We start from the raw sequence: 113,882 nt of genomic DNA, 5'->3' as shown, positions 1-113,882 counted from the left end.
AGTCCGGCAGGCCCCAGGGCGCGCGGGCGGCGCGTATCGCATCACTATTCGAGCCATGTTTGTCTATGAGTGAACTTCTTGAGCAACTGTCCCAGTCGGTCTCCACGGCCCACTCCGTCGAAGAGCTGACGCGGCCGCTTCTGGAAATGCTGGAGGCGGTGACGGGGCTGGAGTCCACCTACCTCACCGCCATCGACGAGGCACAGGGCGTGCAGCACGTGCTGTACGCGCGCAACTCCAGCGCCATGCAGATCCCCGAGGGCCTGGTCGTGCCCTGGAACGACACGCTGTGCAAGCGCGCGCTGGAAGAGGGCCGCACTTTCACCGACGACGTTCCCACCTGCTGGGGCGATTCGCAGGCCGCGCGCGGCCTGGGCATCCGCACCTACGCGAGCCAGCCCGTGCGCGTCGGCAACGGCGCGCTGTACGGCACGCTGTGCGCGGCCAGCACCCACGCCCGCCCGCGCACGCCCGAGGCCGAACGCATCCTCACGCTGTTCGCCTATCTCATCGGCCAGCAGGTGGAGCGCGAGCAGCTCATCCACAAACTGCTGGCCGCCAACGAACAGCTGGCCGCCGTGGCCGCCACCGACCAGCTCACGGGGCTGCCCAATCGCCGCGCGCTCATGGAGGCGCTGGAACGGATGCTGGCGCAGGGCCGGCGCCGGCAGATGGGCGTGCAGATCGCGTTCATCGACCTCGACGGCTTCAAGGCCATCAACGACACCCACGGCCACGAGGTGGGCGACCAGTTCCTCGTGGCCGTCGCGCAGCGCCTGCGGGGCGTGCTGCGCGCCGAGGACCTGGCCGCGCGCCTGGGCGGCGACGAGTTCGTGGTGATCAGCCTGAGCGCACACGCCGGCGACGCCCTGCACACCGCGCAGGATGCGCTGAGCCTGCGCATCGCCCAGGCCACGCAGGGCCGCTTCGACCTGCCGGGCGCATCGCTGGACTACGCCGGCGCCAGCGTGGGCGCGGTCACCATGGCGCCGGACCAGACCTGCAGGGCCGAGGACGCCCTGCGCGTGGCCGACCAGATGATGTACCAGGTCAAGCGCGCGCGCCGGCAGGCCCAGGACGCGCTGGCACAGGCGCGCGGCGGGCTGCCCACCCGCCGCTGAGCCGGCCCGCGCCGCCGCCGCAGTAGCCACACCGCCAGGGACACCATCGCGGTGCCGGGATAATCGGCGGTCACCACCCCCACGCTCCATGGCCTCTTCCCCGTGCCGCGTGCTCGCCGTCATCCCCCCGATGACGCAGCTGAACACGCCCTATCCGTCCACCGCCTACCTCACGGGCTTCCTGCGCTCGCGCGGCGTCCTCGCGTTCCAGGAGGACCTGGCGCTGGCGCTCGTGCTGCGGCTGCTCTCGCCCGAGGGCCTGAGGGCCGTGGCCGCCAAGGTGGATGCACTGCCCGCCAAGAAACAAAGCCCCGCCGTGCAGTCCTTTGCCGCGCAGCAGGACCGCTACCTGGCCACCATCGGCCCGGCCATTGCCTTCCTGCAGGGGCGCGACAGCACGCTGGCCCACCGCATCGCGGGCCGCAACTACCTGCCCGAGGGCCCACGCTTCGCCACGCTGGATGTGTATGTGGACGACGAAGGCGGCGACCCGCTGGGCTGGGCGTTCGGCGCCCTGGGCCTGCACGACAAGGCCAAGCACCTGGCCACGCTGTACCTGAACGACCTGGCCGATGTGCTGCGCGACGCGGTGGACGAGCGCTTCGAATTCGTGCGCTATGCCGAATCGCTGGCGGGCAGCCAGCCCACGTTCGACCCGCTGGCCACGGCGCTTGCCGCACCGCCCACGCTGGTGGACGACCTGCTGGCGCAGCTCACGCACGAGGCCATCGAACGCCACCAGCCCACGGTGGTGCTGCTGTCGGTGCCTTTCCCGGGCTCCGTGTACGCGGCGTTCCGCATCGCGCAGGCCATCAAGGCGCGCCATCCGCAGGTGGTGACGGTGCTGGGCGGCGGCTTCGTGAACACCGAACTGCGCGAGCTGGCCGACCCGCGCGTGTTCGACCATGTCGACTACGTGACGCTGGACGCCGGCGAGCGCCCGCTGCTGGCGCTGCTCGAACATGTGCGCGGCGAACGCGGCCGCCAGCGGCTGGTGCGCACCTTCGTGCGCAACGACGAGGGCACCGTCCAGTACATCAACATGATGGAAGCAGACGTGGCCTTCGCCGAGGTGGGCACGCCCACCTGGGACGGCCTGCCGCTGGACCGCTACCTGTCGCTGCTGGACATGCTCAACCCCATGCACCGGCTGTGGAGCGACGGGCGCTGGAACAAGCTCACGGTGGCGCACGGCTGCTACTGGAAGAAGTGCAGCTTCTGCGACGTGAGCCTGGACTACATCAGCCGCTACGAGGGCGCGAGCGCCGAGGTGCTGGCCGACCGCATCGAGGCCATCGTGCGCGAGACGGGGCAGACGGGTTTTCACTTCGTGGACGAAGCCGCGCCCCCCAAGGCGCTGAAAGCACTGGCCACCGAGCTGATCGCGCGCAACGCGGGCATCAGCTGGTGGGGCAATGTGCGGTTCGAGAAAACCTTCACGCCCGACCTGGCCGAGCTGATGGCCGACAGCGGCTGCATCGCCATCTCGGGCGGGCTCGAAGTCGCGTCCGACCGGCTGCTCACCCTCATGAAAAAAGGCGTGTCGGTGGACCAGGTGGCGCGCGTGACGCGGGCCTTCACCGACGCGGGCATCCTGGTGCATGCGTACCTGATGTACGGCTTTCCCACGCAGACCGTGCAGGACACGGTGGACGCGCTCGAATACGTGCGCCAGCTGTTCGCCAACGGCTGCATCCAGAGCGGCTTCTTCCACCGCTTTGCCTGCACCGTGCACTCGCCCGTGGGCAAGAACCCCGAGGAGTACGGCGTGACCCTCGCGCCGCTGCCGCCGGGCGACTTCGCCAAGAACGACGTGGCCTTCATCGACCCCACGGGCGTGGACCACGATGCGCTGGGCGGCGCGCTCAAGAAGGCCATCTACAACTACATGCACGGCATCGGCCTGGAAGAGGACGTGCGCACGTGGTTCCCGTTCAAGGTGCCCAAGACCACGGTGCGGCGCGACCGCATCGAGCGGGCGCTGCGCGAGCGAGGATGAGGATATATATCTCCTTTGATAGCTGCTAGCGCCCGGTACATCGGCGTTTCAAGCCATTTTGGCGGGTGATGTGTCAGGGGGACCCTGCTTCCCTCGGAGTTCTGGCGCAGTTTCCAAAGTCAGCAGCCTGCACACCGCAGACAGCCCGCCTTCCTCGACAGACCCTACACAAGCAGAACCTGTGGTCACGGCGGGCATTTCACAAGCCGCCGCCTCAGCGACCAAGCCGGAACCGGCGCAGACTCAACGCTGGCGGCGCCCCGTTTGCGCAACGGCGGTGCACCGGCATTGGCTCTTGTCCACCCAGAACTGTTCGGGCACAGCGTGCTCCATGGCGCTGCTGTACTGCCCCCGCATCTTGTTGTACGCAATCCAGCGGTTTTGGGCTGCAGTTTTTCCGTTGCTAGTGAGTTCGGGTTTGTTGTTGATCGCGGCACTGGGGTCGTCGTTCTTGACCCACCGGATATGCCGCAGGTGCCCGATGTCCATGTTCAGGCCCTGGAAGGTGATGCCCGTGGTGACGATGCCGTACAGCTTGTTGGGGCGTACCTGGGCGTGGAACAGGCCGTAGCTCAAGGCGGGCCGGTCGATCATCAGGGTTTGGCACTGGCTGCGGGTCGATGCTGGCTTGCCGGGTGCCCAGCACGTCGCCTACGGTGCTTTGGCCTGCGTTTTGGCTGTCGCCTCCGCAGGGCTGAAATGGGATGAGCAGCGGGGATTGGCATCTGCGGGCGCTTGTGTCGAAGCCAACGCCCTTGGAGCGCGCAGACGACGATCAATAAGCAACCGCAGGATTCATTCCAAATCAAGTCTTTAGCGCAAGCAGGAAAAGCGCAAACAGCTATCAAAAGAAGATCGTCTTGCATTTGGTGAATAGAGGGTTTTCACTGAGTAAATGAAGCCACTCAGTCCTTCCCAAGGCTCTGTATCTCGCGCCCACCACCCTCAAAGTCTGCACAACCGGGCTGATTTGCACACCAAAGCCGATCAGAAATAGCGCCCAACTTGATATACAAAAAAAATTGTCAGCGCCAAAAAATACAAACCAACAAGAAAACTCCCCACTGTTAGTTTTCTTTCACGGTATTCATGAAATGCCTTGCAAATTATCTTAAACATTTCATTCAACTCAACACAGAATATATAGCGGAAATCAATCCAATTATTCCAGCAGCAATCGCAACATTACCCACCAGCAGGACACCCAATGCTGGAATAGCAGCCGCAAGACCAATTACCGCCAAGGTTAAACCAATCCAATTAAAAATTGCAGACCAATTGACCTGCGCGCCGATCGCATCCAAATATGCTCCAGCCGAAGCAAAAGCTGCCATCAGCATCCAACCGTATCCGAGAATTGCAAAAGGTCCCAACCACGCCAATATAAATAGGGCAGCTATCGCAAAGACAAAAGCTGCGATCCCGTAGATCAACGCCCCCCCATTCCCCTTCCCTTCAATAATGTATCCACCTGCTCCAGTTTCAGGATCAGTAATCACATAGCCATACCCTGTCCATCCATGCGCGTTGATCTGGTGCTCGTGCACCGTCACCTCTTTGCCCGCCTGGATGGCTGATTGAATCTCCTGCCCCACCGTACCGCCCACTGGCAGCTTGGGCAAGGCCGTGGCTGCGTTGCTTTGGTTGATGGTGTATACCTGCGGGCGTTTGTGCCAACGCCACCGCGCCTGAAGCGAGCAGGCGAGGGCAAATGAGTGGCCACAGGATTCACAAACAAATCAGGCTCTAGCGCAATTGGGACAAACGCGAGCAGCTATCAAAATAAGAGCATTCTGCATACTCGCGATTGGAGAATTTTGCGCAGCGGTTTGGAGATCGCCTCAAAACCATTTAAAGAAATAATTTGCTATCCACAAGAATGTCACCACAGCTCCTTCCAGCACCAGGAACCATCCTGTAATTTTCATATTTTTTTTTATTCTAATATTATCTTTGAAATCTTTCATATTAATAAATCAAGTAAAAACCTCAATGACAAGCAAGCGAGCCACCGTCAACAACAGCCAAGCCGCCCCACCAATAAATATAATCGGAAAAGAAATAGCAACATATCCGCCAAAAATTACAGAAAGTATGATCCCAGCCATTAAACCTATAAGCCTTGCGCCAGAAAAATTTAGATTGTATTTGTTATCTTCATACATAGCCAAATACACACCAATCACAAACCCAATTGCTCCCACTATCGCCGCAAGCAGAGGCCCAGCAACGATGATCGCAATTCCCGACACAAGACCAAGAGCTAGTCCAAGCAATATCCCTCCATTCCCCCTACCCTCAATCATGTAAGCCCCAGCCCCCGTCTCCGGGTCGGTAATGATGTACCCATACCCCGAGAACCCATGCGCGTTGATTCCGCGCTCGTGGAAGGTCACTTCCTTGCCCGCCTGGATGGCTGATTGAATCTCTTGCCCCACTGTGCCGCCCACTGGTAGCTTTGCCAATGCCGTGGCTGCGTTGCTTTGGTTGATGGTGTAGATCCGCTGGCCTTCTGCCTGGGCGATGGCAATGGCTTTCACTGCCGAGACCGCTTGTGCGCAGTCTGCTTTGTTGGGGTTTTGGATTTGGCCTAGCTCGTCGGTGTATTGGCACTGCGTCGCGTCCACCCACAACTGCTCGGGCACCGCGTGCTCCATGGCGCTGCTGTATTGCCCCCGCAGCTTGTTGTACGCAATCCACCGGTTTTGCGCTGCAGTTTTGCCGTTAGCGGTGAGTTCGGGTTTGTTGTTGATCGCGGCACTGGGGTCGTCGTTCTTGACCCACCGGATGTGCCGCAGGTGCCCGATGTCCATGTTCAGCCCCTGGAAGCTGATGCCCGTGGTGACGATGCCGTACAGCTTGTTGGGTTTGACTTGGGCGTGGAACAGGCCGTAGCTCAAGGCGGGCCGGTCGATCGTTTGGGCCTGGGCGCTGGCGATTGCGCCGTGGCTCTGCAGGCTGGCGAAGTAACTCCACATCGTTCCTGTCAGCAGATCCCCCGTCAAATTTTCGCCAGTCATGCCTTGCAAGATGGCCGCCCGCTGCGCTTCAGGAGCGGCCTGCGCTTGTTCCAGCTTCTGCTTGTTCACCTTCATCCGGGCTCTCAGCGTTTCCAGCTGGGCTTGGCTGATGCCCTGGATGCTCAGGCCCAATGCCGTTTGCTGGCCTGCGATGAGCTGGTCTTGGGTTTCGTCCCAGTCCTGGCTGCCATAGCGGGTGAAGCCGCCTTGACCTACGGGTTCGCTGCCTGCGCGCATACCGGGGCCGGTGGCTACGACGGTGCCGTCCACCGAGATTTGGGGCTTGAGGTTGATGCTGCTCGATAGCCCCCTGGGCAGTTGGCTGGGGTCCAGCTGTTGGCCGGGGGCGGGCTTGGGGATGAGGGCTGCGATGGCGGCCTCATCCGCTGCGCTGGCTGCCACCCAGGCCAGGGTGATCTTCTTACCGGCGATGGCTGCGGTGGGGGTTTGCCAGCTCAGCAGGGGGCTGTCGCCCCACGCGGCGCTGCGGGCGTCTGCGTAGATTTCGTATTTGAAGTGCGTTTTGCTGGACGTGGGCAGGTCGCTGTGGGTTTGGATGCGCGTCTTGATGTTGTAGGGCAGGGTGCCTGCCAGGTAGGGCAGCGGGTCGATGGTGGCTTGCCGGGTGCCCAGGACGTCACCTACTGTGCTTTGGCCTGCGTTTTGGCTGTCGATGTAGGTTTTAAGGCGGGCCTGGTAGCTGCCCAGCTGGCTTTGCAGGGCGCTGGTGTTGAGGTTTCTCACCCAGCCTTCTGCCGGGTTGGTTTCTGCGCCTTGCTGGGCTGCGTTCAACAGGGCCTGGGCGTCCAGCGGTACGGCGCTTTGCAGGTCCATGCCTTCTTTGAAGGTGTATTGCTTGAAGCTGCCGTCCAGGGGCACCCAGGTGTCGGGGGTGCTTTGGCCTGGGGTGTGGCGCGTGCCTCGGCCGGGCTGGTATTGGATGAGGGCTTCGACCCAGGTGTGTTCGATGCGCAGGGCCTTGATTTGCCCGCCCGATACCAGGGCTACATTGCTGACCCCGCCTTGGCCCCAGATTTGCTGGGCGGCGTCTACGGTGCGGACGCCGCCCACCCAGTTGAGGGCCTGGGCGGTGGGGATGTCTACGGTGCCGGCCACATACCGCGCAGGGATGCCGCTGGCGCGCAGCAGGGCCACCAGCAGGCTGGCGGTGTCCACGGCGTTGCCGGATTTTTTGTCGAGCGTGTCTTGCGCGCCTTGTACGCTGCCTTGGGTGGGCACGTAGTGGATGTTGTCGTGCACCCACTGGTAGATCTTGTGGGGGTTGTGGCCCAGGGTTTGGGCCAGGGCCTTGATGGCGTCGGTGTGGGGGGCATCCAGCGTGGGGGCCAGGTCGGCTGCGCTGGGGGCGCTGGCGGCTTTAGCGCTTTGCACGGTGGCGGCCTTGGCGGCGGATGGAGGCTGCTCTGCCTCAGGGCCATCCATCTGGATGGGCGCTTGGGGGCGGGCTCGCTCTGCCTGCCAGGGCAGCTTGTTCAGGTTGAGGGGCAGGTGGGTTTTGCCGGGGGCCTCTGCGTCGATGAATTCCTTGAGCACCTGCAAGGCCGCGGCCTTGCCATTGCTGCTGCCTTCCTGCACGGCCTGGAGGCGCTTGACCAGCTGTTCGTGCTTGTCTGCAAAGGCGGCTTCCTGAACGAGCTGGCGGTCAAGAACGCTGCCTTCAACGCCTGCGTTTTGCCAGGTGTTGCGCAGGGATTCCCATTCCCGCTGCAGCGCCCGGGCCTGGCGGTCCAGCGTTTGCACGGCGGGCAGGCTCGAGGCTGCGTCAGTGAAGGTGGCGGCGATGCCGGGGGTGCCAGATTCGGGATTCAGCGCTCTGGCCAGTTGCTCCAGGGTGTCAGCGTATTGTTCGGCTGGCGCACCGCTTTGCAGGCGCTGCTGCACCGCCAGCTGGTTGCGCTGCGCCATTTGCGCGTGGACGAGGGGCAGTCCCACGGTGTTGAGCACCGAGGCCGTGAGCAGCCACACCACCGCGCGTTTGAACCAGCCCACCGGGCGGTCCTGCTGAGTGGGCTGGGTTGGGTGACTGCGGGTGTGCTGGTGCCCGGGGGCCTGCAATGGGCGCATGGGGTCGTTCTCTCTCAAAGGGGGGGTGACAGTGGTGGCCGGTATCAAAAGCCCGGTGGCGGCAACGGGGTTTCGCAACTGCGTCATTGCGCCCCCCCACCTTGGCGGTATGCGAGGCCAGGCTGGCAGGAGCTAGCCCGCAGGCGATACGCGGCAACCACCGCCAGCAATACGCCGGCGAGCCACAGAAACCACGGCTGGTTGACGGGGATGGAATTGGTGACGCCGGGTGTGCCTGGGCCACCGGGGCCTCCAGGCCCCCCTGGCGCATTGGCCCGCACCACGTAGGTAACCGTCGCCGTTGCCAGGTCCACATCCACGTCATACGCCTTGGCCTGGCTTGTGGGCAGTGCAGTTGCCGATTTGAGGTTGTTGCCGCTGCCGATCAGCAGGGCCTCCACCGTGTAGATTCCCTCCATCGCGGTTCTAAGCGTTTGCTGGGTGTCTGTGGACCGAAGACCGTTGGCTTGCAGTTGGCCCAGCAGGTGGGTGTGGGTGTAGACCACGGCATTGTTGGGGTTGCGCACGGTAATGCGCACACGGGCGTTGTCCACTGGCACATTTACCGTGAGATTGCGGGCCAGGTTGCTGATGCGTACGCGGTCATTGGGTGCGTATTGAGCCTTGTCCACCGCCACGGTCAGCGCAGCCTTGCCGGCGCCCTGCGGTGCATCTGCAACGATGGCGAACAATGTGCTGCCCACGTCCACTGTTTCGCCCTGGGTGTTCAGGAGTGTGGCGACCAGTGTGTAGGTTCCGGCCGGGTAGCGCGCGGTGTTCCATGGCTGCTTGTGCGGCAGCGTTGCGCCCGCAACCACGTCACCCAGTTCGTGCGGGGCAAATCGCGCAACTTCGACCCCGATGGCGTCATGGATGCGCAGCACGAGCGTCAACGCCGCCGATGTCGTGCCGAGGTTGAGCACGGAGGCGCCCAACTGCACCGCGGCATTGGCGGCGTAAGAGGGCTTGTCCGTGCTGGCACTGACACGCGCAACGATGTCGTCGGGTGATGCCCCGGCGGAGTACTTGGCCCCGATGATGGTGAGGTAGCTGTCGTCTCGGCTGAAGCCAGCAATGGTGGCCAGAAACGGCTTGGCCGCCTTGATGCGCCCTGGGCCGGTAGGTATCGCGACATGGCCCACGCTGTAGCCGCTAATACCCAAGGTTGTGAAACCAGACACATCCACAGGCAGGCCATTGAGCTGGAGGCTGTTCATCGCAGGGGTCGGAATTGCGATGTTCAGGTAGTTTTCCTTGTAGGGCGAAAGGTTGGTCGGCGCCGTGAACACGTAGTCAGAAAGGGTTTGATCGATCCCGCCCACGTAGGTAAAAGCTGGGTCCCCCAGCACTCCTCCGGTCGTGATCGTGGACCCCTTCAGGAACTGTCCCACCAGCACGGGAGCGGAGGCTACGATGTGAAGGCTCTCCGCGTCAGTCACCTCATGGAACTCCCCCGCATTCAGGGTGGCCACCAGCGCACCGTTCACCCGCACTTGGGTGGCAGCGGTGTTGGCCACGATGCGAACAAGGTTGCCCGCTGTGCCGGTGTTGGCTGTTTTGGGCGCCACATACTCAGCGGACCAGTGCTTCACAGGCGGCAACTGGGTGAACAAGTGGTCGCAGTAGCCAGCATGGAGTGGCACGTTGGCGCATTGCCCTCCCGCAAATACCGCCACGGGTTTGTTGGTTTGTATGCGGGTGCCCGTGATTTCATTGCCGGAGTAGGCGGTGTAGATCACGGACTGGCCTTTTTGCAGGGTCACGTCAAAGGGAACATTCGCAGGCTGCCCCGTCGTCAGGCTGCTGGCAGGCGTGACGGTGGCCACCGTGCCGTCCTCCACGGCGGTCAGTGAAAACTGGATGACGCTGTACGCATGGTTCCAGTCGACGATGCGGTATTCCAGGCCCAACGCCGTGACGTCAAGCAGGTACGACATGTCCGTGGTGTACATCTCGCGGTTCAGGAAATACGCGCTCACCCCTTTGCTGGCGTACACCTGCAGCGCCTTGTCCACTACCTTGCCCGCCTCGTGCAGAAACTGGTTGTTGGGCACCATGAGTTCCGCTACGCCGCTGGCACCAACAACAAAGCTGTAGTTGATGGCGCCGTCGTTGCTCACAACCTGGCCCGTGGTGCCTTGCTCGCCAAATATGAAGAGGTATCCAACAGGTCCCGCAGAGGTCGTGGGGTAGTTCGGATGCCCCACTGCCACGGCTCGCAGGGTGTTGCTGGCCTCCAGGCCATAGTCCGGCTTCAGCGGCAGGTTGATGGCGGTGCTCGTGGCGATGTCAAAGCCGCTGCTGCTGCCCTGGTAGCCGGGGGCGTTTGCCGCGAGGTTCCAGCGGCCCGCAGTGATGTTGGCAAATTCATAGCGGCCATCGACCCCCGAGGTGGTCTCCAGCAGGCTGACCCCCGCCAGGACCACCTTGGCCCCTGGCACCGGGCGTTGGCTCTGGGCATCGAGCACCACCCCGTATATGCGGTCTTGCCCTTGCACCTTGGGGGTCATTTCCACCGGCAGCACGTACCGCGTTCCCGCCGCCAGATCCACCGCAAAGGCCACGTTGTCATACCCGGGTGCAGACACCTGCACCTGGGTAGCCCCCGCGTTGAGGCCCGAGATTTCCGCCACACCCTGGGCATTGGTCTGCAGCACCTGCGGGTTGCTGCCCGAAAGGGTCACCGTGGCACCTGCAATGGGCTGGTGGGTGGCTGTGTCAGTGACGGTGGCCTGGATGGCGATGGGTTGCTGAGGGTCGACGCTGGGGTGCAGCGGCACGTCGAACTGGTGTGTGCCGTTTTGCACGAGCGTGATGGCTTGTTCAAAACGTTGATAGCCCGCTTTCTCCATGGAAACGGTGCGTGAGCCAGCAATATCCGGCACACCACCAATGGTGTAGCGCCCGGCAGCATCCGTGGTGGCTGTGCGGCCGGTGCCATCCACGACCACGGACACCCCCTGCAGAGGCAGCCGTGTGGAGGCATCCGAAACAATGCCTTGCAGCACCGTTTGATCGGAACCGATGTTGTTTGCGGTCAACGTGACAGGCAGGACGATGGAGTGATGGCCTTGCACGTTCATGGTGATGATGCGCGTTGCAAAGCCGCTGGCAGACACCGTGACGGTGTTGTCTCCTGCCACCACGCCAGCGTCGAAGGCAACCTCACCTTGGGCGTTGGTGCTGCGGATCAGGCCATTGAGTGACACACTGGCCATTGCAATCGCCGCGCCTGTTGCCTGGTTGCTTACAACCACCTTGAGCGTGCTTTGCGCGGTGCTGCGGCGGAAAACCGGGTCGAACCGCACCTGCTGCCCCGCCAAGGCACTGAAACTGGCCTCGACCGCTTGATAGGACGAATAGCTTGCCTTCAGGCCCATCGCACCGGGCGCAATACCTTCGAGGACGTACTCACCATGGGCGTTGGTCTGCGTGGTCGAGCTGCCGACCGAAATGGTGGCGTTGGCGGCGTTCTGGAAACTCACCCCGTCGTTGGTGAACTTGGCAACGCCTGAAATGGTGACGGTGCTCGCATTGCCGACCGTGAGCGCCTTCAGGCGGATGGTGCCCAGATCCAGCTGCTGGCCCTTGAGCAGCCCCAGGTCCGCGGACAGCGAAAGGTATCCAGCGACCTCGATCGCCAGATTGTGGGTGCCGGCAGCCAACTGCAGAAACTCGAAACGCCCCTGGGCATTGGTCACGGCGGGCTGGGCACTGCCGGTCAACCGCACTGACACCCCCGCCAGCGGCTGGCCCGTGGTGTCGCTCACCAAAAGGCCTTGCACGCTGGCCAGATCGGGATTCGTGCTGGGCTGGCCCGCGATCCAGAGCGCGCGCAGCGCCAGGGCCGTGACGTACGGGTCACCATCCCAACTGCCATCCGCGCGCTGGGCGGCCTTGAGCGAATCTACGGCGGGCTGCACGGCGGCTGCCGTGGACAGCCCCGGGAGCACCGCCAGCAGGGCCTGCGCATTGCGCAGGGACCCGCCCCACGACGGGGCAGCGCCGCGTTCGGCGAGCAGCCAGGTGCGCGCGTTCGACAGTGCCGATGCCACCGCAGAGGTCTGGCGATAGGGGTGGAGCGCCTGTACGGCCTGCGCCGTGGAGAGAAGCGCATCGCCATCGGTGGCGAGGGCCCATCGGCCGTCCACCTGCTGCGCGGCCAGCAGCCAAGCCAGCGCCTGATCGGCGGTTTCGGGATACGAAGCGCGTGACGCCGTGAATGCGGCAACGGCCCACGCCGTGTCCTGCACATTGCTGGCATAGCCCACCGTGGCGCCAAATCCGCCATCCGCGTTCTGCTTGGGCGCAAGGGCGTCAAGATGGGCCGTGCTGGCCGATTGGAGCTGTTTTGCCAGGGACTTCCGGGCCAGTACCTCGACGGTGTCGTCACTCGCCGCAGCGATCGCATCCAGCAGCACCGGCGGCACCGGCCTGCTCCAAGCACGCAAGGTGGCGGCGGCTTCCGAGCGGCTTTGCACGGGCAGCGCAACAGAACCTGCCTCGCTCGCCAGACCCCCGCTGGGTTGAACCTGCCCCTGCAACCATGACAGGCCCAGCGCCTCGTCGGCCCAGGCAGTGTGGGAGAGCAGGAAAACGAAAACGAAGCACAGCAGTCGCACGCAGCCAACCACTGCGCACCCTGTGATCGGCGCGCGCATGAGGACCCTCTCTTATTTTCTTCACACCGCGCGCCGTGGGGGATACCGGTACTGATCTACGCCAGCTCCGGCATCCAGCGCCAATAGTGCAAATCTCCGTTTGGCGACCATTCACCAAAGAGGGGCGGAGCGTAGCAATCGATGGCGCATTCAGTTGTTAAATTTTGTGATATTGTTTTCTCAATATCATCAAATTGCGCCCAATTTACTCAAGCTACCTTCATTCATTTGCAGCGTGACGAGGGAGTGTCTGGTCCCCCCCGAAACTCAAGCCAAAATGGCCGCAGTGCCTGGATGAAACGCGCCACATGCTATTGAATGCAGAGCATCTTTGCCCACTGACGGGGCGATACGGCGCCCGCCGGTTCTCCGCCCCCGTCTTCGACATGGACGGCTTGTCATCGACTCGGAGCGCATGGCTCTGCGGGCCTGCATCAATGCAGCGCGGGCGCACAGCCTCCTGCCGGCCAAGGCGGGTTATCTACAGGTAGTGGGCCGGGCCTTGCCGGAATCGATCATGGTGGCGTCATCGTCACGGCGCGACGAGATCGAGCACCGCCTGGGCCGCATGGAGGTGCTGCACCACTTCCAGGCCCTGGCGGGCTGCAACGAGGTGGAGCGAAGCAAGACCGACCCGGCGCTGTACCGGCTGGCCGCTGCACGGCTGGAGGTAGAGCCAGCCCAATGCCTGGCGTTTGAAGACAGCGAGAACGGAGCGTGCGCCGCACAGGCAGCCGGCGTGGCGGTTGTCGTCGTCCCGGACCTCGAGCACCCTGCGGCGGGAAATTCTGGAGCGCATGCCATGGCGTGCGCGAATCGCCGATGGTGGCGCCGGCCATCTGCCGCGCTGGTTTCACCGGATCGGGGTGGCGTAGCGCCTGCCGCCCACGGCGCTTGGGACCACCGCCACATTTCGCGGATCAATCAGATTGGCGTCCACCGCATGAACCATGTGCGCCAGCAGCTATGAAAAGCAGAGCATCTACTGCTTTTGCTTCTGATAGGCCTTGTCCGCTGGCGGGCCCCGGTCCGTGTCCTGCAGGCCCCGCTGCACGTCCCGGTAGGCCTGCTCCACCTGGGCATCGGGCTGGCCGTGGGTCATGTCCACCGATTCATCGCGCTCGTGCGGCAGCTTGGGCTTGTCGGCGCTTTCGGGCGGCGGCGCGGCCTGTGGGGTACGCCGGCCGGCGGTGGCGGGCGACTGGGGCGTGGTGGTGTTGACGCTGGGCTGGCCGGTGGGGGCGGCGCTGGGGTGGTCCGGGGTGCTGGCGGTGGGCATGTGATCTCTCCTGCGGTACAGGGCTTCATCGTAGGAAAGCCCCTGGAGCCGCCGTGTAGTCCCCGGCGCCATCTGTCCGCCGGGTGAAGCGGCCGCTGGCCGCGAAGGCGCAGGCGCCAACCCATGCGACACTACTGTATGTCTCAACAGGTGTGGGCCGCGCAGGCCCTTGAATCTTTCGATGCGGTGGTGCAGGCCACGCCCGGGTTTCGCAGCCGCGACGGCCAGCGGCGCATGGCCGAGCAGGTGGCGCACACGTTCAGCAGCGCCACGCTGGGCAAGGTGGACGAGGAGGGCGGCGAGGCGGCGCCCACGCGCTCCATCGCCGTCATCCAGGCCGGCACGGGCGTGGGCAAGTCGCTGGCCTACTGCGCGCCCGCCATCGCGCTGGCGCTGTCGCGCGGCACGCGGGTGCTGATCTCCACCGCCACCGTGGCGCTGCAGGAGCAGCTGGTCAACAAGGACCTGCCGGCGCTGGCCGCGCTGATGCCCCAGCCCTTCAAGTTCGCGCTGGCCAAGGGGCGCGGGCGCTATGTGTGCAAGCTCAAGCTCGACCGGCTGGCGGGCACGGGCGAGGCCGAGGCGTCCGATGAAGACGACCTGTTCGCCGAGGAGGAGGCCGCCGCCCGCGCCAAGCGCCCCCGGCAGGAAACCGAGGCGCGCATCCAGTTCTACGGCGCCATGGCGCAGACGCTGGCCAAGGGCGCCTGGGACGGCGACCGCGACAGCCTGGAGACCCCGCCCGAGCCCGAGGTGTGGAGCCCCGTGGCGGCCGAGGGCGCGTCGTGCACGGGCAAACACTGCCCCGCCTTCAGCCAATGCACCTACTACGACAAGCGCAAGGAGCTGGTGGGCGCGCAGGTGATCGTGGCCAACCATGACCTGCTGCTGTCGTCGCTGGGCGCGCGCGTGCTGCCCGAGCTGGACAACTGCCTCCTGGTGCTGGACGAGGCTCACCACCTGCCCGCCACGGCGCTCGACCAGTTCGCCTGCAGCATGGACCTGTCGCGCCTGGCGTGGATCGACCGGCTCTCCAGCCGGGGCCTGCGCATCGGCGCACTGCTGGAGGTGGAGGAGATCGCCGACATCCCGCGCCACGCGGCCCAGCTGCGGCAGACACTGCAGGACCTCGCGCGCATCGTGATGGACGTGTACGGCCCCGCGCTCAAGAGCCAGAAGGACACCTGGGGCCCGGCCCGGGTGCGGGTGCCGCGCGGCGAGCTGCCCGAGCCGCTCACCGCGCCGCTGGGGCTGCTGGCCGCCAGCGCCGATGGCTTCCTCGAAGCCCTGCGCGCCATCAGCAAGGCCCTGCGCGCCGAGATGCGCGACAAGCCCGAGGAGGCCAAGCGCCTGTCCACCCTGTATGCGCAGATCGGCATGCTGGCGCCGCGCCTGGAAGAGCTGCACGCCACCGCGCAGCTGCTGCTGCAGGAGGCCCCCCAGGGCGCAGACCGCAGCTTCGTGCCTGCGGCCAAGTGGTTCACGCTGGAGGTCGATGGCGATTTCATCGTGGTCAAGGCACACGCCAGCCCCATCCTGCCGGGCACCACGCTGCGCAACCACCTGTGGAACGCGGTGCGCGGCGCGGTGCTCACGTCGGCCACGCTCAACAGCTGCGGCAATTTCGATTTCTTCCTGCGCGAGGCCGGGCTGCACGGCGACGAGGCCGCGACCACGCTGGAGGTGCCCAGCCCCTTCAACTACGCCGCCCAGGGCACGCTGATCGCCGCCGAGACGCGCGCCGACCCCAAGAACGCCGCGCAGTTCACGGCCGAGATGGTGGATGCGCTGCTGCACGACATCGCGCGCGTGGAGTACGGCGCGCTGGTGCTGTTCACCTCGCGCGAGCAGATGCGCCAGGCCGTGGATGCGCTGCCCACCGCCATGCGCAGCGTGGTGCTGGTGCAGAACGCGCTGCCGCGCACGCAGCTGCTCAAGCGCCACCGCGAACGGGTGGAGAACGGCGAGCCCTCGGTCATCTTCGGCATGCAGTCGTTCGGCGAAGGGCTGGATCTGCCCGGGCGGCTGTGCGAGTCGGTGTTCATCACCAAGCTGCCCTTTGCCCCGCCCGACGACCCCGTGGGAGAGGCCCGCGCCGAATGGCTGCGCGCCGTGGGCCGCGACCCGTTCAGCGAACTGGTGGTGCCCGCCACCGCCATCCGCCTGGCGCAGTGGGTGGGCCGCGCCATCCGCACCGAGGACGACCAGGCGCATGTCTACTGCTACGACAAGCGCCTCATGCGCACGAGCTACGGCCAGCGCCTGCTCAAGGGCCTGCCGCCCTTTGCGCTGGAGCAACGCGCGCCCCTGTAGGATGCCCCCCGAGTCGCCTGCGGCGCCGTCCCCACCAGCGGGCGCCACGGCGGCACGGGCCGGGGGCTGCACCCGTCCCACGCGCCGTGCTGCCCCTCCTTCCCTCCCTTCCTCCCCATTTGCCATCCCCAGCGAGAACCCCATGACGAACGCCATCCCCGCCTGCCCCCAATGCGGCCTGGAGAACACCTACCCCGACGGCAACCACTACATCTGCCCTGACTGCGCCTTCGAATGGCCCCAGGCAGCCGAATCCGCCGAGGTCGACGCGCCCGAGGGCGGCGGCGCCGTGCTGGACGCCCACGGCAACCCGCTGGCCGATGGCGACGCGGTGATCCTGGTGAAGGACCTCAAGGTCAAGGGGTCCTCATCCACGCTCAAGAAGGGCACCAAGATCAAGGGCATCCGCCTCGTCGATGGCGCCGACGGCCACAACGTGGACTGCAAGACGGAGCTGGGCAGCATGCTGCTCAAGTCAGAGTTCCTGAAAAAGGCCTGATCGGGCCCGGCCCCGGGCCCCCGCCCGCGATACAGGGCACGGGGCGCGGCGGTGTCAGATAAACACCCACGCCCCGGCGGGCGGCGGGCCGACACGGTGCGCGCGCCACCCTGCCTAGAGTGAATGGAAGCACCGACCCCTTCCCCCATTTCACCACCGCACGGAGAGCCCATGCCCCACGACACCCCCGCCCACGACACCTTGTGGAAGCTCATCAAGGACATCCGCTTCGGGATGCTGACCCACCGCACCGCCAGCGGCATGCTGCATGCCCACCCGCTGACCACGCAGAACCGCCGCATGGACGAACAGGCGGAGCTTTATTTCTTCATCCCCAAGTCCGGCGAACTGTACGAGCGCCTCCTCACCGATGGCGAGGTGAACGTCTCGTACGCCGACCCCGGCGCGGACAGCTATGTCTCGCTCTCGGGCCAGGCGCGTTTCGTGGACGATCTGGCGCAAAAGGAAGCCTTGTGGTCGACCGCGGCCCAGGCATGGTTTCCGGGCGGCCACACCGATCCGGAGCTGGCCCTGCTGGCCGTGCGCATCCGCCATGCCGAATACTGGGACGTGGACGAAAGCAAGATGGTGCAGCTGTTCAAGATGGCCAAGGCGGCCGTCACCGGCCAGCCCCCGCGCCAGCTGGGCGAGCACAAGGAACTGACGCTGCCGTGAACGGCACCGCCACGCCTTTTCTTCACCATCCATTCCAGGAGGTTCCATGAGCAGCAAGGAAAACCGCCGCGAGGAAGACCCATCGGGCGGCAATGACAACACCGAGGGCTCGGGCAAGGTCGCCCAGGCCCACAACAGCACGGGCGACAAGCCCACCACCCAGATCAACCAGGGCCGCCGCACCCCCGAAAGCCGGGGCGACCGCGACACGCACCTGGGCAGCAGCAACCAGGCGCAGTCGCGCCGGGGCGCCGCCGGCAGCAGCGGCCCTGCGGGCAGCCGCGGGGCGGGCTGAGCGCCGCCGGCACCGGCACCGCTCGCACCCATGCGCAAAGAGCCTTCGGGCTCTTTTCTTTTGCGCGTGGCCCTTGAAGCAAGGGATTTTCCATCCATATACCATCCACTAACCATCCATATGGATGGAAATCATCCATACCACCGGCCACGGAGGGCCCATGACCCCAGCTCCCGCTTCGTCCCTGGCCGTGCGCGGCAAGATTCCCGATTCCGAAAAGATCACGATCAACCTGGGCTTTGTCGACCTGGGCCACATCGACCTGCTGGTGTCGGAAGGGTTTTATGCCAACCGCACCGACTTCATCCGCACGGCCATCCGCCAGCAGCTGGCCGCCCAGGGCGACGCCGTGCGGCAGGTGGTGGCCCGCAAGATGCTTGTGCTGGGCCTGCAGCGGTTTGGCCGCGCCGAGCTGCAAGCCGTGCAGGCAGCGGGCCAGGTGCTCGAGATCCGCGTGCTCGGCCTGGTCAGCATCGACGACGACGTGCCGCCCACCCTGGCGCAGGCCACGATTGCCTCCATCACGGTGCTGGGCGCGTTTCACGCCAGCGCCCCGGTCAAGGCCGCCCTGGCAGGGCGCATTGGCTGAGCGCGGCGCACCACCACCACCACGAAAGAACCCCATGGACTGGAACCTCAAACTCAAGCAGCTGATGGGTCAGGCCACCCACCTGGTGCGCAGCGGCCAGCTGGCGGATGCCACGCGGGCCATCCAGCAGGCGCTGGGCAGCGCTTCGGCCACGGCGCCGGGGCCCGCCGCGCCGCCGCCGGAACGCGCGGGCCCCGCCCCGGTGCAGGCACCGGCAGCCCCCTTCGCCTTTCGCACGGGAACCCCGTGGCGCAGCAGCGCGGCGCAGGACGTGGAGGACGCGGTGGTGGTCGAGCGCGGCACCGTGCAAGTCCCCCCGGGCGCGGCCCGGCCCGCCCCACCGTCCGGGCCGGGTGCCCGCCCGGCGGCCGCCGCGCCGCACGCCGCCGAGCCCCCGGACAGCTTCACCGCAGTCGCCTTCAGCCACCCTGGCGCCCCGCACAACCCGCACCACTACCACCTGTACGTGCCGCCCGGCGCGGGGGCCGGCACGCCCATGCCCCTGGTGCTGATGCTGCACGGCTGCACGCAGAACCCCGTGGACTTCGCCACCGGCACCGGGATGAACGCCGCCGCCGCCCCGGCCAACGCGCTGGTGCTGTACCCCGCACAGCCCCACAGCGCCAACCCCAACGGCTGCTGGAACTGGTTCCGCCCCGAAGACCAGCGCCGGGGCGGCGGCGAACCCGCTCTGCTGGTGGCGATGGTGCAGGACGTGATGGCGCGCCACCCCGTGGATGCGCGGCGCGTCTACGTGGCGGGCCTGTCGGCCGGCGGCGCCATGGCCGCGCTGCTGGGCCGCGAGTACCCCGACGTGTTTGCGGCCGTGGGCGTGCACTCGGGCCTGCAGGCCGGCGCGGCACACAACGTGATGGGGGCGCTGTCGGCCATGAAGCATGGCGCCAGGCCGGCGGCGGGCACCCCGGCTCCGGGGGCTGTTGTGGCGGCGCCCCTGATCGTCTTCCACGGCGATGCCGACACCACCGTGCACGCCCGCAACGGCGAGCAGCTGGTGCAGGCGGCGCGGGCCAGCGCCCCGGGCACCGTGGAGCTGGGCACGCACCAGGGCCAGTCGGCCGGTGGCCAGGGCTACACGCGCACGGTGTATGGCCTCGCAGGCGCGCCGGTGGCGGAGCACTGGGTGCTGCATGGCGGCGGCCATGCCTGGGCGGGCGGGCATGCGCAGGGCAGCCACACCGACCCCCGGGGGGTATCGGCCACGCGGGAGATGCTGCGGTTCTTCCTGGAGCATCCCCGGGGACTGGCCGGCACCCCGCCATAATTTGCCCGGGAGCGCAGCGCCACCTTCATCCCGCACAACAACACGGTGCGAAAGCCATTCAGGGAGAGGAATCCGTCATGGAGAACGTCTACATCACCGTCGCGGGGCTGGTGGCCATCGGGCTGGTCTTCTACGCCCTGCGGCGTTCGGGGCGCCAGGACAACACCCGCACCGACCTGCGCATCACCGCGGTCTCCATCGCGCCCCCCTCGGGCAGCGTGCTGCAGGCCAACACGCCGATCACCGTGACCCTGGACTACCGCTACGGCGCGCCGCGCGAGCCGCTGTATGCGTGGGTGAAGATCCTGGACACCACCTACGACTCCCTCTACGAAGGCTCGCACGACATGCTGAACCCGGGCTCCGGGCGGGTGAGCCGTTCGGTGCACCTCACGCAGGCGGGGACCGTGCGCGAGTTGTTCATCGTGGTCAAGAACCGGGACTTCGTGGAGGTGTTCAACCAGGCCATCGCCGTGGACTTCACCTACGAGGACGCGGTGCTGGACGAGGCGCAAAGGAACGATGGCAAGGGATCGCGGATCACCGACATCCGTCTGTCCATTGCGTCCCCCGCCACGGTCAAGGCCGGCACCCGCATCGATGTCGAGGTCGAATACGACATCCAGGCGGAGGAAGGCCTGGACATCTGGGTCATTCCCGACACGCAGGCCAACATGACCTACGAGGGCACCACGGGCCGGCTGGACGGCGCGGGGACCGTGCACAGGCACTTCACCCTCATCGACCCCTGCGCGGTCACGGGCCTGCGGCTGCTGATGAAGAATGCGTCGAGCCAGACGGTCTACGAACACCGCGTGCCGGTGGACTACACCTTCACGGCGTAGCCGTTCCCAGCCGACCACCCCCGGGGCCCGGCACGGGGTTCGGTTTATCCTGCAGGCCCGCCGGCACAACCCGCTGCGGCCCGCAATGGGGGCCGCTGACGCACGGCCTTGCCCCTCGGAACACTCATGCCCCCCATCGCCGTCATCGACTTTGAAACCACCGGCGTCTCGCCCGGCCAGGGCGCGCGCGCGACCGAGGTCGCCATCGTGCTGCTGGAAAAAGGCCAGGTGGTGGACCGCTTTCAGAGCCTGATGAAGACGGGCGCGTGGATTCCGGCATTCATCACGCAACTGACCGGCATCACAAACGCCATGGTGAACGCGGCGCCCGATGCTGCAGGCGTGATGGCCGACGCGGCGCGATTTGTGGGCGACGCGCCCATGGTGGCGCACAACGCGTCGTTCGACAGCAAGTTCTGGCAGGCCGAACTGGCGCTGGCCGGCGTGGCTGCGCCGCACCCGTTTGCCTGCACGGTGCTGCTGTCGCGCCGCCTGTACCCGCAGGCCCCCAGCCACAAGCTCGGTACGCTGGTGGACTACCACGGCCTGCCACGCACCGGCCAGGCCCACCGGGCGCTGGCCGATGCCGAAATGGCCGCCGCGCTGCTCGCGCGCATCCAGCACGACCTGCGCACGCGCTGGCGGGTGGCCGAACCCAGCCATGCACTGCTGCAGCTGGTGCAGCGCTGCGCCAAACCCGCGGTGGGCGCGCTGCTCGCGCGGCACGCCACGCCCTGAATGCGTTTGCTACATATTCGATAGCATGCTGCGCTTATCCACAGTGCGCTAGAAGGCATTTTCATTCATGTTCCAGCCGTGCCCCAGGGGGCACCTGATCCGGGTCCTCGGCCAAATCCCGGAAAATCCGCGCTTTCGCTTTTCAACCAGACCACCGCATGACCGACACCACCCCAGCCGCTGCCGCCACCGACCGCCCCGCACTCCCCGACCACCTGAGCGTGGACCCGCGCAGCCCGCACCATGTGGCCGCGGTGTTCCAGCACGACATCGGCATCCGCTTCAACGGCAAGGACCGCACGGATGTCGAGGAATACTGCGTCAGCGAAGGCTGGGTGAAGGTGCCCGCGGGCAAGACGGTGGACCGCAAGGGCCACCCGCTGATGATCAAGCTCAAGGGCAAGGTCGAGGCTTTCTACAAGTGACATCGCCCCGCGCGGCCGCGCCGCGCCGGTATCTGCCGCGCGTTTTCCGTGCCTGACGACAACGCCGCCCCCTGGGTGATCCATTGCGACGGCAGCGCCGTGCCCAACCCGGGGCGCATGGGGCTGGGCGCGGTGGTGCACGCGCCCGATGGCACGGTGGCGCAGCAGCTGTCCGAGGCCACCACCTTCACCGGCTGCAACAACGAGGCCGAGCTGAGGGCGCTGGCCCTGGCGCTGCGCTGGCTGCAGGCCCAGGGCACCGCTGCAACCGCTGGCGTGCGGGTGTACAGCGACAACAGCGTGTTGGTGGAGCAGCTCGCCCCCGGTGGTGCGCGCGCCGCGCCCATCGCGCGGCTGGCCTTGCTGTTCGACGAGGTGCGCGGGCTGATGCAGGCCGTGGGCGATGTGGCGGTGCGCTGGATTCCGCGCCACCGCAATGGTCAGGCCGACACCCTCGCGCGCGGCGCGCTGGGCCTGGCGCCCAAGCCGTCCACGAAGCACCACACCCGCACCAGGAAAAAGCGGCGCTGACCGGCCGGCGCGCTGCGCGCTCAGTCCAGACCCAGGGCCTCGCGGTAGGCGTTGATGCGGGGCAGCAGGGTCTGGCGGCGGGCCAGGCTGCCGGGGGGCCAGTGGGCGTCCCGGTCGTAATACTGCGCCACGGCGGGCGTGCCGGGCGCAAGCACCACCCAGGGCTGCTTCGACGCGGTGTAGATGTGGATGTCGGGCGGCAGGTGGTCCGGCGCGTCCAGCGTGCCCACGCGCACGAAGGCGACGAGCGGGCCCGCGCCGGAGTAGTGGCTCCACACCGCCACGCGGCAGTGCGGGCAGCGCGCGATCTTCTGGCCAAAGCCGCTTTCGGACGGGGTGTCCACCAGGTCGACCTCGCCCACCCGCAGCGCCAGCCTGTCGGCCTCGATCATGGCGTTCAAGGCGAACGACGCCCCGCTTTCCCGCTGGCACCAGCGGCAATGGCAGCAGTGCACGAAAAGCGGCGCGGTGAGCATGCGGTAGCGGACATGGCGGCAGGTACAGCCGCCGTCCAGCGGGAACACGGGGTCTGGGTGCGTCATGGCAGGGCGGTGGGCGGCAAAACGGAACGAGGCACCATTTTGGCGAAAGCGCGGGACAAAATCACGCGGCCGCCGCGCGCGGTGCCCGGCCCCGGGGTGCAAGCGCCGTTCAGCCGCCCGCGCGCGCCAGCAGCAGCGCCTTTTCCTGCGCGTTGCGCGTGAGGCCCGCCGCGCGCTCGAACTCGGCGCGCGCCTCGGCCACGCGGCCCAGCTTGGCCAGCAGGTCGCCGCGCACGCTGGGCAGCCAGTGGTACTGGGCCAGCACGGGGTCCGCCGCGATCTCGTCCACCAGCCGCAGCGCCGCCGCCGGGCCTTCGGCCATGCCCACCGCCACGGCGCGGTTCAGCGCCACGACGGGCGAGGGCGCCACCTGCGCGAGCGCGTCGTACAGCGCCACGATGTGGGCCCAGTCGGTGTCCTGGGCGCGCCGCGCGCGGGCATGGCAGGCGGCGATCGCGCCCTGCAGCGCGTAGGGGCCCCAGGCATGGCCCGCGCGCGCCAGCTGCTCGGCCTTGTCGAGCGCGGCCAGGCCCCGGCGCACCAGCAGCCGGTCCCACCGCGCGCGGTCCTGGTCCATGAGCAGCACGGGCCGGCCCTCGCCATCGGTGCGCGCGGGCAGGCGCGAGGCCTGGATTTCCAGCAGCGCCACCAGCCCCTGCACCTCGGGCTCGTCGGGCACCAGGCTGGCCAGCACGCGCACCAGGCGCTGGGCTTCGCCGCACAGGGCAGGGCGCATCCAGTCGTCGCCCGCCGTGGCCGCGTAGCCTTCGTTGAAGACGAGGTAGATGACTTCGAGCACCGACGCCAGGCGCGGCGCGCGCTCGGCCGCGCCCGGCACCTCGAAGGGCACGTGGGCGGCCGACAGGCTGCGCTTGGCCCGCACGATGCGCTGCGCGACGGTGGGCTCGGGCACCAGGAACGCCCGTGCGATCTCGGCCGTGGTGAGGCCGCCCAGCAGCCGCAGCGTGAGCGCCACGCGCGCCTCGGTGGGCAGCACGGGGTGGCAGGCGGTGAAGATCAGGCGCAACAGGTCGTCGCCGATGTCGTCCTGCTGCGCAGCGACCAGGGCGTCCACCACGTCGGGGGCGTACTGGGCTTCGAGCGCCTGCAGGTCCTTGCCCAGCGCCTCGTGCTCGCGCGCATGCACCGCCTGCTGGCGCAGGTGGTCGATGGCGCGGCGCTTGGCCGTGGTCATGAGCCATGCCCCCGGGTTCGCGGGCAGGCCGGTGGCGGGCCAGTGCTCCAGCGCGGCCACCAGCGCGTCCTGCGCCAGCTCCTCGGCCCGGCCCACGTCGCGCGTCATGCGCGCCACGCTGGCGATGATGCGCGCGGCCTCGATGCGCCACACCGAATCGATGGTGCGGTGCAGGGCATCGGCGCCGGCGTCGGCATCGGGACTGCGGGGGTTGTGCATCGGTGGCCTCGGTGAAAGCTCAGCCCAGCGCCTTGCTGGCATCCACCATGTGCACGAACTCCCAGCTATGGCCGTCCAGGTCGTCGAAGCTGCGCGAATACATGAAGCCCAGGTCCTGCACCGGGCGCGGCGAGGTGCCGCCGGCCGCCACGGCCTTGGCGACGAGGGCATCGACCTCCTCGCGGCTGTCGCACGAGAAGCACACCAGCACCTCCGAGGTGGTGCGTGCGTCGGCGATCGCCTTGCTGGTGAAGGTCTGGTAGAAGTCCCTGACCAGCAGCATCACGAACAGGTTCTCGCCCACCACCAGGCAGGCGCCCTGTTCGTTGGTGAACTCGGGGTTGAACTCGTAGCCCAGCGCGCGGAAGAACGCCTGCGAGCGGGCCATGTTCTCGATGGGCAGGTTCACGAAGATTTGCTTGTGCATGAAAGGCTCCTGAAGGGGTGGGAAGGTAAAGGGAAACAGAAGGTTTGGCAAAGGTGCGCGGTTCAGGTCGCTGGTTTTTGCGCCACGGCCTGCAGGTTGGCCAGGCCGTCCTCGAAGTCCTGGCCGACCATGCGGTCCATGTTGAAGAACAGGTGGGCGATCTTGGCGACGTACGGCACGGGGCCCTGCATGGCCCAGGTGACGCGGGTGGCGCCGGAGCCCTCGGGCTGGAGCGTGAATTCCACCTGGTTGTGGGCCTCGAACGGGGCCACAAAGTCGAGCTTCATCGCAACCCGCGCGGGGGCCGTGGCGTCGACGATCTCCATGCTGCCGGTGCCCACCTTGTCGCCCTGCCACGCATAGCGCGCGCCGGGGCCTGCGGTGGTGGCGCTGTACTGGCCCTTGGCGGCGGGGTCCTTGCGTTCATACGGGTTCCAGGTGTTGAACTGGCGCAGGTCGTGGATGAGCCCGTACACACGTTCTGGCGGCGCGGGGATCACGCGGCTGCGCTCCACGCGGAAGCTGTCGGGGCGGGTGGCGGCAAACGCCAGCAGCAGCGCCAGGGCGGCGAGCAGCACGAGGGCGATGGTCTTGATCATGGCAATGGTCTCCAGGCAGGGGCAGCGGTTCAGCGGCGGGCTTCCAGGTCGCGGAAGTGCTCGACGCCCTCCACGGCAGCGAAGTCCTCCATCTCGTAGAGCGGGCGCACCTCGATCTCGGCCTCCAGGCCCTCGCCGCGCGGGTTGGGGAAGCGGCGTGTCCATTCCAGCGCCTCGTCGCGGTCGCGCACCTGGATCAGCGTGTAGCCGGCGATGAGCTCCTTGGTCTCGGTGAAGGGACCGTCGGTGATGGTGGTGCGCGCCCCGCCCGCGCCGTAGCGCACGCGCCAGCCCTGCGCGCTGGGCTTGAGGCCGCTGCCGTCCAGCAGCACGCCCGCCCGGGCCAGCTCTTCGTGGTAGCGGGCCATGGCGGCCATCAGGGGTTCGGTGGGCATGTCGCCGCGCTCGGATTCTGCGGTGGCTTTCACGATGATCATGAATCGCATGGGGTTCTCCTCGGGGGGTCAGGGGGGCGGGCCATGGCGCGATCCGTGGCCTTCACCAGCACGACGGACGAACCCGTGGCAGATCGACAGCTTGGTGGCTGGTTCAGGGTTTTTACTTAGAAAAAGAGGGTGGGGCGCGGCGCGGCCTGCGCCACACGCCCGCAGCGGCGCCCGCTGTGGCGTATCCGCCAAGCCGTGCAAATGGTTACCGGCCATAGCGATCTGCCTCGGTAGGATGCCGCGCGAGGGACCCGACCGCAATGACCAGCCACAACGACACCGAACCAACACCCCCCTGGCTGGCCAGCATCCCGCTCATGCCCGGCCACCAGGCCCTCGCGCTGGTCATCGTCCACCCGGGCCGGGCCGTGGTCCCCGCAGAAGGCCTGGGCGAGGTGCTGCGCTTCTGGGCCGACGGGCGCGGCGGCTGGATCGGCGCAGCCCGCGCGGCCCACGGCCCGTGGGGCTACATCGACGGCGAGGGCCGGTGGCGCGTGCCGCCCACGCTGCAGAACGCGCGCAGTTTTTCCGAGGACGGGCTGGCCCGCTTCTGCGACGGCGGGCGCTGGGGGTTCATGGACCTGGCGGGGACGGTGGTCATCCCTCCCGCATTCGACAACGCCCAGCCGTTTCGCAACGGTTTGTGCGCGGTGCAGGTGGGCCAGGATGCCTGGCGCATCATCGACCGCACCGGCCACACCACCTGCGACGAGGTGTTCCATGAGCTGAGCCCCTTCGGCGCCAATGGCCTGGCGCGCGCCACGCTGTGGAAGAAGGCCAGCAACCAGCGCACCCAGGGCTTCGTGGACCGCACGGGGCGCTGGGTGATCGAGCCCCGCTTTCGCGACGCGCGGCCGTTTGGCGAATCCACCGCCACGGCCGCCTCGCTGGACGGCGACACCTACGGCCTCATCGACGCACAAGGCCGCTGGGTGCTGGAGCCCCGCTACCCGCGCATCGATGCCTTCAATGCCGAGGGCCTGGCCTTCTTCGACGAACCCCATGCCTGGGACAACGGCCATGGCTACCTCAACGCGCGCGGCAAGGTGGTCGTGAAAGGCGGGCGCCACCTCTCGCGGCGCATGGCCTGCGGCGTGGCCGCCAACAGCTATGACGGCACGGGCTTTCTCACGGCCGACGGCAAACCCCTTGCGGCCCCGCCGCTGAGCTACGGCACGGATTTCTCGGCGGAAAGCGGCTTTGCCGTCGTGCGCACCGCCGCCGCCGTGCGCAAGGGCGCGGCCGATGCCACCACAGCGGGCCCGGCGCACTGGGGCCTGCTGCACCCGGACGGCCGCTTCGTGCCCGCGCCCGACCACCTGCTGGAGCCGCTGACCGATGGCGATGGCTGGCTGGTGGGGCACCCGCCGGACACGCCGCTGGTGCCGTTTCTGACCCGCGACGGGCAACTGGCCTTTATCGACGGCGAGGGCGCCGTCGCCTGGCGCGCGCACTACGACGGCCAGCAGGTGGCCCTGCTCGACGCCGGGGGCACGCCCCTGTGGCGCAGCGGCGTGCGCGAGAACTGCTGGCCCCCCGGGCCGTTCTTCCACGCGCCGCTCACCGACCACCTGGAAAACCTCAAGACGCTCGACGGCATCGTGCCGCTGGCCGTGGACCTGCTGGCCGACGCCGAGGCCCGGCTGCACCGCCTGGCGGCGGGCGATGAACTCGCGCCCGACGAACCCGTGGACGGCGACGATGAAGATGACGATGACGACGGGGAGCAGGACCCCGGCCAGGTGCAGGCCGGCCGCACCGTGGTCGTGCGGCGGGTGATGCGCGCCTACCTGAGCGAATCGCACAACGGCCCCTACGAATTCCTGTGCACCGACCTCAACCGCGCGGTGGACGAAGCCCGCGTGGCGATGGTGCAGCAGCTGAGCGCGCGCTTTGGCGCCGCCGACCCGAACCCGGAGCACGCCGTCCCCTGGCGCCGCCAGGGCGACTACACGCAGGCCTGGCCCGTGGCAATGGCCAAGCCCCTGCCGGGCGACGGCGGCGCGCTGCACGAGGCGCGCGAACAGTGGCTCACGCTGTACAAGCATTCGGACTCGGGCGACGGCGATGTGTGGTGGGAACTGTGGCTCATGGCCGCGCCCAGCATCGACGCGCTGCAGCTGGCGCAGCGCGCGCGCGGCGCCGGCCCCGCCACGGAACCGCCCGGCCACGGCGGCGAGCCCGAAGGCCCGGACAGCGACGGCCCGGCGCTGGACAGCCGGCCCCCCGAGGGCGCGCCGGCCACGCAGCCGCCCCGGACACGTGATGAATGGCTGCACGCCGTGTGCAACGACCGCCATGCGATCGCCCATGTGCCCGCGCAGTGGCTGGACGATGCGATGGTGGATGCCGCCCTGGATGCGAACGTGGCGGCGCTGGAATACGTGCCTGCGGCCTGGCGGACAACCGCACGGCTCGAATCGCTGGTGCGCCGGGGCCTGCGCGAGGCGGCCGGCATCCCGCCCGAATGCATGACCGCCGAAGCCCTGGCCCTGGCACGCAGCCTGTATGCCGGCCAGCCCGAATGGGACTGGCGCGACGAGCGCAACAGCGGCATCCCCGCCACCTGGGACCACAACAGCCTGTGCGACGTGTGGGGCTGCCTGCTCACGCCCGAGCTCGCGCTCAAGGCGGTGCGCGCCCAGGCGCCGCTCAAGGACCTGGCGCACTGGCTGCGCACCGATGCGGTGGAGCAGGCCGCCCTGCAGGCCGACATCTACAACATCAGCTACATCGACCCGCGCAAGATCACGCCCGCGCTGGCCGAGCGCGCCGTGCGGCACGACTACGGCTGCCTGATCGAGCACATTCCCGCCGACATGCTCACGCCCGCGCTGTGCCTGGCCTCGGCGCGCGCCAACGGCCTGTCGCTGGACAAGATCCCTGCGGCGCTGCGCACCACCGACGTGTGCGTGGCCGCGCTGCAGGACCGCTGGGACATGTTCCTCGCCGTACCGCCCGCGCTGCGCGAGGACGTCACCACCCGGCTCATCGCGGACGACCTGGACCAGGCCCGCCGGGACGGCGAACCCCGCGAGGCCAGCCACTGGCACGTGCAGCGCGCCTGGGCTCGGCTGTGGGCGGGCGACCCTGAAGGCGCGATGGCCGACGCCCGCCTGGGCCTCGGCCGCGTGCGCCACGAAGAGCATGCGCGCTACATTCTGGCCAGCGCCTTGCGCGCCCTGGGCCGCACGCAGGAAGCGGCGCTCGATGCCTCCACGGTGCTGTCGCTGCAGTCGCCCTACGCCGCGCAGTGGGATGCCGCCGAGGACATGCGCTGGCTGCAAGGCCTGGCGCAGGGCCAGGCCCAGGCGGCCGACGACGCCACGCTGATCGCACGGCTGCAGTCGCACCCGCGCACCCTGGCCGATGTGCCGCGCGAACGCATCACCCACGCCATGGTCGATGCCGCCCTGGCGGCCGACGAGGACACGGTGCGCTTCGTGCCCAAGCGCCTCATGACCCCCGCGCGCTATGCGGCGGCGCTGCGCCAGGGCGTGAAGGATTTCGGCCAGATCCCTCCCGACATGCTCAGCGAGGAAGCCTGCATCGCGCATGTGCAGGAGGGCGGCTGGCGGCTGGAGCAGATCCCGCCCGCGCTGCGCACCGTGGCGGTCTGCGCCCACGCGGTGCGCCGCAGCGCCAGCGCCATGGAACATGTGCCCCAGGCCCTGCACGACCAGGCCCGGGAAGCCGCCGCGCGCCTGCCCCGCGATGACGGGGATGCCGCAGACGGCACCCCCCGCGCCGGCGGCGTGGGCGGCTGGCTGGCACGCCACGTGGTCGATTCCGCGCTGAAGGGGCAGGGCACCGCCGCCCGCCGTCTGCAGCACCAGGGCGTGCTGGCCGCGTTCCTGGTGCAGGCCGCCGTGACCGCCCGGTCCGGCACGCCGCCCACCCTCACCGGACTGGCGGGCTGGTTCGAGCAGCGGCCGGTGCTGGCCTGGGCCACCCACCTGCTGCTGGGCCTGGCGGCCTGGGTGGGCCACGCGTTCGTCTCGGTGGCCGCCTGGCGGGCGGAAGGCGCGTGGATCGGGCTGGGGACGTTCGCGCTCATGGGCTTTTCCGAACTGTACTGGGCGTGGCGGTTTGTATTCGCCAGCCCCCAGAGCCCCTGGCTCGCGGTCGCGGCGGCCCTGGTGGTGGTCTACCTGTTCGGCTGGCGCCGCCTGTACCGCCGCGTGGGCCTGGCCTTCGCCCACCGCGGGGATTCGGCGGCGGGGGACTGAGCCCCAGCCGGCCCACCGGCTGCTGCGGCCACCTTTTACATTTTTCCTAGGGTCATCACCGATCCCCCCGGGGGCCTGCCGGGCCTGCTGGTGGATACAATTTGTAAACACTCGCCCCACCGACCCACGAACCTCCGGAACGCTTGGTCTCGCACACAGGAGCCACCGCCACAGCGGGTGCAACGCCCATGACAAGAGGATCGGACCATCGCCCGGCACAGTGGCCACAGCGCATGGCGCTGGCCCTCCTTTGCAGCGGACTCTCCCACGCCATCGCGCAGGCGGACATCGCCCATCTGCCGCTGGAACAGCTCGTGCAGATGGAAGTCCGGACCGCCAGCCGGTACACGCAGACCACCCTGGAAGCACCCGCCCTGGTGAGCGTGGTGACCGCCGACGACATCCGGCTCTTCGGCTACCGCACGCTGGCCGAGGTGCTGGGCAGCATGCGCGGGCTGTATGTGTCGTACGACCGCTCCTACCACTACCTGGGCACGCGCGGCTTCGCCACGCCGGGCGACTACAACACCCGCGTGCTGCTGCTGGTCAATGGCGTGCGCTTCAATGACAACCTCTACGACCAGGCCACCATCGGCACCGACTTCCCGCTGGACCTGGACCTGGTGGACCGCGTGGAGTTCGTGCCGGGGCCGGGCTCCGCCGTCTATGGGCCCAATGCGTTCTTCGGCGTGGTCAACGTCATCACGCGCGACGGCCGCCAGCTGGCCGGCCCGCAGCTGAGCGTGGCGGCCGGCAGCCACGGCAGCGCCAAGGCCCGCTTCTCGGTGGGAACCGTGGACGCACAGGGCGGGGACTGGCTGATCGCGCTGACGCGCGCGAGCAGCCGGGGCGCGGACCAGTACTTCGCCGTGTTCGACACGCCGGCCAGCAACCAGGGCGTCGCGCAGCGCCTGGATTTCGACCGCAGCACCCAGCTGTTCGCGCGGATGCAGCGCGACGGCCTGAGCTTCACCCTGGCGCACGGCGAGCGCAGCAAGGGCACGCCCACCGCGGCGTTCTCGCAGACCTTCAATGACCCGCGCTCGCGGTCCATCGACACCACCACTCGCGTCGCGGCCGAGTATGCGAGCCAGCTGCAGCCCTCCCTCGCGTTCACCGGGCGCGTCCACGCCGGGCACTACCGCTTCGTGGGCGACTACGCGTACGACTATCCGCCGCCCACGCTCAACCGCGACGTGGGCACCGGCCAATGGTGGGGCACGGAATGGCAGTGGGTGAGCACGGCCCTTGCACGCCACAAGCTCGCGTGGGGCGTCGACTACCGGCGCGACACCCGCATCCGGCAGCTCAATGCCGACGTGGATCCGCCCGTGCAATACCTGGATACCCGCCGCGCGGGGAACGCGCTGGGCATCTATGTCCAGGACGAGTTCGCGCTGGCGCCCACGCTCACCCTGCACGCGGGCCTGCGGTGGGGCAAGCAGTCGGGCAGCGACGGCAGCTTCCACCCCCGGCTGGGCCTGGTGTACTGGTGGAACCCGGCCACGGCCGTCAAGCTGCTGCATGGCACGGCCTACCGGCCGCCCAACGCCTACGAGCGCGACTACCGGGTGGACCTGCCCGGCGGCATCGTCGATCTGACGGGCCTGCGGCTCGAAAAGGTGCGCACCACGGAGCTGGCGCTGGAACACGCCCCCACCGGCACCACGCGCATGCTGCTGACGGCGTTCAGGTCCGAGGTGACCGACCTGATCTCGCTGGGGGACGCGGGCATCCCGGACAGGCTCAGGTTCAGCAACGCGCGGGGCGTGCGCGTGCATGGCATGGAGACCGAGGTGGAGCAGCGCTGGCAAGGAGGGTCGCGCCTGCGCGTGGCCTACGGGTGGCAGAAGGCGCGCGACGCGGGTGCACCCGAGACGCTGACCAACTCCCCCCGGCACCTGCTCAAGCTGCAGTGGTCGGACACGCTGGCGCTCGCGGCGCCGGGGCAGGGCAGGCCGGGGCAGTATGCCGTCGAGGCCATTGGCGTGGGCGCGCGCAGGACGCTCGCGAACGCGCGCCTGCCTGCGCACGTCCTGGCCAACCTCGTCTATACGAAGCGCCTGGGGGACGTGGATGTGTCGGTGGGCGTGTACAACGTCTTCAACCGCCGCCACGCGGACCCCGCCTCCTACGAAATCCGCGAAGACTCGATCCGGCAGGATGGACGGACCTACCGCGTCAAGCTCACCTACGGGTTCTGAGCCATGTCCCACGCCCTGCGCCTGCGCAACCTGCTGTGGGCCGGGCTGTGCGTGCTGTGCTGGGCGGGGGGCCTGGCGCATGCCACCAACCCCGTGGAGGAACCCGATCTCAAGGCCGCGTACATCTTCAACTTCATCCAGTTCATCGAATGGCCCGACAGCGACCTGGCCACCGATGGCGACTGGCCCCTGTGCATCTCTCCCTTCAGTCCGCTCAAGCGCGCCCTGACGGCCCTGGAGGGCAAGCCCGCCCGCAAGGGGCGGCCCATCCGGGTGAGGCTGCTGGAACTGGCCGAGCTGCGCCATTGCCGCGTGCTCATCCTGCACGGCGCCGACATCGAGCCGGTGCTGCGCGCGCTGCGGGCCCTGCCGCCCGCCCACGGCATCCTGACGGTGGCCGATGAGGACGCCGCAGGCAGCCCCGACATCATGATCACGCTCGGCCAGCAGAAGAACCGCATCGTGTTCGCCATCAACACCGATGCCACCGCGCGCGCGGGCCTGTCCGTGAGTTCCCGACTGCTGCGGCTGGCCAGGGCGGCCAGATGATGACGATGATGACGAAGAAGAATCAGGAAAAAACGAAGGCGCCCGCCATGCCGCAGGCCCCCGCGCAGGAGCCGGGGGCCGCGCAGCCCCTGCCGTCGTCGCGGCTCGTGGCCACCGGCCTCCTGGCCGCGGGCCTGGCGCTGCTGACGGTGGTGCTGGCGCTCACGGGCGTGGACTACTGGAGCACGCGGCAGTCCATGCTGCAGGACAGCCGGGTGGAGGCGGCGATCGTGGCCGACAACATCTCGGCCGCGGTGATGTTCCAGGATGCGCACACGGCCAGCGAGATGCTGGGGGCGCTGAAGGCGTCGCCGATGGTGCTGGGCGCGGACGTCTACGACCGGCAGGGCCGGCTGCTGGCCCACTACGCACGCGACGCGGACCAGGCTTTTCCCGCCACGCTGCCGGCCGCGGGCATGGCCGGTGTGGCCGAGCGCGCGGGGCTGCGCGTGCTGGAGATCGCACGGCCCGTGGAGATGGGCGGCGTGGTGTCGGGCACGCTGTACTTTCGCAAGTCCATGAGCGCGGTGTACGCCCGCCTGGCCATCCGCTTCGTCAGCGCGCTGCTGATCGCGGGGTGCGTGATGGCCCTGGCGGCCGCGATGGTGCTGCGCAGCCAGGCGGCCGTGCGCAACGCCGAAAACCGCCTGCACACGCTCGCCCACACCGACGCGGTCACCGGCACCGGAAACCGGCACGCGTTCAACGAACGCCTGGCCGCCGAGATCGAGCGCGCGCGCGGCCTGGGCTCCCGCGTCGCCCTGGTCTACATCGACCTGGACAACTTCAAGACCCTCAACGACACCTTCGGGCACGCGGCCGGGGACGGCCTCCTGCGCCAGGTGGCCCGGCGCCTGCAGTCCGTGGTGCGCGCCGCCGACGCGATCTCGCGCCTGGGCGGCGACGAGTTCGCCGTGATCCTGCGGCTGGACATGGACGACGCGGCGCTCAACACCTACGGCCAGCGCATCGTGGGCGTCTTTCGCCCCACCTTCACCGAAGTGGGCCAGCAGGTGACCATGACCTGCAGCGCCGGGATCGCCATCTTTCCAGACGATGCGGCGGACATGGACAGCCTCGTGAGCAACGCCGACACGGCCATGTACCGGGCCAAGGACATGGGCAAGAACCGGTGCGTGCGGTTTGACGCGTCGATGAACCTGGCGGTGGTCCGCCGCCAGGCCATCGAGCATGCGCTGCGCGCCGCGCTCGACCAGGGCGAGGGCATCGCGCTGCACTACCAGCCCCTGTTCGCCGCCGCCGGCAAGGCGCTGGTGGGCGCGGAGGCGCTGCTGCGCTGGTCGCACCCGGAGCTGGGCCATGTCCCGCCGCTGGAGGCCGTGATGGTGGCGGAGGACTGCGGCCTCATCGTCCCGCTGGGCTACTGGGTGATGCGCACCGCCTGCCGCGATGCCGCCCGGTGGCAGGCCGGCGGGCCCCTGCGGGTATCGGTCAACATCTCGGCGCGGCAGCTGGGCGATGCGCAGTTCCTCGAACGCGTGATGGACATCCTGCGCGAGGAAGGCCTGCCCGCCCACCTGCTGGAGATCGAGCTCACGGAAACCGTGCTCATGGACAACATGGAAGCGGGCGCACACACGCTGCACCGCCTGAGCCAGCTGGGCATCCACCTGGCCATCGACGACTTCGGCACCGGCTATTCGTCGCTGGCCTACCTGCGGCAGCTGCCGATGCGCCGCCTCAAGATCGACCGCAGCTTCGTCAAGGACCTGCCCGGCCACGAACACAGCCGCACCATCGTCAACGCCATCGTGGCCCTGGCCCATGGCCTGGGGCTGCAGATCACGGCCGAAGGGGTGGAAACGCCGGAACAGGCCGACTACCTGGTGCACCAGGGCTGCGACGTGCTGCAGGGCTACCTGTTTGCGCGGCCGATGCCGGTGGAGCAGTTTCAGGCACTGCTGCAGGAAGGCACCACGCGCCGCGCCTAGCCGCCCAGGTCACGATGCCCCGTGGTAGCACGGCGCCACCTCGCGCACCTCGATGGTGGCCCATTCGGCGGCCGGGCATTCGCGGGCGATGGCCACGGCCTCGTCGCGCGTGGCGCAGTCGAGCAGGAAGAAGCCACCCACCATTTCCTTCGTCTCGGCGAACGGCCCATCCACCAGCCGGGACTGCCCTTCGCGCACCTGCAGGCGCACGGCCTGGTCGGTGGACGCCAGCGACTCGGTGGCGCGCAGCAGGCCCCGGGCCTTCAGGCCCTCGCCAAAGCGCAGCATGCGGGCATACGCCTCCTGGCCTCCCGCCAGCCCGCGCTCGGCCCGCTGGCCGTGGGGTTCCATGATGAGCAGCATGTAGGGCATGAGAGGGTCCCTGGCGAAGCGAGAGGGGAGGGGGGCAAAGCGAAAGGCGCCATCCTACCAGCAGTCTTTACTACTGTTTTTATAGCTATCAGCGCTTATCCATCAAGCGCTGGCGGCACTTTTCATCAAAACCTTGCGCAGCGCAGCAAGCCTGTGCTATCTTCAAGCCTCTATGCAACGCAGCATGCTCCTACCCACCCTATCGCTAAGCCTACTAGTGCTTGGCCGGGGTCTGCCTGCGTTCGCCACCGTTGCCTGACTCGCTCAGCGCAACACCTGATCTCCCCCTGACCCCGGCCCGCGAACCAGCCTTTGCACTTTGCAAAGGGCTGCAGGGGATGTCACACGTTTTGTTTTTTCATTCATTTCGTCTGACCCGTGCACCGCGCGTTTTTGTCTTCAGCGCACCGCACACACCGTTCGTGGAGCCTCTCATGATTGCCAAGCCCGCCACCAAGTACCAGCCCATCGCCCCGGTTGCATTGACCGACCGCCAGTGGCCCACCCGCAGCATCACCCGCGCGCCCGTATGGCTCTCCACCGACCTGCGCGACGGCAACCAGGCGCTGTTCGAGCCGATGAACGGCGAGCGCAAGATGAAGCTCTTCCATGAACTGGTGCGCATCGGCTTCAAGGAGATCGAAGTCGGCTTTCCGGCCGCGTCGCAGACCGACTTCGACTTCGTGCGCCGCCTCATCGACGAGGACCTGATCCCCGACGACGTGACCATCATGGTCATGACCCAGTCGCGCGAGGACCTGATCGCGCGCACGGTGGAGGCCGTCAACGGCGCTCCCCGCGCCATCGTGCACCTGTACAACGCCACCGCGCCTGCCTGGCGGCGCATCGTGTTCGGCATGAACGTGACGCAGGTGATGCAGCTGATCGCGCACCATGTGGGCTATTTGAAGCAGCTCACCGACGCGCAGCCCGCCACGCAGTGGACGCTGCAGTACTCGCCCGAGACCTTCAGCGCCACCGAGCTCGACGTGTCGCTCAAGGCCTGCCAGACCGCTATCGCGGCCTGGAACGCCGGCCCTGGCCGCCCCATCATCATCAACCTGCCCACCACGGTGGAGAACGCCACGCCCAACGTGTTCGCCGACCAGATCGAATGGATGGACCGGCGCCTCGCCCCCCGCGAGCACATCACGCTCTCGGTGCACCCGCACAACGACCGCGGCACCGGCGTGGCCGCGGCAGAACTCGCGATGATGGCCGGTGCCGACCGTGTGGAAGGCTGCCTCTTTGGCAACGGCGAGCGCTGCGGCAACGTGGACATCGTGACGCTGGCGCTCAACATGTACACGCAGGGCGTGCACCCGAACCTCGATTTTTCGGACATCACCTCGGTGGCGCGCATTGCCGAGGAATGCACCTCGCTGCCCGTGCACCCACGCCACCCCTACGCGGGCGACTTGGTGTTCACCGCGTTCTCGGGCTCGCACCAGGACGCGATCAAAAAAGGCTTTGCCGCGCAGGACCCGAGCGCGCTGTGGGAAGTGCCGTACCTGCCCATCGACCCTGCGGACCTGGGCCGCACTTATGACAGCGTGATCCGCGTGAACAGCCAGTCGGGCAAGGGCGGCATCGCGTTCTTGCTGGAGCGCGAACACGGCGTGGTGATGCCGCGCCGCATGCAGGTCGAATTCAGCGCCGTGGTGCAGCGCCAGACGGACGCGAGCGAAGGTGAGATGAGCGGCGATGCGCTGTGGGAGCTGTTCCAGGCCACGTACCTGCGCGCCCCGGGCCACGCCGCCATCGCGTGCCACAGCCACCGGCTCGATGAAGACGGGCAGGGCATCGAGCTGGACGTGACCATCGACGGCATGCGCCAGCATTTGCGCGGCCAGGGCAACGGGCCGATCGCCGCCACGGTGGATGCGCTGGGCCTGCCGCTGCGCGTGGACCACTACGAAGAGCGCGCCACCGGCACGGGAGCCCACGCCCAGGCGCTGGCCATCGTGGAGGCCGCGATGGAGGGCGTGGCCGGCTCCACCTTCGGCGCGGGCATGAGCCACAACATCGTGACGGCGTCGGTGTTGGCCATCGTGAGCGTGGCGAACCGGCTGGCCGAGCGGCGCCAGGGCGTGGCCGCCACGGCGGCGGTGTGACGCCGCCGCTGTTGTAAAAAAGATAGCTGCCAGCGCTTTACCACCAAGCGCTGGCGGCATTTTTGGCCAATAGCCCCAGGCCATGGACGGAGTCCGCGCAGGCGCCGGGGCCTATCCGTTACCCTTCGGGCCATGCGCGTTGTTTTTCACAGACTGGCCTTGGCCGCCTGCACCGCCGCCCTGCTGGCGCTGGGCGGCTGCGGCACCTCGCGGCCCCCGTCGCCTTCTTCGTCAGCCCCGGTACGCACCACCCCACCCCTGACCGCGGAGCAGGCACACGACATCGCCATTCACGCACTGGGCCTGGTGGGCACGCCGTACCGCTATGGCGGCAACACGCCCGATGCGGGCTTTGATTGCAGCGGGCTGATCGGCTATGTGTACCGCAACCAGGTGGGCACCCCGCCGCCCCGCACGGTGGCGCAGCTCAACAGCTGGGGCTACCCCATCGACGGCAGCGAGCTGCGCGCCGGAGACCTCGTGGTGTTCGGCACGGGCCGCCAGCCCAACCATGCGGGCATCTACGTGGGGGAAGGGCGCTTCGTGCACGCGCCGTCCACCGGCGGCACGGTGCGGCTCGACCAGCTGCAGTCGCGGCACTGGTCGCGGCAGAATGCGGCGTTCCGGCGGCCGTAGCGGCTCCCCCTGAGTCGCCTTCGGCGCCTTCCCCCTGAGGGGGACGACGCCCTTGCTGTGGGGCGGCCCTTGCTCGGCGTCCCTCGCCTGGGACGCGCCAGTTGCAGGCAGTGTGACCACATCGTCGGCCAGCCGATGGCCCCGCCCGCGCGACAATCAGGGCCACCATGACCCACGCACACCGCTCCGCCACCCCGATCTCCACCCACGACACGACACGCATCGACGACACGCGCATCAAGGCCGTGCGCCCGCTCATCACGCCTGCGCTGCTGCAGGAGTGGCTGCCCACGCCCGACGCCGCGCAGACCCTGGTGGAAACCAGCCGTGCCGCCATCTCGCGCGTGCTGCACGGCCAGGACGACCGGCTCATCGTGGTGGTGGGCCCCTGCTCCATCCACGACCACGACCAGGCGATGGACTACGCGCGCCAGCTGAAGATCCAGGCCGACGCGCTGCAGGCCGACCTGCTGGTCGTGATGCGCGTCTACTTTGAAAAACCCCGCACCACCGTGGGCTGGAAGGGCTACATCAACGACCCCCGCCTGGATGGCAGCTTCGCCATCAACGAGGGGCTGGAGCTGGCGCGCCAGCTGCTGCTGGACGTGCTGGCCACGGGCCTGCCGGTGGGCACCGAGTTCCTGGACCTGCTCTCGCCGCAGTTCATCAGCGACCTGGTGAGCTGGGGCGCCATCGGCGCGCGCACCACCGAGAGCCAGAGCCACCGCCAGCTGGCCAGCGGCCTCTCGTGCCCCGTGGGCTTCAAGAACGGCACCGACGGCGGCGTGAAGGTGGCCAGCGACGCCATCCAGGCCGCGCAGGCGTCGCACGCCTTCATGGGCATGACCAAGATGGGCCAGGCCGCGATCTTCGAGACGCGCGGCAACCAGGACTGCCACGTGATCCTGCGCGGCGGCAAGCAGCCCAACTACAGCGCGGCCGATGTGGATGCCGCCTGTGCCATGCTCCAGGCGGCGGGCCTGCGCGAGCAGGTGATGATCGACGTGAGCCACGCCAACAGCAGCAAGCAGCACCAGCGCCAGATCACCGTGGCGGACGACGTCGCCCGGCAGATCGCCGCGGGCGACCGGCGCATCACCGGCCTCATGATCGAGAGCCACCTGCAGGAAGGCCGCCAGGACATCGTGCCCGGCCAGCCGCTCGCGCCCGGCGTGTCGGTGACCGATGCCTGCATCAGCTTCGCGCAGACGGTGCCGGTGCTGGAAGGCCTGGCCGCCGCCGTGCGCGCGCGGCGCGCACGCGCCTGACCGACCCGCCGGCCCGGCGCTCTCTCTGCAGCGGGCCACGGCAGCTACCGTGGCGCCACGGTGGCGTCGATGTTGCGGGCCGTGGCCAGCAGCGTGGCGCACAGCGTTTCCTTGCCATCCGCATCCACAGCGAACACATCGGACGCGCACACCGTGAGCAGCCGCGCCGCGTCGATGACGCGCCCGCGCGCCCGCAGGCACACGCCCCGTGCGGGGGCCACGAGTTTCACGGTGGCGTCCACCGTGGCATTCACCCAGCCCGGCGGCAGCACGCTGCCGGCCGCGCCCACGGCGGCGAAGTCGGCCACGGCAAACACGGCGGTGGCCTGCAGCTGGCCGGGGCGAAAGCAGAAGGCGTCGCTCACCGGAATCTCCACCTCCACCGCGCCCGGCTCGGCGCGCACGAAGCGCAGGCCCAGCGTGCGCGCCATGGGCATGGCCAGCACCAGGGACCGAAGATGGTCCATGGGCGCGGCGGCGGAATGTGCGGACAAAGAGGTCATGGTGCTTTCCTTGCGGAGGTGGTGGATGGACGGGTGCGGGCCGATGGGGGTGGCGTGGCGGGGGGCCGCACGCGCGGCCAGGGCGCCGGTGGCGCCGACACGGCGGCACGCGGCCGTGCCTGCTGCGCCTGCAGCCAGGCCTGGTGCTCCAGCACGCGCTGCTTCTGGGCCCGCAGCGCATCGATCTGCTCGTCCAGCGCCTGCGCGCGCTCCTGCAGGGCCTGCACCATGGTCTCGGTGCGCAGGGTGCCTGCCCGGTAGGCGCCCAGGCGCAGGGCGATCTGCGGCAGGGTGAAGCCAAGCTGGCGCGACATGGCGATGAACACGACCTCGCGCTGCATGCGCGGTGGATAGTCGCGGTAGCCATTGGCCCGCCGGCGCGGCTGCAGGAGCCCCAGCCGCTCATAGTGGCGCAGGGCGTGGACGGAAACCGAGGTGCGTTGCGCGAGTTCGGATATCTGCATGGCACGCAGCCTAGCAAGCATGGCGCTGCGCGAAGGTTGCCGGGGTGACTGGCGGCGTTCTGGGGCAAACCCGCATGGTGGTGACCGCTCGGTCCGGCGCTCTGCGGTGTAGGATTCACGTTTCAGGGGGCAGCGCGAGCGCGTGCTTCTTCTGCCCGCACCCCGTCCGGTTCTTTTCTTGCCGCCCGACCCCTTTGACGACGACGCTGTTCCAGTTCTTGCGCAACAAGCTCCAGGCCCCCCGGGCGCTGGAACTGGGGTGCGCGCCAGCGGGCACAGCCAACGCCACAGCGGCCTGACCATGCCGCCAGCCCACGCACCCGAAGAGGCAGCGCGGCTCACGGCACTGCAGTCCTACGCGATCCTCGACACCCCCGCGGAAGAAGGCTTCGACCAGCTGGCCACGCTGGCCGCACGGGTGTGCGGCTGCCCCATCGCCGTGGTCAATTTTCTCGACAGCGAGCGCCAGTGGTTCAAGGCGGCGGTCGGCATTCCCTTCCAGCAGACCGAGCGCGCCATCGCGTTCTGTGCCCAGGCACTGGACGGCGGCCGCGAACCGGTGGTGGTGCCCGACGTCACGCTCCACCCCGTGTTCGCCAGCAATCCCCTGGTGCTGGGCGAACCCCATGTCCGCTTCTACGCCTGCGTGCCGCTGGTGACGCCCGAGGGGTTCACCCTGGGCACCCTCGCGGTGGTGGACACCGTGCCCCGCACGCTGGAGGAAGGGCAGATCGAGGGCCTCACGATCCTCGCGGGCCAGGCCATGGTGCAGCTGGAGCTGCGCCGCCAGAAAAGGCTGCTGGCCCAGCTCGTGCGGGAGCGCGACCAGATGCATGCCGAGATGGTCGCGCAGGGCGAGGCACAGCGCGTGGCGGGGCGGATCGCCCGCGTGGGCGGCTGGACGGTCGAACTGCCCGGGATGCAGCTCGTGTGGTCGCAGGAGATCGCGGCCGCCTATGGGCTCCACCACCGCGTGGGCGAGCTGGCGCAGGTCCTGCAGCTGTACACGCCGCCCTACCGGCCGCAGATGCAAAAGGCGTTCGATGACTGCCGGCACCACGGCACGCCCTTTGACGTGGAAGCCGAGGTGGACATGCCGGGCGGCAGGCGCTTCTGGGTGCGCACCGCCGGGCAGGCGGCGCGCGATGCCGGGGGACGCATCGTCCGCATCCAGGGGGCCTTCCAGGACATCACGGCCCAGCACCTGGCCCAGGAGGCGCGCCGTGAAAGCGAGGAGCGCTTTCACCTCGTCTCGCGCGCTACGGCCGATGCCGTCTGGGACTGGAACCTGGACACCGACCTCATGTGGTGGAACGAAGGCATGCAGAACCTGTTCGGCGTGCCGCTCGACCAGCTGCCGCCCGACAGCACCTCGTGGACGCTGCGGCTGCATCCCGAAGACAGCGAGGAAATCCTCCGGGGCCTCCACGCGGCCATTGGCGGCACGGACAACCACTGGTCCGCCGAATACCGCTTCCGGCGCCAGGACGGCAGCTATGCCTGGGTGCTGGACCGGGGCTTCCTGATCCGCGACGCCGAAGGCAAGGCCGTGCGCATGGTGGGCGGCATGACCGACATCAGCGCGCAGAAGCTGACCGAACTCGATGCCCAGCGCGATGCGCAGAACCATGCGGAGCTGCTGCAGGTGCAGCAGCGCATCTCGTCGCTGGACATGCCCCTGCCCGAGGTGCTCCAGCTCGTGGCCGACACCGTGCTGCGCCAGACGCTGGCGCGCGGGGCGCTGGTGGAGCTGCTGCAGGGCCGCCAGCTGGTGGCGCAGGCATCGGCGGGCGACCACGTGCGGCCCGTGGGCCACATGCTGGCGGCCGACCAGAGCCTGCTGTGGCCCGCCCTGCGCGAAGGGCGCACCGTGGTGTGCAATGACACCGAGGCCGAGGGCTGGGACATGGTTTCGCTGCCCCACCGGCACGGCGTGCGCTCCGTGATGGCGGTGCCGCTGCGCACCGCCGAGGGCGTGGTGGGCTCGCTCAAGGTCGTTTCGGACAAGGCCCACGCATTTTCGCGGCGCGACGTCGCGCACCTGGAGATCCTCACCGAATCCCTGGGCGCGATGGTGCAGCTGCGGCATGTGGCGGGGCAGCTGCGGGCATCGGAGCAGCAGTACCGCATGCTGTTCGACGAGCACCCCCATCCGATGTGGGTGTACGACAGGGAAACGCTGCGCCTGCAGGCCGTGAACCAGTCGATGGAGACGCACTACGGCTATGCCGAAGCCGAGCTGCTGGGGATGGACATGACGGACCTGTGGCCGGCGGAGCGCCGCGCCAGCATCCGGGCGACCATCAACGCGATTGCGATGGACCAGCGCAACAAGCCGGTCATCAGCCGCCACGTCAAGAAGGACGGCACGTTCATGGACGTGGAAATCACGGCGGGCAGCATCAGCTTCAACGGCCGCCCCGCGCGCCAGGTGCTGGCCACCGACGTGACCGAGCGCCTGCGCACCGAACGCGAACTGGCCCGCATGGGCCGCGCGCAGCGCCTCTTGAGCGCCTGCAACGAAACCCTCGTGCGCGCCACGTCCGAGACCGCGCTGCTGCAGGCGATCTGCCACATCGCCGTGGACATCGGCGGCTACCGCATGGGATGGGTGGGCTTCGCGCTGGACGACGAACGCAAGTCCATCCAGCCCGTGGCCCACGCGGGCCACAACCAGAACTACCTGGAGAACCTGCACCTGTCCTGGTCGGCCGAGGACCGCTACGGCCGGGGTCCCGCGGGCATGGCCGTGCGCTCGGGCAAGCCGGTGATCGTGCAGGACATCCGCGCCGAGGGCGATTTTGCCGACTGGACCGAGCGCATGCTGGACAACGGCTTTCACGGCGTGATCTGCCTGCCGCTGCGCGACCGCGACCGCACCTTCGGCCTGCTGTACCTGTATGCGCCGGACATCCTGCAGATCAGCCCCGAAGAGGCGGCCCTGCTGCAGGAGCTCTCCAACGACCTGGCCTTTGGCATCACCAGCCTGCGCGCGCAGAAGGCGCAGCAGCGGCTGCAGGCCTCGGTGCTCAAGGTGGCGGCCGCCGTGTCGGCGAGCACGGGCACGGAGTTTTTCGTGCAGCTGGTGCGCAACATGGCCGATGCGCTGGGGGCCCAGGGCGGCTGCGTGGTGCGGCTGCTGCCACCGGTGGAGGGGCAGGCCCCGCGGGTGGTCACGCTCGCGGCGGTGCTCGATGGCCAGATGCTGCCCAACGACGAATACACCCTGGAAGGCACGCCCAGCCTCATGCTGCTGTCGCAGCGCGCGTATGTGGTGACCGAGAAGGTGCAGCAGCTGCACCCCGAGGCGCCCATGCTGCGCCATGTGGGCGCGCAGGGCTATGCGGGCCAGCAGCTGTGCAATGCCGATGGCGAGGTGGTGGGCATCGTGTTCGTGCTGTTCCGCCAGCCCATCGCCGAGACGGACTTCATCACCTCCACGCTGCAGATCTTTGCCGCGCGCGCGTCGTCCGAGATCGACCGGCAGCTGGCGGATGCCCGCATCCGCCACCAGGCCTCGCTGCTTGACAAGGCGCAGGACGCGATCCTGGTACGCGACCTGGAGCACCGCATCATCTTCTGGAACAAAAGCGCCGAGCGCCTGTATGGCTGGTCGCAGCTGCAGGCGCTGGGCCAGTCCATCGAAACGCTGCTCTACGACGACCCCACCCATTTCCGCCACGCCACGCGCACGGTGCTGGAGCAGGGCGAGTGGACGGGCGAGATCGTGCAGCGCCACCGCGACGGCAGCACCATCGAGGTCGAGGGCCGCTGGACCCTGGTGCGCGGCGACAACGGCCAGCCGCAGTCCATCCTGGCCATCAACACCGACATCCGCCAGCGCAAGGCCAACGAGCGCGAGATCCAGCGCCTGGCGTTCTACGACGCGCTCACCGGCCTGCCCAACCGCATGCTGCTGATGGACCGCATGGGCCATGCGCTGGCCAACGCCCACCGGCGCCTGCAGGGCGGTGCGCTGCTGTTCATCGACCTGGACAACTTCAAGACCCTGAACGACACCCTGGGCCACGACCAGGGCGACCTGCTGCTGCAACAGGTGGCGCAGCGCCTGAACACCTGCGTGCGCAGCGTGGACACGGTGGCCCGGCTGGGCGGCGACGAGTTCGTGGTGATGCTCGAGGAGCTCAGCCCCAGGCCACACGAACTGGCCCTGCACGCACGCAGCGTGGGCGAGAAGATCCTCACCATGCTGGCCGTGCCCTACGCGCTGGCAGGGTACCAGTACCGCAGCACGCCCAGCATCGGCATCGCGCCGTTCACGGGCGAGCAGACCAGCGTGGGCGAGCTGCTCAAGCAGGCGGACCTGGCCATGTACCAGGCCAAGACGGCGGGGCGCAACACGCTGCGCTTCTTCGACCCTGACATGCAGGCCGTGGTGACCGCCCGCGCCGGGCTGGAGACCGACCTGCGCGCCGCGCTCGCGCAGGAGGAATTCCTGCTGCACTTCCAGCCGCAGATGCACCTGTCCGGCCGCTGCGTGGGGGTGGAGGCGCTCGTGCGCTGGGCCCACCCGCAGCGCGGCATGGTGCCGCCCGCGCAGTTCATCCCGCTGGCCGAGGAGACGGGCCTCATCCTGCCCCTGGGCCGCTGGGTGCTGCACACGGCCTGCAAGCTGCTGGCCAGCTGGCAGGACGACCCGGCCCTGGCCCACCTGACCATGGCGGTGAACGTGAGCTCGCGCCAGTTCCGCCACGCCAGCTTCGTGGACGACGTGGCCCGCGTGCTGGCCATCACCGGCGCGCCGGCGCATCTGCTCAAGCTGGAGCTGACCGAAAGCCTGCTGGTGGAAGACATGGAAACCACCATCGCCACGATGGCCGCGCTGCGCTCCTATGGCGTGGGCTTCTCGCTGGACGACTTCGGCACCGGCTATTCCAGCCTGAGCTACCTGAAGCGCATGCCGCTGGACCAGCTCAAGATCGACCAGAGCTTTGTGCGCGACCTGCTGACCGACCCCAATGACGCGGCCATCGTGGACACCATCATCGGCCTGTCGCGCAGCCTGGGCCTGGAAGTCATCGCCGAAGGGGTGGAAACCCCCGAGCAACGCGAGCTGCTGGCCCGCGCGGGCTGCCTGCACTACCAGGGCTACCTCTTCAGCCGACCCCTCTCCGCGGACGTTCTGGGGGCCTTCCTGCGGTCCTGCGCCGCGTAGCGAGCTTCCGCCGGCCCGTCTTCGGGATTCAGTCCCCACCCGCGGCGGATCGCCGCGTCCCTGCGTCCGCCCTCCTTTGCGTGCACCGGTCCGTCCGCAAGGCCCCACAAGGTGTTGTCGCGGCACCGCGTGCCCGGCGCGGGAAGTTCTCCCCTGTCTTCTTCTTATGTTTTCTATAAATACATAGTCGTAGTAGTAGAAGGCGGCCCAGGTTGTGGACAACTGCCTTTTCCCTCGCCGTGGCGCGCACTTGCACGCCGCCCAACCCTGTGCACCGATCCCTCTTTCCGATGTCGCGCGAAAGGGGACAAAACACGGCCATGGCCTTTTTCTGTGGATAACCAGGCGGTTGTGCCAAAACTATCCCCAGTTTTACGCACTGAACATTTTCACAGAGAGGATTGGCATTGAAATGGCATGAAGCGCTGATGGAGAAAGCGCCAACAGCTACTCTATTGATAGCAAATGGGAAATGTGAAGGCCCGTCAGGCGGTGGCGTAAGGAACCTGCGGGCTGGCGCGGAGCCCTGTCCGCTCCGCTTTGGCCTCTTCGGCGCCGGCCGCTTCATCGCGAGCCGCCGTGTGGAGCGGTGCCGGGGGCTCGGCTCCACGGGCGTTGGGGGCACGAAAAAGAGGTTCTGGTTATTCTTTTATGGTTCTATATATAAATAGCAGTAGTAGTAGAGCACCTCATTTTTTGTGGACAAGGGGTTTTTTTCCAATGCTGGCGCGGGGTTGCGTGGCCGCAAACTCTGTGCGGCGGGCGGCGCAAAGTCCGGGGCTCACAGACAACAACTTCGGCGCAGCGCCTTCTTCTGTGGATAACCAGCAGGTTGTGCCACAACTGCCCCCAGGGTTATCCACAAACGCCGTCCAAGGCGACCGCCTGCGTGGCCGGAAAGCACAAAGCCCGGGGTCCAGTCAGGACCCCGGGCTTGGGGAGCACGGGAAGAAAAAGTAAAAGGCAGCGCCGGCTGCACGCCGGGAACCCGTCCCCAGGGCCGCCGCCCCGCAGGGCGTGCGGGGGCGGTGGAGGTTGGGTGGGGCGTTACTTCGCCGGTGCGGCGGGCGCTGGATGGCCCTCGCCGCCGCGCATGCCGCCGCCGCCGTGGTGGTGGTCGCGCATGCGCTGGTGGCCGCGGTGCGCCTGCGCATCGAAGGTCTTCTGCTGGTCTGGCGTCAGGGCGGCGTAGAAGGTCTTGGTGGCATCGCCCCGGCGGTCGGCCTCGGCGGCGTGCTGGGCGCGCAGGGCCCGCATGCGGTCGATGCGTTCGGGCGTGGTGAGCTTGTCCATGTCCTTGCGGTCCAGGCGGGCAGTGCGTTCCCCGGGCTGCATCGCGGTGCTGAAGGCCGTCCAGGCGGGTTCCTGGGCGGCGCTCAGCTTGAGCTGGTCCTTCAGGGCGGCCATGCGCTTGGCCATGTGGGCCTGGTGGCGCGCATGGTGCTCGTGGCGGTCACCCCCTGCCTTGTGGCGGCCTTCGGTGGTTGCGGTGGCACCCGCTGCAGGCGGGGCGGCTGGAGGTTGCTGGGCCAGGACCGGCAGGGCCAGTGCAGCGAGAACAGCGGTGGCGGCCAGGCGGTGTTGGAATCTGAAAACCATGGTGTGAGTCCTTTCACAGGGTTGGGAACTCGCCAGGACGACCGTTCCGGCGATTGAGGACCAGTGTCCGCCCCGCATGTATCGCCGCCATACCGGTTGGGTGAGGCTGTGTAAAGTTTCCAAAAGAAACACCCCGCGCATGTCTCGTGAAGGGGGATGGCGCCAGTGGCACGGCAAGGCCCGTTCCACGGCGTCTGCCGGCTGTGATCGTGCCTGTTCATCCGCTCGCGGGTGCGCGGACCGCCAGGGATGGACGGCAGGAAACCTCTCCCGCAGAACCACCGACAATGGCGCATTCCGTCCCAGAAAAGAAAAGGTTTTCCGTGTTCAAGAACATGATCGTGTACCGCATTGCGCCGCAATGGCAGGTCGAATTGACACAAGTGGAAGAGGCCCTGGCCAAGGCGCCCTTCATCGAATGCGGCGCCACGCAGGAAAAGTCCCTGGGCTGGGTGCCGCCGCGTGGCGAACAGCACGGCCCGCTGGCCGAGTCGGTCGGGGGCCAATGGATCCTGCGCTTCATGGTCGAGTCCAAGGTGCTGCCCGGCAGCGTGCTGGCACGCCGCGTGAAGGAAAAGGCAGAACGCATCGAGCAGGAAACCGGCCGCAAGCCTGGCAAGAAGGAAAGCAAGGAACTCAAGGACGAGGCCAAGCTGGACCTGCTGCCCATGGCGTTCACCAAGCAGGGTTCCATGTGGGTGTGGATCGATACGGCATCGCGCCTGCTGGTGCTGGACACCTCCAGCCAGGGCCGTGCGGACGAAGTCGTCACGCTGCTGGTCGAATCGCTGCCCGGCCTGTCGGTGTCGCTCATCAACACCCAGACCAGCCCGCAAGCGGCCATGTCCCACTGGCTCAAGGAACAGGAGCCGCCCGTGGGCTTCACCGTGGACCGCGAATGCGAGCTCAAGAGCGCCACCGAGGAAAAGGCCGTGGTGCGCTATGCCCGCCACCCGCTGGACATCGAAGAGGTGCAGGCCCACATCGACGCCGGCAAGCTGCCCACCAAGCTCGCACTCACCTGGGACGACCGCGTGAGCTTCATGCTCACCGAGGGGCTGCAGATCAAGAAGGTCTCGTTCCTGGACACGGTGTTCGAAGGCACCAAGGCCGATGACGGTGGCTTTGACACCGACGTGGCGATCGCCACGGGCGAGCTGGTCAAGCTGATTCCGGACCTCATCGAGGCGCTGGGGGGCGAGGCGGAGAGTGGGGTGGCGGAGGCTTCGGCGGCAGCTACCGTGGCAACGCCCTTGCCCGCCGCCCGCACCGGTGCAGTTGTGACAGGGCCTGTACAGGTGCCAGTGGACACGGATCCCGACTCTGCGCCGTTTTGATGGCTGGGGCAGGGTGCAGGCGCCCACGGCCGGGGGAGTTCATGCTGGCCGGATTTCACCAAGTGCCGAATCGCAGGCAAGTGAGGCCTACCATTCTGGAGTCAATATTCAATTTTATCGATATAAAAATAAATGAATAACAACATCCAAACCTCGAAAAATCACTCCGTCGAGACTTTAAGAGCAGCAGCGGTGATTCTGGTATTCATGAATCACCTCCATTCCTTGAATATTCTTACCATTCCCTATTTTGGAATAGTGGGGGGATGGATTGGGGTGCAGATTTTTTTTGTGATCAGCGGATACCTGATCATACAGAGCGCGCTACGATATTCCGCTGTCGACTATATAAAGCACCGGGTGCTTAGAATATATCCTGCCTATCTGTTTTGGTTTTTTGTGTTCTCCTTGGTTTTTAAGCAATTCCAAATTGATGCAATTGATTTCAAAAGTCTCTTGATCCATCTGCTTTTCCTGCAGCATTTTTTTCCGGCCGCTTACTTAAAATACAACGCCTTGAGCGTCAGCTGGACACTGACCATCGAGATGGTGTGGTATGTGGTTGCCTTTTTCATCGCGACAAGGTTTTTCAAAAGCCCATCCAAAATCACTGCGGTGTTTGTGTTGATTGCCTGTTTCTGGGTATATGGTGGCGCAAACTGGCATCCACTGGTGAAAAGTCTGGAGGGAATATATATATATTTCTTCGTGCACAACAATGCAATAGCACAGATGCCATTTTTTCTGTTTGGTGCATGGATTGCAGTCAAGCAGCCAAAATATGATAAGGCAGCATTGGCATCTATTTTTATATCCACCACTGTTCTTTATAAATCGTGGGAGCCGGTATTTTCAACGCCTATTTTCATCACGGGTCTGGGTATTTCCGCGCTATTTTTGATTTTGAAAGATACTGAATATGAAAATCCTAAGTCAGTGAAAATGCTGTCGGATATATCCTATTCATTTTATCTTATTCATTATCCGATACTCGTTCTGTCATCGTATGTTGTTCAGAATAAATATCATCGGACGTTCTTGGCATTTTTTGCCACGGTGATTGTTTCTTATGTCAGCTACAAACTGATTGAGCAGCCATTCATGAACATGGCAAAAAAAGGGAAAAAAACAATGGTGACGGAAAGTGGGATTTGAGCCGTTTGTGCATGACGTTGCGATCGGTCTGCAGCAACCCTTCGTGATATGTTTTATTGATATTGATGCCGTGCGCTAGATACCGGGCGATATGGAAGTTATTCAGACCTTTGCAAGGATTTTTGGATTTAATTCATAGACAAGAAACTCGGCAAAACTACCAGAGCGATTGATGCCTCGGTTTCTCATGGCCAGATTTCGATGACCGGGGTGCCCTATGCGAATGCGGCTTCGTCCTCCGACGACAAGCCAGAGATAGAAGGACAGGGCAAGGTGCGTGGGTCGATGACAGCAATGCCGGGCACTTGTTTTATTGCCTTTCACTGCTGTATGGAAGCCCGCTTGAGGCCGCGTCCACGCAGGGCTGGCCTGGCTTGAGGGTGTCAAATACCGGAACGGCTCTGCGCTGCACCCGCAGCACGTGGTAATCGGAAATGACGGAAAGGTCGCTGCAGGACAGAGCAACCACCGCTGACCAGACCGCCCGGTATTCGAGCCGGTGGTGTGGGCCCCGAGCAAAAACTGCGGTTGTCTTGCAGGTCAGATCACTGTACGGAGCATCGCCAATGTCACTTTCGCGAGGGCCGTGGGGGCACGATGTTCACGATTTCCCGCACGAACAACTTTCCCCAGGCTTCCCTCGTGTCGTCCTCGATCAATTGCGGCATGAAGCCGAACGCCAGCGTACGTTCCCCCCGCACCATGATCCCCTGATCCCGCTGCAGCAGTTCCGTGGCCAGCACCTTGTAGCCCGGGCGTGGGGTTATCGACGCATAGCTGACGTACATGCGCCTTGAGGGTTTGAGCCGATAGACCTTGCCATCAATCAGGAAGACACCGCCCTTTTTCTTCCACTCGATATTGGCAATCCCAAACACCTCATGCATCCAGTCAAAGGTGGGCTTGCCGTTTTCGTCGAATTCACCCAGGCGCATGTCCTGGATGAGCGACCCGCCGTTTTTCCAGTAAGTGGTCAGCTTGGATTTGACGCTCTGTGGCAGGGCTGCCTGGTGCGGAACGAGGATGGCATCCAGGCGCTGGATGAGGGGATCGTCCTGCAGAAGGTTCTTTTCGCCGATGACATGGACATCCATCCCGGGCTCGCTGCTCAGGATCTTGTAGGACGCGAACAGCGCATCACGGTGGGTGTTTCTGCCTGCACTTCTTTCCCCGTGCCAGACGTGAAAGTTGGTCGTGGAGCCCAGGATGCCAATCTTGATCCGGGGGGCCGTGCTGGTTGCCGCAGTGTGGCCAGATGGGGCATTGAGCTTGTCCATGTCAAGGGCGGAGAGGGAGCCGCCGCCTGCCTGGTGCGCGAACCCTCCGATCTCGTAGCCCATCACATTGGCCTGCGTCAGCGATTGGGTGACGGAGCGTTGGATGACAGGCATCAGTTCCCGCGATCTTTTTTCGGCCTCCCATCGCTCACCGTAGGCACCCACCATGATTTTCCTGTAGCCCAGCGAGCCCATGTAGTTGGCAAGCGTGGGCAGGACATCTGCATCCGGCACCAGGCTGTAGCCATCGTAGAAGTTGAAATCGATGACGGCTATGTCGATGCACCCCGCCAGTTTTTCAACGATGCCGGTGGCATAGATGGCGTCATGCGACGTGAATGTCTCGGCGAAATATCCGATCGCCTGCGCCCCCTTGTCCCGGATCACCTTGGTGTATGCGCAGGTGGCTTCCTGGAGCCGGTTTTCCCGGAACTCCTTGTGGGCATGCAAAAGAGGTTCCGCTTTGGGCACCCCTGCGGCAATGTTGTTGTTGTAGTTGATGACGGGCTGACGGGCGTTGTTGTGCTTCCTGGCGAAGTCATTCTGTGTGGACTCCTTGTAGTCCCGCCACTGGTAGCCCATCTGCCCATACTTTATTTCGTGTTCCTCCTGGAGGCCGAGGGCATAGCCGAGCACCTTTGCGGGGTAGCGCCTGGAAAAATGATCGACCGTTTGCGCGATGAAAGCGTGCGCGGGCTTTCTGATCCTGTCGTCCGTGAAATCCGGTTGCCAGCTCGGGTCGCCCGAGAAATTCCGCATGACGGCATCGGGATGTGCGGCGGTGATCCACTGCGGGACCGTGGACATGTTGGGCACCAGCTTGCCGCTCTCGTCCTTGTAGGGCCGTCCCCCCATGTCGATGACCAGCAGGAGCGACAGCCCGCCGTCGACAAGGGCATCCATGTGGCCGTGGTAGTGGCTGAACTCGTACAGGCCCTTGCTGCGCTCGATGTCGGACCAGTTCAGGTACACCGTGGCGTGGCTGAATCCCTTGGACTTGAGTTCGCCGGGAAGATTCTTGTTCTGGCTGAGGTCCCAAGGCATCACGATGATGCTGGACACCGGGCGGGCCGCGACGGCGCTGCTGGCAAAAGGAATCAGGGAGAAAAGCAGTGCCGCAATGCGAAAGAGTTTTTTCATGGGGATTTTTGGAGAGAAAAGCGGGGCGCTCCGGCTGGAGAGCGCTGTCCAGCGCGATCATACTGATGCGATCGGCACAGGCCTCGGAAGCCGAAGTGGCCCCCGGGACTGCGCCGGGCCCGCTCCTTGCCCAGGCGCCGCGCCACACAAGGGCGAAGCGCATTCACAGGATCCACGGGACTCAGTTGCTATTTATTAGTAGCAATCGATGGTGGATGGAAAAGCGCTGGAGGCAAAACTCCTGAATGGCGGCAGCGCGGGGACGGCGCCGCCCTCACACCCGCTCGAACACCGCCGCGATGCCCTGGCCGCCGCCGATGCACATGGTCACCAGCGCATAGCGGCCGCCGGTGCGGTGCAGCTCGGCGATGGCCTTGGTGGTGATGATGGCGCCCGTGGCGCCCACCGGGTGGCCCAGCGAAATGCCCGAGCCGTTGGGATTGACCTTGGACGGGTCCAGGTCCAGCTCCTGGATCACCGCACAGGCCTGGGCGGCGAAGGCCTCGTTGGCCTCGATCACGTCCATGTCCTGCACGGTGAGGCCGGTGCGTTGCAGGACCTTGCGCGTGGCCGGCACCGGGCCGATGCCCATGTAGGCCGGCTCGACGCCCGCATGGGCGTAGCCCACGAGGCGGGCCAGGGGTGTGAGGCCCAGGGCCGACACGCGTGCGCCCGAGGCCAGCACCACGGCGGCGGCGCCGTCGTTGATGCCCGAGGCATTGCCCGCGGTGACCAAACCGTCCTTCCTGAACGCGGGCTTCATGCCGGCCAGCACTTCGAGTGTGGTGCTGCCGCGCACATGCTCGTCGGTGTCGAAGACCACCGTGCCCTTGCGCGTGGCGATCTCCACCGGCACGATCTGCTCGCGGAAGTAGCCGGCCGCGATGGCATGTGCCGCGCGCTGCTGGCTCTGCACGGCGAGTTGGTCCTGCATCTCGCGGCTGACGCGGTAGCGCTCGGCCACGTTCTCGGCGGTGATGCCCATGTGCATCTTCTGCCACGGGTCGTGCAGGATGCCGAGCATGTAGTCGATGCTCTTGGCGTCGCCCATGCGCGCGCCGTAGCGCGCGGCGGTGTCGAAGTAGGGGCCGCGGCTCATGGACTCGCTGCCGCCGCCGATGGCGATGTCGCAATCCCCGTAACCGATGGCCTGGGCCGCCGAGATGATGGCCTGCAGGCCCGAGCCGCACAGGCGGTTGACGTTGAAGGCTGGTGTCTCGATGGGGCAGCCGGCGTCGATGGCGGCCACGCGGGCCAGGTAGGCGTCCTTGGTGTCGGTGGGGATCACGTTGCCCATCACCACATGGCCGATGGCGTCGGCGGGCAGGCCACTGCGCGCGATGGCGGCCCTCACGGCGGTGGTGGCGAGATCGGTGTTGGGCACGTCCTTGAGGCTGCCGCCAAAGGTGCCGATGGCGGTGCGGGCGGTGGAGAGGACGTAGACGTCTTGAAGGCTCATGGGAAGTTTCGGCGAAGGGGAGGTGGAAGGCGGGATGGAAAAAGGAAGGTCAGCGGCCCGTGAACTGCGGTGCCTGGCGCGCGTGGAAGGCGTCCACCCCGGCCTGGAAGTCCTGCGTGCCCGCGCAGTGCACGAAGGCCCGCGCCTCGGCGGCCAGTTGCTCGGGCAGGGTACGGTCCATCGACTCGCGCATCAGGCGTTTCATGGCGCCGTAGGCCAGGGTGGGGCCTGCGGCCAGGCGCTCGGCGATGGCGGTGGTGGCGGCGTCGAGCTCTGCAGCGGGCACCACGCGGTTGACCAGGCCGAGGCGCAGCGCATCCTCGGCGGTGAAGGCCTCGCCCAGCAGCGCGATCTCCAGCGCCTGGCGCATGCCCACCAGGCGCGGCAGCGCCCAGGAGGCACCCACGTCGCAGCTGGTGCCCAGGTTGATGTAGGCCAGGTTGAAGCGCGTGCCCTCTGCCACGAGCACATAGTCGGCCATCAGCAGCAGGCTCAGGCCCGCGCCTGCGGCCACGCCGTGCACCTGGGCGATGACGGGGGCGTTCATCTGCGCCAGCAGCGGCAGGGCCTGGTTCAGCGGCGTGAGGATGTCGATGGCGCCCTGCACGGGCGTGGCCCGCAGCGTGGCCAGATCACCCCCGGCCATGAAGCCCTTGCCGTTGCCGCGCAGCACCACGGCGCGCACCGTGGGGTCGGCGGCAATGGCTTGCACGCTGGCGAGAAAGGCCTGCGCCATGGGCACATCGATGGCGTTGAGTGCCTCGGGGCGGTTGAAGCGCAGGGTGGCGATGGGGCCATCCCGTTCGAGCAGCAGGGGGGGTTGTGCGGGCGGTGCTTGCACGGTGGTAGACGAGTTCATGGTCAAAATACCTTCCAGCGCTTGCTGAATAAGCGCAAGACGCTTCTATATTGATAGCATTGCTGAGAGCAGGATGGCAAACGAAACCCGCAACGGCCCTGCGCGACCTGCCTTTTTTCTTCTCTCTACCGGTACAGCGCCTCGATCTCGGCAGCGTAGGTCTTGTAGATGCTCGAGCGGCGCACCTTCATGGTGGCGGTGACCTCGCCGTCGTCGTGGTCCAGCTCCTTGGTGAGCAGGTGGAACTGGCGGATCTGCGAGACCTGGGCCAGGCGCTCGTTGCCCCGGCGGATCTCGGCGTCGATGAGCTCGCGCACCTCGGGCATTTCCACCAGCGAGCGGAAATGCGTGAACGCCAGGCGCCGGGCCTCGGCCCACTTGCCCACGGTCTCGTAGTCGATCATCACCAGCGCACCCACGAACTTGCGGCCCTCGGCGACGATGATGCATTCCTTGATGAAGGGGCTGCCCTTCATGGTGTTCTCGATCTCCGAGGGCGTGAGGTTCTTGCCGCCGGCGGTGATCATGATGTCCTTGAGCCGGTCCACGATCTTGATCTGGCCCTGCTCCTCGCGCACCACGTCGCCGGTGTGCAGCCAGCCATCGATGATGCTCGCGGCCGTGGCCTCGGGGTTCTTGTAGTAGCCCGCGAACACCATGTCGCCGCGCAGCTGCAGCTCGCCGTTGTCGGCCATGCGGTGCTCCACGCCCAGGATGGGCACGCCCACGGTGCCGACCACCACGTTGTCCAGCCGGTGGCCCGTGACCATGCCGGTGGATTCGGTCAGGCCGTAGACCTCCACCAGCGGCAGGCCGAGCACGCGAAAGAAGCGCACCACGTCGGGCGGTATGGGCGCGGCCCCGGTGAGCGCCACGCGCGCCTCGCGCAGGCCGATGAAGTTCTGCAGCGCGCGGAACACCAGCCAGTAGCTGGCGGCGAAGGCCAGGCGCTCGCCCAGGCTCCAGGCGCTGCGCGGCTTCTCGGCCAGCGGCTGGCAGGCGGCGACCGCACGGTGGAACAGCCGGCGGCGCAGGCCCCCGGTCTCCTGCAGCTTGATGTGGATGGCGGCGTGCATCTTCTCCCAGATGCGCGGTACGCCCAGGAACATGGTGGGCGCCACCTCGCGCAGGTCTTCCTGCACGGTGCGGATGGACTCGCCGAAGTTCACCTGCGAGCCGATGTACACCGGAACGAAGCTGGTGAGCATCTGCTCGGCCACGTGGCACAGCGGCAGGTAGGACAGGTGGGTGGTGGCCGCATCGAGCTGCAGCCGCTCGACGATGCCGGGCACCACGCCGCGGATGTTGCGGTAGCTGATCATGGCGCCCTTGGGCTTGCCGGTGGAGCCCGAGGTGTAGATCATCAGGCCCACGTCGTCGAGCGTCTGGCGGGCGAGCGCCTCGTCCACCAGCGCCTGCTGGCGGGATGCAGCGCCCAGCGCCTCGACTTCGGCAAAGGTGGCGATCAGCGCGCGCACCTCGGGTGCGAAGCTGCGCAGGCCCTTGGTCTCCATGACGATGATCTTTTTCAGGCGCGGCAGCTCGGGCAGGGCCGCGAGCAGCTTGTCGGTCTGTTCCTGGTCTTCGCAGACCATGACCTCGATGTCGGCATGGCCGACCACGTAGGCCACCTCGTTGCTGGGGCTGGTGGGGTAGACGCCCACGGTGACCGCACCGACCAGGCCCGCGCCCATCTGCGCGAGCACCCATTCGATGCGGTTCTCAGAGATCACGCCCACATGGCCGCCCGCCGGCAGGCCCAGCGCGCGCAGGCCCAGGCCGAAGTGGCAGGCGCGCTCGTGGTAGCGGGCCCAGGTGAAGGGCTTCCAGATGCCGAAGTCCTTTTGCCGGATGGCCACGCGGCCCGGTTCGGCTCGCGCGCGCTCGCGCAGCATCTGGGGCAGGGTGAGTTCGGGGAGGTTCATGACAGCCATCTCTTGCGGCGCTTGTAGTGCTTGATGTCCTTGAAGCTTTTTGCTTCGCCACCACCCCCCATGCCCAGGTAGAACTCGCGCACGTCGGGGTCACTGGCCAGGCGCTCGGCCGTGCCGTCGATCACGATCTTGCCGTTCTCCATGATGTAGCCCTGGTGGGCGACCGCGAGTGCCACGGTGGCGTTCTGCTCCACCAGCAGCATGGAGGTGCCGCGCTCGGCGTTGATGCGCGCGATGATGGTGAAGATGTCTTCCACCAGCTTCGGCGACAGGCCCAGCGAAGGCTCGTCGAGCAGGATCAGCTGGGGCTGGGCGATGAGCGCGCGGCCGATGGCCAGCATCTGCTGCTCGCCACCCGAGAGATACCCGGCCAGGCCCTTGCGGCGCTCGTGCAGGCGCGGGAAGTAGCTGTAGACGCTGTCGAAGTCGGGCTTCGCATCGGCGCGGCCCGTGAGCGCATAGGTCGCGGCCACCAGGTTCTCTTCGACCGTGAGGTCCTCGAACACGCGGCGGCCCTCCATCACGTGCGAGAGGCCGCTGCGCACCAGCTGCTGCGGTGCCAGGCCCGCGGTGGGCTGGCTGTTGAAGCGGATGCTGCCCGACTCCACCGTGCCGTCTTCGAGCGCCAGCAGGCCCGAGATGGCCTTGAGCGTGGTGGACTTGCCCGCGCCGTTGCTGCCCAGCAGCGCCACGATCTGGCCGCGCGGCACGGCCAGCGACAGGCCACGCAGGGCCTGCACGACCTTGTTGTAGATGACCTCGATGTTGTTGACTTCGAGGACGTGGTCCGGCGTGGCGAGCGGGGTCATGGCAGGCTGGTCACAGTTTGATCCAGTCGGAGGCCGCGACCATCTTCTGTGCCTTCATGTCCGCGCGGTACACGCGCCCCACGGGGATGGAGTTGCCGCTGATGGTGATCGGCACGCCGATCAGGCCACCGGTGTCGAAGTCCTTGATGGAATTGAGCGCGGCCTTGAGGTTCTTGCCGTCGAGCGGCTTGCCCGCGTCCAGGCAGCGCTTGGCCGATTCGGTGAACAGCATGGCGGCGAGAAAGCCCTGGATGTAGGCCGTGCTCTGGTACTCGGGGCGCAGCGCGCGGATCTTCTCCAGCATGGGCGCCTTCTCGGTGTCGTAGTAGTAGCGGTAGGGCATCACACCCATGAAGCCGTCGGCGGCCTCGCCCATCTTCATCACGGTGGAGCTGTCCATGGTCCAGAAGGTGCCCATCCACTTGCTGGTCATGCCCTGCTGCTTGCCCTGGGTGATGAACTCGGGGATGGGCGCGAGGATGTAGCCGTGGAAGATGGTGTAGTCGGGCGCGGCGCGGCGCAGCTTGATGACCTCGCCCGAGACGTCCACGCTGCCCGCGGGCGTCATGATCTTGACGGGCACCGACAGGCCGAGCGCCTTGGCGGTGGCCTCGCTCTTGTCGATCGGGTCGCGGCCGAATTCGGAGTCCGAGTACACGAAGGCCACCTTGGCACCGGGCTTTTCCTTGGCGATGTGCTTGAGCAGGATGCCGAACATCTCGGTGTAGTCCGGGCCCACGAGGAACTGGTTCGGGTACTTCTTCGGATCGTTGAGCTCGCTGGCGAACGAGGCACCGGCCATCAGCGTGGTGCCCGCGCGGTCGAGCTCGGGGTTGATGGTCTTGGCAAAGCCCGTGGAGTCGCCGTAGTAGAGGTTCACCTTGTTCTGGCTGGTGATCTTCTTGTAGGCGGCGACCGAGACGTCGACCTTGTAGCCCGTGTCCTCGGGCACGTACCTGAGCTTGCGGCCCTTGATGCCACCCGCGTCGTTGACCATCTTCACGTAGTCGCCGATGCCGGCGTTGATGCCCACGCCCGCGAACGCGAACACGCCCGTGAGTGGGATGGAGCCGCCGATGACGATGTCTTCGCCGCTGGCCTGCGCAGTGGCGGTGAGCGGTGCGGCCAGCGTGGCGCCCGCAGCGAGCAGCAGGGTGCGGCGGCGCTGTGACATGGGGGATGCGTTGGTGGTGGTGGTGGGCATGGTGCTTGTCTCCTTCATGGTTTTATGGGCTGTGGCGGCTCTCTCAATTGCGGAACGGCCACAGATGGAAAAAGCGGCGAATGCGCCGCCACACTTCTGCGAGCCCCTGTGGCTCGAACACCAGAAATCCGATGATCAGCAGGCCAAAGATCACGGTGCGTACGGGCGAGAGGAACACCGTGAGCTCGTTGCCGCCGGGCAGCAGGGCGACCACCAGCTTGAGCAGCTCGGGCACCATGGTCATGAACACTGCGCCCAGGATGCCGCCCAGGATGGAGCCCATGCCGCCGACGATGATGGCCGCCAGGAAGAAGATGGACATGAGCAGCGGAAAGCTCTCGGGTGTGACCACGCGAAAGAAGTAGGCCCACAGGCCGCCTGCCACGCCCGCGTAGAACGAGGACAGCCCGAACGACAGCAGCTTGTAGCGCAGCAGCGGTATGCCCAGCACCTCGGCCGAGATGTCGCGATCGCGGATGGCGATGAAGGCGCGGCCCACGCGCGTGCGAAACAGGTTGGCCGCGCCCAGCAGCATGAGCACGGTGACCGGCACGATCACCCAGTACAGGCGGAACGAGGTATCGAGCGGCAGGCCGAACAGCTTGGCCGGCGGCACGCTCAGGCCGCCGGTGCCGCCCGTGAACTTCCAGTTGGCGAAGATGAAGTGCGCGATGAACGACGCCGCGATGGTGGCGATGGCCAGGTACAGGCCCTTGACACGCAGCGAGGGGATGCCCACGACGATGCCACCCAGCATGGCCACGAAGCCGCCGGCCAGCAGGTTGAGCAGAAAGGGCGTGCCCGCGCGCGTCTCCAGCACGGCCACGGTATAGGCCCCGAGGCCCATGAAGGCCGCCTGCCCCAGGCTCACCAGGCCCGTGTAGCCCGTGAGGATGTTCAGGCCGGTGGCGCTGGCGACGTTGATGCTGACCAGGCAGGCCAGGTACAGCCAGTAGTCGCTGGCCATGAAGGGGAAGAGCAGCAGCAGTGCGGCGACCACGGCGAGCCACACCTTCTGCGTGGGCGAGTCGAACAGCGCCGCGTCGGCGATGTAGCTTTCCTTGAGGGTTCCGATGCGCATGGCGTGCCTTACAGACGTTCTATTTCGTGCGTGCCGAACAGGCCATAGGGTCGCACCAGCAGCACGGCCACGAGCACGATGAAGGTGGCCAGCAGCTTGTACTCGCCGCCCAGGTAGGCGCCAGCCAGCGCTTCGATGAGGCCGATGAGCAGGCCGCCGACGAGGGCGCCGAGCACGCTGTCGAGCCCGCCCACGATGACCACCACCAGCACCGACAGGCCGAACACGCCCATGCTCGACGAGATGCCGCCGATGGAGCCGACGATGATCCCGGAGACCGCGGCGATCATGGCCGAGACCACCCAGGCCAGCGAGAACACGCGCGGCACGTTGATGCCCACCGAGTAGGCGGCGGCCTGGTCGCTGGCCGTGGCGCGCAGGGCCACGCCGCCGCGCCAGAAGCGGAACACCAGCAGCACCGCGGCGATGAAGGCCACGGCGATCATGGCGCCCCAGAACACCTTGGGTGCGAGGAAGGCCTCGCCGATCATGATCGGCTTGGTCGGCATGAACTCGGGCAGGCGGCGCTGATCGGCCGTCCAGATCATCTCCACCAGGCCCACGAGCACCGAGGCCAAACCCACGGTGACCATGAAGACGGAGATCGGCGGCTCGCCCAGCAGCGGGCGGATCATGGTGCGCTCGATCACCGCGCCCAAGAGGCCCGAGCCGAGCACCGCCGCCGGAATGGCCAGCCACAGCGGCAGCGCGAAGGTGGCGGCGAAGGTGAAGAACAGGTAGGCGCCGACCATGAGCATCTCGCCGATGGCGATGTTCACCACGCGCGTGGCCTTGTAGACCATCACGAAGGCCAGCGCCGCCAGCGCATAGAGGCCACCGCCGGCAATGCCGGTGAGGCTGATTTCGAACAGGTAGGCCCAGTCCATCATGCAACCCCCTGCAGTGGCGTCGCAGCACCGGCATGCAGGCGGGCCCGCAGGTCGCCCACGTCGCCCGAGCCCAGGTAGGCGCGGATCACCTCGGGGTTGGCCTGCACCTCCCCCGGCGTGCCCTGGGCGATGACCTGGCCGAAGTTGAGCACCACCACGTGGTCCGACAGGTCCATCACCATGCCCATGTCGTGCTCGACCATGAGCACGGTGACACCCCACTCGGCGCGCACGTCGAGGATGAAGCGCGCCATGTCCTCGGTCTCCTCGCGGTTCATGCCGGCCACGGGCTCGTCGAGCATCAGTACCTCGGGCTGCATGGCCAGGGCACGGGCCATCTCCACGCGCTTTTGCAGGCCGTAGGGCAGGGCCGAGACGGGCGCATGGCGGATGTGGTCGATCTCCAGGAAGTCGATGATGCGCTCCTCGATGTCGGCACGCAGGGCGGCCTCTTCGCGGCGTGCGCGGCCCACGTAGAGCAGCGCGTCGAGCACATTGGTCTTGAGGTGCGCATGCCGCCCGAGCTTGATGTTGTCGAGCACCGTCATGCCGCGAAACAGCGCGATGTTCTGGAAGCTGCGCCCCAGGCCCAGCCGGGCGCGCTGCGGTGCCGGCACCCGCGTGATGTCCTGGCCCTTGAAACGGATGGCGCCGCTGCCCGGGCGGTAGAAGCCCGAGATGGTGTTGAACAGCGAGGTCTTGCCCGCACCGTTGGGCCCGATCACGGCGGTGATGGAGCCGGCCTGCACGCCAAAGCCCACGCCGGTGAGCGCCTTGACCCCGCCGAAGGCCAGCGTGACACCATCGACCTGCAGCAGGGGCGGCGCGCTGGCGGGGGGAATGCCGGGTGGGTGTGTCTCCATTGGCTTTCTAATGCGGGTTTGTGCTGACCAGAAAATTCCTGCGGGCCTGCAGAAATTTCCTACTTGTGCGTAAACTGTTTACTCGTGAGTAGATTCTGGAAGGCCCCGCGCCAAACCAGCATCCGTACTTTCCCGAGGAACCAGCCCGCCATGCCCAGCCCCACCGTGTCGCCCCCCCGCAGTGCCGACCGCCCGCCTGCGTCTCCCTGGGCGCCCGCGTCCCACCGCGAACAGCAGCGCGAGGCCAAGCGCAATGCCGTGCTGCAGGCGGCCGCGCAGTTGTTCAACGAACGCGGCTTTCACGCCACCTCGCTCGACGACATCGCCGCGCGGCTGAACGTGACCAAGCCCACGCTGTACTACTACGTGAAGAACAAGGACGAGATCCTGCTGCAGTGCGTGAGCAAGGGCCTGGAGATGATGCTCGAGGGCATCGATGCCTCGCGCGCGGCCGGGGGCAAGGCCATCGACCAGCTCATGACCTGCATGCAGGTGTATGCGCGCATCGTCACCATGGACTTCGGCAAGTGCCTGATCCGCGTGGGCGACGAGCAGCTGCCGCCGGAGAGCCGCAAGGAGCTGCGCCGCCTGAAGTCCGCCATCGACCAGGAATTCCGCCGCCTCGTGGCCGAGGGGGTGGAGGAAGGATCGCTGCAGCCTTGCGACCCGAAGATGACGGCCTTCGTGATCGCGGGCGCGCTCAGCTGGATCGGGCGCTGGTACCAGCCCGGCGGCGAGTACACGGCCGAGCAGGTGGCGGGGCAGTGCATCGAAACGCTGTGCCAGGGGGTGCTGCGCCGCGCGGAGAGCACGGCGTTAGCTTCTGCCTTGCCGGCGAAGCCCGCACTAGCCAAGTCCGCACGTAAGCGCAATGCAGCACCTGCAAAAAAGGTTGCGGTGAAAATCGTACGCAAGGCGGACTGATACGCTTTTTGCGTTTCAACTAGGTCAAATTCAGGAGGTGAGACGATCAGGCAGCTGCTTGCTGCAGTTCCAGCCCATGCAGCGCTTGGAACAGTTGCTCCACTTTGCCTGTGTCAAATACACCATCGGGCCCCTGGGCGTGAATATCGGTGAACGGCGACTCATACAACCGTGACGCGGGCATGGCGCCATGCTCCGTCAGGTGCTGCACAATCTCTTCCACGAACTGCAGTTGACTGGCACTGGCAGTACCTTCCGCAATCAGGTTGGCAAATGCGGCCATGGCTGCCTCCCTGTCCAGGCCGACCAAGGAACGCACAAACACCTGCAGGCTGGTGTGCAGCGCAACGGCGCGCTGGATGTCACTGTCGGTACCGCCCGCCTCGTGCAGCAGGGCTTCCAACTCCTGTAAATCGGCAGCGGTCAGGGGCTGGTTGCGGCGCAGCTTGTGCAGTGCCAGCCGGTCTTCATGCGCGCGCAGGAAGACTTTGGCCTTGGCGCGGAAACGCTCGAAATCCACTGCACTGGCGACCAATGGCAAGGCGACTTCGGTTGTCTCGCCGATGTCGTCTTCGAAGTTGGTATAGACCACATTGCGGCCACTCTTTTCAATGAGCTTGATGAGACTGCGCAGCTTGCGCCGCGCCTGCTCCAGCATGGTCAGCGTCACGTCCAGCCACCACTCATCACCCGCAATGGCTTCGATCAGCAGCAGATGCTCGCGCACGCTGGGTACATTGGCCAGTTCCAGCAGGCTGTCGGCCAGTTGCTGCACCTTGGATTGCAGGCGGGGCAACGAAGGTTCGCTGCGCAGTAGCGCCAGTTGCGTGTTCAGCAGCAGGGCATCAAAGCGCTTGGCATCCTCATCGTCATCGCGCACAGCCGTGGGCAGACCGGACAGGTGTGTGGCCACCTCGGCCAACTGCTCAGTCGTGGGCCGTTTCCATGCATCAGGCTGAGCCCACGTTTCGACCCAGCGGCGCTGGGGGCGCACCACGAAGTTGTTGAGCGACATGCCCGCCACCATGCTGTGCAGCAGCGCGGCGGTGTCGTGGCGGATGACGGGTTCGGTCAGCACGAAGGACTGCTGCGCCTCTTCGGCCACGCCGCTCAACTGCTGGCGCTGGTCCAGCAAGCCGATCAACTCCAGGCGCGCGTTGAACAGCCGCTGCGATAGCGGCTGTGCCACGGCACCTTCGCTGCCTTCCAGGTCCTGGCTGAAGAATTCAAGGTTCTGGCAGAAGTCAAAAATGAAGAAGTCCTTCTTGTCCTGCCCCGGGCCATACAGCTCTTTGCACAGCCGCGTGCCACGCCCCACCATCTGCCAGAACTTGGCCTTGGAGCGCACGATCTTGAAGAACACGAGGTTTACCACCTCCGGCACATCAATCCCTGTGTCCAGCATGTCCACCGAGATGGCGATGTGCGGCATGCGGTCTTTTTGCGAGAAGTCGTCGATGAGCGACTGGGCGTATTCAGTCTTGAACGTGATGGTGCGAGCGAACTGGCCCCGGTATTCCGGGTAGCTCAGATCAAAGCGCTGCTGGATGAACTCGGAGTGCTTCTGGTTCTTGGCAAAGATGATGGTCTTGCCCAGGCGGTCGCCGCCCGCCACCTTGTGGCCCTTGTCCATCAGCAGGCCGAGCATCTTGTCCACCGTGTCGGTGTTGAACAGCCATTTGTTGACGGCTTCGGCGCTCACTTCATCGGGTGCGTCGCCGCCTTCTTCATCCCATTCCAGCGCATCCCACTGCTCTTTCTCGTCGTCGCTCAGCTCGTCGTACCGGATACCTTGGCGCTGGAACTTCAGCGGGACCGACACTGCCCGTGGCGGGGCCAGATAGCCCTCGGCAATGGCATCGTCCAGCCCGTAGGCATCGGTGGGCACGCCGCTTTCCAGGCCGAAAAGGCTGTACGTGTTGCGGTCGATCTCATCCTTGGGCGTGGCCGTCAGGCCCACCAGCAGCGCATCGAAGTAGCTGAAGATGGCGCGGTACTTCTGGTAGATGGAGCGGTGCGCCTCGTCCACCACGATCAGATCGAAGTGGCCCACGCCGAAGCGGCGCTTGCCGCCCGCGCCTGCATTGGCGCCTTCGTTGATGAGCCCCATCATCGTGGGGTAGGTCGACATGTAGACCCGCCCCTCTGTGGCGCGGTCGGTCACCAGGTTTACGGGGGCTGCGTCGGGCAGGTGGGCCTTGAAGGCGTTCACGGCCTGGTTGACCAGCGCCACGCGGTCCGCCAGGAACAGCACGCGCTTGGCCCAATTGGCACGCATCAACAGGTCCACCAGTGCGATCACCGTGCGGGTCTTGCCCGCACCGGTGGCCATCACCACCAATGCCTTGCGGTGCTGGTCGCGCTCAAACGTTTCGGCAATGCGGCGAATAGCACGCTGCTGGTAATGGCGCTCCACAATGCCCGCCGCAATAGGCAAGTCGGCCAGCGGCTTGCGCGTGGTGCGGCGCTGGGCCATCAGCTCCAGTTCGTCCTTGGTGTGAAAGCCTTGCACTGGGCGTGATGGGCTGGCCAGGTCATCCCACATCCAGTGCTCGTAGCCGTTGGTGCCATAGATCACGGGGCGGTGGCCGTACTGCTTTGACAGGCAATCGGCATACAGGCGGGCCTGTTGTTGACCTTCGTTGGCACTGCGACGGGTGCGCTTGGCTTCGACAATGGCCAGCGGCACTTCGCCGCTCCACAGCACATAGTCCACAAAGCCCTTGCCTTCACCTCCAGCGTTGTTGGGCATGCCCTGCACTTCAAACTCGCGGTCGCGTGGCTGGTCCAGTGCCCAACCCGCTTCCTTGAGCAGCAGGTCGATGAACAGGTCGCGCGTGGCGGCCTCGTTGTAGTCGTGCGCTGTGGCGGGCTGCGCGGCGTTGGCGGCCTTGGCGGCGGCGATCTCCGCGCGGTAGCGGGCCAGTTCCGCATCCAGTTCGGCATTGCGGGCGGCGGCTTCGCGCAGGGCTGTATCGCGTTCGGCCAAGGCCAGGGCCTGCTTGGCCAGTGCCTCTTGTGCCGCAGCCTGGGCTGCGCGGCTGGCAGCCTGTTCAGCGGCGATGTTGGCGGTGGCGGGGCGGGGCAGCAGTTCTGCGCGAAACTGCAGGCCTGCCGCAGGCCGGTCACCCACGCGGCGCGCATAGTGCTGCGCCAGCCAGAACGCCACATGGAACAGCTCGCGCAATGCATTGAGCGCATCTTGCGGTGGCACCGGGCGGGCATGGTGCACAGCCTGGTTGCCCAGTCGGCGGATCACATCCATTTTGGTGTGCACCGTCGGCCCCACCAGTTGCTGAAAACTGGGCTCGAACAGGAAAGCCGACAAATCCGCCTTGTACGGCATGCGCAGGCTGCCTCCCCGGCCGCATTCAGCCTGATACAACCAGGCCACGGCCAGTTCCAGTGCGCGGCGGGCATAGAAGCACGCGGTGCGGGGGTCTGTGTGGGCGGCGGTCTCGGCGCGGCGGGCTTCGGCCAGCAGGTCGGGCCAATCAGACTGCAGAAAGCTGAAGTTGGATGTCGTCAAAGCGTTGCCTTTGCTGCGCGAGGAAGGTGGCGTTTTTGGGTGGGGCGTTACCGGTGATGGCCTGGTTTAAACAGACTGTTTAACCGCTATCGTGATTTTTGGAATGGTTTGGGTTTTATAAGCTATTGATTTATATGGAAATTTCTACGGTGTAAAGCATTCCTTTACCTCTAGGTATTGCCCTTTGGGTCAAAGACTGCGGCATGGGCCAGATACCAACGGGCCCAGCGCCGCTGGCCCAGAACGTTGATCAACCCTTCATTGCGCAACTCGTCCAGCAGCTTTTGCACCGCTTTCATCGGCAGGGACGGCAGCACTTGGCGGAACTCGCTCAGCGGCGCACCCGCTTTTCCCTGGTCTTTGAGATGTTGTAGCAGCAAAGCCTTGTTAGTGCCGTGGTCCAAGCCGCGTTTGCGGGTGTAGGTACCTTTGCTGCCCAGCGTCGCATACAAGGCGGCTGCCAGCATGTATTTGGCGGTCTTGCCCCGGCCCATGACTTCTACGGCACCCACCTCTGCCAGTGCTGGCAGGCGGTCCTGCAACGCGGGCGCCAAAGTGCGGCCTTGTTGCAGGCATTCCAACGCAAGGAAGTCGAGGGTTGAAAAACTGCGCAGCGTCTCCTCCCCCAGCCGCTCCATGAACCTCACAAACGCTGGGTTGCGCACGCCGCCCTCCAGTGTCAGCCGTACCTCATGCGCAGCCGTGCCTGCAAAGCTGGGCAGCGGCTTGCCCTGGCGCACGGCGCTTTCCATCATCAGGTTCAGGCCCTGGCCCGAGCGTTCGATCAGCCCGCAGCGCCCCAATGCCTCGGCCAGGCGGCGATTGCGTGGGTATTGCTGGTCAATGATGTTCTCGGGTGTGATGCCGGGAGGCAGGCCGCCGGGGCTCACCACCTCCAGCCGCTTGGCAAATTGGCGCACAAAGATCGAGCCGCCCAGGCGGTAGTCGCGGTGGGCTACCGCGTTCAGTAAGGCCTCGCGCACGGGCACCTCGTCAAAGGTGGGCAAGTCCATGCGGAAGAAATCGTCCTGGTAGCTCTGCCGGTCGTTGCGCAGGTTGATCTTTTTCCACAGTGCGTCCTGCCAGGCAAAAAAGCCCGCGCGGTATTCCTCGCGGTCGGCCGCCGGGCCAGCGGCTTCGGATGAGCGGTACTCGAACACCAGCTCGGCCTGCGCCAGCCACCGCGTGAGGCCCGCGCGCGTGCCAAACAGGATGAGTGCCGCGTAGCTCACCTGGTCGCCGTCTACCAGCAACTCGGTATCGCGCAGCGTTTGCAGGTCGCTTAGCTCGCGCCTGCGCGGGTCGCCGGTCTTTTGGGCCCAGCGCTCGCGGAACAGGGCGATGGACTCGGGCTCCAAGTCGTCCAGCGAGGCACCGGGGCAAGGCTGGGCCGAAAAGTCGGGGCCTGTTTCGGCAAACATCTCCCTCAACTCCTGGCCGCTCAGGGCTGCCAGGTCGTCACCCGCGCGCTTGAAGTAGCGGCCATCAATCTCCCACGCCGTGCCTGGCAAGCGTGGCGGAACGTGAACGATCACCACGCGCCCTTCGGGCAGCAACAGCTCTTCCACCGGAATGCGGTGCCCCAGCCGCTGGTGCAGGCCCGCCTCGGTGCGGCCCGGCTCGTCGAAAGCCTGGGTGCCCACAATGCGCCGGGGCCGCTTGTCCGTCACGCCCAGCACCATGGTGCCACCGCCCTCGTTGGCCAGGGCCACGCAGTACTTGACCAGCGTGTCAAAGTGGTAGTTCTGCTTGGCCTCCTTGAATTCCAGGCGCTGGCCTTCGGGTTCAAGCAGCCATTGTTGAAGCTGGGTGAGGGAGGTGGGCATGGTGTGAGCAGGACGGTGGAGCTTAGAGATTCCAGTGGCGCTGAAGGGCTTCAGGCGGCAACGTGTCGATGATGTATTGCAACGGGATCGTCTCGTTCTTGGGGGTGCGCTCGTAGGCGCTGTCGTGCGATGCCGTCTTGGTCTGCCCAAACTTCATGTCGCTGCAGTAACGGACGGCCCATTCCAGGCTCTCCACCACTGACCGGCTGAGCTTGCTGAAATCGGCATCACGCAGGGCCGTGAGTTTCTTGTCATTGCGGCGCAGGGCGGCACGCATGGCGTCGTCGTCAAAGTCGCTGAACATCCGTTCGCCAATGAGCACCCGCGTGGCGTCGTAAGCCGACTGAGGGACCGGGCCATGGGGTAGTGCGCAATAGGTCTCGTTGTAAATCTGGCGCCCGTGGTGCTCCAGATGGTGCCTGTCCGCAAAATAGATCGCCTTGAGGGTGTTGTAGAGATCGCCATCGGGCATGCGCTTGGCAATGAAGATCAATGCTTCTAGGCCAATGGACGCTTGCAATTGCTGCAATTGCTGCAATTGCTCAAGGCTTTGGGCCGGAGAGCGTGGGGCAGCCAGAGTCAACTCACCACTGAAGGCCTGCTGCTGCAGCGAGGCAAACAGTGCATCCAGCGCGGCCAGGGCGCGGCGGTGGGTGGCTTTGAGGGCTTCGATGGAGGCGATGCGGGTGGCGAAGGTTTGTTGGAGGGGGAGGGGGGGATTCCCAACTTGGATAGAGAGCACCTTTTCCTGCGAAATGTTCTTCATTGATCCGCTGGTTCCACTTGCGCGCTGCCCGATCTCCTGCCGGAATTTGGGTTGTCTGAAAAGATGCATTACATATAGCGGAGCGGCTTTAGATGGGGTGTGCCAGACAAAGCGCCACAGTTTGTCCGGTAGCAACAGGTTATCCGGCGTCTCATCAACGTATGCAGTGGCTCCAATCAATTCACTGGTGTTGGCGCGACTGAACAATAAATCCCCGGCGCGCACGATGTGGGATTGCGGAGGGGCGTAGTCCGTTGGCACAGCCTTGCTTTGTTCTGGCTTGTACTCAAGAGATGTGACAGCGCTGACCTTTAGCACTCGATATTTCGAGGCTGAATCTTCCTCATCATCTGCGACAAGGCTTTTCCCACTCTCAAAGCCTGCAACGAAGTCGTTCACTGTCACCTTGGGCCAACCTCGGTCATTCGCCACCGGGTCCCCAAACATATCGAGAAAGAGGGACTGGGTGAGGCTGTCGAGCAGGGCCAGGGCGGTGCGGCGTTGGGTTCGGAGGGTTTCGGCTTGGTCGAGGATGGCGGCGATGCGGCGTTGTTCTTCCAGCGGAGGGAGCAGTATTTCGACCCGATAAGCATCTTCACGATTCAATCCAGGAACAGCAGCAGCCCTGTTCATTTGATTCAAACCAGCACGGCACAGGCGATGGAAGAGCCACCGAATATCTGCTTTGGTTGCGCTGCGATCCACGTAGTAAGTGGTGTCGATAGGCCAGCAGGAGGCTTGGGAGAAATTGACTTCCCCGTGCGAGCCTTTGCGCCCAATGACGATGGTCGGGCCTTCGGTTATTGCGGAGTTGTGAACCCCAACAACCCCATTTGAACCAAATACAGAAACGTCTCCACCTGCACGCGCAGCTTCAGGCAGGCTTTTGCCGTACTTGAATTCGCATATGTCACCCAGACGAGTGAGCGCCCATTTCGCGGTTACCGCACTCACTTCAACATCCCCTCCAACACCTCCATCCCCCGCGCAATCTCATCCTCCAGCGCCCGCAGCTCCGCCAAGATCTCCCCTGGCGCCCGGTGCTGCACCTGTGCATGCACCACTTCCTTGTACCGGTTGATGCTCAGGTCATATCCATTGGCCTCAATGTCGGCCTTGGGCACGCAGAAGCTCTGGGCGGTGCGGGGGCGGGTGAGTTCAGGGGAGGGGTGGGATTGCCGCCCGGCTTCGACAGGCTCAGCCCGAACGGTTTGGAGGGAGCGCCACCGCTCCAGCACGTCAGGCAGGTTGTTTTTGGCGTGCTCTGCTTCTGATAGCTGGCTGCGCCCGTCCACAAAGCGCTGCAGGCCCAAAAGGCTTGCATCCAGCAGGGGCTGGCGCTTGTCATCCAGGCTCCAGCCGTCGGCCTGCATGTCGTAGAACCACACGTGGTCGGTGCCGCCGCTCATGGTTTTGGTGAAGAGCAGGATGGCGGTGCTGACGCCCGCGTAGGGCTTGAACACGCCGCCGGGCAGGCTGATGACAGCGTCGAGCTTTTGCTCTTCCACCAGCTTGCGGCGCAGTTCTTTGTGGGCCTTGCTGCTGCCGAAGAGCACGCCGTCGGGCACGATCACCGCTGCACGCCCGCCGGTCTTGAGCAGGCGCAGGAACAGTGCCATGAAGAGCAGTTCGGTCTTCTTGGTCTTGACGGTTTGCAGCAGGTCTTTGGCGGTGTTTTCGTAGTCCAGGCTGCCCGCAAAAGGCGGGTTGGCCAGGATGAGGCTGTAGGCCTCGGCATCGCCCGCTGCGCCTTCGGCGAGCGAGTCGCGGTATTCGATGGCGGGGTGTTCCACGCCGTGCAGCACCATGTTCATGCTGCCGATGCGCAGCATGGTGTTGTCGAAGTCGTACCCGTGGAACATGCCGCTGTGGAAGTGCTTGTTCTGCGCGGGTACGCGCAGCATGTCGGGGTAGGTGCGGCGCAGGTATTCGCCTGCGGCCACCAAGAATCCGCAGGTACCCGATGCGGGGTCGCAGATGGTGTCCTGGGGCGTGGGGGCGGTGAGCGCCACCATCAAATCGATGATGTGGCGCGGCGTGCGGAACTGGCCGTTTTGCCCGGCGGATGCGATCTTGCCGAGCATGTACTCGTACAGGTCGCCCTTGGTGTCGCGGTCGTCCAGGGGGATGGTGTCGAGCAGGTCCACCACCTTGGCCAGAAGACCGGGTGTGGGTATGGTGAAACGCGCATCGCGCATGTGGTGCGCAAAGGCAGTTTCAGCCGCAGGGCCGCCCGACATCTGCAGGCCGCGCAGGAAGGGGAAGACCTGGTTGCTGAGCACGTCGAACATGTCGGCGGGCGCCATGTTCTTGAAGCGCGACCAGCGCATGTTTTCCAATGGCCTGCCGTTGGGGTCGAATCCCTCGGGGATGATGCGCACCGGCGCTGTCTTGAGGCGCAGGGCCTTGTTGTCTTCGCGGGTCTGGTCGCTGTCGAGCGCGCGCAGGAAGAGCAGGTAGGTGATCTGCTCGATGACTTCGATGGGGTTGGCGATGCCGCCGGACCAGAATGCGTTCCAGACCTGATCGACCTTGTTTCTCAATTCACCGGTAAGCATGGGGTAGCGCGCGCAGCCAAGGAAAGTAAAGCGGCGAGTCTGCCATGGTCAGGCGCTGCCTGTCTGGGCTGTTTTGTGCTGTTTTTGGCCTGTAGCGCTTGCCTGATAGGCGCCAGCAGCTATCAAAAACGGAGTCAACCGCCCGCCGCACCCGCCAGGTCATCCAGGATCGGACAATCCGGCCGCTCGTTCCCCTTGCAACACGACACCAGCGTCTGCAGGCTGCGTTGCATGGCCTGCATCGAGGCAATGCGCTCGCTCAGGTCGTCGATGCGCGCCTGGGCGATGCGCTTGACCTGGCTGCTGGCGCGGCTGCGGTCGTGCCACAGGGCGAGCAGCTCGGCGATCTCTTCCATCGAGAAGCCCAGGTCGCGGCTTCTGCGGATGAAGTGCAGGGTGTGCACGTCGGCCTCGGTGTACTGCCGGTAGCCGCTGTCGGTGCGGGCCACGGCGGCCAGCAGGCCCAGCGACTCGTAGTGGCGCACCATGCGGGCCGAGATGCCCGCGCTGCGCGCCGCTTCTCCGATGGACAGCGGCCGGCCCGGCAGCGCGGGCTCTGCGCGGTGGCGGGCCGGTGCGCCGGGGGTGGCCGTCATGGCGCGACCGCGTAGCCTTCTTCGGCGATGGCGCTGGCCAGGGCCGCGCGGTCCGCGTCGGTGTTGCCCACTTCCACGCGCCCCGTGCCGCGGTCGATGCGCACGGTGGCATCCGGGTCCACCCCTCGCACGGCCTGCGTGACGGCACGCTCGCAGTGGCCGCAGGTCATGCCCTGCACGGTGAAGAGCTGCGTGGAAGAAGAAGAAGGAGAAGGCGACGGGGAAGAGATCGGGGAAGTGGATGTCATGGCGGCCTCCTGTGCCGATAAAGTGCTTGAACACCTGCAGCGTAAACCTTCACATCATGGCAAGGTCAAGCCCCCCGGGGAATTCCCCTTTGTTTGCTATTGAAAATATAGCTGCTTGCGCAATATGGACAAGCGCCACGGCGGAATTTTGACCGAATCCTATTTGGGCCGTGGCCTGCGCACGCCTGCGTCGGGCTGCACCAGGCGGCCGGCGCGCAGCGCGGTGATGGCCACGGCCAGCGCCTGGGCGGCGCCGCGCACCTCGTCCTGCACGGCGGTGTCCCGGTCCAGCGCGGCATGGCTGTCGGCGTAGCTTTCGTAGTAGCCGATGTAGCGGTCCAGCCGCGCGGCGGGGCCGGCGTCGATGAGGCCCATCCAGTCCAGCCAGTCCGACAGGCCGCGCCGCGTGCTCTCAATGCCCGCCACGTCGCCGTGCACCGCCAGCGCATAGGCGCGCCCGGCCAGGTGCTTGGGGTAGTCCCAGCCCGCCAGTTCCAGCGCCTTGGCTTCGGCGGCCTTCTTGCCGTGGGTGCTGGTGGGGTCGGGGTTGCCGCCGTCGGCGCACACCAGGCGGTCGATCATGAGCTTGAGGGGGCTCGGTGCCTGGTACCAGTACACGGGGGTGAGGATCATCACGCCGTGCGCGGCGGTCCAGCGCTCGTAGATCTCGTTCATCCAGTCGCCGGTCTGGCGCATGGCGTGGTTGGGGTAGCAGCTGCACGGAAAGTGGCACAGCGGCATGGCGGTGGAGACACAGCCCTTGCAGGGGTGGATGTGGCGCCCGTAGTCCGAGGTGACGCGGCTCAGGTCCAGCGTGTCCACCTCGACCCCGGCGTCCGCCAGGGCCTCGCGCGCCGTGTGCAGCAGGCGCCAGCTCTTGGAGATTTCGCCGGGGCAGGTGCCATCGTTGCGGGCCGAGCCGCACACGAGCAGGGCGCGCGGCGGCGAGGCCGGGTCGGCCCAGCGGGTGCGCGCGGCGTCGATCCTGGCCTTGGCGTCCAGCCAGTCCAGCGAGAGTTCGTAGCCGGGGTCGGCATGGCCCGGGCCGGCCTTGCGGGTGCGCGGCGCCTTGCGGCCCTCGTCGTAGTTGCGCCAGGCGATGGCCTCGATGCGGTCGATGGCGTCGGCCGCCTCGCTGGCGAAGCGCGGGTCCTGGAAGTCCTGCAGGAACCGCTCGCGGAAGGCCGCGCGGTCCAGAGGCGCGGAGGCCTGGCCAGTGCGCGGCTGCGGCGCCGCAGCCGCGGCAGCGGCGGGGGGAAGAGCGTGGGGCGTGGAGCGTGTCGTCATGCGGCCATTCGATCACCAGCCCGTGGGGCTGCGTATCGGACAAGGCGCCGTGTGGGCTGTCGGCGGCGGGTGATCGGCAGCCTGCCGGGCCGGGGCCTGCCGAGGTGCTTGACCTTGCCATCATGTCAAGGTGTACCGTGCTCCCCATGGCCATACAACACCTTTCCTCTCCCGCCGGTCCTTCCGCCACGCCCATGGCTTTCCCGCCCCTGGATCTGGGCATCGGCGGCATGACCTGTGCCAGCTGCGTGGCGCGCGTGGAGCGGGCGCTGCGCAAGGTGCCCGGCGTGCAGGATGCCACCGTGAACCTCGCCACCGAGTCGGCCCGCGTGGCCTGGGCACCGGGCGCGGCCACCGCCGACGCCGAGGCCATGGAGGCGCTGCTGCGCCGCGCCGTGCGCAATGCGGGCTATGAGCCGCGCGCCGCGGGGCCGGCCGAGGCGCCCGAGGATCTGTCGCCCTGGGCGGGCTTTCTGCCGGTGGGCATCGGCCTGCTGCTGTCGGCCCCGCTGGTGCTGCCCATGCTGGGGGAGCTGTTCGGCCTGCACTGGATGCTCCCGGCCTGGGTGCAGTTCGCGCTGGCCACGCCGGTGCAGTTCGTCCTGGGCGCGCGCTTCTACAAGGCGGGCTGGCATGCGGTGAAGGCCCTGGCGGGCAACATGGACCTGCTGGTGGCCCTGGGCACCAGCGCGGGCTGGGGCCTGTCGGTGTGGCTGTGGCTCACGGCCCATGAAGGCCATGCGCCGCACCTGTACTTCGAAGCCTCTGCCGTGGTGGTCACGCTGGTGCTGCTGGGCAAGTGGCTGGAGGCGCGCGCCAAGCGCCAGACCACGGCCGCCATCCGCGCGCTGCATGCCCTGCGGCCGGACCTGGTGCACCTCCTGGGCAGGGAGGGCGAGGTGGACGTGCCCGTGGCCGAGGTGCTGGTGGGCGACCAGCTGGTGGTGCGGCCGGGCGAGCGCATCCCGGTGGACGGCACGGTGCACGAGGGCCACACGCAGGTGGACGAATCCATGCTGACCGGCGAGCCCCTGCCGGTGGCCCGCGATGTGGGGGCGGCGCTGACGGGCGGCTCGATCAACGGCGACGGCCGCATCGTGATGGCCGTGACCGCGGTGGGGGCCGAGACGGTGCTGTCCCAGATCATCCGGCTGGTGGAAGACGCCCAGGCGGCCAAGGCGCCCATCCAGCGGCTGGTGGACCAGGTGTCGGCCGTGTTCGTGCCCGTGGTGCTGGTGGTGGCCCTGGCCACGCTGCTGGGCTGGCTGTGGATGGGCGTGGGCATCGAGGCCGCGCTGATCCACGCCGTGGCCGTGATGGTGATCGCCTGCCCCTGTGCGCTGGGCCTGGCCACGCCGGCGGCCATCATGGCGGGCACGGGGGTGGCGGCCAGGAACGGCATTTTGATCAAGGACGCGCAGGCGCTGGAGCTGGCCCACAAGGTGGACACGGTGGCCTTCGACAAGACGGGCACGCTGACCGTGGGCCAGCCCCGGCTGACGGCGTTCGAGGTGGTGCCCGGCCTGGACGACGCGGCCGTGATGGCCGCGGTGGTGGCGGTGCAAAGCGGCAGCGAACACCCGCTTGCACGCGCCGTGGTGGCGGCCGCGGGCGAGCGGCAGGTCCGCGTGGCGGCGGCGCAGGATGTGCGCGCCGTGCCCGGTCGCGGCACCGAGGGCGATGTGGCCGGGCAGCGCTACCTGGTGGGCAGCCTGCGCTGGATGCAGGAGCTGGGCGTGGAGATGGGCCCCCTGGCGGCGCGCGCCCGGGCGCTGCAGGACGAGGGCGCCACCGTGTCGGCCGTGGCCCAGCGTGCGACCGAAGGGGCAAGCGGCGCACGCTATGTCTTGCGTGCCTTGATGGCCTTTGGCGACGAGCCCAAGCCCGGCGCGCGCGCGGCGCTGGCGGCGCTGAAGGCGCGTGGCATCCGCACCGTGATGATCTCGGGCGACAACCGGGGAGCGGCCGAGGCCATGGCCCGGCGCCTGGGGCTGGACCCCGACGCGGGTGAGGTGATGGCCGAGGTATTGCCGGGTGACAAGGCCGCCAGGGTGGCCGCGTTGCAACGGGGTAGCGAAGAAGTCCCTCCCGGAGGGCAGCGACCCGGCGCAGCGGCGCGGCGCGGGCGCCGTATTGTCGCGATGGTGGGCGACGGCGTGAACGACGCCCCGGCGCTGGCGGCGGCCGATGTGGGCATGGCCATGGGCAACGGCACGGACGTGGCCATGCATGCGGCGGGCATCACGCTGATGCGGGGCGACCCGATGCTGGTGGCCGCGGCGCTCGACATCTCCCACCGCACGGTGATGAAGATCCGCCAGAACCTGTTCTGGGCGTTCGCGTACAACGTGGCCGGGATTCCCCTGGCGGCGATGGGCTACCTGAGCCCCGTGGTGGCTGGGGCGGCCATGGCCTTGAGCTCGGTCAGCGTGATGGCGAATGCCCTCTTACTGAAGCGCTGGCGCATGTGATAAATACGTACAGTGCGGTCATCGATGTCTGGCAAACTGCAACGCTTTGTTGCAGGCCGGTGGCTTCGAATGCAGGCGCGGCCCCTCCATACCCATAAAAGGACGACACATCATGAATCTCTTCTCGTTCATGCGGCAGTTCACCATCCGAATGCGCATGCTGGGGGCCATTGCGGTGGTGCTGGGCCTGCTGGGCCTGCTGGGCGGCGCGGGCATGCTGGGCATGTTCCGCATCCATGACATGAGCCAGAACTTCATGGACAACTCTTTCGCCAAGGTGGGCTACATGGCGGAGCTGCGCGGCGAGATGGGCTCCGTCCGCCAGTACGAGAAGGACATGATCATTGGCTACGAGAAGCCGGAAGCCGTGAAGGCCGCGCACGACAAGTGGCTGGCCAGCCAGGACAAGGCCAAGAAGATCGCCGCGAAGTTCCTGGAGGGCGAGGACGACGCGGACAACGTGGTGGTGCGCAACATCATCGCCAGGCTGGACAGCTACCGCGAGCTGTTTGCCCATGTGGCCCGGCAGCTGGAAGCCAGCGGCTACGACACCGCCACGATTGCCAACCGCATGAGCGGCAAGGCCGTGGCCGAGTTCGACCAGGCCGACAAGCTGGTGGGAGAGCTCGATACCGTGCTGCGGGCCGAAGTGGCCCAGTCGGTCGAACAGCAGGGCCGGGTGTCCAGCGAGACCAAGTGGCTCTTCGTCCTGGCCGTGGTGATCACCGTGGTGGTGGTGGTGCCCACCACGCTGATGAACATGAACTCGATCTGCCACCCGCTTGAAGAGGCGCGCCGCATGGCGCAGGCCATTGCCGGGGGGGACCTGTCCCAGAACATTGCCGCCGAAGGCAAGGACGAAGTGGCCGACCTGCAGCGCGCGCTGCGCGACATGCAGCAGGGCCTGGGCGCGCTCGTGGCGCAGGTGCGGGACGCCAGCGGCAACATCGCCACGGCCAGCCAGGAGATCGCCATGGGCAACCAGGACCTCTCGCAACGCACCGAGCAGACGGCGAGCAATGCCCAGGAAGCGGTGGCTTCGCTCTCGCAGCTCACCTCGACGGTGCAGCAGACCGCGTCGTCGTCGCAGATGGCCAACCAGCTGGCGGCATCGGCCTCCAGCACCGCGACGCGCGGCGGCTCGGTGGTGCAGCAGGCCGTCTCCAGCATGCAGGAGATTTCGGCCTCCAGCCGCAAGATCGGCGACATCATCGGCCTGATCGATTCCATCGCCTTCCAGACCAACATCCTCGCGCTGAACGCCGCCGTGGAAGCCGCGCGTGCCGGTGAGCAGGGGCGGGGCTTTGCCGTGGTGGCCAGCGAGGTGCGCAGCCTGGCCCAGCGCTCGGCGGCGGCGGCCAGCGACATCAAGGGCCTGATCCACAGCAGCGTGACGGCCGTGGACGGGGGCGTGCGCCACGTGGAGGATGCGGGCACGGCCATGAAGGAAATCGTGGCCAGCGTGCAGCGCGTGGGCGACATCATCGGCGAGATCACGGCGGCGGCGTCGGAGCAGTCGGCCGGCATCGGCCAGGTGAACCAGTCGGTGGGCGAGATCGACCGCATGACGCAGCAGAACGCGGCGCTGGTGGAGGAATCCGCGGCGGCGGCCGAGTCCATGCGCGAACAGGCCGCGCGCCTGTCGCAGGTGGTGCAGCAGTTCCGCCTGGCCGACGCCATGCTCCACGCCGCCCACCACGCACCCGTGGAGGCGCCGCAGCACCAGGCGCTTGCCGGGGAGCCTTCCAGGGCACTGCTCGCGCGCTGATGATGGATTGAACCGGTGGCGCCCGCGCGCCATCACACCCGGAATGGGCCCTGCGGGCGGATGCGCATGCAGGGCTTTTTCATGCCCGGCGTGCGGCGGCCGCAGGCGCACCGGCCGCGCGATGCGCACCCGGTCCCCGACGGTTTGTTGACCTGCGTCATGCGCGGGCGGGCGCCTGCATGGCAATCTGGAGGCCTTGTGACCTGGGGAGCACTGCCATGCCGTCGATCAGCCTGCGGACCATCCACGAAGAGCATGCGTCGCTTGCGGCCGTGCTGCATTCCTTGCGCCTGATGCTGGACCAGGGGCCGGGCGACGAGCCCGCCGCGTTCTTCGACGTGATGCGGGCCATGCTGTTCTACATCGACGAATTCCCCGAACGCCAGCACCACCCGAAGGAATCGCAATGGCTGTTCCCGAAGGTGGCCGAGCGTTCGCCGGAGGCGGCCGGCGCCATCGCGCAACTGGAGCGCGAACACGCGGGCGGCGAGGCCGCCGTGCGCGAGCTGCAGCATCTGCTGCTGGGCTGGGAGCTGATGGGCGAGGCGCGCCGCGACACCTTTTCCGAGGCCCTGCGGCGCTATGTCGCTTTCTACCTGGAGCACATGCGCCTGGAGGAAACCGTGGTCTTGCCAGCGGCCCAGGCATGCCTGCAGCCTGGCGACTGGGCCGCGATCGATGCGGCGTTTGCCGGCAATACCAACCCGCTGGCGCCCGGCCAGGCGCGGGACCCCGCCTACGATCGCCTGTTCACGCGCATCGTGATGCGGGCGCCCAGCCCGATCGGGTTGGGCTGACGTCGCGCCCGCCTCAGGCCGACAGGGCGGGGTAGTCGGTGTAGCCCTCCGCGCCGCCGCCGTACAGCGTGGCGCGGTTGACCTCGTTCAGGGGCGCGCCGCGCTCCAGGCGCTGCACGAGGTCGGGGTTGGCGATGAACGGCCGGCCAAAGGCCACGATGTCCGCGCCGTTCGCGAGCGCGGTTTCCGCCAGCGCCTTGTCGTAGGCGTTGTTCACCATCCACGCGCCCTGGCCGCCGGCCGCGCGGTAGGCCGCCTTCAGGGCCGCGTAGTCGAAGGGGCGGTCGGGCAGTTCGCGCGGGCCGCCGGTCGCACCCTCGATCACGTGGATGTAGGAAAGGCCCAGCGGGCCGAGCTGGCGCACCACGTAGTCAAACAGGGGCTGCGGGTCCGCGTCCACCACGTCGTTGGCGGGCGTCACGGGCGACAGGCGGATGCCCGTGCGGCCGGCACCGATTTCCTGCGTGATGGCGGTGACCACTTCGACCAGCAGCCGGGCGCGGTTCTCGATGCTGCCGCCATAGGCGTCGGTGCGGTGGTTGGCGCTGGTCTTGAGGAACTGATCGATCAGGTAGCCGTTGGCGGCGTGCACCTCGACGCCGTCGAAGCCGGCTTCGATGGCAGCGCGGGCGGCACGGCGGTAGTCGGCCACGATGCCGGGGATCTCGGCGATCTCGAGCGCGCGGGGCTCCGAGGTCTGGGTGAACGTGGGCACGCCGTCCTTGATGAGCACGGTCTTGGTCTTGGCCTGGATCGCCGACGGGGCCACGGGCGCGGCATGGCCCGGCTGCAGGTCGGTGTGCGAGACACGGCCCACATGCCACAGCTGCACCACGATCTTGCCGCCCGCCGCGTGCACGGACGAAGTGACCTTCTTCCAGCCGGCGATCTGCTCGGGCGCATACAGGCCGGGCACGTCGGCGTAGCCCTGTCCCTGGTGGCTGATGGCGGTGGCCTCGGAAATCAGCAGGCCGGCGCTGGCGCGCTGCGTGTAGTAGGTGGCCACGAGGTCGGTGGGCACGGCGTTGGGCGAGCGGTTGCGCGTGAGCGGTGCCATGGCGATGCGGTTGGCCAGCTGCAGGTCACCGGCTTGGACGGGGTCGGACAGAAAAGGCATGCGGGGCTTTCAAAAACGGGTTGCACACAATCGATCAACCCCGGAAGGTTAATGCTGCAGCGCAAAACGTGCAGCGCACATGCGTCAACAAGGGCTCTGGTTTTGTGCTATCCGGGGCTGGCCGGCGGTGTGCGGGGGGCCGCGGCGCGCTGGCGCGGCCTGGGGCAGAATCAAACGCCATGCCGCCCCGCCATCCTTCCCCCCGCCCCGTGCCCGCGCTGTGGCTGGCCGTGGCGCTGTCGATGGGGGCGGCGGTGTCGCTCGGCATCACGCGCTTTGCGTACGCGCTGCTGCTGCCGCCCATGCGGGAGGACCTGGGCTGGTCCTACACCCTCGCGGGCGCGATGAACACCGTGAATGCGCTGGGCTACCTGGTCGGCGCGCTGGCCACGCCCTGGCTGCTGCGGCGTGCCGCACCCGGGGCCGTGCTGTTGGCCGGCGCGGTGCTGGCCACCGTGTTCATGGGGCTCTGCGGTTTTTTCACCGAGGCGGTGCCGCTCCTGCTGCAGCGCCTGCTGGCCGGCGGGGCGAGCGCGCTCGTGTTCATTGCCGGCGGCCTGCTCGCCGCGCGCCTGGGGGCGCAGGAGCCGGGGCGCAGCGGCCTGCTGCTGGGGCTGTACTACGGGGGCACGGGCTGGGGCATCAGCCTGTCGGCCGTGCTCGTGCCCGCCGTGCTGGCGGCGGCGCCGTCCCCGCATGCCTGGACGTGGGCCTGGTGGGCGCTGGCGCTGGCCTGCATGGCCGCGACGGCGGCCCTGTGGTGGCCCGCGCGTGTGCTGCGCGGGCTGGCGGTGCCCGCGGATGCCCCCCGGGCCTTCAATGTGGTGCCGCCGCCCGCCCGGGTGCGCTGGCGTGCGCTGGCGCCCGCGCTGCTGGGCTACGGCCTGTTCGGCGTGGGCTACATCGGCTACATGACCTTCGTCGTGGCGCTGCTGCGCGAGCAAGGCGCCAGCGGCACGGCGGTGACCTGGTTCTATGCGCTGCTGGGGCTGGCGGTGGTGCTGTCGTCGCGCATCTGGGCGGGGCTGCTGGACCGCAGCCGTGGCGGCCAGGCGCTGGGCCTGCTCAACGGGCTGCTGGGCGTGGCCACCGTGCTGCCCGCGCTGACGTCGGCCTGGCCGGTGGTGCTGGCCTCGGGCCTGCTGTTTGGCGGCGTGTTCCTGTCGGTGGTGGCATCGACCACCGCCCTGGTGCGGCACAACCTGCCACAGGTGCTGTGGGCCAGCGGCATCAGCGCCTTCACCATTGTGTTCGCCGCCGGGCAGATCGTGGGGCCCACGGTGGTGGGCTGGATCGCCGATGGCCCGGGAGGCCTCGCGCGCGGGCTGGTGTTCTCGGCCTGCGCGCTGTGGTTGGGGGCGCTGGTGGCGTGGCGGCAGAAGCCGCTCTAGCGCATCTGGAGTTTTGGCCGTGCGCCGCGCTACGCGCTCCCAATCGATACTGGCGCGGCCTAGGCCAGGAACGCCGGGCAGGGGCCGCCCCGCAGCGAGGGCGTTGTCCCCCTGCCCGCGTAGCGAGAGCGGGGGGAAGGCGCGCAGCGCCTCAGGGGGGTGTCCCTATTTCAGCAGGCCTTCCACCTTCATGGCGGCCTGCACGGCGGGGCGGGCCGCCACGCGGGCGGCGTAGGCCTGCAGGTTGGCCAGGCTGGAGATATCGATGCCGGTGGGCTTGTGCCAGCCTTGCACGGTGAACAGGTAGCCGTCGGCCACGGTGAAGTGGTCGCCCATGACGTACTGCTTGCCGGCGAGCTGGCCGTCCACCCACTGCAGGCGCTGCAGCAGCCTGTCGCGCGCCATCACCTTGTATTCCTCGGGCGTGGCGGGATTGAAGAGCGGGGTGAAGCCGCGGTGCAGTTCCATGCCGATGAAGGTGAGCCATTCCTGCAGGCGGTAGCGCTGCAGCGTGCCGTTCTGGGGGGCCAGCATCTTGAGGGGCACCTGGTCGGCGATGTATTGCACGATGGCGGGGCCTTCGCGCAGCCGCGTGCCGTCGTCCAGTTCCAGCATCGGCACATAGCCCAGCGGGTTGATGCCGTAGTAGTCGGAGCCGTCCTGCAGCTTGTGCGTCTTGGTGCTGGCCAGCACGGGCGTGTAGGCCAGGCCGGCCTCGTGCAGTGCGATGTGCGGGGAGAGCGAGCAGGCGCCGGGGGAGTAGTAGAGCTTCATGGACGGATCCTCGTGAAAAGTGGGAACCCTCCGATGCTATGCGCTGCACCGTCTTTCTGCTGGCACGGGGGCACGGCCCCGCGCCCCCTCGCGCCACGGCGCCTCAGACGTCGTGGCCGGGCATGTCGCGCTGCACCTTGCGCAGCAGCGCGGGCCATGCAAACGCACCGCCCAGCCCGCCTGTCTGCACCCGCATGGCCTGGGCCACGCCGCTCACGATCTGCGGGTTCACCGAGGTCAGCGCGCCGCCGGCCTGCGCGTCGATCTGGATGCGGCAGGTGTTCTCGAAGGTGTACATCGACAGGAAGGCATCGGCGATCGTCCTGCCCACGGTGAGCAGGCCGTGGTTGCGCAGCATGAGGAAGTTGGCCTCGCCCAGGTCGGCCTGCAGGCGCGGCTTTTCCTCGTCGCGAAAGGCCACGCCCTCGTACTCGTGGTACGCCAGCGAGCCCAGCACGAAGGTGCTCTGCTGGCTGATGGGCAGCACGCCGCCCTGTTGCGCGCTCACGGCCACGCCGGCGCGCGTGTGGGTGTGCAGCACGCACCCCGCCTCGGGCCGGGCCTCGTGCACGGCGCTGTGGATCACGAAGCCCGCCGGGTTCACGGGAAAGGGCGAGTCGTGCAGCTTGTTGCACTGCATGTCCACCTTGATGAGGCTCGACGCGGTGATCTCGTCGAACATGAGGCCGTAGGGGTTGATGAGGAAGTGGTGCTCCGGACCGGACACCGACTCGGGCAGCTTGGCGCTGATGTGCGTGAAGACCAGGTCGCTCCAGCCGTACAGCGCCACGAGCCGGTAGCAGGCCGCCAGGTCGCAGCGCAGCTGCCATTCTTCGGGGCTGACGCTGTCTTGCAGGGAAGGGATGTTGAGCATGGGCTTGTCTCCGCGTTGGGGATGGTGGGAGACCCCAATGTAGAACGATGCGGGGCGCGGGACTGTCAGGCAGGCTACACACGGCCCCCATGGATCGCTTTGCGTGCGCGTTTTCCCTTCAGGAAGGCAAAGGCCCCGCATGCGGGGCCTTTTTCCGTGCAGCATCGTCAGCGCAGGTGTTGCTGCCGCCGGATCTGGCGCCGCCCCAGCCAACCGAGTCCCAGCGCCGCGATGGCCAGCGCCCAGGGGGCATCCACGGGAATCTGGGCCGCTCCGGCCACGGTGATGTTCAACGTGAGCGTCGACGACAGGCCGTTGGAATCCGTGACCACGACCACCAGCGAATAGCTGCCGGGGGTGGTGGGGGTTCCGCTCAGCACGCCGCTGGCGCTCAGGGACATGCCGGGCGGCAGGCTGCCGGAACTCACCGCGAACGTGTAGGGGCCGGTTCCACCCGCCACCGTGATCTGCCCGCTGTACGGCGTGCCAGGCACCAGCATGGGTGGCGGGGTGATGACCAGCGCACTGGCCACGGCGCCCGAGCCTGTCAGGTCCAGCTCGCGGCCCAGGAAGTCGGACACCGTGATGGTGAAGCTGTACGCCGCTGCGGTGGTGGGGGTGCCCGTGAGGGCGCCCCCGGCCGACAGGCTCAGGCCGGCGGGCAGCATGCCGGTGCTGACCAGGAACTGGTACGGCGCCACACCATTGCTGCCCACGAAGGTCACGCTGTAGGGCACGCCCTGCACCGGCACGGGAATGGTGGAAGGTGTGACGTTGATGCTCTGGGCGCCTGCTGCGGCACCCCACAGCAGCAGGCCGGCGGCGCCCGCTCCCGCGAGGAGGTGCCGGCACCAGGTGGCTGCAGCCCGCGCTGCACGGGCCATCATCGCGCGCCTCCGCGCTTGCGCGCAAGCTGCTGCTCCAGGGCCGAAAGGCGTTCCGCCAGGGCCAGGAGTTCCTCATCCTTGGCGGCCAGCTTCTGGTGCAGGGCCTGGACCGTGGCGGCCGCGAGGCCGGCGACATCGCTGGGCGCGAGCGTACGGGGGCTTTCGCCCACCTTGAAGCGGTGGTGCACGTCTTCGGCCATGGGGCCCAGGTGCAGGCTGGCGTTGAGGTCGCTCAGGTAGCGCCACGCATACAGCGGCAGTTGCGCCACCTCGCCCAGGATCGCGTGGACCGGTGCAGCGGTGATGTCGTGCTTGAGCGTGCGGCTGGAGCCCTGGCTGAGCGTGCCGGCCACCATCAGGCCGCCATTCGACTGCACCGACAGCGCGTTGCTGCCGCTGCCGCTGGGGGCCAGGCCCACGGCGGTGGCGGTGGCATGCTGGGTCCAGTACGCCGTGCCGGTGCCGTGCGCAAGGCGCGCGGCGATGGCGCCGTTGTTCTGCAGTTCCATCTGCACGCGCGGGGCCAGGGCAGCGCCCGCCGTGTTGTCGACCAGCAGGCTGCCGGAGCCGTCGGCGCGCCGCAGGGTCAGGGATGCCATGGGGCGCGGAGTCCCCATGCCGACGTTGCCATTGCCGGCGATGTCGAGGCTGGAGTGTGGAGCCCCGGGGCGAATGCGCAGGGGCAGGCGCGAGCCGCCCGTGACGTCGCGCACGAAGAAATTGGCCTCGTTGCCGGCAATGTCCCAGGTCTGGGCCGTGAAGCCGCTGACGTTGCTCTGCTCCTGCCGCAACCCCGGTGTGTCGGTGGACACCACATGCAGGTCCAGCACGGGCACGGCCGTGCGTATCCCCACGCGACCCTGCGGGCTCACGTACAGGCTGTTGGCCGGCGCTCCGGCCAGCCAGCGCACGGGGAACTTGGCACCCGTGACATCCTCGATGCCCATGAAGCTGGCTCCGCCGCTGGCACTGTCATTGGCGACCAGCGTCCAGTCATTGCTGGGAAACGGTGCAACGCGGGTGTCCTGAAACCCGATGCGCAGGTTGTTTTCCTTCAGCCGCAGGGTGTCGTCGCCAAAGCCCTCGTTGATGGCGCAGTCAAATCCCGCGCAGACGCTGCCCTGGATGATGTGGTCGTCGCTGACCAGCTGGTCCTTGGCCACCATGCGCGTGCTTGCGCTGGCCAGGGTGGAGCGGGTGGAAGGCGTAGTGGCGCTGTCGCTGCCGCTGTCTGCCGCGCCGACCTCGCCCCGGGGCGGCACCTGCGGTGGCAACACGAAAGCGCCGCCCGCCACGGACACGCTGCCGCTGAGCATGGCACCGCCGGCGCCCGAGGGTGCGGACGGGACCAGGGCCGCCGTGGCGTCGTCGTGCCGCACGGCGCTGGTGGTGGGGGCGAGCGTCAGCTCGTAGGTGTAGTGCCCGTCGGGCAGGGGGGTGTCCTGCAGCGAGAACACCAGCGGGCTGCGCAGCACGAAGTCCTGGGGCATGCCGCCGTCGCGCGCGATGCGCAGCACGGCGCGGCCATGGGGCGCGGCGGGGGTCCATTCCAGCCGCTGGGCCTGCAGGCGGGACGTGATCGCGGCGGCACCGGCGGCGTCGCCTGGTTGTTGTGCCTGCACGCTCTGGCACAGCAGCAACGCTGCGAGCGCGGTGGCCATCATCAGCAAGGCCGTGGCGCGCGGCTGCGGCCTGTCCAGGAAGGCGTTGGGGTGGTGTGGCATGGCTGGCACCCTCTTAGCGCGCGGGCTTGGCGGGGGCCGCCATCTGCGCTTCCAGCAGGGAGATGCGGGCCCTGATCGCGGCGATGTCGGCTTCGCGTTCGGTCACCTTGCGGGCCAGCGCCTGCACGGCGCCCAGGGTCACGCCCGCGAGGTCGCCGGGGGCCAGGCTCCTGTCGTCCTGCCCGAGCTGGAAGATCTTGCGGAAGTCCTCGGCCATGGGGCCGACGTGGCGCTCCTGCGCGGGGCTGGACTTGTAGCGCCAGTGGTAGAGCGGCAGGCTCAGCACTTTTTCCAGCAGGGTGGTGCCGTTGACGGGTTCGATGCCCGTCTTGAGCGTGCGGCTGGAGCCGGTGCTCAGCGTGCCGGTGATGGCCAGGTTGCCGTTGGCCGCCAGCGTGAACTGCGGTGTGCCCGCGCCCTGCGTGGCCAGGGTGAGGGCCGTGCCGGAGGTCATGTCCCAGCCGGTGGCCGGTGCCGTGGTGAAGCGCAGCGTGGCGGGGCCGTTGTTGGCCAGGTTCAGCAGGGTGCGCGGGGCGGCTGTGCTGTTGGTCTCCTGCACCAGAACCTGGGCGGTGCCGTCGTTGCGCAGCACATGCAGCGCGGCGGACGGCGATGCGGTGCCCAGGCCAACGTTGCCCGATGCGGCAATGTCCAGGCTGCTGGTGGGCGCTCCAGGGCGGATGCGCAGCGGCAGGCGCGAGCCGCCTGTGAGGTCGCGCACGAAGAAGTTGGCCTCGTTGGAAGCGATGTCCCAGGTCTGCGCCGTGAAGCCGCCCGCCGAGGTCTGTTCCAGGCGGAGCCCGGGCGTGTCGCCCGTCAGGGCGTGCACGTCCAGCACCGGCGTGGCGGTGCGCAGGCCCAGGTCGCCGCCGGAGCTGACGTAGAGGCTGTTGGTGGGGGCCCCGGCGCTGACGGTGAAGACCTGGTTGCCGGAGGTCGCATCCTCGATGGCGAGGTAGGAGGCGCCGCCCGAGGCGGTGTCGTTGGCCTTGATCCGCCAGTCGTTGGTGGGAAACGGGCTATTGCTCGTGTCCTGGAAATGGATGATGGGATTGGCTCCCTTGAGCCGCACCGTGTCAAAACCGAAGTTCTCGTTGTTGACGCAGTCGAGGCCCGCGCACACGCTGCCCTGCACGATCAGGTCGTCCGCAAGCAACTGGTCCTTGGTGGAGAACGTGGTGGCCGCCGACTTGGGGCGTGGTACGGGCGCGCTGGACTCGGCGCCGCCGACCACCAGCTGGCCCTGGGCCACGACAAAGGAGCCGGAAACGATGCGCTGGTGCAGGGTGGCCTGGGCCAGCGCGGGGTCCATGACGAGCGGGGGATCCAGGCTCAGCTCATAGAAATAGCGTCCGTCGGCCAGGCCCGCCCGCTGGGGCTCGAGCACGATCGGGGCGCGTGGGAACGCCATGTCGGTGACGGTGCCGTCGGGGCGTGCCAGCCGCAACTTGCCCGCGCCGTGGGGTGCGTTGGCGGTCCAGGTGATGCGCTCGCTCTGGCGTGTCGTGGTGATGGACGCAGCGGGAGCCTGCGCGGCGCAGGTGGCGCCGACGAGGCTCGCCATCAGGGCCATCGCGGTTCGGTGCAGGAAGTTCATGGCGGTGGTCTCAAAAGCGGGTGGAAGCGCACGGGAAGGCCGGTAAGGCATCTTTGCGACACCAGTTACCCATGGAAACACTTGAGTTTGAGCGACCGGGACTGCGGCGTCAATCCGCAGTTGCGCACGGGAGAGGGGTTGTGGGGGCCGAAACCCTCTCCCGCGCGCCAGGCCCGCCCCTGCGGCGCGTGGGAGGACGCTTCAGCCCGCTTCCGGGATCGGGGCGCGCATCCCGGCGTTCACCAGGTTCCAGGCGTTGATCACGGCAATCGCAAAGCCCAGTTCGGAGATTTCGGTCTCGTTGAACACCGCCTGCAGCTTCGCGAATTCCTCGTCGCTCGCATCGCTGTGGGGCGTGGCGGTGATGATCTCGGCCCAGCGCAGGGCGGCGCGTTCACGCTCGCCGAAGAACGGCGCCTCGCGCCAGCCGGCCACGGCGTTCAGGTGGCGCGGCTCCATGCCGTCCTTGACCAGGTAGGTCCAGTGCATGTCCATGCAGTACGCGCAGCCGTTGATCTGTGAGACGCGCAGGAAGACGAGTTCGGCCAGGCGCGCGCCCAGCGGTCCCTTCTTGAGGGTTTCCGACAGGCTCACCAGGCCCATGAAGGCCTTGGAAGACAGCTTGTGGTAGGGCAGGCGGGCGGTGTGCTGGGTGGTCGATGGCATGGCAGATCCTTGGGTGTAAGTGGCAATGGCCTGGGGTTGAAAACGTTGGGCATGAAGGCTGCGGTGGTGTTGCTGCTGCTGCCTTTCATACTGGTTAGACGTGGCCGGGTCTGCCGCTGTGACACGGTGCCCCGAAAAAACCTCAGCGCGTCACCCCAGCGTGTCCGGGATGCCCGCCAGCTTGTCCGGGTTGCGCACGGCATAGATGGCCACGATGCGCTCGCCGTCCGTCACGAACGCCTGCGCCGATTCGATGCGGCCGTCCACGTAGCGCAGCAGGCCGGGTTCGCCGTTGAGGAGCGCCATGCGGTAGACCACCAACGCGCCCAGGCGGCGGAACTGCGCCCAGTACAGGTTGGCGATGCGGAACGGCCCCACCAGCGGCTTGGGAAAGGATGGCACCTTGCCGCCGCCGTCGCCAATCAGCTGCGCGTCTTCGCTGAGCAGCGCCTCGATGGCGTTGCGATCGCCGCTTTGGGCGGCCCGCATGAAGCGCTGCAGCAGCTGGTGGTGCACGGCCTGCGGCACCTCGAACCGGGTGCGCGCCTGCTGCACGCGCTCGCTGGCGCGGTGCACCATCTGGCGGCAGCTGGCCTCGCTCTTGCCCAGCTGCGCGGCGATCTCGGGGTAGTCGTAGTCGAACACCTGGCGCAGCAAAAAGGCCGCGCGCTCCTCCGGCCCCAGGCGCTCCAGCACGTACATGAATGCCACCGACAGCTCGCCCGCCAGCTCGGCGGCCGCCTCGGGGGTGTCGTGGTGGTGCGGTGCGTCGCCGTGGTGGTGGTGCAGCTCCACCAGCGGCTCGGGCAGCCACCAGCCCACGTAGGCCTCGCGCTCGGCCTTCAGCACGCGCAGCCGGTCGATGGCCAGCCGCGTGACCACCGTCACCAGCCAGGCCTCGGCCGATTGCAGCACGGCCACATCCTGGCGGCTCCAGCGCAGCCAGGCGTCCTGCAGTACGTCCTCGGCATCGGCGCGCACGCCCAGCATGCGGTAGGCAATGCCGAACAGGCGGGGGCGCAGGGTGGTGAAGGGGTCGGTGGCGGTGGGTGCGGGGTTCGTGGTCATGGCGGTGTCGGGTGGCGTGCGGCAGGCAGGAGCGTGTGGGAAGACTGTTCCGTGGTCCTGCATAGACGTTGGAGGCAGCGGTGGTGTGACAGGGCGGCCTTGGTTGCTTTTATTTTGATAGCTATTGGCGCTTGTCGGTAAAGCGCTGGAGGCATTTTTGAGCAGAACCGAAGGCTGCGGGAATGACCGTGTTGTACGCAACCGGGCGTGCGCAGGCAACCCCCGCGCGGGGCCCGTGACGGGGAAGGGACGGCCCGCGGAAAGGCCTGCGGCGCCCTGGCGGGGCCGTCATTGCGCCGGGCTGCGCGATGGTTCACAGTGCGGGTTTCCATCCCGCAACCCAAGGAGCGCAGCATGGCCCATGCATTGAACTGGTTCGAGATCCCCGTGACCGACTTCACCCGCGCCAAGACTTTCTACGAGACGGTGCTGGGCATCACCATCGCGCCCATGGAAATGGGCCCGACCAAAATGGGGATGTTGTCCTCCGACCCCGCCGCCGTGGGCGGTGCCCTCGTGCAGGCGGAGGGCAGCGTACCCTCGCAGAACGGGACGATGGTGTACCTCAATGGCGGCGAGGACCTGGCCCCCCTGCTGGCGCGCGTGGAGCCGGCGGGTGGGGCGGTGGTGGTGCCGAAGACGGAGATTGGCAACGACTTCGGCTTCTTTGCCCACTTCATGGACACCGAGGGCAACAAGGTCGGGCTGCACTCGATGAAGTAGCGGGCGCGGACCCATCGGGAGGACCGCCGGTCACCCCGCCGGTTCGCCCACGCTCCCGGGCTCCGTCAGCCGCTCCAGCCGCGCCAGGAAACCCATGGCCTGCTCCGTGCTGGTGCCACACATCTCGGCCGACGGCATCAGCCCCCCGCACACCGCCGGCCGCTCGGGTTGCCCAAAAATGAGGCAGCGCGCACCGTCCCCCAGCTGAATGCACCGCACCCCCGCCGGTTTGCCCTGGGGCATGCCCGGGATGGGCGAGCTGATGGAGGGGGCGGTGCAGCAGGCGCCGCAGCCGGGGCGGCAGTTCATGGGTGGTTACTATTATTTATATAGCTGCTAGCGCTTATGAATAAAGCGCTAGAGGCCAATTTGATTCAAATTTTGGCGTTCACTGGCCAGCGGCAGCATCGCCGTGCAGGCGGCTGGATGCCCACAGCACCTGGTCCACCACGGCGCGCACGCGGTCGCGGTGGGCTTGCTGGATGAGAGCGCCGCCGTCGTCGAATGCGCTGCCGGCCGAGCCCAGCGCAAACGCCTTGGGTGCCAGCCAGCATTCGGCGTTGATGAGCAGGGGCGCCAGGTGGCTTTGCGAGCGCAGGCCGCCCAGGGCGCCGGGCGAGGCGCTGAGCATGCCCACCACCTTGCCGCGAAAACTCTTGCCGCCGTCCTGCCAGTCGGGGTTGCCTTTGACCGGGCTGGAGGCCCAGTCGATGGTGTTCTTGAGCAGGGCGGTGTAGCTGCCGTTGTACTCGGGCGAGCAGATGACCCAGGCGGGGTGCTGCCACAGGATCTCCTTGAGCCGGATCACGTCCGCCGGTGTGCCCTGGGCTTCGAGGTCGGCGTTGTACAGCGGGATGTCGAAGTCCGACAGCTCCAGCAGCGTGACCGTGGCGCCCGCGTCGCGTGCGATGGCGGCGGTGGCGTGGGCCAGTTTGCGGTTGAAGGATTGCTGGCGCGTGCTGCCGGCGAAGATCAGGAGGGAAGGTGTGTGGGGCATGGTGCCTGCGATTGGAGCACAGGCGCGTGGCAGGATTCCTGCAAGCCGGGAGGCCGGTGCGTGGCGCTGCGCCTGCGCGGCTACGTGCGGCGACCCGCAAGCCGCCCCACCAGCGACCCCAGCGCCGCCATGAAACAACCCAGGCTGAGCAGCGCGCGCCACAGGTTGGCGGCGTTCCACCGGTCGCGCACCTGGGCCCAGCCGGCGGGCAGGGCCTGGGGGTTCCAGGCTTCGGTGGTGTGGTTGAGCGGCAGGTTGACCTGCTGGGTGAAGAACACGATGCCCAGCAGGTAGGCCACGCCCACCCCGGCCAGCAGGCGCCACCATGGCGCGCGGTGTTCACGCCAGGCCGTGGCCAGGGCCAGCGCGCACCACAGCGGCGGGCCAAAGAACAGCACAAAGAACAGCGCGTGCCGCACGTTGCGGTTGAAGGCCGATTGCACGGTGGCGTAGATGGCGCCGTCCATCTGCAGCAGGGCCAGGTTGATGTTGGCGCTGTAGGTGCCGAAGAACCCTGCCATGAGGCCGAGCCACACTACGGCGAGGGCGTGGGGGATCAGGGAGAGCGGGGGCGGCGCGTTGCTGGGGTGCTGGGCGGTGGTCATGGGCGGGCTGGTGGGGGTGATGCCCGCACAAGCCGCCCCCAGTGCCTTATCCTTTGATAAGAGCGGCTCACAAAACTCCCCTGGCGTCGTTGTTCCGTCTTGTCGTACCGCTTGTACTGCCTGCGACGGAACGCCTAGCCAGGGCCGCTACGCTGAGTTTTGTTAGCCGCTCTAAGCCCCATCTCGCTGCGCAGGCGCGACAGCGAGACATCGGTCACGCCCAGGTACGACGCCAAGTGCTTGAGGGCGATGCGCTCGGCCCATTGCGGATGCTGCTCCAGCAAACGGGCGTAGCGCTGGCGGGCGCTGAGCTGCAGAAATTCCTGCTCGCGCTGCATCTTGCCGTCGAGCAGGGCGCAGAGCACCCGGTGCTCCAGCGCGGCCCACGGTGCCCAGCCCGCGCCGGGCAGGGGGCGACTGGAATCGGTGGGCAAGGGCAGCGCCCACACCACGCTGTCTTCCAATGGTTCCACGTGAAACATCACCGGCTGCTGGCGCAGTGTGGGGGTGATGGGCCAGCACAGGGCGCCGTCCAGAAAGAAGTTCTTGTTGGACTCTGCTCCGTCGCGGTCCAGGTAAAACAGCCGCAGGGCGCCGCGCTCCACCCACCACAGGTGCCGCCAGTATTCGCCTGCCCGCAGCAATGGCTGGCCACGCTCCAGCACGCGCCGTTCGGCGCGTGCCCACCAGGCTTCCACGGCCGGGGGCGGGGCGCCAAGCAACTCGGTCAGGAAGAGGGTGAGGGGGTTGGAAACAGACACGGCCTGCGCAAAGTGGGAAAATCGCGGGTTGCCTGCTGGGGCGCCGGGCGCGCCCACCACCAGCAGGGCCGGTGTGCGGCGCCTTGGGTAGGGTGCCCCTGTGCTACCGGGTGTTTTGATTATCGGGCCCGCCAGGCCCCGGAGTGTCCCCCATGTTGTATCCCCAGGAATTTGATGTGATCGTTGTCGGCGGTGGCCATGCGGGCACCGAGGCCGCGCTGGCCGCCGCGCGCATGGGCAGCAAGACGCTGCTGCTCACGCACAACATCGAGACGCTGGGGCAGATGAGCTGCAACCCCAGCATCGGCGGCATCGGCAAGGGCCACCTGGTGAAGGAGGTGGACGCGCTGGGCGGCGCCATGGCGCTGGCCACGGACGAGGGCGGCATCCAGTTCCGCATTCTCAACAGCAGCAAGGGCCCCGCCGTGCGGGCCACGCGCGCCCAGGCCGACCGCATCCTCTACAAGGCCGCCATCCGCCGCATGCTGGAGAACCAGCCCAATCTGTGGCTGTTCCAGCAGGCGGTGGACGATCTGATGGTGGAGGGCGACCGGGTGGTGGGCGCCGTCACGCAGGTGGGCATCCGCTTTCGCAGCCGGACGGTGGTGCTCACGGCCGGGACGTTCCTGGACGGCAAGATCCATGTGGGGCTGAACAACTACGCGGCCGGCCGGGCCGGGGACCCGCCCGCCGTGTCGCTGTCGGCGCGCCTCAAGGAGCTGAAGCTGCCCCAGGGGCGCCTGAAGACCGGCACGCCACCGCGCATCGATGGGCGCGGCATCGATTTTTCGAAGTGCACCGAGCAGCCCGGCGACGGCATGCCCGGTGGCGTGAACGAGGGCACCGTGCCCGTGTTCAGCTTCATGGGCAACGCGCAGATGCATCCCCAGCAGGTGCCCTGCTGGATCACCCACACCAACGAGCGCACGCACGAGATCATCCGCAGCGGCTTTGACCGCAGCCCCATGTTCACCGGCAAGATCGAGGGCGTGGGCCCGCGCTACTGCCCGAGCGTGGAGGACAAGATCAACCGCTTTGCCGACAAGGACAGCCACCAGATTTTCCTGGAACCCGAAGGCCTGACCACACACGAGTACTACCCCAACGGCATCAGCACCAGCCTGCCGTTCGACATCCAGTACGACCTGGTGCGCAGCATGCCAGGCCTGGAGAATGCGCACATCCTGCGCCCTGGCTACGCCATCGAATACGACTACTTCGACCCGCGCTCGCTCAAGAGCAGCTTCGAGACGCGGCAGATCCAGGGCCTGTTCTTCGCCGGGCAGATCAACGGCACCACGGGCTACGAAGAGGCGGCGGCGCAGGGCCTGTTCGCCGGCATCAATGCCGCGCTGCAGTGCCGGGGCGAAGCCGCCTGGCTGCCCGGCCGTGATGAGGCCTACCTGGGCGTGCTGGTGGACGACCTCATCACCAAGGGCGTGACCGAGCCCTACCGCATGTTCACCAGCCGGGCCGAGTTCCGTCTGCAGCTGCGCGAGGACAACGCCGACATGCGCCTGACCGAAGCAGGGCGCCGCATGGGCCTGGTGGACGATGCGCGCTGGGATGCGTTCAGCCGCAAGCGCGATGCGGTTTCACGTGAAACAGAGCGTCTGAAAGCCACCTGGGTGAACCCGCGCAACCTGCCCGCGGCCGAGTCGGAGCGCGTGCTGGGCAAGAGCATCGAGCACGAATACAACCTGTTCGAGCTGCTGCGCCGCCCGGATGTGAACTACGCCAGCCTGGTGTCCATGGACGGCGGCAAGTACGCCTCCAGCGAGGTTTCACGTGAAACACTGGGGCCCTTGAGCGAGCCCGTGGTGGAGCAGGTGGAGATTGCGGCCAAGTATTCGGGCTACATCGACCGCCAGAAGGGCGAGGTGGAACGCGCCGCGCACTTCGAGAAACTGCGCCTGCCGCCCGACCTGGACTACATGCAGGTCACGGCCCTGAGCATCGAGGCGCGCCAGGTGCTCAGCCGCCACCGGCCCGAGACCCTGGGCCACGCATCGCGCATCACGGGCATCACGCCGGCGGCGATCTCGCTGTTGATGGTGCATCTGAAGAAGGGTGGCTTCAAGGAATTTGCCGTCGCCCCGTCCAAGGCTGAAGGCGAAGTCGCGGCATGACGATGACCGTACCCCACAACGACGCATTGCGCAGCCAGTTGCAGGCGGGTGCAGATGCTCTGGGCCTGGGCCTGGGCGATGACCAGGTCAGCCAGCTGATGGAATTTCTGGCCCTGCTGCAGAAGTGGAACAAGGTCTACAACCTGACCTCGGTGCGCGACCCGCAGGAGATGATGACGCACCATTTGCTCGACAGCCTGGCGGCGGTGGCACCGCTGCGCCGGCACGTCGCCACCCTGGAGCAACAGGGCCTGGCAGCGGGCTCGGTGCGCCTGCTGGATGTCGGCTCGGGCGGCGGGCTGCCCGGTGTGGTGTTCGCCATCTGCTGCCCGGCGGTGGATGTGAGCTGCGTGGACACGGTGGGCAAGAAGGCGGCGTTCATCCAGCAAGCGGCGGTGTCCTTGAAGCTGCGCAACCTGCATGGGGTGCATGCGCGCGTGGAGACATTGACGATGCCGTTCGACATCATCAGCTGCCGTGCGTTTGCTTCGCTGCCCGACTTCGTGACCTGGTCGCAGGGTGCACTGGCCGCGCCCCACGGCGTGTGGCTGGCCATGAAGGGCAAGCACCCAGAGGACGAGATCGCAGCCCTGCCCGCGGGTGCGTCGGTGTTTCACGTGGAACCACTGACTGTCCCGGGCCTGGAGGCCGAGCGCTGCATCATCTGGTTGAAGCCCGCCTGAGGTTTTTTGGGACGGGTTTGCCAGCCGCTGGCATGCGGATGAGGGAGCAGGGCGGGGTGGTCGCTTAAACTCGGCTGCTCATCGTGGGTGCGCCGCATGTCGCGGCACCCCCTCCAGATCCAGCACACCGGGAGAGATCATGTTCGGCATCGCAGACTACGGCGCCTTTGTCGCCGCCATCGTGTTGTTCCTGCTCATTCCGGGCCCCGGGAATCTGGCGCTCATCACCTCCACCAGCAAGGGCGGCGTGCGCGGCGGCATGGCCGCCACCATGGGCGTGATCGCGGGCGACCAGGTGCTGATGTGGGCGGCGGTGGCCGGGGTGGCGGCCTTGCTGGCCACGTACCCGACGGCGTTCCATGCGGTGCAGTGGCTGGGGGCCGCCTACCTGGCCTGGCTGGGCTTCAAGATGCTCACGGCCAAGCCGGGGGCACAACCCATCCTCAACATCCAGCCGCGCCACTATTTCAAGCAGGCGGGGCTCATCACCCTGCTCAACCCCAAGGCCATCGTGTTCTACATGGCGTTCTTCCCGCTGTTCGTGGATCCGGCGCGCCACCAGGGCATGCTGACCTTTGGCGTGATGGCGGCTACCGTGGCGGTGCTGACGTTCCTCTACGGGCTGGTCGCCGTGCTGCTCACGCACCACCTGGCCGCGCGCATGCGCGCCAACCCGCGCATCGGCCGCGTGCTGGAAAAAGTGGCGGGCGTCTTTCTGATCGGCTTTGGCATCAAGCTGGCCATCTCCAAGTAAAACAACGACAACAACACGGACTGCAACACCCACATGGCCAAAATTTTCTGCGTTGCCAATCAGAAGGGTGGTGTTGGCAAGACCACCACCACCGTGAACCTTGCTGCCGGGCTGGCCAAGATCGGCCAGCGCGTGCTGATGGTGGACCTGGACCCGCAGGGCAATGCCACCATGGGCTCGGGCGTGGACAAGCGCAGCCTGGACCTCACGGTGTACGACGTGCTGCTCGAATCCGCCTCGGTCAAAGAGGCCGCCGTGCTGTCGGAAAAATGTGGCTACTGGGTGCTGGGCGCCAACCGCGAGCTGGCGGGCGCCGAGGTGGAACTGGTGGCGCTGGAGCACCGCGAAAAGCGCCTGAAGGCCGCGTTGGCAGAGGCCGATGGCGACTACGACTTCGTGCTCATCGACTGCCCGCCGTCGCTGTCCATGCTCACGCTCAACGGCCTGTGCAGCGCCCACGGCGTGATCGTGCCCATGCAGTGCGAATACTTCGCGCTCGAAGGCCTGACCGACCTGGTCAACACCATCAAGCAGGTGCACGCCAACCTCAATGCCGACCTGCAGATCATCGGCCTGCTGCGGGTGATGTTCGACCCGCGCATCACCCTGCAGCAGCAGGTGAGCGACCAGCTCAAGGGCCATTTCGGCGACAAGGTGTTCAACAGCGTGATCCCGCGCAACGTGCGCCTGGCCGAGGCGCCCAGCTATGGCCTGCCTGGTGTGGTGTTCGACCCGGCCGCCAAGGGCAGCCAGGCCTTTGTGGAGTTTGCGCAGGAGATGGTCGAGCGCGTGCACACCATGCCGGCGGCAGCATCTTCCATGGCAAAAATGGCCCCTAACGCTTGATGGAAAAGCGCTGATAGCTATTGAATTGATAGTAATGAAGGCTTCCAACATCCTGCTGCTGCCCGGCTGGCAGAACTCGGGCCCCGGCCACTGGCAAAGCCTGTGGGAGGCCCGCCACGGCTACCACCGCGTGGAGCAGCACGACTGGATGCGCCCGCTGCGCGGCGACTGGTCGGCGCGGCTGGAGGAAACCGTGGTCGATGCCGACGGCCCCGTGGTGCTGGCGGCGCACAGCCTGGGCTGCATCCTTACCGCGTGGTGGGCTGCGCATTCGGCCAATGCGCACCGCGTGGTGGGCGCGCTGCTGGTGGCGCCGGGCGATGTGGAACGCCCCGACCTGGCCGCGCAGATCCACGGCTGGGCGCCCATTGCACGCAAACCCCTGCCGTTCCCCGCCGTGCTGGTGGGCAGCCGCAACGATCCGTATTGCAGCCTGGAGCGCGCCGAAGGTTTGGCGCAGGCCTGGGGCGCGCGCTTCATCGACTACGGCGAGCGCGGCCACATCAATGCCGAATCGGGCCTGGGCGATTGGGATGAGGGGCATGGCTGGCTGCTGCAGCTGGCCAACCCGGCATGAGCCGCTGGGCCTTGTGGCGCGTGGTGCGCCGTGTAGCCGTCAGCTACCGAATTTCTCAGTGATCCGATCCATGACCAAAATCAAGCTGCCCGCCATCGCCGACCAACTGCCCCGCGCCTGGAACTCCATCGTCGTGGGCCAAGCCGCCGGCGCCAACGTCAAGGTGCTGCGCATGGACGACGCCGCCTACCCCGACGAGTCGCACGACTTTGACGAAGCGCTGCTGGTGCTCGACGGCTGCATGCGCCTCGCCCTGCAGGGGCAGGTCACCGAGGTGAACGCGGGTGAGGTGTTCATCGTGCCCGCTGGCGTGCCCCACGCGGTGGCACCGGGCAGCCATGGCACGCTGGTCATCATCGACCGCTGAAGAATCTTTCCCCATTCCTTTTCGCGAGAAGCATTTCATGGTCACCAAAAAACCCAAGGGCCTCGGCCGAGGCCTCGAAGCCCTGCTGGGCCCCAAGGTCGAAGAAAAAGTGGAACAGGCCCAGGCGGCTGAAGCCGGGCTGCCCAGCAGCCTGCCGCTGTCTGAACTGGTGCCCGGCGTGTACCAGCCCCGCACGCGCATGGACGAAGGGGCGCTGTATGAGCTGGCCGAATCCATCAAGGCCCAGGGCATCATGCAACCTATCCTGGTGCGGCGTCTTGCGAGCGGAGACAACGCGGGCAAGTACGAAATCATCGCGGGCGAGCGGCGCTTTCGGGCCTCGCGCCTGGCGGGCCTGGCCGAGGTGCCGGTGCTGGTGCGCGACGTGCCCGACGAGTCGGCGGCCGCCATGGCGCTCATCGAGAACATCCAGCGCGAGGACCTCAACCCGCTGGAAGAAGCCCATGGCCTGCAGCGCCTGGTCAAGGAATTCGGCCTCACGCACGAGCTGGCCGCGCAGGCCGTGGGCCGCTCGCGCAGCGCCGCCAGCAACCTGCTGCGCCTGTTGAACCTGGCCGAGCCGGTGCAGACCATGCTGATGGCCGGCGACATCGACATGGGCCATGCGCGCGCGCTGCTGTCGCTGGACCGCGCCGCGCAGATCACGGCGGGCAACCAGATCGCGGCCAAGAAACTGTCGGTGCGCGAGGCCGAGGCGCTGGTCAAGAAGATCGGCGCCGAGTTCAGCCTGGTGCCGCAAAAGCCCCAGAAGGAAAAGTCGCGCGACTTGAAGCGCGTGGAGGAAGAACTCTCGGACCTGCTCATGGCCGAGGTCGAGGTGCGCGTGAAAAAGCGCGTGAAGCGCCACGGCCGGGTGGAGGACATGGGCGAGCTGGCGATCCAGTTCGGCTCGCTGGAGGCCTTGAACGGGCTGATCGACCGCCTGCGGGGTCAGGCCTAGCCTTCTTGTGCCGGGGATGTGTGAAATAGCGCACACAAGCGGTTTCCACACGTAACTTGCGCAGGCAAAATGCGTCTGTGCGGGGCCTACACTGCGCTGCGTTCAACACACCCGGGTTGACCGCAAGGCCTCTTCACAGGGCGGCGATACAGCCGCCCTGCGGCCCACGATGGTTTGCCGGGTGATCCATGCATCTCCTGGAGCAGACCCCCATGACCCCTTTGCGCTTCGTCCTGACCCCCGCCTGCCTGGCCGTTGGCCTGTGCATCGCCAGCCTGGGCGCCCAGGCCCAAAACACCAAACCCCCCAAGGTCCAGCTGTGGATGGACGTGTCCACCGGCACCATGGCGGGCATGCCCGAGATGGACAGCCTGCCCGGCGGGGGCGGCATGCTCGGCGGCCTCATGGGCGGCGGCGCGCAGGGCAGGGCGGGCGGTGGCAACACGGCCTACGGCAACGCCCGCGCCATGTCCATCATGCCGCCGCGTGTCATCGACATCGCCTTGCACAACACCCTGCGCCCCGGCGTCGAGGCCAGCCAGGCCATTCCGGCGGGCATGCGCATGGGCGAATCCCTGCCGCTGGTCCCCCCGCGCGCACAGCCCACCCAGACCGAGCCGGGTGAGGTGCCCCAGGAATACCAGCAGCACCAGCCCAAGGGCCGCATCCTGCTGTACTGGGGCTGCGGGAGCGCGGTGCGCGCGGGCCAGCCGCGCGTGATCGACCTGGCGCGCGCCAAGCCGTCCGACTATGCCCAGGCCTTCGCCGGCCGCGCCGTGCCCGACCGGGGGCCGCGCGTGGGCCCCTCCTATGCGCTGTACCCCAACGAACGCAACCAGGTGAGCCTGTCGGCGGGCAGCTCCCTGGTGGGCGAACACCAGGTGCGCGGCGATGGCGTGCCTGCATCCATGAAGTTCACGCTCGGTGCCGCGCAGGACCTGATGCCCGCCATCGACCTGCGCACCACCGGCAAGCCGCAGGACAGCATGGGCACCAGCTGGCAGCCCGTGCGCAATGCGCGCGCCTACTACCTGCACGCCATGTCGCAGAACGGGGACGACCTCGTGATGTGGTCCAGCGCCGAGACGCCCGACACGGGCATGGGTCTGTTCGACTACCTGTCGCCCGCCACCATCGACCGCTGGCTCAAGGAGCGTGTGCTGCTCTCGCCCGAAACCACGCAGTGCGCCATCCCGCAGGGCATCTTCGCGGGCGGCGGGCGCGATGCCACGCCCATGCTGCGCATGATGGCCTACGGCGGCGAAAGCCACATCGTGCACCCCCCGCGCCCGGCCGACCCCAAGGCAGCCTGGGAGCCCGAGTGGGCCGTGCGCGTGCGCGTCAAGTCGCACACCATGGCCATGCTGGGCGAAGAGATGCAGGGGCGGCGCGGCGGCAGCATGGGCACGGCACCCGGCGCACCCTCGGGCGGCGCCTATTCCAGCGGCATGGGCGGCGCGCCGGCAGGCCAGCAGCCAGCGGGCGAGGGTGGCACGGATGCAGGCAACGTGGTCAACCCCGTCAACCTGCTGCGCGGCATTTTTGGCCGCTGAGCACGAACCCATGCTGGCCCTGCGCATGCCCTGGCCCCTGCCCGCGTTGCTGGCGTGGGCGTGCGCGTGGCTCATTTTTGTGGCCCTGCAGCGCGCGGTCCCACCGGTGGCGGCCTTGCTGGCCGCCTGCCTGATCGGGACGGCGGCCAGCGTGCTGGGCGGCAGCTGGTGGCGGCGCGGGCTGATCGCGGCGGGCTTTCCGCTGTCGCTGGCGCTGCTGGGCGCGGCCAGCCTGCCGACCTGGGCGTGGCTGGTGCCGCTGGCGCTGCTGCTGCTGGTCTACCCGCTCAACGCCTGGCGCGATGCGCCGCTGTTTCCCACGCCCCACCATGCGCTGCAGTCCCTGGCCTCGCAGGCCCCGCTGCCGCTGGGGGCGCGGGTGCTGGACGCGGGGAGCGGCGTGGGCGATGGCCTGAAGGCACTGCGCCACGCCTACCCGGCCGCGCAGCTGGAGGGCATCGAATGGAGCTGGCCCCTGCGCCTGCTGTGCGCCCTGCGGTGCCCCTGGGCCCGCGTGCGGCGCGCCGACATGTGGGCCGAGGACTGGAGCCCCTACCGCATGGTGTACCTGTTCCAACGGCCCGAGAGCATGGCCCGCGCCGCCGCCAAGGCCCAGGCCGAGCTGGCGCCCGGCGCGTGGCTGGTGAGCCTGGAATTCGCAATCCCCGGCGTGCTGCCCAGCGTGCAGCTGCGCGCGCCGGGGGGCCGCGTGGTGTGGCTCTACCGCATGCCGTTCAACCGCGTGGAGGCATGAGATGCCACTGTTCCATGGCGATTTGAGCCGTTCGGCGCGGTTACAGAAAAGATACAAGCTTTTGCTACATTGCGTCCCTGGCTACAACCCCATACAAAACTACCAAGAAACTCACAGCCAGAGGGGGCTGCCAGCAGCACGTGAAAGCGCCGGGAGGGGGCGCACGCGCAGCGAGCACCTTCCTTGTCCGGATCTCCCATCCTGCAGGCGCTTTCCGCCGTCGCGGCGCACCTCCCTGACCGGTGCGCGCCTGGCGTGGCGCGGCCTTGCGCGTGGGCAGTGCCGGGGTTTTCTGGTGCGCAACCGACCGATCTGCAAGGAGCATCCATGACCGCCCACCCATCCCGTTTCCGCCCGCGCCTTCTGTGGGTGCTGGCCCTGAGCGCCGCCCTCACGGGCTGCGCCACCATGCAGAGCCATGACAAGCTGGCGACCGACATGCAGAACGCCGGGCGCAGCGGCGGCATTCCCGCGGCCATCGCCCAGCTCGAGAGCACCGCCAAGACCGAGGAAGAAAAGACCGCGCTCCTGTTCAACATGGAACGCGGCGAGCTGCTGCGCATGGACCGCCGCTACCCCGACAGCACCAACGCCTTCCTGCTGGCCGACATCAAGGTCAAGGAATGGGAAGAAACCGCCAAGACCAACCCCAGCAAGCTCATGGGCACCGTGGGCGCCGCGCTGATCAGCGAACGCCTGAAGGTCTATGAAGGCCAGGACTATGAAAAGGTGTGGGTGACCACGCGCCTGGCGCTCAACCGCATGGCCGTGGGCGACTTCGAGAACGCCCGCGTGGACATCAAGCGCACCCACGAGCGCGAGGCCATCATTGCCGAGTTCCGTGCCAAGGAAACCCTGGCGGCGGAAGAAGAAGCCAAGTCCAAGGGCGCCACCTCGGGGGGCAAGGAACTCAACGGCTACCCCGTCGAGACGCTCAACGACCCCGAGGTGCTGGCCCTCAAGAACGGCTACCAGAACGCCCTTTCGCACTACCTCGCCGGCTTCCTGTACGAAATGCTCAACGAGCCCGGCCTGGCCGCGCCCGGCTACCGCAAGGCCATCGAGCTCAAGCCCGAAACCGGCGTGCTCGAAGAAGGCCTGCGCGGCCTGGACACCCGCACCGGCTTCACCTGGAAGCGCCGCCAGCGCATGACCGACGTGCTCTTCATCGTGGAAGCCGGTGACGCCCCCGCGCGCAAGCCCAAGGCCTTCACGCTTCCGGTGCCCACGGGCCGGGGCATGGTCACGGCCAGTATTTCCTACCCCGTGATCGAGCCGTCCAAGGACGCGTTGCTGACCACCATCTCCGCCGCGGGCACCGACCTCAAGCTCGAAAAGGTGGTGGACGTGAACGTGATGGCGCGCCGCGCGCTCAAGGACGAAATGCCCGGCATGGTGCTGCGCGGCTTCACCCGCGCCGTGGCCAAGGGCGTGCTGCAGAACGAGCTGCAAAAGCGCGGCGGCCTGATCGGCGGCATCATCGGCGCGGCGGCCTCGGTGGCCACCGAGCAGGCCGACGACCGCATGTGGCGCATGCTGCCCGGCCGCGTGTACGTGGCCCGTGGCTACCTGCCACCGGGCGAGCATGTGGTGAGCGTGAACGGCCGCCAGCTGCCCCAGCCCATCAAGATCGACGGCCAGTACGCCCTGGTGCCCCTGCGCATGTACGACAACAGCGTGCTGACCGGCGATGTGGCCATGCTGGGCCAGCTGCCCACCGTGGCCGCCGCGCCGCCGCCCGCCGCGACAGAGCCTGCCACCACCGTGCGCACGACGACCACCACCACCAGCCGGACGCGCTCGGTGCCCAAGTCGGTGGTCAAGTCCACCTCGGCCACGCCCGCGCCCGCCGCCAAGAACTAAAACCGCACATGTCCCATTTCCAAGGAGCCTCTGGCATGAGAACCCGTTTTGCCCTTGCCGCCGCCGCACCCGCCATCGCGTGCGCGGCCCTCACCCTGACCCTGGCCACCGCGGCCCGCGCCCAGCTGCACGACCCGGCCACGCCGCTGGCCGTGGCCTCCAAGGTGGCGCTGCGCGGCGAGGCCAACAGCATCGCCGTGCGCGAGATGCGCATCGTGCGCAAGAACGACATCCTCGTCGTGCAGGCCGACATGGCCAACATGGGCCGCACCGACCGCACCGTGTTCTATCGCTTCAAGTGGCTGGACAACGTGGGCAACCAGGTGGGCGACGGCGAATCGTGGAAGCAGATGAGCGTGCTCGGCCTGGGCCAGCAAACCGTCAAGAGCGTGGCGCCGACCAGCGCCGCCGTCGACCTGCGCCTGGAAATGAACGTAGAACCGCGCTGAACACCACAGTGCCGACCGGAGAAAACAACATGCAACGCAACACCATTCAGCGCACCACGCTCATCCTGGCCTTCGCGGCCAGCACCCTGGCCCTCTCGGCCTGCCAGAACCTGTCCTCGCCCACCGTGCGTTTTGACCGCCAGGTCAACTACGGCGACGCCAAGGCCGTCGAGCTGGTGACCAACGAATTCGGCTCCACCGACCTGCAGATGATCGCCGAGAAGATGACCGGCGGCCTGCTCGAAACCGGCATCTTCCAGGGCCGCCCCACGGTGACGATCTCCACCGTGAAGAACAAGACCAGCGAGTACATCGACACCACCAACGTGATGAACTCGATCCAGACGGCGCTGGTCAAGTCGGGCAAGGTGCGCTTCGTGCGCTCCATCAACGAGATGCAGGCCGGTGTGGACGAGCTGCAGCGCCAGAACCAGAGCGGCCTGTACAAGCAGGGCACCACCGCCAAGGTCGGCCAGATGACGGCCGCCAAGTACAGCATGGAAGGCGAGCTCACCAGCATCGTCAAGCAGAACAACGCGACCAAGGACGTTTACTACAAGTTCACGCTCAAGCTGTTCGATGTGCAGGAAGGCACGATCGAGTGGCAGGATGAAAAAGAGATCCGCAAGACAAGCAAGCGATAAGAAGTAGGCAACCCCCTGAGCGGCTGCGCCGCGTCCCCCTTTCTCTCGCGCTGCGCGCGGGAAGGGGGACGCCGCCAGTGCGGCGGGGCGGCCCTTGCACGGCGGCTGCTGACCTGGGCCGCGCCAGTTTCGAAGGATGAAGGTGCTCCGGCCCGCATCGCTCGACCCATTCATGAATTTCCGTCAGCTCACAAGGAGCACACCATGCAACGCAGAATCACCCTCCACACGGCCCTGGCCGTGATCGCCGCCACCACCATGGCGTGGGGCACCGCCGCCCAGGCGCAGCAGCCGGGCGCCGCGCCCAAGATCGCCGTGACGGACCTGGCCTACGCCCAGCGCGTGTCCGAATATTTCCTGGCCGGCACCTACCAGCGCAGCAGCCAGATGAGCGCGGGCGGCAGCCACAGCGGCGGCTACAGCGCCGGGCCCTACGGCGGGGGCGGCTCGCACTCGGGCAGCCACCACATGCAGGCGTCCGAGCAGGCCAGCGGCACCTACGTGGCCGGCCGCTACAGCTACATCGAGCAGCGCGAGCTCGGCGGCTACACCAACGACATCAAGGGTGCCATCCTGCAGGGCACCTACTTCCGTCTGATCCAGGGCAAGGGCTTCGACGCGGGCAAGCCCCAGCCCTCCAAGGCAGAGCAGGTGCTCAACCAGGTGCAGGGTGGCAAGATGGCCACGCCCCAGGTGCAGCCCCAGGTCAACGACGTGATCAGCCGGATCAAGAAGGGCGAGTTCAACGGCGCTGACTACGTGCTGTTCGGCGTGGTCTCCAGCATCGACTTCACCGATGCGCTCTCGCCCCTGCAGGGCACCACCAGCGCCACGCGCCAGTACGGCCTGCAGCTCCTGGCCGACTTCTCGCTCATCAACACCAAGACCTACGAGATCAAGGCCGCGTTCTCCGCCCAGGGCGAAGGCAACGACACCAAGATCCTGTCGATCCGTGGCGACATCGCCCCGCCCAACCGCGCCAAGGTGATCCGCGAGACCTCGCTGTCGCTCGCGCAGGACGTGTACCAGCAGATGGCCATGCAGCTGGGCTACACCGACGCCCACCTGGCGCGCGGCGTGCGCCCGCCGCCGGTGTACCAGCAGGGCGGCCAGCCCATGCCCGTGCCGCAGCCCCAGCAGCCCGAGCAGGTCCTCATCCTGAAGTAAGGGCATCCCTGGACCGGGGCGTGCCGGTTTTGACTGGATTGCCCCGTTCCGGTTGATGGATAAGCGCGATATGCTATTGATTTGCTAGCATTTTGCGGCCTCAGGCGCCTGGCGGCGCGCCAGTGGCAGGCGCAGCGTTCCGGGTCGCCGCAGTCGTGCCAGACTTCGGCTGTGCTCAACGTCCAACGCTTTTTTTCTTGTGCCGCACCTGGGCGGTCCCTGGCCAGCCCTGCGCTGGCCTTTTTCGTGGCCACGGCCGGGGCCGTGGTGCTCGGCGGCTGCGCCGCGTCGCCACCGCCGTTCTATGCGGCGGCCGTGTCCGGATCGCTGGTGAATGTGTACGGGCCCGAAGCGTCCGCGGGCGCGCCCCAGGCGCCCCCGCAGGCCCCGGCGGCGCCGACCCAGGCCCCGCCGCCGTCGGAGCCGTTTGCACCGCGGCCCCTGCCGGGCGCCGATGGCGCGACGCTCCAGGCCCTCGCGCGCAGCGAGCGCACGGCACCGCTGCGCTACCGCGTGATCGTCATCCCCGGCTCCGGCTGCGCGGGCATGGGCCCGATTGCAGACCGCTATTTCGCCGGCCTGCTGCACGCGCAGGTGCTGGTGCTGCACAAGCCCGGCGTGGACCCGCAGGCGCGCACGGCCCCCGGCGACTGCGCGCGCGAATTCGTGCAGCAGGACCGCCTCTCCACCTGGCTGGCCCACGCGCGTGCGGCCCTGGTCGCGGATGCGCGGCAGCGCGCGCGTGACGGCGCGCCCGCGCTGCCGCAGCTGCTGGTGGGCATCTCCGAAGGGGCCGAACTCTTGCCCGCCCTCGCCCCCGAAGTGCCGCAGCTGGCGGGCCTGGTGCTGCTGTCGGCCAGCGGGCTGGACCCGCAGGAGGCCGGCAGGCTGCAGGCGCAGCGCCTGGGTGCGCAGGAAGACTGGGAGGAACTGGCCCGCGTGGTGGCCGGGAGGCGGCCCGACACCGCCGTGGCGCAGGGCCGCAGCCTGGGTTACTGGCGCGACCTGTGGAGCTGGCCGCTGACCCTGCCGCTGGTGCAAAGCCCCTGGCCCGTGCTGCAGGTGTGGGGCGGCGAGGATGCCCTGGTGCCCCCCGCCGCATACGAACGGTTTGCCGAACTCGCCGCCTTGCGCACCGAGCCCTATTGCGCGCGCAGCCTGCCCGACGCGGACCATGGCCTGCAGCGCCGCGCCGCCGGGGCGGATGGCGTGCAGCAGGTGTGGGCCTGGGCAGAACAATGGGCACGGGACCCGGCCGCAGGCCTGTGCGCGCCCTTGTCGCGGTAACAGGCCATGGCGCAGCGCCACCTGCCGCCGCCTGCATGCCAGCCAGGGGCGCGGCGCATGGAGTGGTGGTGGCCCCGGGGCTGCGCGCCCGTCGCGGTGCCGTGTCTGAGCCTTCTCTTCCTCTTCCTCCTCCTCGCGCCCGCCGCGTTCGGCCAGACGGCCTCGTGCGCTGACTTCCTGGCCGTGCAGCGGCACAAGCCGCCGGGGCTTGAATGGACCGGCTGTGCCGAAGGCCATCTGCACCAGCTGCGCGCGCTGACCGCGACCTATCGGGTACCGGGCGCGCAGGCGGCGGCCGTGGAGCGCTACCTGGCACGCCACACCGGCATGGCGCGGCTGCACTTCGTGTGCTGTGGCTGGGAGCCCCGCAGCCGCCACCGGGGGCGCGAGGGCGCGGGCAGCCTGCCGGGGCCGCAGGGCTTGGCCTACCGCGTGTCCATGCACTCGGGCGAAACGCTGGTCACGCGCCGCGGCGGCTGGGGCGCCATCCCGTGGTTCGAGGTGAGCGTGGCCCTGCCGCTGGAGCCGCCGTAGCGCAGGGGGCGCGGCCTACCGTGGCCGGTACATCTTGAACAACTGCTCCGGCCCCACCGTGAAGTAGTCGGCCGGGCCCCCCGCGCGCAGGATGTGGCCGGCGTTGGCGGTGTCGTACACGCCGTCCTTGAGCAGCCGCTGGTCGATGTGCACGGCCACCACCTCGCCCAGCACCAGCCAGGTGGGCACCTGCACGCCGTCTGCGCCCTGCAGCTGCAGGATCTGCGTGCTGCGGCATTCGAAGGTGACGGGGCTTTCGGCCACGCGGGGTGGGCGCACCTGCGTGGACGGCCGGGGCGTGAGGCCGGCGAGCGTGAACTCGCTGACCTCGGGCGGCGCGTTGGCGCAGCTCTGGTTCATGGCCTCGGCCAGGTCGCGCGTGGCCAGGTTCCACACGAACTCGCCGGTCTCCTGCACGTTGCGCACCGTGTCCTTGAAGCCGATGCTCGCGAAGCCCACGATGGGGGGCACGTAGTTGAACGCGTTGAAGAAGCTGTAGGGCGCGAGGTTGGTGGCTCCGGCCGCGCTCTGCGTGGAGATCCAGCCGATGGGGCGGGGGCCGACGATGGCATTGAACGGGTCGTGCGGCAGGCCGTGGCCCTGGCGGGGTTGGTAGCTGTGGATGGCGGAGTCGGGCATGGCGGCGGGGCGGCGAAGGCAAGGAATGCCCATCGTAGGGCGATCTCAGGGCGCCTGCGGGCCCGGGGGCATTGCGGTGGCCTCGGCCTGCGCCTGCAGCCAGGCGCAGAACACATCGATCCGGGGGTGGGCGCCGGCGCGGCGGCGCAGCACGTAGTCGTAGCCCGAGGCCGCGAAGCCCAGCGGCGCCACCAGCCGGCCGGCCCGCACGTCGTCCAGCACGAGGTGCCAGGGGGCCACCGCCACGCCCAGGCCGCGCACGGCGGCCTCCAGGGTGAAGTAGTAGTGTTCGAACTCGGGGCCCGCGGGTGGGGCGGCAGGCACCGGCGCTCCCGTGGCGGCCGCCCACATGGCCCAGGCGTTGCGCCGCGTGCGCGTGTGGAGCATCAGGGGCTGCAGGGCGGGAGCGGCCATGTCGGCGGGCTGGCGCAGGGCCATGCGCCCGGCCAGCGCGGGGCTCAGCACCGGGCCCAGGTGTTCGGGGAACAGCCGCGTACAGGCCGGGGTGTCCCGCGCCGCGCCGGGCTCCTCGGCGGTGATGGACACGTCGCAGCGCGCGGGGGCGGCGCCTGCGTCGGCGGCGGTGGTGCGCAGGCGCACCTCGATGCCCGGGTGCCGCGCCTGGAAGTCGAACAGCCGGGGGATCAGCCATTTCACGGTGAAGGTGCTGAAGCAGGCCACGTCCAGCGGGCCTCGGCTGCCGTCGCCGATCTCGCGCACGGCCTCGGCGATGTGCGCGAACGCGGTGGTCAGCACGGGCTGCAGCACGCGCGCCGCCGGGGTGAGCGTGGGGCGGGCCTTGCTGCCGTCGAACAGGGGCACGCCCAGGTGCTGCTCGAGCTGGCGCACCTGCCGGCTGATGGCGCCGGGCGTGACCGACAGTTCGTCAGCCGCCGCGGTCATGCGGCCCAGGCGGGCGGCGGCCTCGAAGGCGCGCAGGGCGCCCAGTGGGGGCAGGCGGGGGCTCATCTTTGTGAGTTTAGTGCACAAGGCTGCGGAGAAATCATCGCTTTGCAGGCGGTAGAACGATAGCAACAATGGCCCATGCCATCGGCGGCAGTGCGTGGATCGCCTGAGGGCTGCGCTGCCCGCTTCTACCTATTTAATTGACTTCAGGGAACATACGAGAACACCGCCATGCCTTTCATCCGCACCCATGTTCCGCAAGACACCCCCGCCGCCACGCGCACGGCCATCGTGCAAGGCGTCCACCAGGCGCTGGTGGACAGTATCGGCATGCCGCCGGACGAGCTGTTCAACCTGGTGGCCGGCTACGCGCCCGGGGAGTTCGCCTGCAGCCGCACCTTCAACGGCGTGGCCCGCTCCGACCGCGTGGTGGTGCTCGAGATCACGCTGCGGCGCGGGCGCAGCGATGCGATGAAGCGCGCGCTGTACGCCGCCATCGCGCACAACCTGCACACCCTGGCGGGCGTGGCGCCGGCCGATGTGTTCATCTTCCTGCACGAGAACGACTATTCCGACTGGTCCGTGGGCCACGGCCGCTTTGCGATGGACCTGGTGCAGCAGCGGGTCGCGCCGGGCTGAGGGGCATGGTCCCATCCAGCGACATCCGTTTGCTACAAATTTAATAGCTGTTGGCGCTTTCCGGCCGTGCGCTAGGCCATGTTTTTGCCAATGAACCCGCTGGGCGGCTGCCCCATCGCCGCCTTGAACATCGCGGAGAACGCGCTTTCGCTCGCGTAGCCGCTGGCCGCCGCCACCTGGCCCACGGGCTCGCCGCGCGCCAGGCGGGGCAGGGCATGGGCCAGCACGGCCTGGCGGCGCCACTGTGCGAAGCCCATGCCGAACTGCGCGCGGAACAGGCGGGCCAGCGTGCGCTCGCTGGCGCCGCTGTCGGCCGCCCAGTGCCGCAGCGTGGCGTAGCGGCCGGGCTCGTGCAGCACGGCCTGGCACAGCGCGCGCAGGCGCTTGTCGCTGTGGGGGCCGGGCAGCGGCACGCCCAGGGCCAGGCTTTCGGCCTGGCCGATCTCATCGAGCACCAGCGCGGTCAGGGCGGCCTCGCGCGCGGGGCCGGGGTGCGGGCCGCCCACCGGGTCCAGCGCCGACACCAGCTCGCGCAGCAGGGGCGTCACGGCCATCACGCGACAGTTCGCGCCGCCAGCCGGCACCACGCCGGGGTCGATGTAGAGCGTGCGGAAGGCGGCCGCCTCCAGCACCGCCACGGCGTGCAGCGCGCCGGGGGCGATCCACACCGCGCGCGAGGGTGGCACGATGTACGCGGTGGCGGTGCCCGGTGCGTGCACGCTCACCTGGACCACCCCGCTGGCGCAGTAGGCCAGCTGGCCCCAGGCGTGGCGGTGCGGCTCGAAGTGCGTATCGGCCGGCATGTCGCGCGCCCGCACCCGCACGGGGCTGGCGGGCGTGGGGGTGAACGGGTCGGTGTCGCCCAGGGGAGCGGCTTGGCTGGTACGGGCCATGGGGGGTCGAAAAAAGCAGAAAAGGGGGCGTGGCCGGCGTGCCCCGGATCAACGGTTTGGCGCAAATTCGCCGAAAGCTGTCGTTCCGTCGCATTCCAGAAACCCGGGGCCAATACTACGATGCCGCCATGACCACCGCAAATGTCCACGGCCTTCCGCCTGCCTCCACCCCGCTGCGCGCCGATGCCAGCGTCATCGGGCTGGTCGGCATCGCCCACCTCATCAGCCACTACAGCCAGCTCCTGCTGGCGCCGCTGTTCCCGTGGCTCAAGGACGCGTTCCAGGTCGGCTACACCGAGCTGGGTTTCCTGATGACCATCTTCTTCGTAGTCTCGTGCGCGGTGCAGGCGGGCTCGGGCTTCGTGGTGGACCGCTTCGGGCCCCGGCCCATCCTGTTCGGCGGTCTGGCGCTGCTGGGCCTGGCGGCCTTCGGCTTCGCGGCCAGCACCAGCTACGCCATGCTCGCGGCGTTCTCGGTGCTCGCGGGCATCGGCAACGGCGTGTTCCACCCGGTGGACTACACGCTGCTCAACCGCCGCGTGAGCGCGCCGCGCCTGGGCCACGCCTACAGCGTGCACGGCATCACCGGCAGCCTGGGCTGGGCGCTCGCGCCCGCCATGCTGGTGCCCATCGCCATCGCGACATCGTGGCGCGTGGCGCTGGTGTGCGCGGGCGTGCTGGCGTTCTCGGTGCTGCTGGTGCTGCTGGTCAGCCGCCGCCACCTGGCGCTGCCGCCCATGCCCGCGCCCACCGCTGCGGCCAGGTCCGCCGCCACCGGCGCGGCCGGGCAGGGCGGCAACTTCGCGTTCCTGCGCATCCCCGCCGTGTGGATGTGCTTTGCGTTCTTCTTCTTCTACGCCGTGGCGCTGAACGTGGTGCAGGCCTTTGCCCCCGAGGCCGCGCGCCAGCTGCATGCCGTGCCCGTGGCGCTGGCCGCGATGTGCCTCACGGTCTACATGGTGGCCAGCGCCGGTGGCATGGTGCTGGGCGGCTTCCTGGCGGCCGACCCCAGCCGCTGCGAGCGCATCGTGGGCATCGGTTTCGGCCTGGCGGCCTGCGTGGCCGTGGCGCTGGCCCTGGCGCACCCGCCCGGCGCCCTGGTGCCCGTGCTGTTCGGGGTGATGGGTTTTTGCGCCGGCATCGCCGGCCCCTCGCGCGACCTGCTGGTCAAGCGCTCCACGCCCGAGGGCTCCACGGGCCGCGTCTACGGCATCGTGTATTCGGGCCTCGATATCGGCCAGGCGCTGTCGCCGCTGCTGTTCGGCGTGCTGCTCGACCAGGGCCGCTTCACCGCCGTGCTGCTGGGGCTGGCCGTGGTGCAGGGCGTGCTGATCGCCAGCGCCTTCAACGTGCGCCGGGTGCGCAGGACGGTGGCGCCGGTGGCGGCCTGAACGCGGGCCGGGCGGCCTGCTGCCGGACCCCGTGGCCGCGTGAATCTCGGTGAGAATGGCGGCGGCTGCCCCTCATCGATCCATCCGTCCATTGCGGGAGATTCACCGTGTCCACCATGCCTTCGTCCGGCGCCGTCGTCTTCGCCAAGGACATGCAGCGGCTCGCCGCGTTCTATGAAGGGCTCTGCGGCCTGAACGTGGTCCACGCCGAAAGCGACCATATCGTGCTGGAGTCTGGCGCGGTGCAGATCGTGGTCCACGCCATCCCGCAGCGGATCGCCCGGGCCATCGCCATCACGCAGCCGCCCGTGGTGCGCGAGGAGACCCCCATCAAGCTCTTTTTCGCGGTGCCGGACCTGGCCCAGGCCCGGCTGCGGGCCGTGGCCCTGGGCGGGCAGCTCGCGCCCGCGGCCAGGGAATGGGAGGCCCGGGGCTTTCGGGCCTGCGATGGCCACGACCCCGAGGGCAATGTGATCCAGCTGCGCCAGCACCTGGCCTGACACTGCCGGGCACGAGCCCAAAAGGCGGGGCGCCAGCACGGAGTGCGCCGATGTGCTGCAATGCGCTCCGGTCCCGGCGGGCAAAAAAAGGCCGCCGGGCGCCGACCCTTCCTTCCCTGTGCTTCATCCCAAGACAAGAATCCCGCCATGACATCTCCCCTCTACAACGCCAGCGTTCCCGTTCTCCGCCAGATGCTGGGCTCGCTCAAAGACATCCTGGCCAAGACCGAGGCGCACGCCACGGCGCGCAAGCTCGACCCCGACGCGCTGCTGCAGGCCCGGCTGTTCCCCGACATGTTCCCCATGGCGCGCCAGGTGCTGATCGCCTGCGACTTCGCCAAGGGCGTGGCGGCGCGGCTGGCGGGGGCGGAGGTGCCTTCGTATCCGGATGCGGACCGCCCCGGTTTTGCCGACCTGAACGAGCGCATCGACACCGTGCTGGCGTTCGTGGAAGGCCTGCCCGTGGAGGCGTTTGCCGATGCCGCCACGCGCACCATCACCATCCAGCCCGGCACCGCGCGCGAGCGGCAGTTTCCGGGCGAGCAGTACCTGCTGCACTACGGCCTGCCGCAGTTCTTCTTCCACGTGACCACGGCCTACGCGCTGGCCCGCCACAACGGCGTGGAGCTGGGCAAGCGGGACTACATGGGCAAGATTTGATGCCCCCCTGAGCCGCTGCGCGGCTTCCCCCGAGGGGGAAGCACCCGGTGGCCCGGCGAAGCCGGTTCCACGGGTGCACTGGCGTGGGGGCGCGCCAGTGGTTGAGGGTGTGGCGGAATCGGGTTCGGGGAGCGTCGCCTCCCGGTATTTCACAAGCCGTTCGGGCTGAGCCTGTCGAAGCCGGGGCGCAAACATCGCACCACCCAGCCTGGGCCCGCATGAACTGCGTGCGGCGGTTTTATCGGGCCACGCCAGCGCCGCTGCGCCGCACCCAGGCGATCAGCACGCCCAGCACGCGGGGCCGCCACGACAGTGTGAACGCGATGGTGAGCGCGGCATCCGCGAGCGCCATGAACCACACCAGCGACGCCATCGATGCGTGGTCCACGGCCAGGCACAGGGCCAGGGCCACGAGCAGGCCGGCGGCGCCCATCCAGCGCAGTGTGCGCACGGTGCTGCGCCGCAGGGGCTCGGTGCCGCGCACCTGCTCCCAGTGCGCATCCATCGACAGGGCCAGCCAGCCGAGGCCGACCACGTTGGCGGCCAGGGCCGCCACCAGCAGCAAGGCGTCAGGCACGGGCGGTCTCCAGCGAGGAGGCCGCGCCGCCGTCCACGGCAGGGGCGCCCAGCTGGCCCTGGGCGCGGTGCTTGAGCTTGCGGGCGGCGAGCACGGCGATGGCGCTGCTCGCCAGGATGGCCAGGTCCACGCCCGCCACGGGCCAGTAGCCGTTGCCAAGGGTGCGCAGCAGGTGGTCGCCCGTGGTCACCCAGTTGAGCAGCACGGCCGCCACGCCCAGCACGGCGATGGCCCAGCACTGCTCGGCCCAGGCGGGGGCCATGCGCGCGCTGGCCACGGGCGCGGTGCGCCAGATGCCGTGCACGAAGGCCAGTGCCCAGGCGCCCCAGAAGACATATTGCTCCCAGTCCCCGCGCGCGGGCAGGTCGGTGGGCAGCAGGCGGTTTCCGATCAGCATGGACAGCGCGGCGATCAGCATGCCCGTCACGGTGGAGACCGCGAACGCGTCCACCCAGCGCGCTCCGGTCACGCCCTGCCTGGCGTGCTGGCGCTTGCGTTTTTCCACGAAGAAGATGAAGCCCGTGGCGATGCACACGCAGCCCGAGAGGCCGCCCAGCACATACAGCCAGCGCAGCAGCCAGTGCCGGAAATGCTGCAGGTGCAGCCCGGTGAGGAAGGTGTTGACGCTGGCCACCGGGGTCAGCGGCGGGTCTTCGCGCAGCACCTCGCCGGTGCTGGCCTTGAAGTGGATGCCGTTGCCCACGAGCGCGATGCGGTCGGTGCCCGCGCGGTACACGCTCACGTATGCATTGGCATCGCCCACGTGCTGCACGGTCAGAAAGCCCACGTCGCCCGCCATGCCCTGCGCGGCCCAGCGGCGCTGGGCCTGCGCCACCATCGCGTCCACCGAGGCCAGGGTGCCGGCGGTGCCCGCGCGCTCGTGCGGCAGGCCGGTTTCTGCGGCCTCGTGTTTTTCGTGCAGCTCGTGCAGCGGGTGCAGCTGCGTGTGGGTGATGGGGAAGTAGATGCCGCCAAAGATCACCAGCCCCGAGAACGCGAAGATGAAGTGGAACGGCAGCGCCACCACGCCCGTGAGGTTGTGCAGGTCGAGCGCGCTGCGCTGCGTGTGCTTTCGAGGGCGGAAGGTGAACAGCTCGCGGAAGATCTTGCGGTGCATCACCACGCCGCTGACCAGCGCCACCAGCATCATCAGCGCGGCGAAGCCCACGATCCAGGTGCCCAGGTCCTTCCATTTGAAGTTCAGGCTGTAGTGCAGCGGGTAGAAGAACTGGCTGCCGATCTTGAGGTGGTCGTCGGGCAGCGAGGCGCCCGAGCGCGGATCGATCGTGCGGTTGCCCCAGATGGTGTTGTCGTCGGGGTCCTTGGCATTGGGCAGCTCATAGCCCGCGAACAGGCCCAGCACCGGGTCGCGGTGGGTGGTGTACGCGCCCCAGGTCTTGATGACGGGGAAGCTTTGCGGCACAGGCCCGTTCACGCGGTCCCTGGCGGCCTCGATGTTTTCCGCGCTGGGCCTCATGTCCTGGAAGGCCGGCTGCAGGATCTTGTCGAACGAGGGCATGGGCTGCGGCTCGAAGCGGGTCTGGGGAATGGCCCACCGGTCGATCTCGCGGTCGAACACCGACAGCGAGCCGAAGAAGAAAACGACCATCAGCACGAAGCCCAGCACCAGGCCGAACCAGGTGTGCAGCCAGGCCATGGTGAGCCGGAAGTTCTGGAACATGATGGGTATCTACCTCTTGGGTTCGTGCGCGCGGTTTACAGGATGGCGCGCTGCACCAGCCAGGCGGCGCCGGTCATCAGCGCCCCGCCGCCGGCCAGCACCAGCCACACGCGCTTCACGCTTGCCGCTGAAAACGCCCACAGAAAGGCCACCAGAAAGACGATGAAGCCGACGATGTAGCCCAGGGCCTCCGCATCGTGGAACTCCATCTGCGCCGCGAACAGAAGGCCGATGCCCAGCGCGATGAAGCCCCACGTGAAGGCATAGCCGCCCAGGACGCCCGCGGCGATGCGCGAAACGATGTGCAAGCGGGAAACTGCGCTGGAGGCCATGGCGAAACGGATGCGAACGGGATTGGTGATGAGATTGATTCGTAATTATGCAGCCCTTTGCACCATTTCCCCATTGCGGCCAGGGTGATGGGGCAACGGCCGGCCCGCCCCGCGCGTCGCAGGCTGCGCCCTCGCACGGCCCGTGGCAGCCGAGGGCCCCGGGTGACGGCCCGCCGTGGCGCGGGCCCGGACGATGCTGTCCACGGGTCCACGGGTCCACGGGTCCACGGGTCCACGGGTCCACGGGTCCACGGGTCCACGGGTCCACGGGTCCACGGGTCCA

At 67.6% G+C, this 113,882-nt stretch carries 96 protein-coding genes; 48 read left to right on the top strand and 48 right to left on the bottom strand.

All coding sequences use genetic code 11. The features are described 5' to 3' along the window. Positions 1–65 precede the first annotated feature (65 nt). On the top strand, positions 66–1,121 hold the full coding sequence (locus tag AC07OD_RS19145) for a sensor domain-containing diguanylate cyclase (protein WP_492246106.1): 1,056 nt from the start codon (positions 66–68) through the stop codon (positions 1,119–1,121). Between the two features lie 88 nt (positions 1,122–1,209). Next, entirely contained in the window at positions 1,210–3,120 is a 1,911-nt protein-coding gene (locus tag AC07OD_RS19140) for a B12-binding domain-containing radical SAM protein (RefSeq protein ID WP_218339332.1), read from the top strand. A 243-nt stretch (positions 3,121–3,363) separates the two neighbouring features. Here the strand turns inward: AC07OD_RS19140 and AC07OD_RS19135 are convergent, their stop codons facing one another. The 4 genes from AC07OD_RS19135 to AC07OD_RS19120 form a co-directional block, all read right to left on the bottom strand. Beyond that, positions 3,364–3,714 (bottom strand): hypothetical protein, encoded by a 351-nt coding sequence (locus AC07OD_RS19135; RefSeq protein ID WP_494597750.1) that lies wholly within the window; start codon positions 3,712–3,714, stop codon positions 3,364–3,366. A 530-nt stretch (positions 3,715–4,244) separates the two neighbouring features. Then, on the bottom strand, positions 4,245–4,742 hold the full coding sequence (locus AC07OD_RS19130; RefSeq protein ID WP_494597749.1) for a hypothetical protein: 498 nt from the start codon (positions 4,740–4,742) through the stop codon (positions 4,245–4,247). Between the two features lie 354 nt (positions 4,743–5,096). Further along, on the bottom strand, positions 5,097–8,312 hold the full coding sequence (locus AC07OD_RS19125; protein WP_494597748.1) for a transglutaminase-like domain-containing protein: 3,216 nt from the start codon (positions 8,310–8,312) through the stop codon (positions 5,097–5,099). Then, the gene (locus AC07OD_RS19120) at positions 8,309–12,886 is read right to left on the bottom strand and encodes a carboxypeptidase regulatory-like domain-containing protein (RefSeq protein ID WP_494597746.1); all 4,578 of its coding nucleotides are present in this window, start codon (positions 12,884–12,886) and stop codon (positions 8,309–8,311) included. The genes AC07OD_RS19125 and AC07OD_RS19120 overlap by 4 nt, the downstream gene beginning before the upstream one ends. 415 nt (positions 12,887–13,301) lie before the next feature. Between AC07OD_RS19120 and AC07OD_RS19115 the strand changes: the two genes are divergently transcribed. After that, positions 13,302–13,856 (top strand): HAD family hydrolase, encoded by a 555-nt coding sequence (locus AC07OD_RS19115; protein ID WP_255594801.1) that lies wholly within the window; start codon positions 13,302–13,304, stop codon positions 13,854–13,856. 12 nt (positions 13,857–13,868) lie between these two features. Here the strand turns inward: AC07OD_RS19115 and AC07OD_RS19110 are convergent, their stop codons facing one another. Next, positions 13,869–14,165, bottom strand: a complete 297-nt coding sequence (locus AC07OD_RS19110; protein WP_218296367.1) for a hypothetical protein — start codon at positions 14,163–14,165, stop codon at positions 13,869–13,871. Positions 14,166–14,303: 138 nt separating this feature from the next. Here AC07OD_RS19110 and dinG point away from each other — a divergent pair, with 138 nt between their 5' ends. From dinG to AC07OD_RS19060, 10 genes are all read left to right on the top strand, one after another. Continuing rightward, positions 14,304–16,478, top strand: a complete 2,175-nt coding sequence (gene dinG / locus AC07OD_RS19105; RefSeq protein ID WP_369643819.1) for an ATP-dependent DNA helicase DinG — start codon at positions 14,304–14,306, stop codon at positions 16,476–16,478. 142 nt (positions 16,479–16,620) lie between these two features. Next, entirely contained in the window at positions 16,621–16,977 is a 357-nt protein-coding gene (locus tag AC07OD_RS19100) for a zinc ribbon domain-containing protein YjdM (RefSeq protein ID WP_492246108.1), read from the top strand. Between the two features lie 171 nt (positions 16,978–17,148). Next, positions 17,149–17,652, top strand: a complete 504-nt coding sequence (locus AC07OD_RS19095; protein WP_218296369.1) for a pyridoxamine 5'-phosphate oxidase family protein — start codon at positions 17,149–17,151, stop codon at positions 17,650–17,652. Positions 17,653–17,698: 46 nt separating this feature from the next. After that, a complete protein-coding gene (locus AC07OD_RS19090; protein ID WP_218296370.1) occupies positions 17,699–17,947 on the top strand; it encodes a hypothetical protein in 249 nt (82 codons plus the stop codon). Positions 17,948–18,107: 160 nt separating this feature from the next. Then, positions 18,108–18,536 (top strand): CopG family transcriptional regulator, encoded by a 429-nt coding sequence (locus AC07OD_RS19085; protein ID WP_218296371.1) that lies wholly within the window; start codon positions 18,108–18,110, stop codon positions 18,534–18,536. Positions 18,537–18,570: 34 nt separating this feature from the next. Further along, on the top strand, positions 18,571–19,818 hold the full coding sequence (locus AC07OD_RS19080) for an extracellular catalytic domain type 1 short-chain-length polyhydroxyalkanoate depolymerase (protein WP_494597745.1): 1,248 nt from the start codon (positions 18,571–18,573) through the stop codon (positions 19,816–19,818). Positions 19,819–19,895: 77 nt separating this feature from the next. Next, a complete protein-coding gene (locus AC07OD_RS19075; protein WP_492254258.1) occupies positions 19,896–20,663 on the top strand; it encodes a hypothetical protein in 768 nt (255 codons plus the stop codon). 126 nt (positions 20,664–20,789) lie between these two features. After that, positions 20,790–21,401, top strand: coding sequence for a 3'-5' exonuclease (locus tag AC07OD_RS19070; protein WP_492254259.1), 612 nt, complete (start codon positions 20,790–20,792; stop codon positions 21,399–21,401). 158 nt (positions 21,402–21,559) lie between these two features. Beyond that, on the top strand, positions 21,560–21,826 hold the full coding sequence (locus AC07OD_RS19065; RefSeq protein WP_492246112.1) for a DUF3297 family protein: 267 nt from the start codon (positions 21,560–21,562) through the stop codon (positions 21,824–21,826). Positions 21,827–21,874: 48 nt separating this feature from the next. Beyond that, on the top strand, positions 21,875–22,357 hold the full coding sequence (locus AC07OD_RS19060; protein ID WP_370627749.1) for a reverse transcriptase-like protein: 483 nt from the start codon (positions 21,875–21,877) through the stop codon (positions 22,355–22,357). A gap of 20 nt (positions 22,358–22,377) precedes the next feature. Here the strand turns inward: AC07OD_RS19060 and AC07OD_RS19055 are convergent, their stop codons facing one another. From AC07OD_RS19055 to AC07OD_RS19035, 5 genes are all read right to left on the bottom strand, one after another. Further along, positions 22,378–22,899, bottom strand: coding sequence for a GFA family protein (locus tag AC07OD_RS19055; RefSeq protein ID WP_369640934.1), 522 nt, complete (start codon positions 22,897–22,899; stop codon positions 22,378–22,380). Positions 22,900–23,008: 109 nt separating this feature from the next. Beyond that, positions 23,009–24,313 carry an RNA polymerase sigma factor gene (locus tag AC07OD_RS19050; protein ID WP_494597744.1) on the bottom strand — a complete coding sequence of 435 codons (1,305 nt, stop codon included), beginning with the start codon at positions 24,311–24,313 and terminating at the stop codon, positions 23,009–23,011. A 19-nt stretch (positions 24,314–24,332) separates the two neighbouring features. Next, positions 24,333–24,740 (bottom strand): VOC family protein, encoded by a 408-nt coding sequence (locus tag AC07OD_RS19045; protein WP_218296378.1) that lies wholly within the window; start codon positions 24,738–24,740, stop codon positions 24,333–24,335. 62 nt (positions 24,741–24,802) lie between these two features. After that, complete coding sequence (locus AC07OD_RS19040; RefSeq protein WP_218296379.1) at positions 24,803–25,339, bottom strand: SRPBCC family protein; 537 nt, start codon at positions 25,337–25,339, stop codon at positions 24,803–24,805. A 29-nt stretch (positions 25,340–25,368) separates the two neighbouring features. Continuing rightward, on the bottom strand, positions 25,369–25,785 hold the full coding sequence (locus AC07OD_RS19035) for a YciI family protein (protein WP_218296380.1): 417 nt from the start codon (positions 25,783–25,785) through the stop codon (positions 25,369–25,371). Positions 25,786–26,045: 260 nt separating this feature from the next. Between AC07OD_RS19035 and AC07OD_RS19030 the strand changes: the two genes are divergently transcribed. The 4 genes from AC07OD_RS19030 to AC07OD_RS19015 all read left to right on the top strand — a co-directional run bounded on the left by AC07OD_RS19030 (position 26,046) and on the right by AC07OD_RS19015 (position 34,719). Next, positions 26,046–30,014 carry a WG repeat-containing protein gene (locus AC07OD_RS19030; RefSeq protein ID WP_494597743.1) on the top strand — a complete coding sequence of 1,323 codons (3,969 nt, stop codon included), beginning with the start codon at positions 26,046–26,048 and terminating at the stop codon, positions 30,012–30,014. A gap of 188 nt (positions 30,015–30,202) precedes the next feature. Further along, positions 30,203–32,218 (top strand): TonB-dependent receptor plug domain-containing protein, encoded by a 2,016-nt coding sequence (locus tag AC07OD_RS19025; protein WP_494597742.1) that lies wholly within the window; start codon positions 30,203–30,205, stop codon positions 32,216–32,218. Between the two features lie 3 nt (positions 32,219–32,221). Next, positions 32,222–32,767 carry a YfiR family protein gene (locus AC07OD_RS19020; protein ID WP_218296383.1) on the top strand — a complete coding sequence of 182 codons (546 nt, stop codon included), beginning with the start codon at positions 32,222–32,224 and terminating at the stop codon, positions 32,765–32,767. Positions 32,768–32,775: 8 nt separating this feature from the next. Continuing rightward, positions 32,776–34,719 carry a putative bifunctional diguanylate cyclase/phosphodiesterase gene (locus AC07OD_RS19015; RefSeq protein WP_255590943.1) on the top strand — a complete coding sequence of 648 codons (1,944 nt, stop codon included), beginning with the start codon at positions 32,776–32,778 and terminating at the stop codon, positions 34,717–34,719. A 9-nt stretch (positions 34,720–34,728) separates the two neighbouring features. On the opposite strand, the gene AC07OD_RS19010 is transcribed toward AC07OD_RS19015, so the two are convergent. Further along, the gene (locus tag AC07OD_RS19010; RefSeq protein ID WP_218296384.1) at positions 34,729–35,091 is read right to left on the bottom strand and encodes a YciI family protein; all 363 of its coding nucleotides are present in this window, start codon (positions 35,089–35,091) and stop codon (positions 34,729–34,731) included. Positions 35,092–35,525: 434 nt separating this feature from the next. Here AC07OD_RS19010 and leuA point away from each other — a divergent pair, with 434 nt between their 5' ends. From leuA to AC07OD_RS18995, 3 genes are all read left to right on the top strand, one after another. Continuing rightward, positions 35,526–37,205, top strand: a complete 1,680-nt coding sequence (leuA, locus tag AC07OD_RS19005; RefSeq protein ID WP_494597741.1) for a 2-isopropylmalate synthase — start codon at positions 35,526–35,528, stop codon at positions 37,203–37,205. A 132-nt stretch (positions 37,206–37,337) separates the two neighbouring features. Then, positions 37,338–37,841, top strand: a complete 504-nt coding sequence (locus AC07OD_RS19000; protein WP_218296386.1) for a C40 family peptidase — start codon at positions 37,338–37,340, stop codon at positions 37,839–37,841. A gap of 167 nt (positions 37,842–38,008) precedes the next feature. Beyond that, positions 38,009–39,109 carry a 3-deoxy-7-phosphoheptulonate synthase gene (locus tag AC07OD_RS18995; RefSeq protein WP_218339316.1) on the top strand — a complete coding sequence of 367 codons (1,101 nt, stop codon included), beginning with the start codon at positions 38,009–38,011 and terminating at the stop codon, positions 39,107–39,109. Positions 39,110–39,153: 44 nt separating this feature from the next. Here AC07OD_RS18995 and AC07OD_RS18990 read toward each other — a convergent pair whose 3' ends face one another. Together AC07OD_RS18990 and AC07OD_RS18985 are read right to left on the bottom strand one after the other, a co-directional pair. Further along, the gene (locus AC07OD_RS18990) at positions 39,154–39,612 is read right to left on the bottom strand and encodes a PaaI family thioesterase (RefSeq protein ID WP_370627748.1); all 459 of its coding nucleotides are present in this window, start codon (positions 39,610–39,612) and stop codon (positions 39,154–39,156) included. Next, positions 39,609–40,076, bottom strand: coding sequence for a MerR family DNA-binding transcriptional regulator (locus AC07OD_RS18985; protein WP_494597740.1), 468 nt, complete (start codon positions 40,074–40,076; stop codon positions 39,609–39,611). Before AC07OD_RS18985 ends, AC07OD_RS18990 begins: the two co-directional genes overlap by 4 nt. Before the next feature lie 301 nt (positions 40,077–40,377). Here AC07OD_RS18985 and AC07OD_RS18980 point away from each other — a divergent pair, with 301 nt between their 5' ends. Next, entirely contained in the window at positions 40,378–45,252 is a 4,875-nt protein-coding gene (locus AC07OD_RS18980) for an EAL domain-containing protein (protein ID WP_494597739.1), read from the top strand. A gap of 1,047 nt (positions 45,253–46,299) precedes the next feature. On the opposite strand, the gene AC07OD_RS18975 is transcribed toward AC07OD_RS18980, so the two are convergent. After that, positions 46,300–46,851, bottom strand: coding sequence for a Spy/CpxP family protein refolding chaperone (locus AC07OD_RS18975; protein ID WP_494597738.1), 552 nt, complete (start codon positions 46,849–46,851; stop codon positions 46,300–46,302). Positions 46,852–47,174: 323 nt separating this feature from the next. On the opposite strand from AC07OD_RS18975, the gene AC07OD_RS18970 reads away from it, so the two are divergent. After that, the gene (locus AC07OD_RS18970; RefSeq protein ID WP_494597737.1) at positions 47,175–48,188 is read left to right on the top strand and encodes a recombination-associated protein RdgC; all 1,014 of its coding nucleotides are present in this window, start codon (positions 47,175–47,177) and stop codon (positions 48,186–48,188) included. A gap of 132 nt (positions 48,189–48,320) precedes the next feature. Beyond that, entirely contained in the window at positions 48,321–49,343 is a 1,023-nt protein-coding gene (locus tag AC07OD_RS18965) for an acyltransferase family protein (RefSeq protein ID WP_494597736.1), read from the top strand. Positions 49,344–49,912: 569 nt separating this feature from the next. Here the strand turns inward: AC07OD_RS18965 and AC07OD_RS18960 are convergent. The 9 genes from AC07OD_RS18960 to AC07OD_RS18920 all read right to left on the bottom strand — a co-directional run bounded on the left by AC07OD_RS18960 (position 49,913) and on the right by AC07OD_RS18920 (position 60,859). Then, the gene (locus AC07OD_RS18960) at positions 49,913–51,760 is read right to left on the bottom strand and encodes a type 1 glutamine amidotransferase family protein (protein WP_218296392.1); all 1,848 of its coding nucleotides are present in this window, start codon (positions 51,758–51,760) and stop codon (positions 49,913–49,915) included. A gap of 274 nt (positions 51,761–52,034) precedes the next feature. Then, positions 52,035–53,219: an acetyl-CoA C-acyltransferase family protein gene (locus AC07OD_RS18955; protein ID WP_494597735.1), complete on the bottom strand. Its 1,185-nt coding sequence runs from the start codon at positions 53,217–53,219 to the stop codon at positions 52,035–52,037. Positions 53,220–53,268: 49 nt separating this feature from the next. Beyond that, a complete protein-coding gene (locus AC07OD_RS18950; RefSeq protein WP_218296394.1) occupies positions 53,269–54,078 on the bottom strand; it encodes an enoyl-CoA hydratase/isomerase family protein in 810 nt (269 codons plus the stop codon). Between the two features lie 125 nt (positions 54,079–54,203). After that, entirely contained in the window at positions 54,204–56,003 is a 1,800-nt protein-coding gene (locus AC07OD_RS18945) for an AMP-dependent synthetase/ligase (RefSeq protein WP_494597734.1), read from the bottom strand. Then, positions 56,000–56,821, bottom strand: a complete 822-nt coding sequence (locus AC07OD_RS18940; protein WP_494597733.1) for an ABC transporter ATP-binding protein — start codon at positions 56,819–56,821, stop codon at positions 56,000–56,002. The genes AC07OD_RS18945 and AC07OD_RS18940 overlap by 4 nt, the downstream gene beginning before the upstream one ends. A gap of 10 nt (positions 56,822–56,831) precedes the next feature. Next, entirely contained in the window at positions 56,832–58,025 is a 1,194-nt protein-coding gene (locus AC07OD_RS18935; protein WP_494597732.1) for an ABC transporter substrate-binding protein, read from the bottom strand. A gap of 43 nt (positions 58,026–58,068) precedes the next feature. Continuing rightward, the gene (locus AC07OD_RS18930; RefSeq protein WP_494597731.1) at positions 58,069–59,106 is read right to left on the bottom strand and encodes a branched-chain amino acid ABC transporter permease; all 1,038 of its coding nucleotides are present in this window, start codon (positions 59,104–59,106) and stop codon (positions 58,069–58,071) included. 8 nt (positions 59,107–59,114) lie between these two features. Then, the gene (locus tag AC07OD_RS18925) at positions 59,115–59,996 is read right to left on the bottom strand and encodes a branched-chain amino acid ABC transporter permease (protein WP_494597730.1); all 882 of its coding nucleotides are present in this window, start codon (positions 59,994–59,996) and stop codon (positions 59,115–59,117) included. Beyond that, positions 59,993–60,859, bottom strand: a complete 867-nt coding sequence (locus AC07OD_RS18920; protein ID WP_369640958.1) for an ABC transporter ATP-binding protein — start codon at positions 60,857–60,859, stop codon at positions 59,993–59,995. The genes AC07OD_RS18925 and AC07OD_RS18920 overlap by 4 nt, the downstream gene beginning before the upstream one ends. A gap of 150 nt (positions 60,860–61,009) precedes the next feature. On the opposite strand from AC07OD_RS18920, the gene AC07OD_RS18915 reads away from it, so the two are divergent. Further along, the gene (locus tag AC07OD_RS18915) at positions 61,010–61,783 is read left to right on the top strand and encodes a TetR/AcrR family transcriptional regulator (RefSeq protein WP_494597729.1); all 774 of its coding nucleotides are present in this window, start codon (positions 61,010–61,012) and stop codon (positions 61,781–61,783) included. A gap of 46 nt (positions 61,784–61,829) precedes the next feature. Here the strand turns inward: AC07OD_RS18915 and AC07OD_RS18910 are convergent, their stop codons facing one another. The 7 genes from AC07OD_RS18910 to AC07OD_RS18880 all read right to left on the bottom strand — a co-directional run bounded on the left by AC07OD_RS18910 (position 61,830) and on the right by AC07OD_RS18880 (position 72,593). Then, positions 61,830–65,312, bottom strand: coding sequence for a DEAD/DEAH box helicase family protein (locus AC07OD_RS18910; protein ID WP_494597728.1), 3,483 nt, complete (start codon positions 65,310–65,312; stop codon positions 61,830–61,832). A 170-nt stretch (positions 65,313–65,482) separates the two neighbouring features. Beyond that, on the bottom strand, positions 65,483–67,138 hold the full coding sequence (locus tag AC07OD_RS18905) for an RNA/DNA-binding domain-containing protein (protein ID WP_494597727.1): 1,656 nt from the start codon (positions 67,136–67,138) through the stop codon (positions 65,483–65,485). Between the two features lie 22 nt (positions 67,139–67,160). Beyond that, positions 67,161–68,858, bottom strand: a complete 1,698-nt coding sequence (locus AC07OD_RS18900) for a restriction endonuclease subunit S (RefSeq protein ID WP_494597726.1) — start codon at positions 68,856–68,858, stop codon at positions 67,161–67,163. Next, on the bottom strand, positions 68,855–70,462 hold the full coding sequence (locus AC07OD_RS18895; RefSeq protein WP_494597725.1) for a type I restriction-modification system subunit M: 1,608 nt from the start codon (positions 70,460–70,462) through the stop codon (positions 68,855–68,857). Before AC07OD_RS18895 ends, AC07OD_RS18900 begins: the two co-directional genes overlap by 4 nt. Positions 70,463–70,596: 134 nt before the next feature. Further along, positions 70,597–71,058, bottom strand: a complete 462-nt coding sequence (cueR, locus tag AC07OD_RS18890) for a Cu(I)-responsive transcriptional regulator (RefSeq protein WP_494597724.1) — start codon at positions 71,056–71,058, stop codon at positions 70,597–70,599. Then, positions 71,055–71,228, bottom strand: a complete 174-nt coding sequence (locus tag AC07OD_RS18885; protein ID WP_492246188.1) for a heavy-metal-associated domain-containing protein — start codon at positions 71,226–71,228, stop codon at positions 71,055–71,057. Before AC07OD_RS18885 ends, cueR begins: the two co-directional genes overlap by 4 nt. 237 nt (positions 71,229–71,465) lie before the next feature. Further along, a complete protein-coding gene (locus AC07OD_RS18880) occupies positions 71,466–72,593 on the bottom strand; it encodes a flavodoxin family protein (protein WP_494597723.1) in 1,128 nt (375 codons plus the stop codon). Between the two features lie 194 nt (positions 72,594–72,787). Here AC07OD_RS18880 and AC07OD_RS18875 point away from each other — a divergent pair, with 194 nt between their 5' ends. From AC07OD_RS18875 to AC07OD_RS18865, 3 genes are all read left to right on the top strand, one after another. Then, positions 72,788–75,064: a heavy metal translocating P-type ATPase gene (locus AC07OD_RS18875; RefSeq protein WP_494597774.1), complete on the top strand. Its 2,277-nt coding sequence runs from the start codon at positions 72,788–72,790 to the stop codon at positions 75,062–75,064. A 112-nt stretch (positions 75,065–75,176) separates the two neighbouring features. Next, positions 75,177–76,832, top strand: a complete 1,656-nt coding sequence (locus AC07OD_RS18870) for a methyl-accepting chemotaxis protein (RefSeq protein ID WP_218296405.1) — start codon at positions 75,177–75,179, stop codon at positions 76,830–76,832. 218 nt (positions 76,833–77,050) lie between these two features. Continuing rightward, positions 77,051–77,629: a hemerythrin domain-containing protein gene (locus AC07OD_RS18865; protein WP_218296406.1), complete on the top strand. Its 579-nt coding sequence runs from the start codon at positions 77,051–77,053 to the stop codon at positions 77,627–77,629. A 13-nt stretch (positions 77,630–77,642) separates the two neighbouring features. Here the strand turns inward: AC07OD_RS18865 and AC07OD_RS18860 are convergent, their stop codons facing one another. Next, positions 77,643–78,746, bottom strand: coding sequence for an alkene reductase (locus AC07OD_RS18860; protein WP_218296407.1), 1,104 nt, complete (start codon positions 78,744–78,746; stop codon positions 77,643–77,645). Positions 78,747–78,925: 179 nt separating this feature from the next. Between AC07OD_RS18860 and AC07OD_RS18855 the strand changes: the two genes are divergently transcribed. After that, positions 78,926–80,137, top strand: coding sequence for a YbfB/YjiJ family MFS transporter (locus AC07OD_RS18855; RefSeq protein WP_494597722.1), 1,212 nt, complete (start codon positions 78,926–78,928; stop codon positions 80,135–80,137). Positions 80,138–80,302: 165 nt separating this feature from the next. Here the strand turns inward: AC07OD_RS18855 and gstA are convergent, their stop codons facing one another. From gstA to AC07OD_RS18820, 7 genes are all read right to left on the bottom strand, one after another. Next, the gene (gene gstA, locus AC07OD_RS18850) at positions 80,303–80,911 is read right to left on the bottom strand and encodes a glutathione transferase GstA (protein WP_369640963.1); all 609 of its coding nucleotides are present in this window, start codon (positions 80,909–80,911) and stop codon (positions 80,303–80,305) included. Positions 80,912–81,014: 103 nt separating this feature from the next. Then, complete coding sequence (locus AC07OD_RS18845) at positions 81,015–81,785, bottom strand: class II aldolase/adducin family protein (RefSeq protein ID WP_218296410.1); 771 nt, start codon at positions 81,783–81,785, stop codon at positions 81,015–81,017. Between the two features lie 167 nt (positions 81,786–81,952). Further along, on the bottom strand, positions 81,953–82,672 hold the full coding sequence (locus AC07OD_RS18840; RefSeq protein WP_494597721.1) for an Ig domain-containing protein: 720 nt from the start codon (positions 82,670–82,672) through the stop codon (positions 81,953–81,955). Then, positions 82,669–84,396 (bottom strand): tail fiber domain-containing protein, encoded by a 1,728-nt coding sequence (locus AC07OD_RS18835; RefSeq protein ID WP_494597720.1) that lies wholly within the window; start codon positions 84,394–84,396, stop codon positions 82,669–82,671. Before AC07OD_RS18835 ends, AC07OD_RS18840 begins: the two co-directional genes overlap by 4 nt. Positions 84,397–84,409: 13 nt before the next feature. Further along, positions 84,410–85,993, bottom strand: coding sequence for a tail fiber domain-containing protein (locus AC07OD_RS18830; RefSeq protein WP_494597719.1), 1,584 nt, complete (start codon positions 85,991–85,993; stop codon positions 84,410–84,412). Between the two features lie 201 nt (positions 85,994–86,194). Further along, positions 86,195–86,659, bottom strand: coding sequence for a carboxymuconolactone decarboxylase family protein (locus AC07OD_RS18825; protein WP_218296414.1), 465 nt, complete (start codon positions 86,657–86,659; stop codon positions 86,195–86,197). Positions 86,660–86,809: 150 nt separating this feature from the next. Continuing rightward, positions 86,810–87,727 carry an RNA polymerase sigma-70 factor gene (locus AC07OD_RS18820; RefSeq protein WP_494597718.1) on the bottom strand — a complete coding sequence of 306 codons (918 nt, stop codon included), beginning with the start codon at positions 87,725–87,727 and terminating at the stop codon, positions 86,810–86,812. Positions 87,728–88,081: 354 nt separating this feature from the next. Between AC07OD_RS18820 and AC07OD_RS18815 the strand changes: the two genes are divergently transcribed. Then, entirely contained in the window at positions 88,082–88,450 is a 369-nt protein-coding gene (locus AC07OD_RS18815; RefSeq protein WP_492806757.1) for a VOC family protein, read from the top strand. A 30-nt stretch (positions 88,451–88,480) separates the two neighbouring features. Here the strand turns inward: AC07OD_RS18815 and AC07OD_RS18810 are convergent, their stop codons facing one another. From AC07OD_RS18810 to AC07OD_RS18795, 4 genes are all read right to left on the bottom strand, one after another. Beyond that, entirely contained in the window at positions 88,481–88,759 is a 279-nt protein-coding gene (locus tag AC07OD_RS18810; protein WP_218296417.1) for a YkgJ family cysteine cluster protein, read from the bottom strand. Between the two features lie 79 nt (positions 88,760–88,838). Continuing rightward, positions 88,839–89,447 carry an NADPH-dependent FMN reductase gene (locus tag AC07OD_RS18805; protein WP_492246143.1) on the bottom strand — a complete coding sequence of 203 codons (609 nt, stop codon included), beginning with the start codon at positions 89,445–89,447 and terminating at the stop codon, positions 88,839–88,841. 80 nt (positions 89,448–89,527) lie between these two features. After that, a complete protein-coding gene (locus AC07OD_RS18800) occupies positions 89,528–90,052 on the bottom strand; it encodes an anthrone oxygenase family protein (protein WP_494597717.1) in 525 nt (174 codons plus the stop codon). A gap of 134 nt (positions 90,053–90,186) precedes the next feature. Beyond that, positions 90,187–90,813 carry a Crp/Fnr family transcriptional regulator gene (locus tag AC07OD_RS18795; protein WP_492806760.1) on the bottom strand — a complete coding sequence of 209 codons (627 nt, stop codon included), beginning with the start codon at positions 90,811–90,813 and terminating at the stop codon, positions 90,187–90,189. 152 nt (positions 90,814–90,965) lie between these two features. Between AC07OD_RS18795 and mnmG the strand changes: the two genes are divergently transcribed. The 15 genes from mnmG (at position 90,966) to AC07OD_RS18720 (ending at position 105,381) form a co-directional block, all read left to right on the top strand. Next, positions 90,966–92,942: a tRNA uridine-5-carboxymethylaminomethyl(34) synthesis enzyme MnmG gene (gene mnmG, locus AC07OD_RS18790; RefSeq protein ID WP_494597716.1), complete on the top strand. Its 1,977-nt coding sequence runs from the start codon at positions 90,966–90,968 to the stop codon at positions 92,940–92,942. A 2-nt stretch (positions 92,943–92,944) separates the two neighbouring features. Further along, positions 92,945–93,625 (top strand): 16S rRNA (guanine(527)-N(7))-methyltransferase RsmG, encoded by a 681-nt coding sequence (gene rsmG / locus AC07OD_RS18785; protein ID WP_494597773.1) that lies wholly within the window; start codon positions 92,945–92,947, stop codon positions 93,623–93,625. A gap of 139 nt (positions 93,626–93,764) precedes the next feature. Then, the gene (locus tag AC07OD_RS18780; RefSeq protein ID WP_218296421.1) at positions 93,765–94,379 is read left to right on the top strand and encodes a LysE family transporter; all 615 of its coding nucleotides are present in this window, start codon (positions 93,765–93,767) and stop codon (positions 94,377–94,379) included. A gap of 33 nt (positions 94,380–94,412) precedes the next feature. Further along, entirely contained in the window at positions 94,413–95,225 is an 813-nt protein-coding gene (locus AC07OD_RS18775) for a ParA family protein (RefSeq protein ID WP_492254280.1), read from the top strand. A gap of 34 nt (positions 95,226–95,259) precedes the next feature. After that, positions 95,260–95,802, top strand: a complete 543-nt coding sequence (locus tag AC07OD_RS18770; protein ID WP_492806764.1) for an RBBP9/YdeN family alpha/beta hydrolase — start codon at positions 95,260–95,262, stop codon at positions 95,800–95,802. A gap of 70 nt (positions 95,803–95,872) precedes the next feature. Continuing rightward, positions 95,873–96,169 (top strand): cupin domain-containing protein, encoded by a 297-nt coding sequence (locus tag AC07OD_RS18765; protein WP_494597715.1) that lies wholly within the window; start codon positions 95,873–95,875, stop codon positions 96,167–96,169. A 37-nt stretch (positions 96,170–96,206) separates the two neighbouring features. Further along, positions 96,207–97,130 carry a ParB/RepB/Spo0J family partition protein gene (locus tag AC07OD_RS18760; RefSeq protein WP_218339274.1) on the top strand — a complete coding sequence of 308 codons (924 nt, stop codon included), beginning with the start codon at positions 96,207–96,209 and terminating at the stop codon, positions 97,128–97,130. Between the two features lie 212 nt (positions 97,131–97,342). Further along, positions 97,343–98,683 carry a hypothetical protein gene (locus AC07OD_RS18755; RefSeq protein WP_494597714.1) on the top strand — a complete coding sequence of 447 codons (1,341 nt, stop codon included), beginning with the start codon at positions 97,343–97,345 and terminating at the stop codon, positions 98,681–98,683. Between the two features lie 10 nt (positions 98,684–98,693). Beyond that, entirely contained in the window at positions 98,694–99,437 is a 744-nt protein-coding gene (locus tag AC07OD_RS18750; protein WP_218339272.1) for a class I SAM-dependent methyltransferase, read from the top strand. 327 nt (positions 99,438–99,764) lie between these two features. After that, entirely contained in the window at positions 99,765–101,300 is a 1,536-nt protein-coding gene (locus AC07OD_RS18745; RefSeq protein ID WP_494597713.1) for a COG3014 family protein, read from the top strand. Between the two features lie 35 nt (positions 101,301–101,335). After that, positions 101,336–101,749: a YcfL family putative periplasmic lipoprotein gene (locus AC07OD_RS18740; protein WP_218296429.1), complete on the top strand. Its 414-nt coding sequence runs from the start codon at positions 101,336–101,338 to the stop codon at positions 101,747–101,749. 29 nt (positions 101,750–101,778) lie between these two features. After that, on the top strand, positions 101,779–102,393 hold the full coding sequence (gene lpoB / locus AC07OD_RS18735; protein WP_218296430.1) for a penicillin-binding protein activator LpoB: 615 nt from the start codon (positions 101,779–101,781) through the stop codon (positions 102,391–102,393). A gap of 204 nt (positions 102,394–102,597) precedes the next feature. Further along, positions 102,598–103,560: a hypothetical protein gene (locus AC07OD_RS18730; RefSeq protein ID WP_218296431.1), complete on the top strand. Its 963-nt coding sequence runs from the start codon at positions 102,598–102,600 to the stop codon at positions 103,558–103,560. Positions 103,561–103,731: 171 nt separating this feature from the next. Then, the gene (locus tag AC07OD_RS18725) at positions 103,732–104,847 is read left to right on the top strand and encodes an alpha/beta fold hydrolase (protein ID WP_494597712.1); all 1,116 of its coding nucleotides are present in this window, start codon (positions 103,732–103,734) and stop codon (positions 104,845–104,847) included. Positions 104,848–104,853: 6 nt separating this feature from the next. Further along, the gene (locus tag AC07OD_RS18720) at positions 104,854–105,381 is read left to right on the top strand and encodes a DUF4952 domain-containing protein (protein ID WP_492254284.1); all 528 of its coding nucleotides are present in this window, start codon (positions 104,854–104,856) and stop codon (positions 105,379–105,381) included. A 15-nt stretch (positions 105,382–105,396) separates the two neighbouring features. Here the strand turns inward: AC07OD_RS18720 and AC07OD_RS18715 are convergent, their stop codons facing one another. Continuing rightward, complete coding sequence (locus tag AC07OD_RS18715; protein ID WP_370627745.1) at positions 105,397–106,053, bottom strand: flavin reductase family protein; 657 nt, start codon at positions 106,051–106,053, stop codon at positions 105,397–105,399. A 12-nt stretch (positions 106,054–106,065) separates the two neighbouring features. Continuing rightward, positions 106,066–106,989: a LysR substrate-binding domain-containing protein gene (locus AC07OD_RS18710; protein ID WP_492254285.1), complete on the bottom strand. Its 924-nt coding sequence runs from the start codon at positions 106,987–106,989 to the stop codon at positions 106,066–106,068. 168 nt (positions 106,990–107,157) lie between these two features. Here AC07OD_RS18710 and AC07OD_RS18705 point away from each other — a divergent pair, with 168 nt between their 5' ends. After that, positions 107,158–107,565 (top strand): tautomerase family protein, encoded by a 408-nt coding sequence (locus tag AC07OD_RS18705; RefSeq protein ID WP_218296435.1) that lies wholly within the window; start codon positions 107,158–107,160, stop codon positions 107,563–107,565. 71 nt (positions 107,566–107,636) lie between these two features. On the opposite strand, the gene AC07OD_RS18700 is transcribed toward AC07OD_RS18705, so the two are convergent. Beyond that, positions 107,637–108,458: an AraC family transcriptional regulator gene (locus AC07OD_RS18700; protein WP_218339269.1), complete on the bottom strand. Its 822-nt coding sequence runs from the start codon at positions 108,456–108,458 to the stop codon at positions 107,637–107,639. Positions 108,459–108,586: 128 nt separating this feature from the next. Here AC07OD_RS18700 and AC07OD_RS18695 point away from each other — a divergent pair, with 128 nt between their 5' ends. From AC07OD_RS18695 to AC07OD_RS18685, 3 genes are all read left to right on the top strand, one after another. Next, the gene (locus tag AC07OD_RS18695; RefSeq protein ID WP_218296437.1) at positions 108,587–109,849 is read left to right on the top strand and encodes an MFS transporter; all 1,263 of its coding nucleotides are present in this window, start codon (positions 108,587–108,589) and stop codon (positions 109,847–109,849) included. 116 nt (positions 109,850–109,965) lie between these two features. After that, positions 109,966–110,349: a VOC family protein gene (locus tag AC07OD_RS18690; RefSeq protein WP_255591003.1), complete on the top strand. Its 384-nt coding sequence runs from the start codon at positions 109,966–109,968 to the stop codon at positions 110,347–110,349. A 147-nt stretch (positions 110,350–110,496) separates the two neighbouring features. Continuing rightward, positions 110,497–111,009, top strand: a complete 513-nt coding sequence (locus AC07OD_RS18685; RefSeq protein ID WP_218296439.1) for a DUF1993 domain-containing protein — start codon at positions 110,497–110,499, stop codon at positions 111,007–111,009. Positions 111,010–111,247: 238 nt separating this feature from the next. Here the strand turns inward: AC07OD_RS18685 and AC07OD_RS18680 are convergent, their stop codons facing one another. Genes AC07OD_RS18680 through AC07OD_RS18670 form a run of 3 tightly spaced genes read right to left on the bottom strand, consistent with a single transcriptional unit; the run spans position 111,248 to position 113,599 of the window. Further along, complete coding sequence (locus tag AC07OD_RS18680; RefSeq protein ID WP_494597710.1) at positions 111,248–111,586, bottom strand: DUF3325 domain-containing protein; 339 nt, start codon at positions 111,584–111,586, stop codon at positions 111,248–111,250. Continuing rightward, positions 111,579–113,267, bottom strand: coding sequence for a PepSY-associated TM helix domain-containing protein (locus AC07OD_RS18675; protein ID WP_218339266.1), 1,689 nt, complete (start codon positions 113,265–113,267; stop codon positions 111,579–111,581). Before AC07OD_RS18675 ends, AC07OD_RS18680 begins: the two co-directional genes overlap by 8 nt. A gap of 35 nt (positions 113,268–113,302) precedes the next feature. Beyond that, positions 113,303–113,599 carry an iron uptake protein gene (locus AC07OD_RS18670; protein WP_492806771.1) on the bottom strand — a complete coding sequence of 99 codons (297 nt, stop codon included), beginning with the start codon at positions 113,597–113,599 and terminating at the stop codon, positions 113,303–113,305. Positions 113,600–113,882: the final 283 nt, after the last annotated feature.

The organism is Acidovorax sp. GW821-FHT10E03 (assembly GCF_059415205.1).
This window is presented reverse-complemented; position numbering and strand designations above follow the sequence as displayed.

What these genes read in the sequence shown, in the direction of transcription:
- AC07OD_RS18770 (WP_492806764.1), top strand. Translation starts at nt 95,260, where the DNA reads ATGAAGGCTTCCAACATCCTGCTGCTGCCCGGCTGGCAGAACTCGGGC.
- AC07OD_RS18975 (WP_494597738.1), bottom strand. Translation starts at nt 46,851, where the DNA reads ATGGTTTTCAGATTCCAACACCGCCTGGCCGCCACCGCTGTTCTCGCT.
- rsmG (WP_494597773.1), top strand. Translation starts at nt 92,945, where the DNA reads ATGACCGTACCCCACAACGACGCATTGCGCAGCCAGTTGCAGGCGGGT.
- AC07OD_RS18845 (WP_218296410.1), bottom strand. Translation starts at nt 81,785, where the DNA reads ATGCTCAACATCCCTTCCCTGCAAGACAGCGTCAGCCCCGAAGAATGG.
- AC07OD_RS19115 (WP_255594801.1), top strand. Translation starts at nt 13,302, where the DNA reads ATGGCTCTGCGGGCCTGCATCAATGCAGCGCGGGCGCACAGCCTCCTG.
- AC07OD_RS19100 (WP_492246108.1), top strand. Translation starts at nt 16,621, where the DNA reads ATGACGAACGCCATCCCCGCCTGCCCCCAATGCGGCCTGGAGAACACC.
- AC07OD_RS18835 (WP_494597720.1), bottom strand. Translation starts at nt 84,396, where the DNA reads ATGCCACACCACCCCAACGCCTTCCTGGACAGGCCGCAGCCGCGCGCC.
- AC07OD_RS19055 (WP_369640934.1), bottom strand. Translation starts at nt 22,899, where the DNA reads ATGACGCACCCAGACCCCGTGTTCCCGCTGGACGGCGGCTGTACCTGC.
- AC07OD_RS19020 (WP_218296383.1), top strand. Translation starts at nt 32,222, where the DNA reads ATGTCCCACGCCCTGCGCCTGCGCAACCTGCTGTGGGCCGGGCTGTGC.
- AC07OD_RS19000 (WP_218296386.1), top strand. Translation starts at nt 37,338, where the DNA reads ATGCGCGTTGTTTTTCACAGACTGGCCTTGGCCGCCTGCACCGCCGCC.
- AC07OD_RS18730 (WP_218296431.1), top strand. Translation starts at nt 102,598, where the DNA reads ATGCAACGCAGAATCACCCTCCACACGGCCCTGGCCGTGATCGCCGCC.
- AC07OD_RS18950 (WP_218296394.1), bottom strand. Translation starts at nt 54,078, where the DNA reads ATGAACTCGTCTACCACCGTGCAAGCACCGCCCGCACAACCCCCCCTG.
- gstA (WP_369640963.1), bottom strand. Translation starts at nt 80,911, where the DNA reads ATGAAGCTCTACTACTCCCCCGGCGCCTGCTCGCTCTCCCCGCACATC.
- AC07OD_RS18715 (WP_370627745.1), bottom strand. Translation starts at nt 106,053, where the DNA reads ATGGGCATTCCTTGCCTTCGCCGCCCCGCCGCCATGCCCGACTCCGCC.
- AC07OD_RS18745 (WP_494597713.1), top strand. Translation starts at nt 99,765, where the DNA reads ATGACCGCCCACCCATCCCGTTTCCGCCCGCGCCTTCTGTGGGTGCTG.
- AC07OD_RS19080 (WP_494597745.1), top strand. Translation starts at nt 18,571, where the DNA reads ATGGACTGGAACCTCAAACTCAAGCAGCTGATGGGTCAGGCCACCCAC.
- dinG (WP_369643819.1), top strand. Translation starts at nt 14,304, where the DNA reads ATGTCTCAACAGGTGTGGGCCGCGCAGGCCCTTGAATCTTTCGATGCG.
- AC07OD_RS18750 (WP_218339272.1), top strand. Translation starts at nt 98,694, where the DNA reads ATGCTGGCCCTGCGCATGCCCTGGCCCCTGCCCGCGTTGCTGGCGTGG.
- AC07OD_RS18960 (WP_218296392.1), bottom strand. Translation starts at nt 51,760, where the DNA reads ATGAAAAAACTCTTTCGCATTGCGGCACTGCTTTTCTCCCTGATTCCT.
- lpoB (WP_218296430.1), top strand. Translation starts at nt 101,779, where the DNA reads ATGCAACGCAACACCATTCAGCGCACCACGCTCATCCTGGCCTTCGCG.
- AC07OD_RS18670 (WP_492806771.1), bottom strand. Translation starts at nt 113,599, where the DNA reads ATGGCCTCCAGCGCAGTTTCCCGCTTGCACATCGTTTCGCGCATCGCC.
- AC07OD_RS18885 (WP_492246188.1), bottom strand. Translation starts at nt 71,228, where the DNA reads ATGACCTGCGGCCACTGCGAGCGTGCCGTCACGCAGGCCGTGCGAGGG.
- AC07OD_RS18780 (WP_218296421.1), top strand. Translation starts at nt 93,765, where the DNA reads ATGTTCGGCATCGCAGACTACGGCGCCTTTGTCGCCGCCATCGTGTTG.
- AC07OD_RS18815 (WP_492806757.1), top strand. Translation starts at nt 88,082, where the DNA reads ATGGCCCATGCATTGAACTGGTTCGAGATCCCCGTGACCGACTTCACC.
- AC07OD_RS19010 (WP_218296384.1), bottom strand. Translation starts at nt 35,091, where the DNA reads ATGCCCTACATGCTGCTCATCATGGAACCCCACGGCCAGCGGGCCGAG.
- AC07OD_RS18705 (WP_218296435.1), top strand. Translation starts at nt 107,158, where the DNA reads ATGCCTTTCATCCGCACCCATGTTCCGCAAGACACCCCCGCCGCCACG.
- AC07OD_RS18675 (WP_218339266.1), bottom strand. Translation starts at nt 113,267, where the DNA reads ATGTTCCAGAACTTCCGGCTCACCATGGCCTGGCTGCACACCTGGTTC.
- AC07OD_RS19050 (WP_494597744.1), bottom strand. Translation starts at nt 24,313, where the DNA reads ATGCACAACCCCCGCAGTCCCGATGCCGACGCCGGCGCCGATGCCCTG.
- AC07OD_RS18755 (WP_494597714.1), top strand. Translation starts at nt 97,343, where the DNA reads ATGACCCCTTTGCGCTTCGTCCTGACCCCCGCCTGCCTGGCCGTTGGC.
- AC07OD_RS18990 (WP_370627748.1), bottom strand. Translation starts at nt 39,612, where the DNA reads ATGACCTCTTTGTCCGCACATTCCGCCGCCGCGCCCATGGACCATCTT.
- AC07OD_RS18865 (WP_218296406.1), top strand. Translation starts at nt 77,051, where the DNA reads ATGCCGTCGATCAGCCTGCGGACCATCCACGAAGAGCATGCGTCGCTT.
- mnmG (WP_494597716.1), top strand. Translation starts at nt 90,966, where the DNA reads ATGTTGTATCCCCAGGAATTTGATGTGATCGTTGTCGGCGGTGGCCAT.
- AC07OD_RS19110 (WP_218296367.1), bottom strand. Translation starts at nt 14,165, where the DNA reads ATGCCCACCGCCAGCACCCCGGACCACCCCAGCGCCGCCCCCACCGGC.
- AC07OD_RS18695 (WP_218296437.1), top strand. Translation starts at nt 108,587, where the DNA reads ATGACCACCGCAAATGTCCACGGCCTTCCGCCTGCCTCCACCCCGCTG.
- AC07OD_RS18740 (WP_218296429.1), top strand. Translation starts at nt 101,336, where the DNA reads ATGAGAACCCGTTTTGCCCTTGCCGCCGCCGCACCCGCCATCGCGTGC.
- AC07OD_RS18855 (WP_494597722.1), top strand. Translation starts at nt 78,926, where the DNA reads ATGCCGCCCCGCCATCCTTCCCCCCGCCCCGTGCCCGCGCTGTGGCTG.
- AC07OD_RS18980 (WP_494597739.1), top strand. Translation starts at nt 40,378, where the DNA reads ATGCCGCCAGCCCACGCACCCGAAGAGGCAGCGCGGCTCACGGCACTG.
- AC07OD_RS18760 (WP_218339274.1), top strand. Translation starts at nt 96,207, where the DNA reads ATGGTCACCAAAAAACCCAAGGGCCTCGGCCGAGGCCTCGAAGCCCTG.
- AC07OD_RS19140 (WP_218339332.1), top strand. Translation starts at nt 1,210, where the DNA reads ATGGCCTCTTCCCCGTGCCGCGTGCTCGCCGTCATCCCCCCGATGACG.
- AC07OD_RS18995 (WP_218339316.1), top strand. Translation starts at nt 38,009, where the DNA reads ATGACCCACGCACACCGCTCCGCCACCCCGATCTCCACCCACGACACG.
- AC07OD_RS18775 (WP_492254280.1), top strand. Translation starts at nt 94,413, where the DNA reads ATGGCCAAAATTTTCTGCGTTGCCAATCAGAAGGGTGGTGTTGGCAAG.
- AC07OD_RS18965 (WP_494597736.1), top strand. Translation starts at nt 48,321, where the DNA reads ATGAATAACAACATCCAAACCTCGAAAAATCACTCCGTCGAGACTTTA.
- cueR (WP_494597724.1), bottom strand. Translation starts at nt 71,058, where the DNA reads ATGACGGCCACCCCCGGCGCACCGGCCCGCCACCGCGCAGAGCCCGCG.
- AC07OD_RS18945 (WP_494597734.1), bottom strand. Translation starts at nt 56,003, where the DNA reads ATGAACCTCCCCGAACTCACCCTGCCCCAGATGCTGCGCGAGCGCGCG.
- AC07OD_RS19145 (WP_492246106.1), top strand. Translation starts at nt 66, where the DNA reads ATGAGTGAACTTCTTGAGCAACTGTCCCAGTCGGTCTCCACGGCCCAC.
- AC07OD_RS18895 (WP_494597725.1), bottom strand. Translation starts at nt 70,462, where the DNA reads ATGCTTACCGGTGAATTGAGAAACAAGGTCGATCAGGTCTGGAACGCA.
- AC07OD_RS18955 (WP_494597735.1), bottom strand. Translation starts at nt 53,219, where the DNA reads ATGAGCCTTCAAGACGTCTACGTCCTCTCCACCGCCCGCACCGCCATC.
- AC07OD_RS18690 (WP_255591003.1), top strand. Translation starts at nt 109,966, where the DNA reads ATGCCTTCGTCCGGCGCCGTCGTCTTCGCCAAGGACATGCAGCGGCTC.
- AC07OD_RS18870 (WP_218296405.1), top strand. Translation starts at nt 75,177, where the DNA reads ATGAATCTCTTCTCGTTCATGCGGCAGTTCACCATCCGAATGCGCATG.
- AC07OD_RS18880 (WP_494597723.1), bottom strand. Translation starts at nt 72,593, where the DNA reads ATGACGACACGCTCCACGCCCCACGCTCTTCCCCCCGCCGCTGCCGCG.
- AC07OD_RS19125 (WP_494597748.1), bottom strand. Translation starts at nt 8,312, where the DNA reads ATGACGCAGTTGCGAAACCCCGTTGCCGCCACCGGGCTTTTGATACCG.
- AC07OD_RS19035 (WP_218296380.1), bottom strand. Translation starts at nt 25,785, where the DNA reads ATGCGATTCATGATCATCGTGAAAGCCACCGCAGAATCCGAGCGCGGC.
- AC07OD_RS18935 (WP_494597732.1), bottom strand. Translation starts at nt 58,025, where the DNA reads ATGCCCACCACCACCACCAACGCATCCCCCATGTCACAGCGCCGCCGC.
- AC07OD_RS19040 (WP_218296379.1), bottom strand. Translation starts at nt 25,339, where the DNA reads ATGATCAAGACCATCGCCCTCGTGCTGCTCGCCGCCCTGGCGCTGCTG.
- AC07OD_RS19090 (WP_218296370.1), top strand. Translation starts at nt 17,699, where the DNA reads ATGAGCAGCAAGGAAAACCGCCGCGAGGAAGACCCATCGGGCGGCAAT.
- AC07OD_RS19135 (WP_494597750.1), bottom strand. Translation starts at nt 3,714, where the DNA reads ATGATCGACCGGCCCGCCTTGAGCTACGGCCTGTTCCACGCCCAGGTA.
- AC07OD_RS18920 (WP_369640958.1), bottom strand. Translation starts at nt 60,859, where the DNA reads ATGGAGACACACCCACCCGGCATTCCCCCCGCCAGCGCGCCGCCCCTG.
- AC07OD_RS18765 (WP_494597715.1), top strand. Translation starts at nt 95,873, where the DNA reads ATGACCAAAATCAAGCTGCCCGCCATCGCCGACCAACTGCCCCGCGCC.
- AC07OD_RS18905 (WP_494597727.1), bottom strand. Translation starts at nt 67,138, where the DNA reads ATGCCCACCTCCCTCACCCAGCTTCAACAATGGCTGCTTGAACCCGAA.
- AC07OD_RS19065 (WP_492246112.1), top strand. Translation starts at nt 21,560, where the DNA reads ATGACCGACACCACCCCAGCCGCTGCCGCCACCGACCGCCCCGCACTC.
- AC07OD_RS19015 (WP_255590943.1), top strand. Translation starts at nt 32,776, where the DNA reads ATGACGAAGAAGAATCAGGAAAAAACGAAGGCGCCCGCCATGCCGCAG.
- AC07OD_RS19045 (WP_218296378.1), bottom strand. Translation starts at nt 24,740, where the DNA reads ATGCACAAGCAAATCTTCGTGAACCTGCCCATCGAGAACATGGCCCGC.
- AC07OD_RS18810 (WP_218296417.1), bottom strand. Translation starts at nt 88,759, where the DNA reads ATGAACTGCCGCCCCGGCTGCGGCGCCTGCTGCACCGCCCCCTCCATC.
- AC07OD_RS18915 (WP_494597729.1), top strand. Translation starts at nt 61,010, where the DNA reads ATGCCCAGCCCCACCGTGTCGCCCCCCCGCAGTGCCGACCGCCCGCCT.
- AC07OD_RS18825 (WP_218296414.1), bottom strand. Translation starts at nt 86,659, where the DNA reads ATGCCATCGACCACCCAGCACACCGCCCGCCTGCCCTACCACAAGCTG.
- AC07OD_RS18820 (WP_494597718.1), bottom strand. Translation starts at nt 87,727, where the DNA reads ATGACCACGAACCCCGCACCCACCGCCACCGACCCCTTCACCACCCTG.
- AC07OD_RS18800 (WP_494597717.1), bottom strand. Translation starts at nt 90,052, where the DNA reads ATGACCACCGCCCAGCACCCCAGCAACGCGCCGCCCCCGCTCTCCCTG.
- AC07OD_RS19070 (WP_492254259.1), top strand. Translation starts at nt 20,790, where the DNA reads ATGCCCCCCATCGCCGTCATCGACTTTGAAACCACCGGCGTCTCGCCC.
- AC07OD_RS19120 (WP_494597746.1), bottom strand. Translation starts at nt 12,886, where the DNA reads ATGCGCGCGCCGATCACAGGGTGCGCAGTGGTTGGCTGCGTGCGACTG.
- AC07OD_RS18685 (WP_218296439.1), top strand. Translation starts at nt 110,497, where the DNA reads ATGACATCTCCCCTCTACAACGCCAGCGTTCCCGTTCTCCGCCAGATG.
- AC07OD_RS18700 (WP_218339269.1), bottom strand. Translation starts at nt 108,458, where the DNA reads ATGGCCCGTACCAGCCAAGCCGCTCCCCTGGGCGACACCGACCCGTTC.
- AC07OD_RS19075 (WP_492254258.1), top strand. Translation starts at nt 19,896, where the DNA reads ATGGAGAACGTCTACATCACCGTCGCGGGGCTGGTGGCCATCGGGCTG.
- AC07OD_RS18940 (WP_494597733.1), bottom strand. Translation starts at nt 56,821, where the DNA reads ATGACCCCGCTCGCCACGCCGGACCACGTCCTCGAAGTCAACAACATC.
- AC07OD_RS19030 (WP_494597743.1), top strand. Translation starts at nt 26,046, where the DNA reads ATGACCAGCCACAACGACACCGAACCAACACCCCCCTGGCTGGCCAGC.
- AC07OD_RS19025 (WP_494597742.1), top strand. Translation starts at nt 30,203, where the DNA reads ATGACAAGAGGATCGGACCATCGCCCGGCACAGTGGCCACAGCGCATG.
- AC07OD_RS18840 (WP_494597721.1), bottom strand. Translation starts at nt 82,672, where the DNA reads ATGATGGCCCGTGCAGCGCGGGCTGCAGCCACCTGGTGCCGGCACCTC.
- AC07OD_RS18860 (WP_218296407.1), bottom strand. Translation starts at nt 78,746, where the DNA reads ATGCCTTTTCTGTCCGACCCCGTCCAAGCCGGTGACCTGCAGCTGGCC.
- AC07OD_RS18985 (WP_494597740.1), bottom strand. Translation starts at nt 40,076, where the DNA reads ATGCAGATATCCGAACTCGCGCAACGCACCTCGGTTTCCGTCCACGCC.
- AC07OD_RS18720 (WP_492254284.1), top strand. Translation starts at nt 104,854, where the DNA reads ATGGCGCAGCGCCACCTGCCGCCGCCTGCATGCCAGCCAGGGGCGCGG.
- leuA (WP_494597741.1), top strand. Translation starts at nt 35,526, where the DNA reads ATGATTGCCAAGCCCGCCACCAAGTACCAGCCCATCGCCCCGGTTGCA.
- AC07OD_RS19095 (WP_218296369.1), top strand. Translation starts at nt 17,149, where the DNA reads ATGCCCCACGACACCCCCGCCCACGACACCTTGTGGAAGCTCATCAAG.
- AC07OD_RS19085 (WP_218296371.1), top strand. Translation starts at nt 18,108, where the DNA reads ATGACCCCAGCTCCCGCTTCGTCCCTGGCCGTGCGCGGCAAGATTCCC.
- AC07OD_RS18710 (WP_492254285.1), bottom strand. Translation starts at nt 106,989, where the DNA reads ATGAGCCCCCGCCTGCCCCCACTGGGCGCCCTGCGCGCCTTCGAGGCC.
- AC07OD_RS18805 (WP_492246143.1), bottom strand. Translation starts at nt 89,447, where the DNA reads ATGCCCCACACACCTTCCCTCCTGATCTTCGCCGGCAGCACGCGCCAG.
- AC07OD_RS18830 (WP_494597719.1), bottom strand. Translation starts at nt 85,993, where the DNA reads ATGAACTTCCTGCACCGAACCGCGATGGCCCTGATGGCGAGCCTCGTC.
- AC07OD_RS18875 (WP_494597774.1), top strand. Translation starts at nt 72,788, where the DNA reads ATGGCTTTCCCGCCCCTGGATCTGGGCATCGGCGGCATGACCTGTGCC.
- AC07OD_RS18930 (WP_494597731.1), bottom strand. Translation starts at nt 59,106, where the DNA reads ATGCGCATCGGAACCCTCAAGGAAAGCTACATCGCCGACGCGGCGCTG.
- AC07OD_RS18925 (WP_494597730.1), bottom strand. Translation starts at nt 59,996, where the DNA reads ATGATGGACTGGGCCTACCTGTTCGAAATCAGCCTCACCGGCATTGCC.